This window comes from Acidobacteriota bacterium, from assembly GCA_039030395.1.
GTDB lineage: Bacteria > Acidobacteriota > Thermoanaerobaculia > Multivoradales > JBCCEF01 > JBCCEF01.
The window spans coordinates 57,672-173,014 of record JBCCEF010000008.1; the positions used below are offsets into that span (position 1 = coordinate 57,672).

Genomic DNA, 115,343 nt, shown 5'->3' on the forward strand with positions numbered 1-115,343 from the left:
AAACTGTCAAGGAAGGCTCCGGCGAAGCGGAGCAAGGGCCTTCGGGGGATTTTGCTGTTTGGAACTAGCCGCCTGGCGCCGCTACCAGCTCATCCGGTAGAGCATCCAATACACCATCACCCCGGTGACCGAAACGTACAGCCAGATGGGCAGCGTCCAGCGGGCGATCTTGCGGTGCTGGTCGAAGCGCTCGCGGAGCGCCCGCACCAAGGTGATGATCGCCAGGAAGGGCACCGAGGCGGCGAGGATGGTGTGGCTCAGGAGGATGGTGAAGTAGACCGTCCGCGCCGTGCCGGTGCCGGTGAAGCGCACGGACCCCACCTGGAAGTGGTAGACCAGGTAGGAGATCAGGAACAGCACCGACAGGCCGACGGCGGCGAGCATGCAGGCCCGGTGGGCGGCGATGCGGCGCTGGCGGATGAGCACGAAGCCCACCACCAGCAGCACGCTGACCACCGAGTTGATGGCGGCGTTCAGGGTTGGCAAGAGGGTGAGATCGAACTCCACCTTCAGACCTCCCGGGGCACCCACCGAGAGCGCCGCGCCCGCAGCGCCTCGAACAGCTCGCGCACCGGCTCGAAACCGCCGTCGGGAAAGTTGTCTGGATTGTCCCAGAACTCCGCCAGCGCGCCGGTGCCCCAGCTCTCATAGGTGGTGACCTTGAGCATCAGTTGCAGCTTGTCGCAAGCCTTGACCAGCCGCGCTTCGGGCGTTTGACCGGCGGCGTACTCTTCGTACAGCTCGCGCGAGCGCGCCGGCAGCGGCGCCAGCAGATCCTCGATCACCGCCCTCTCGGCATCCTTCTTGGCACCCGGCGGGAGGTACTTCGAAGCGGTGCGCGGCAGGTCGCCGATGCGCACCTCCGCCAGGTCGTGCACCAAGGCGATCTCGATGGCCCGAGGCACATCGATTCCCGCAAGGCGCGGCCCGAGGGCCCACACCAAGAACAGCACATGCCAGGAGTGTTCGGTCACGCTCTCGGCCTCCGCCACGCCGCGCAGCGTCCAGCCGGAGCGGGCGACGCGGTCGAGGCCTTGGAGTTCGAGGACGAGGTCGAGGAGGGAGTCGTTGCGGTGCATCGCGAGGAGACTATCTCAGCCCACGGGGGCCGTCGAATCACCTCGGGCGCCTTGGCCCGCAACCCCCTCGAGGAGCACCTTCGCCGCTCCGATCTCGTCGTCGTTGACGCCGTGGCCGAAGCCCGGATAGATGCGCCGGTCGACCGCCGCACCCTGGCTCTGGAAGACCTTCGCGGACTCCTCCACCCGCCACAGCGGAACGTGGGGATCGACATCGCTGCAGCCGAGAAAGACCGGCGCGCCGTCGAAGGCTCCGCGCGCTGGCCACTCGGTGGCCGGCGGGCCGATCAAGCCGCCGCTCCAGGCGATCACGGCGCCGTAGCGGCGGGGCCGGCGCACCGCTGACTCCAGCGCCAGACAAGCACCCTGAGAGAAGCCGAGCAGCACCGTGCGCTCGGGCTCGACGCCTTCAGCTTCCAGGTCGTCGAGCACACCGCCGACCACCGCCAGCGCCGAGGACAGGGCCGGCTCGTTGTGTTCGAATGGGGCGACGAAGCGGTCCGGATACCAGGTGCCGCCCCGTGCCTGGGGGGCCCGGTAGGTCAAGTCATGCCGGCCGAGCACCGAGGTCAGCCCGAGAATGCTCCCGGCGGTGGCGCCGCGGCCGTGGAGGAGCACCACGGCGCCGGCCGCCTCGGCGAGGGAAGTCCCGGCCTCGGCGATCCCTTGATCGGCGTGCCAGCCGCTCACCCTGTGCCCCCCTCAACGCCGGACGTCGCCAGTTCCGGCAGCAGTCCCTCAATTTGTCCCCGGCGGCCTTCTAGCCAGGGCGGCAATCGCAGTTTGCCACCCAGCTCCTCGGGCGACTCATCCCGCAAGAAGCCGGGACCGTCCGTGGCGATCTCGAACAGTACGCCGCCGGGCTCGCGGAAGTAAATGGACTCGAAGTAGCGACGGTCCTGCACCGGCGTCACCCCGAGGCCGCCCTCGACCAGCGCTCCGCGCAGGTCGCGCTGATGGGCCTCGTCGTCGGCTCGCCAGGCGACGTGGTGGATGGTGCCGGCGCCCATCCGACCGGGCTCCGTGAGTGGCGCGGCCACCAGATCCACGAAGATTCCGGCGGGGCCGGCCGTGAAGCGACGACGGTCCGAGCCGTCCTCGGTCCACTTCATCCCGAGAGTGCCGGTCAGCAGCTCCGAGGTGGGATCGAGATTCCGCAGGGTGAAGGCCACCCCCGCGACGCCGACGATTCCCTCAGCATCCGACGGCGCCGTTTCCACCAGCTCCAGCAGCATGCCGTCCGGATCCCGGAGGCGCATCGCCGGGCGGCCGTAGCGATTCCGCGGCGCCTCACGCTCCACCTCATGACGGTCCAGCCGCTCGATCCAGCGCCCGAGGGAACCGTCCGCCACGGCCAGGGAGACCACCGTCGTCTCCCCGCTACCGCGCGTCCCCCGCCGCGCCATCGACCAGGGGAAAAAGGTCAACAGCGTGCCCGGCCGGCCGATCTCGTCGCCGTAGTACAGGTGATAGGTGCCGGGATCGTCGAAATTCACCGTCTTCTTGACCAGCCGCAGCCCGAGGGCTCCGGCATAGAAGTCCACATTGCCCTGCGGCCGGCTGGCGATGGCGGTGACGTGGTGCAGGCCGCCCACGCCGGTGGTGGTGTTCCGCTGGCTCGTGTTCTCTTGGCTCATCGTCGGTTCGCTCATGGTCTCACCATCCTTCCTTACATTTCATTAAATATGATCACGACATCCGTTATAACGAATAAATGATCAAAAAATTCCCGCCGCAGTCATTCCTCCCGGCGCACGGCTTCGAGAAGGCGGATCAGAGTGCGAATCTCCGCCTTCGGAAGATGGCCGAGAAACTCCTCCATCCATTGAAGGACCGGCCCGTCCAGCGCGGCCAGCAGGTCGAGTCCCTCGTCGGTCACCGCCACCCGCACCACCCGCCGATCGTCCTTTGCCCGCTCCCGCCGCGCCCAACCGGCTCGCTCCAGGCGATCGACCAGCCGGGTGACGTCGGGCAGCGGCGTGACCATCCGCTCCCCCACCTCGCCGCAGGTCAACGTCTCCGGATGGGCGCCGCGCAGAATGCGCAGGGCGTTGTACTGGGTGGGGGTCAAACCGTGCGCTTTGAGACGCCGCGCGAGTTCCTGATCCAACATACCGGCGGTGCGCGCCAGGGCTAAGAAGGCCTCTTCGGCGGGGGTGCCGAAGGGCTTGGACTGGCGGAGTTCGTGGCGGAGGGTGCTCATCAGCCAAGGGGCAACCGCGTCAGATTCCGCGCTCCGCGAACCACAGTCAAGATGATGGCAATCCCTTGCTCGAGCCTGTAGATGATCCGAAAGGGCGACACCAAGATCTCCCGATAACGCCCACCCAACTCAGGGACCACTCTCCTCTTCTCGGAAAGCGCTCGATGAGGTCGACTTTCTTGACCAAGTCGCTCATGAGAACGGCAGATCTACCAGGGGAATCCTACCCGATGTACTCGCTGAGTTCTTGAAGATTGGAAATCGCCAATGAAGACCATCGAATTCTCATTCGATGACGATTCGACGACGGACCTCTTCGTGGGGGATAGTTCCATACTCACGAATGGAAGCTTCGCCCAGTTCCACCTGCCTTCGCACATAGAGCTGATACTCAACCTGTTTCCAGGTGGCGTCGTCTGGGAGACTGTCCGCCCTTTCCAGGACCTGTTCCTTGACGGTGCTCATCGTTCAAATCCATCACTACGCCTTTCGCTGACGACTCACATTACCCCTTCCAACTCAACTGCACATATCCCCAACTCCCGTCGGACTCCGCTCGCAAGAACTGCTCCGCTCCGTCGCCGCCGAAGAAGACCCCACCGCCAACGCCAAGCCGCAAGTCGTGGGGCAGTTTGTAGCCGAAGTCGATGTCGATCTCCTGGCCGATGGCGTCGTCGGTGAAGCCGCCGGCCGGGCGGCGGCCGGCGAAGCCGAGGCGCTCCTTGTCGAAGGCGCCGGAGCCGCCGTACCAGGCGTCGCGGGTGTCTTCGAGTTCGAAGAGGTGGGCGGCGATGCGGAGGTTCCAGGGACCGCCGGCGGTGATCAGGGCCTCGGCGTAGAGGTCCCGCAGGTTCTGGAAGGCGCTGTAGTCGAGTGAGCCGTAGAACTTGTGGTTGGTGGGCAGCATGTTGAAGAAGGTTCCGTGGGCGGCGTCGCGCGGGTCGCCGCCGGAGGCCTGGGCCAGGCCGGCGCGGAAGGTCCAGGTCAAAGCACCCAGGGCGATCTTGCGGCCGCCTTCGATGAAGAAGGCCAGGGCGTCGTGGTCCTGCGGCCCCCAATCGCCGGTTTGCCAGGCGACCCAGGCGAGGAGGTCATGGTCTTCCCCGCCCCACAGCAGTGAGGATCCGACGGTGGTCATCGAGAGTTCACCGCCGGCGGCGGCGCGGGCGCCGGGCCGGTCGTCGTCGTACTGGTGGGCGAAGAGGCGGAGTTCGCCCGCCGGCAGCCATTGGCCGTAGCGGCCGGTGACGGCGATACCGCACACGCTGAGGTCGTCGAGCTGCTCGAAGGCGTCCTCGTAGTTGACGCCGCCGGCCAGCGGGATGAAACCCCAGCCGTCGAGGCGCACGGTGTCGTTCTGCCAGGAAGCGCCGAGGCCATCGTAGCGGCGGCCGACGTTCACCCAGTCCCAGTTGCCGACCAGCCGCTCTGCCAGGCGACGCTTCTTGATGCCGTCGAGGTGGGCGACGCCGGTGCCGATCTCGTTGCCGGAGGGCGATTTCATACGGCCGCCGTAGAGGCGGAAGCCCTCATTCCTATAGGTGACGAAGAGTTCCGCCAGGCCGAGGTGGGCGGGATTTTCGTCGCCGTCGTTGGCGGCGAAGTACACCGGTCCGATGCCGAAGGCGCCGTTGGCCGGCAGGCCAAAGGAGCCGGCCGCCTGGGCGACGCCGCGCAGGTCGAAACGCTCCCACTTCACATCCGCCGTGAAGCGGAAGCGGGCGTTGCCGAAATCGTAGTCGCGGTCCGCCGCCGGGTTGGCGGCGGGGGTATCGAAGAACTCGTGGCGCAGGCGCAGCTCGTAGCCGAGATCCACTTCCGGCGGGTCCGCCTGGACCGGCAGGGAGAACGCCGCCACGAGGACAACCAAAGCGACGCGAATCGTCGTAACCATCGGCAAATGTAGGCACTTACCCATACACACCTCCCAACCGTCGTGAAGTCGGCTTAGGGTGCCATCGATTGGGAATCAGCGCAAGACACTCCGAGGTGGGGGAAGCAAACTACCCCGTGGGGCAGCCGACAGCCTCTGCCGGAGCGAGGGTTGCCCCGAGAGGGTGGCGGGACGGCGAGGCGAGAAATCGACGACGTCGAATAGGGACGCCTCGCGAGGCGCCCATGCTGGACTAGCCCAAAAAGCCTCGGCCGATGTAGTCCATCATGATCATGGCGATCATGATGAAGAAGAACATGAAGCCGCCGACCACCGTCAGGGCGGTGAGTTTGCCGCTGTATTTGACGTGCATGAAGTACAGAATCACCAGCACCGCTTTGAGGGTGGCGATGGCGAGCATCACCACGTCGTTCAGGCGACCGAGATCTACAAAGGCGACGGCCACGGTGATGACGGTGAGCACCATCAGGGCGGCGAAGATGCCGAAGTAGAGCTTGCGGGAAACGACGTGGTGCGACATGGCTAAATGACTCCCAGCTCTCGAGGCCCAAAGGATTCTGCGCACCCAACCGTGACCGAACGCCCCGAGCCCGACAAGGCTCGCCGGCGGCTTTGCCGCCGTGGATGGGGGTGAGCCTTGAAGAAGCTTGCTTCTTCGAGGTGAGGGGGGCGCCCAGCCCCCTTGGCGAGTGAGCTAGCGGGAGCTGATGAAGTATCGAATCGCATCGTCAGCTCCCGCTAGTGACGGCCGATCAGGTAGAGCAGCGGGAAGAGGAAAATCCACACGATGTCCACGAAATGCCAATAGAGACCGAAGCACTCCACCGGGTTGTACCAGTCGGCGTTGAACTTGCCCTGCCAGGCGGGGATCAACAGGTAGGCCAGGAATCCCATGCCGATGATCATGTGGGCGGCGTGCAGGCCGGTCATGGCGAAATAAAGGGAGAAGAACATCTCCGTCCCCGCTTCGTTCGCCGGATCGCCGTAGGGCGGCGCCCACTCGAAGCTGTCGCCGGGTACGTGGTGATGGGCAAACTTGCCGCTGTACTCGATCACCTTGACGCCCAGAAAAACGGCGCCCAGAACAATCGTTAGGATCATGAATACGATCAGGGCCTTGCGCTTACTGACCTGCGCTGCCCAAACCGCCAGGGCCATGGTCAAACTGCTGCCAATCAGCACCGCCGTATTGAAGCCACCCAGGTAGAGGTCGAGGGAGCGGCTGGCCTCGGCGAAGGCGTCGAAGGAGGCGCCCCGGTAGATCAGGTAGGCGCAAAACAGGCCGCCGAAGAACATGATCTCGGTAACCAGGAACAGCCACATGCCGAGGGTCGACGCCTCGCGTTGCTGATCGAGATCCTCAAAGTGGTGCTGCAGCTTCGGGTGGTGGGCCTCGTGGACCCCACCGGAGTGCGCCAGGTCAGCCACGTTTCCGCTCCAGTTCCGCGTAGTCGTAGGGACCGCCGGTGACCACCGGGTCGTGCAGGAAGTTCTCCGTCGGCGGCGGTGACGAAGTTTCCCATTCGAGGCCGTAGGCGCCCCACGGATTGTCGTCGGCGACGCGACCGCCCTTCAAGGACCACAGCAGGTAGAAGAGCGGCATGGCGTAGCCCACGCCGAGGATGGTGGCACCGGCGGTGGACAGCACGTTCAGCACCTGCATCTCGTCCGGGTAGCTCCAGTAGCGCCGCGGCATGCCGAGGTAGCCGAGGATGAACTGCGGGAAGAAGGTCAGGTTGAAGCCGACGAACACCAGGCCGGCGGAGAGCTTCGACCAGAAGTTCGGGTACAGCCGCCCGGTCATCTTCGGCCACCAGAAATGGATGCCGCCCAGGTACCCCATGATCGCGCCGCCCACCATGATGTAGTGGAAGTGGGCCACCACGAAGTAGGTGTCGTGGACGTGGACGTCCAAGCCGATGGTGGCGAGCATCACGCCGGTCAGGCCGCCGATGGTGAAAAGGCCGATGAAGCCCAGGGCGTAGAGCATCGGCGTTTGCCGCGAGATGGAGCCCTGGTAGAGAGTCGCCATCCAGTTGAACACCTTCACCGCCGAGGGCACGCCCACCAGCATCGACAGCACCGAGAACACTAGGCCGGCGTAAATCGACTGACCGCTGACGAACAGGTGGTGGCCCCACACCAGGAAGCCCAGAATCGCAATGGCGATGGAGGCGAAGGCCACGAAGTGGTAGCCGAAGATCTTCTTGCGAGTGAAGGCGGAGATGATCTCGCTGATCACTCCCATCGACGGCAGGATCATGATGTACACCGCCGGATGGGAATAGAACCAGAACAGGTGCTGGAAGAGGATCGGATCGCCACCCAGGGCCGGATCGAAAATCCCCAGATGGAGGGCCCGCTCGGCGGCCAACAGCGCCAGCGTAATGGCGATCACCGGCGTGCCGAGCATGATCACCAGGCTGGTCGCATAGTGGCCCCAGATGAAGAGCGGCAGACGGAACCAGGTGAGCCCTGGCGCCCGCATGCGGTGGATCGACACAATGAAGTTCAGGCCGGTGAAGATCGACGAAAAACCGTTGATGAACAGCCCCACCACCGTCAGCACCACATAGCCGTTGGCGTAGGTGGTGGAGAACGGCGTGTAGAAGGTCCAGCCGGTGTCGACACCGCCCATGGCGATGGCCGCCAGGGTGATCACCCCGGCGATGTTGTAGAGGTACCAAGAGGCCAGGTTGATCTTTGGGAAGGCCAGGTCCTTGGCCCCGATCATGATCGGCACCAGGAAATTGCCCAACACCGCCGGGATCGACGGGATCAGGAAAAAGAAAATCATCACCACGCCGTGCATGGTGAACATCCGGTTGTAGGTATCCGCTTCCATCAGATCGCCGGCGGGGGTCAGCAGCTCCAACCGCACGACGAAGGCAAAAAGGCCGCCGAGGACAAAGAAGACGGTAATCGAGATCATGTAGAGGATCGCGATCCTCTTGTGATCCTTGGTCAACAGCCAGGACTTCAGGCTGAAACCGTTGGTCAGGTAGTTGGAGCCGGGCGCGGCTGCTGCATGGGTGGTCATAAGGTTCTCTATCCCGCGTCGGGGCGGTTGCCTTCGAGTTCGTCAACGGAGTCCGTCGCCGCCTGGAGTGCCGGTACGGCGCCTTCCCGTAGGTCCTCTCCCAGGCCCGGAACGCCGGCGGGCTCGCCGTCCAGCGACTTGATGAAGTCCACCAGGGCGTTGACCTGTTCCGCCGTCACCTGTCCCTTGAAAGTCGGCATGATCGGCTGCCAGCCAGCCACGATATCCGCCTGCGGATTGAGGATCGACTGGCGAATATAGCTCTCGTCGGCGGTCACGGTGCGACCGCTCGCCAGCGCCACCTCGGTGCCGAAGAGACCCCGGAGGGCCGGTCCCCGCGCCAAGCGGGTGGCGTCCACCGAAGCACCGTCGCCCACCTGGTGGCAGGTGGCGCAGGCGAACTGCTCGAACAGTTCCTCACCGGAAGCCTGCAGCGTTGGCCCGGCCACCCCGGTCGCCAGCCAGCTCTCGTAGTCCTCGGGAGAGAGGGCATAGACGCTGCCGATCATTCGCGAGTGCTCGGTGCCGCAGTACTCGGCGCAGAACAGGTGGTAGCGGCCCGGCTGGGTGGCTTCGAACCAAACCGTCGTGTAGCGACCCGGCAATACGTCTTTCTTCACTCGGAACGCCGGCACGTAGAAGCTGTGAATGACGTCCTCGGAGGTCATGGTGAGCTGAATCGGACGGCCCACTGGAACGTGCAGATCGTTGATCTCCCGCACTCCCTCCGGATGCTGGAACTTCCACATCCACTGTTTGCCGACGGCGTAGTAGGCATCGGCGTCCACCGGCGGCCGCGAGAGGTCGAAGAACACCTTCGCCCCCCAGGCGAACATTGCCAGGGTGATGATCAGCGGAATCACCGACCAGGTGATCTCGAGGGGCAGGGTCTTGACCTCCGCCTGGTTGCCGTACTGGTACCACTCCCGCCGCCGGTACTTCATGAAGAAGAAGATGATGAAAGCGGCGATCAGCACCGAGAAGAACAGGCTGACCGCGATCCACACGAAGTAGAGGGTGTCTACCTCACCGGCGAACGTCGAGGCGGCCTCGGGGAACATCGGGAAATCCGACCACATGCTAAACGGTCCTCAAGTCGGTGGGCGCCAGCCGCTTTTCACGGCGCACCATGACGATGATGAAGGTGACGAGGGCGATAACCGTTAGCAGGCCGCCGAGCCGTACGATGTTCATGGTGACGGCGGTGTAGCGGCCGATGCTGGCGTCGTAGTGAAAGCAGTACAGGAGGATCTGATCGATCGCACTGCCGATCCTGCCCTCGCCGGCCTCGACAAAGCCTAGGCGAAGATCCTTCGGCGGGTAGTCGATACCAAAGAAATAGCGCGCGATGCGGCCCTCCGGGGTGGTCAGCACCAAGCCGGCAGCGTGGGCGAATTCCCCAGTATTGGCGTCGTAGCTGTAGCGAAAGCCGACGGCCTCGACCAGCCGGTCGATCTCCGCCTGCTCGCCGGTAAGGAAGTGCCAGCCGTCCTCGGTGCCGGTGCGGCCGTAGCGGCGAATTGCTTGCGCCTTGGCCTCGGCGGCCAGTTCCGGCCCTTCCGAAGGATCGAAGCCAACCACCACCATCTCGTACTCTTCGCCGAGATCGAAGGGCAGCACCTTGAGGCTGCGGGTGAGGCCGTCCAGGGTCAGCGGGCAGAGCATGGGACAGTCGAAATACACCAGCGACAGGGCCACCGGCCTGTCGCCGTAGAAATCCCCCAGGCGCACTGCGTTGCCTGCACTGTCCACGAACTCGGTGTCCAAAGGAACGATCTCTCCCATCCGCTGGTCAAAGCCGATCTCGCGCAGCGGCTCCGGAACAGCGCTGGGATCCGGGTCGAGGCCCATCGGCCGCGCCTGCGGGCTGACGGTGTCGGCCACCACCGGCAAGGGCGCCAGAAGGGCGAAGCACAGCACCAGCGGAAGGATCCGCTGCGCGCGGTCAGCCATTCGCCACCCCCTGGCCACCGTCGGCTAAGGGCTCGGAGTCGGCCGGTGCGGAGTCGTCGCCGACGGCGTCCTCGCTCCCCTCATCGACTTCTTGGGACATCGGAACGACGGGGGTCTTCGGAGTCTCAGCGGCCCGCTCGAGGGCCATCTCGATGGCGCGGTCGACCGGGATGTGGATGCGGCCGGCCCCCTCGTCGAGGTAGCCGTAGTGGTTGAGCCGCGCGCTCTCTTCCTCGCGCATCCGCCGCATGCTGTAGCCCTCGACCAACTCCAGATTGGGTCCCGGCGGCACCGGCAGATCGAGATTGCGCTCCAGTCCCGGCAGCGGCGGTTCCCACTCGACGGCCTCGTTGGCGCGACGGGTTTCCGCCAAGGCTCGCTCTTCGAGCGGCGTCAAGGCGCGACGGGTACTCTCTTCGGCGCTTTCGAAGCGAGTCCCCAGGAGCCACATGAGCACCATCGACACGGCGGTCACGGCGAGGATGCCGAAGGCGGTGTACAAGATACCGCTGACGGTCAGCTCCACATCCGGATCACTGGAGTGACCGGCAGCACCTTCGTGGTGGTCGTCATGCATGATCGGCGAGCTCCAGGGCGGCACCATGGGAATGGCCGTGGTGCAGGTAGGGATCGTTGTAGGGCATCACCGGGTGGCGTCGGTAGAACCACACAAAGGTGGCAAACCACAGTCCGCCGACAGCGACCGGTGCCGCCAAATCCAGCCAATGAACCGCTGGGCCGTCCTTCAGATAGCTCGGCACCGCCTGCATGAAGACGTCCAGCCAGCACATCAACAGCAGAAACACCGCCACCCACCCCAGTGCCTTGACGTTGCGTTTCAGGTCACGCGACAAGAGCAGCGCAAAGGGCAACGCGAAGTGCGCCAAAAACAGAAACAGAGCCACCGGCCCCCAGCCGTGCCGCAGGCGATGGAAGTACCACTCGGTTTCCTCCAGCTGGTTTCCGGACCAGATAATGAGGAACTGCGAGATGGTGAAGTAGGCCCACAGCATCACAAAGGCGAGCATCAGCTTGCCCCAGTCGTGGAAGTGGCTCTTCTCCACGTAGTTCGTCAGCGGATGGAGACCGATCATGAAGCGCATCAGGAGCACCGTGAAACATAGTGCTCCAAGGCCCATGGCGGCAATGAACCACACCCCGTAAAGGGTCGAGAACCAGGCTGGCTCGATGGACATCAAGAAGTCATAGGACAACACCGTTGTCGCAAAGACATAGAGCACCAATCCCGGCGCCGCCACCACCCGCATGCGGCGCGAAAGACCCACATCGCCGGTGGCATCCTGCCGCAGGGACAGCCGCGACAGCAGAAAGGCCAGCCCGAGCAGCACGGCAAAGACGATGAAGTAGCGCAACCGCATGCCGCCGGCGTTGAGCCACGGCTCCTTGTGGTGGAGCAGGTGTTCTAGCTCCTTCGGCGCGCGCTCCGGGGTGGACCAGATGTAGAGATGCTCGAGACCTCCGAAGACCAGCGGCAGACCGAGGACCGCCAACAGCCCCACGGACTTGCCGGCGGCTTCGTAGGCTCGGCGGGCAAAGAGCCCCCATTTGCCGAGGGTCAGATGCTGGATCATGGCGAAACCCAGGCAGCCCAGCGGGATGGTGAGCACGAAAACCCAGCCAACGAGCCAGGAGCGATAGAACTGCGCCGGATCCAGCAGAAATCCGAAGAGGCAGAAGACGGCGGCGACGAGACCGCCGGCCAAACCGCGGCGCTGCAGCATCGCGAGGTCCGCCGGCGGCTCGTAGAACTCCGGAGGCTGACCGGGACTAGCCGAGGATTGGGCCGAGTGACTCATCAGTGTGCGCTCGCTTCGTGGTCGGTGTCGCCATGGTGGCCAGCGGGGTCGGAGATGGCCGGGTCGGGCTCCTTGAGAGCCGTTTCGAAGGCTTTGCGGTCGTCCTCGGACAGTTCATCGAGGGTCATGCCCTGGCTTTCCTGCAGCACCCGCAGGTAGGCGATGATCGCCCATCGGTCCGTTGCCGGAATCTGGCTTCCGTAGGCCGGCATGCGGCCGAAACCGTTGGTCACCACGTCGAAGAAGTAGCCTTCGGGCATCTCGCGCAGTCGCTCTTCGTGGAACGACGCCGGCTTCGGATAGCCGCGCCGCACGATCATGCCGTCGCCGGCACCGGTCTGACCGTGACAGGGGGTGCAGAACATCCCGTAGCGCTGCTGACCGCGGCGCAGCACGGATTCCGAGAGCTTCACCGGGTTGAACGTCACCGGCTGGCCGTTGGCGTCCATACCGGCGTGGAGAGCCGTATCGTCGTTCAGGTGGCCGCGCGCCACGGTGTGTTCCGGCAGCGGCCGGGCGGAGGCGTCGTTCTCAAAGAACGAACTCTTCTCCAGGGGCTCGTACTTCGCCTGGTCGAACATGCCTTGACGGCAGCCGACGAGAGCGAGGAAAACCCCACCGAGGAGCACGATACGGAAGGCCGTTGCCGACTTACTCTTCAACTTCCGCCACCTCGATGGGATTCAGTTCGCGCAGAAAGTCCGCCGTATCTTGGCGATCGAAGCGCGGATCCTCCGCTTCGACCACCAGGAAAAATCCCTCGCTCGACGCCTTGGCGCGAAAGGATTCGACATTGAACACCGGGTGGTAGGGCTGGGGCAGTTTGTTGAGCAGAATCATCCCCAGCAGGCCGGAGGCGGCCGCCGCCAAGATGGTGCACTCGAAGGTCACCACGATCCACCCGGGCCAGGCCGCGAAGGGCCGCCCACCGATAATCATCGGGTAGTGGATGGTGGCGCTCCAGAACTGGAGCCCGAAGCCTCCGAAGCCGCCCGCCAGGCCACCCATCAGCACGATCAAGGGCACCCAGGAGCGCTTGTGTTCGAGGGCTTCGGACAGCTCCTCCACCGGATAGGGGGTGAAAGCGTCCACCCGCGTGTAGCCCGCGCGGGTAGTCTTCCGGGCGGCTTCGACCAGCGCTTCCGAGGTTGGGAACTCGGCCATCAAACCGTAGATCGTAAAACTCATGTCGCCGCCTCGTGGTGGTGAGATTTCTCGTGCGCCAGGTGTCTCACCTCGAAGATCGAGATCACCGGCAGGAAGCGGATGAACAGGAAGATCAGCGCCATGAACAAACCGATGGTGCCGACGTAGATGGCCCAATCCCAGCGGGTACCGGCATAGACGTCCCAGGACGACGGCAGGAAGTCTCGCGCCAGACTGACCACGACGATGATGTAGCGCTCCAGCCACATGCCGACGTTGATCGCCATGGACACCAGCCACAGTACGATCGGCGAGGTGCGCACCCGCTTGATCCACAGGAGCTGCGGCACGAAGATGTTGCACACCCACAGCATCAAGTACTGGAACTTGAAGGGGCCGGTAAACCGGTTCTTGACCATGCCCCATTCGTAGACGTTGCCGCTATACCAGGCGACGAAAATCTCGACGATGTAGCCATAGGCCACGATCAGGCCGGTGGTCAGCATCACCTTGGCCATCGCCTGCAGATGGCGGTCGGTGATGTAGTCCTTCAATCCGAAGAGCGGCCGGAGCGGCAGCATCAGCGTGAAGACCATCGCGAAGCCGGCGAAGACCGCGCCGGCGACGAAGTACGGCGGGAACACCGTGGTGTGCCAGCCGGGAACGATGGAGATGGCGAAGTCGAAGGACACCACCGTGTGCACCGACAGCACCAGCGGCGTGGACAGGCCGGCCAAAAGCAGGTACAGGGCCTCATAGTTTTGCCAGTGCTTGGCGGACCCTCTCCAGCCGAGGGAGAAGATGCCCGCCAGGCGCTGTACCCAGATGTTCTTGGCGCGGTCGCGCAGCGAAGCGAGGTCCGGGATCAGGCCGGTGAACCAGAACAGGAGCGACACCGTGGCGTAGGTCGAAACGGCGAACACGTCCCAGATCAGCGGGCTCTGGAACTGCGGCCAAAGGCTCATCTGGTTGGGGTACGGCATCAGCCAGTAGAACAGCCACGGGCGGCCCAGGTGGAGGATGGGGAACATCCCCGCACAGGCCACCGCAAACAGCGTCATGGCTTCGGCGAAGCGGTTGATCGAGGTGCGCCACTCCTGCCGGAAGAGCAGCAGAATGGCGGAGATCAAGGTGCCGGCGTGACCGATGCCGATCCACCAGACGAAGTTGATGATGGCGAATCCCCAGGCCACCGGCATATTCAAACCCCAGACTCCAGTGCCGACCGTCACCAGCTTGGCGGCCCCCATCAAAAACAGCATCAGCAGGGCGAAACTGATCCCAAAGCCCACCAGCCACCAGGGCTTGATCTCGCTGAAGATCGGACGGGTGATGTCGTCCGTCACCGACCCAGGGGTGTGGTGACCGGTGAGAACCGGCGGCACTCCCGGTTCGGGCTCGCCGGTGAAGACTGGAGGATCTATGGTCGCCATGCTAGGTCGTCTCCAGCTTCCGGCTCGGGTTGCTCACCCTCGCTAGGTAGGTGGTTCGGGGCCGGGTATTGAGTTCTTCCAAAAGGCCGTAGTTGAGCGGCAGATCCTTCCACTCGGACACACCGGTCGTCGGGTCGCTAATATCGCCGAAGCGGATGCAGTCCGACGGACAGGCTCCCTGGCACGCGGTCTTGATTTCGTTGTCGCGCACTTTTCGGCCTTCGACCGTGGCGGCGATGCGCGTCCGGTTGATGCGCTGCACGCAGTAGGTACACTTCTCCATCACGCCGCGGTCGCGCACCGTCACGTACGGATTGCGCACCATCTTCAGGGTTTCCGTGGAGTTGTCCACGTACTGCAAGAAGTTGAAGCGGCGCACCTTGTAGGGGCAGTTGTTCGAGCAGTAGCGAGTGCCCACGCAGCGGTTGTAGACCATCTCGTTGAGGCCCTCGGGGCTGTGTACCGTTGCGGCCACCGGGCACACCACCTCGCAGGGAGCCTGCTCGCAGTGCTGGCAGCTCACCGGCTGGTGCAGGATCCGCGGATTGTCCAAGTCGCCCTCGTAGTAGCGGTCCACCCGCAGCCAGTGCATCTCGCGCGCCTTGAGCACCTGGTCCTTGCCGACCACCGGAATGTTGTTTTCCGCCTGACAGGCCACCACGCAGGCGTTACACCCCATGCAGGCGTTCAAATCCACCACCATTCCCCAGGCATAGCCGTCGTGCTCGTGGGGCGGATACATGGACTGCTCTCTGGTCGGCACATGCACCATGTGTTGGGCGAAGTCCGGATGGTGAGAGTACTCCTCCAGACTCGCCGAGCGCACCAGGTGACGACCCTCCATCGAGCCGTGATCTTGGGTATTGGCGAGAGGGTACTGGCCGTCGGCCTTGGTCAACGTGGCGGTGGCGTTCCACAAACCCGCGGCGGTGCGAAGCGGGTAGACGTCGAAGCCGGTGCCTTTCCCCACCCGGCCCAACCCGCTGCCGCCGTAGCCGAAATGGAGCGTCGCGCTCTTCGCCGGCAGGCCCGGCTGAATCCACACGGGAATGCCCTCGACGGTGCGCTCGCCGACCGCCACATGGACCCGGTCGCCGTTGGCCAAGCCGTAGGCTGCGGCGGTCGCCGGGGCGAGCAGCAGGGCGTTGTCCCAGGTCAGCTTGGTCAGAGGCTTGGGACACTCTTGGAGCCAGCCGTTGTTGACGAAACGACCGTCCCAGATCGTTGGGTCGGGGCGGAAGACCAACTCGATCTCGCCGTCCGCGGCCGGCTCTAGGGGTGGAGCCAAGGGGCTTCCGCCGGCCGCCGAGGGCACCACCGCCGGTCGTTCCGTGTCCGGCACGACCCCGTTGTGGATGGCCGAGCGCAGCGCCCGGTCGTCGAGTCCCTGCCCCGCCCAGTAATCGCGCACCAGCTCGTACTCGTCGGCCTCGCTGCGACCGGCCAGCAGCGCCACGACTTGGTGGGCCGAGCGGCATGAACGATAGAGGGGGTCGATCAACGGCTGAACAATGCTGGCGGTGCCGTCAAAAGCCCGGGCGTCGCTCCAGCCTTCGAGAAAGTGCTTGGCCGGCACCTGCCAGCGGCAGGAGCGCGAGGTCTCGTTCTCGTACAGGCCCAGGTAGAGAGCCTCCTTCGCCTCGAGAATCGCCTCCGGCAGGCGGCTATCCGCCGGCGCGTTGAATACCGGGTTGCCACCCACAATCACCAACAGCTCCACGGAACCGCTTTCGAGAGCGGACACCAGCTCCCCGAGGTTCGCCCCTTGATCCACCGGATTGGCATCGATCGACTCGCTGTAGGTGACCGCTTCGCTGCCGAGAGCGGCATTGATCTCCTGGGCCGCGGCCTGTACCTCCGGCGAAGCGTAGGGCCCAGCCACCACCAGGGCGCCGCTGCCGGCGGCGGAAAGGTCGCTGACCGCCGCCGTCAGCCATTCCTCGACGGCCGGCGCAAAGCCGGTCATCACCTGCGACGAGGCGTCCGCACCCAGGCGTGAGGCCAGGGCCTTGGCGGCCTTCGCCAGAGTACTCGGGGGCAGCGGCAACCGGTGATCGGCCAGCGTGCCGGTGGCCGTAACGGTCGATTCCAGAGCGTAGTAGCGGGCCATCGACCGATCCGCCTCGGCGGCCTCCCAAACGCGCCGCCGCGCGGAGAAATCGGCGGCATAGCGGGCACTTCCGGGGCCTTGGGTGAGGAAATCCGAGTCGAGGGTGATCAGGACATCGACCTTCGTCAGGTCGTAGCGCACCTCCAGGGGACGCCCGAAGGTGGACCGAGCGGTCTCCGCCGCCGGGTGCCCGGCAGCCGGCTCCCAGGTGTGCCAGCGCATCTCCGGAAGCTCCGAGCGTAGATCTTCGAGCTGCGACGCCAGAGTGGGCGACGAAACCGCCTCGGTGAGGATGCGAATTCCCGCTCCACCCACCGCCCGCAGCGCGTCGATGTGCGGCTGCAGAGCCTCCACCAGGGCACCCCAGGTGCGCGGCCGGCCGGTGTCGGTGACTTCCTGGGCGCGATCCGGATCGTAAAGGTCGAGGATCATCCCCTGAACCAGGGTGTCCGTTCCGCCGAGGCTCGCCGGATGATCCGGATTACCCTCGATCTTGGTCGGACGTCCGGTGTGGCTCTCGACCAGAATGCCGGTCGCGTAGCCGCCCACGGTTGCGGCGCTGGCGAAGTAGAGCGGTGTACCGGGCTTGACCTCCACCGGCTGGCGAACGTAAGGCAAGATTTTCTCGGCGGGCTGCTTGACGCAGCCGGAAAGCCCGCCCAAAGCCAAGGAGGCGCTCATCAACTGCAGGAAGCGACGCCGGCTGGTGCCGCCGCCGAGCCACTCGCTGGCCTGCCGCGGGAACTCGCGGTGGAGCAGTTCGCGGAAGCCTTCCGAACCGGCGAGCTGATCGACGCTGCGCCAAAACTGCCGACCCTCGGCGCCGGCCAGGCGCTCGCGGATTTCTTCCAGGCTGAGGCCGGAAGATCCGCCTTCGGCCGGCACATCGGCCGCGCGCTGCGGAGCGTCGTCCTTGACTATCTTTAGAATGCTCATGCCGTCAGGATCCTCGGTCGTGCCAGCATCAGTAATGGCAAGCGGAACAATTCGTGATGCTCTGGACGTCGTACTCCGCCACCAGTTGTGGGCCCAGCTCCGACTGCGGGATCGGCGGTTTCCAGTCGAAGGTGTAGATCTCCTCCTTCGGGCGTACATGCTCGGCCGGATCTCGATGACAGTCGAGACACCAGGCCATGGTCAGCGACTCGACCTGGCGAACCAGCGGCATTTCATCCACCCGCCCGTGGCAGGACTCGCAGCCGATGCCCTTGGCAACGTGGATCGAGTGGTTGAAGAACACGTAGTCCGGTAGATCGTGCACCCGCTCCCACTCGATCGGCACGCCGGAGCGGTACGACTCGCGAATCGGCTCCAGCAGCTCCGCGTTGGTCCAGATCTCCTTGTGGCAATTCATACACGTCTCGACCGGCGGAATGCCCGCGAAGGCCGAAGTCTCGACGGTGGTATGGCAGTAACCGCAGTGGATGCCGAGACCCGTAAAGTGATGATCGTGGGAGAAGGGCACCGGTTGTGTGAGCACCACGCCCTCGCCGGTCACGTAGCCGGAGGTGCTGAGCAAAGAGCCCACCCAAACCAAGCCGCCCAGGGACACGAGACCCAAGACGATGCTCAGGCGCGAGATTTGATTTGCGCTCTTTTGGAAGATCTGTGGCATGCATCGACGCCTCTCGGAATCGCCCTCGGTCACATCGAATCTGTGCGGTTCAAACCGCTCCGCACCTACAAATCAAAGTTGCGGTTCCGACTCGTACCCAGCTTGTGAAAAAATTCACAAGCTCCCGACGAATATTAGCGGCACGCTTCTGCAGACGCAAGGGAGAGCGTGCTTCGGACGGCCGGTCGACAGCCTCGTCCTGTTGTCCAAAATCCCCGGCGGCGTCGAAGCTTCCCTCGAGAGCGTTCCCACAACCGCTCGGAGCGGGCGACATCTTAACAGGCAGCGGAAAATACCTGCCGGTCCCGTCGCGATCCTCCCGCAGCACCCCGCCGGAAAGCCCGAACACGGTATAATTTTGGCTCGGTCATGCCTCGCCGAGGTCGCTCTTCCACCATGCTTCTGAAGCGCTGTCTCCCAAAATTCTCCGCGCTGACTCTGGTCCTTCTGGTCGCCTGTGCCGAGGAGCCGCCGCCGCCGGCCGCCGCGACACCAGAGGAACCGCCGCCACCGCCACATATCGCTGGCCGAGCGGTGTTCTCCGGCGCCGAACCCGCGGTGGAGGCGCTGCCGATGCGCTCGGTGGACCCCAACTGCGCGGAGCTGAGGGACGGCCAGACGAACTTCTCCGCCGTCCGCCTCGGAGAGGCGAATCCAGCGGACGAACGGCGCGGGTTGGCGGATGTCTTCGTGTTCCTGAAAGACGCACCGCCGGCAACCGACGAGGCGCCGGAGGAGTCGCTGGTGGTGACCGCTCGCAGCTGCTTCTACGACCCGCCGGTGGCCGGCCTTCAGGTGGGGCAAACGCTGGTGATCGAAAACGCCGACCCCACCCTGCACCAGCCTCGGCACTCACCGCGCGGCGGCGGCGAACCCCTCGCCTTCCGCTTCCAGCAACCCTTCGAAGGCATGCGCTCCGAGATCCGCTTCGACCGGGCCGCGCGGCGCCTCGAGATCGGCTGCGCCTCCCACCCCTGGATGCGCGGCTACTTGGCGGTGATGGAGCACCGCTGGTTCACGGTGACGGACGAAAACGGCCGGTTCGAGCTACGCGATCCCCCGGCCGGCGACGGAGATGAATGGATCGTCGCCGCCTGGCACCCGACCCTCGGCGAACGGGAACTCACCGCCCGCCTCGGCGAACAGGATCTGGTGCTCGAATTCTCTGCCCCGGGAACACCCCCACCGGCTGGTAGAATACCGCCATAGTCCAGGCTCGAGTTGCTCACCGGCAGCCTGCTGCGCCCATCATGGATTCCTCCAGCGCCCATCCCGCCACCTCGTCGCCGACGGTGCACGCCGAGCCTCGCAGGGGCCCCGGCGACAGGCGTCGGGTGAAAAAAGACACCCTGTTCGCCGACCTCTCCGAATTGGTCAAGGCACGCATCGCCGTGATGGTGGTGGTGACCACCGCCGTCGGTTATTTGATGGCCAGCCCCCTGAATGTGGGGCTGAGGGCTTTCGACCCGATAGGACTGTTGACGGTGCTCCTCGGCACCGCCCTGGTGGCCGGTGGCGCCGGGGTGCTCAACCAGGTGGTCGAGCGCGAGCCGGACAGCCGCATGGACCGCACCGCCGGGCGCCCGATTCCCGCCGGCCGAATCAGTTCCGACACGGCGCTGGTGCTCGGCGTGCTCCTGTCCATCACCGGCCTCGCCCAACTCGCCTACTCGGTCAATCTGCTGACCGCCCTGCTGGGTGCCGCCACCCTCGCCGGCTACGTTTTCATCTACACGCCGCTGAAGCGGGTCAGCTCGCTGGCGACGATCGTCGGAGCGGTCCCCGGGGCCGTGCCGCCGATGATGGGATGGACCGCCGCCCGGGACGCCATTGAACCCGGAGCCTGGGCACTCTTCGGCATTCTCTTCCTGTGGCAGATGCCGCACTTCCTGGCGATCGCCTGGATGTACCGTGATGACTACCAGAAGGGCGGTTTTCCGATGCTGCCGGTGTTCGATCCGGACGGCAGCCGAACCGGCCGCCAGGCGGTGCTCTACGCAGCGGCGCTGGTGCCGGTGTCGCTACTGCCCACCGTCCTCGGCCACACCGGGGTCCTGTACTTCGTCGGCGCCGCGTTGCTGAGCGGGGCCTACTTTCTTTGCTCCTTCGGCTTCAACCGCCGGCGCCACCGCGGCACCGCCCACCGGCTGCTGCTGGCGTCGGTTATCTACCTACCGGCGCTACTGGCGGTGATGCTGGTGGACCGCATCCGCTTCTGAGCCGGAACTTGGCGGACGCTACCGAGGTCGATCCCGTGACGGAAGACGGTACCTTGCCGTCCGGCTCACCCGACGACCCTCTGCCGGACGATCCACAGTCCGTCGGCCGCTCGATCGGGCGGGGTTTGCTGTGGGGCCTGCTCCTCGGCGCCATACTGATCATCCTGCTCGCCACCTGGACGCGGCAGCGGCAAGGAGCGCCGGAGGCGGCGCTCCCGATCCTCGGGCAGGTGCCGGCCTTCAGCCTCACCGACCGCGACGGAGGCGATTTCTCCCTCGCCGACCTCGCCGGCCACCCCTGGGTAGCGGACACGATTTTCACCCGCTGCACCCTGGTGTGCCCCACCATGACCGCCCGCATGGCGCGCCTCGACCAGCGGCTCCCGGCGGCGACCAAGCTGGTGTCGGTGAGCCTCGATCCCGGCCACGACACGCCGGAGGTCCTGGAGGATTGGGCCCGCTCCTACGAGGCCAGCGACCGCTGGCACTTCCTCACCGGACCCAGCGACGGGATCCACGCCTTGGTGCGCGATGGCTTCAAGCTGGGCGTTGCGGCGGCTCCGGAGGCCGAAACCCTGCCCCCCGGCGAGGCCATCGTCCACAGCAACCGCTTCGTGCTGGTCGACGGCCGAGGCCGCATTCGCGGCTATTACGACTCCTCGGACCTCGAAGCGCTGGAAACCCTGGTCAACGACCTAGGTCGATTGGGCGACTGACGCCACCGGTCCCGGCGGCCCACAACGGCGCCGGCGGCCCTCCAAACCTCTATCCCTCCTAGGCCGCGCGGGCAACGGCTCTGGAGACACGGCTCTCCGATGGCCGGGACCTTCCAGTCCTATCTACTACTCATTTGTCTATATATGTTCTATTGCAAATCAATGGATATGAGCGTAACATCAGACTCGCTTTCAACATTTTGAACGTCGGCGCGAAACCGACACGAGGATCGACTCACCCTCACGACAGGAGATGTTTCTATGAATCGTCCGACCCTACTTCTCGCCGCGTTGGCCCTTTGCGCCATCGTTACCTCCCCTCTGGCCGCCGAACGCTATGTCGTGGTGTTCGAACAGGAAAACCTCAAGGCCCGGGAAGCCCAGCAGATCATCGACAACCATGGCGCCACGATGGTGCGCAATCACGCGGATATTGGGGTGGCGGTGGTCGAGGCGGACGACTCCGCATTCGCATCCAAGGTCCAGTCCGATGGCAAAATCGTGGGCGCCTACCGCGATGTGCAGCACGCCACCGCCGCCGGCTCCGAACCGATTCCCGCCACCCTCCCGGCGGACCTCGCCTCCGCCCGAGGCGCGCAGGCGTCCTTGAGCGACCTGATCACCTCGCCTCCGCCGCTGACTCCCTCCACGGTCACCGTGGACCAGCTTCTCAACACCTTCTTCTTCGCCATCCAGTGGGACCTCCAGTTGATCGAGGTGGAAGGGGTGTGGACGGAGTTCGGCAACCTCGGCGACGAAGACGTGGAGATCGCCGTGCTGGCCTCGGGACTCGACTACACCCATCCCGACCTCCAGGGCCGGGTGGATCTCGACCGCAGCCGCAACTTCGTGCCGGAAGACGCCGCCCAGGTGCAGGCTCTCTTCCCCGGCGCCCACCCCATCGCCGATCTCGGATTCCAGGGCACCTGGACCGCCAGCCTGATGGTGTGCAACGCTCTGGTCTTTAGTTGCCCAGTGCCGCACTCCACGCTGATTGGCGTCAAGTGGCTCGACAGCCAGGAGCGCGGCCGTGTCGGCGATCTGGTGACCTCGATCCGCTATGCCGCTTCCATCGGTTCGGACGTCATCGTCATCCCCGAAAACCTCGCCGAGCCGCTGCGCTGGAGCGATCGCGACGACCGCCCGGCCATCATCGCCCTCAAGCGGGCCATCTTCTACGCCTGGCTGCGTGGATCGGCGGTGCTCACCGGCGCCGGCGGAACCCTCCTCGAATGCGGTATCGACGCCGACGCCGACGGCGACAACATCATCGCGCCGGCCCAGTTGGGCGCCACCGCCGTCGCCGCCACCGGCATCAACGACCAGTACGGCAACTTCACCGACTTCGGACGTTCCCTGGTCGACATCGCCGCCCCCGGCGGCGGGGTCCTCGCCGATACCTGCCTGCCGGATCCGGATCCCAACCTCTACAACGTGGCCCTCGGCGCCTGCACCAGCTTCAGCCAGTGGGTGTCGCCCCTGGGAGTGGACTTCTCAACTCTGTGCAACTTCGAGACGGGTCCCACCTGGATCTTCGCCCTGGGCGCCGATCAGGCGCTGGCCCACGCCGGTAGCGTGGCCGCCCTGATCGATAGCAAGTGGAACGGCTGGCTGCCGGGTTGGCTGGTCAACTGGCAGATGACCCGCACTGCCGATGACGTGATCGATCCGGGATTCGATGTGTTCAGCGGTCGCGGGCGGGTAAACGCCTACCGGGCGGTGACCGAGTAGCGTCCTTCTCCGCGGGCGGAGACCTTCCCGGCTCCGCCCGCCGTCATCCCCGAACCTGGACCGCGGCCGCGGCGGTGGTGTAACAGCCCGTGGTGAAAGTCCTGCGGGTCGCGCGCAAGGGTCTTATGGCCCACAGATCTTTTCACCACGAGCTGTTAATCTTGTCGTAATGAACGAGAGTCCGAGCTTGGCCCTAGAGCGTCAGGAACGGAAGAACCGCCTGATCGATGCGGCGGAGCGGGTGTTCCTCGACGCTGGCGCGCCGGCCGCCTCCCTGGCGGCGGTGGCCTCCGAGGCCGGGGTGAAGGCTCCCGACCTCGACGAGTTCTTCGAGGATCCGGCGGAACTGGTGCTGGCCATCACCCACCGCGCCCTGCGGGTGCTCAACCGCCGCTTCGAGGGCGCCGCCTCGCAAGAGCTCCTCGGCATGGACAAGCTCGAATCGCTGGGCATCTCCTACATCCAGTTCGCCCTGGAGTCACCGGCTCAGTTCAACGCCATGGCGCAGTACGAGTCGCGCTCCGTGCCGCTCGCCGAGTCCAACCCGTACGAAGCGGCCTGCGCTCAGGAGCAAGACGATCTGCTGGAAGCGGTCGCCGAAGTGATCGCCGTGGGGATCCGCGACGGCTCGATCCGCGACGACATCGAGCCCCTGACCAGCGCCGTCTACGTCTGGGGCCAGGTCCACGGCCTGATCCAGATCGCCACCCTCAAAGGCGACCAGCTCCGCCGCCGCAAAGGCATCGAACTGGACGAGCTGATGGTGATGTTTTCGACGTTGATGCGGGACGCGTTGGCTCCTCGGCCTTGAACGAGTCTGGTTCAGCCCTCGCGCGCGCCTCTCAATAGCCCATTCTTCCCGAGTGGGGTCCCACTCTCTGAGTTTGCCCCATCACCAGGGGATCCCGACCCAATTATATAAAAGAATATTACATATATTGAATATTATAATGATGTCGATTATTCTCCATGGATCCATCTCACGAGCGAGCGCGAAGGCCCAAGTTCCTCCTTTGGCCTGGCGCGCCTCAGATCCATAGGAGACAAGCCCCATGATGCGCCCTACCCAACTCGTCGCGGCCGCGACCCTACTCGTCACCGCCGCTTCCCCCGCCATGGCCGAGCGCTATCTCGTCGTCTTCGAGGCCGAGAACATCAAGGCGCAAGAGGCCCGCAAGATCGTTGAAGGTCACGGCGCCAAGATGCTACGCAATCACGCGGACATCGGCGTCGCCCTGGTCGAGGCGGACGACCTGTCCTTTGCTTCCAAGGCGGCGGGGGATCGCAAGATCCTCGGCGCTCATCCGGACTTGCGCCGACCTACGGCGTTCACCGCCGAGACCTATCCGGTCGAAGCATCCTTCCTCAAGCAAGACGAGGTTTCCTTTGCACATCTGATCACCGAGCCGGTACCCCTGACTCCCTCGACGGTCACCGCTGACGACCTCGTCAACTCCATTCTCTGGGACCTACAGTGGGACCTTCGAAAGATGGAAGTGGACCGGGTATGGAGCGAGCTGGGCAACCTGGGAGACGAGGACGTGACGATCGCCGTGGTCGCCTCGGGCCTCGACTACACCCACGTCGAACTCCAGGGCCGGGTGGACCTCGAGCGCAGCCGCAACTTTGTGCCCGAGGACGTTGCCATGGTGCAGGACCTCTTCCCCGGCGCCCACCCGATCGCCGATCTCGGCATTCACGGCACGTACACCGCCAGCATGATGGTGTGCAACGCCGTGGCCCATGCCTGTCCGGTACCCCATGCCACCCTGGTCGGCGTCAAGTGGCTCGACAGCCAGGAGCGCGGCCGTATCGGCGATTTGGTGACGGCCGTGCGCTACGCCGCCGACATCGGCTCGGACGTCATCGTCATCCCGGATCAGTTCGACCGCCGTCTGCGCTGGAGCGTGCGGGAGGATCGGAACCTGATCCTGGCTCTGCGCCGGGCCATGCTCTACGCCAAAATCCGAGGATCGCTCATCCTGACGGGCGCCTGGACGGAGCGCGATATGTGCGGATTCAACGCCGACGCGGACGGTGACGAGCTGCTGATTCCGGCCCAGACCGGCACCACCGTGGTCGGCGCCACGGGTCTCGATGACCAGTGGTCCGCTGAAAGCAGCTACGGCTACTCACTGGTGGACATCGCCGCTCCGGGTGGTCAGCGCGACCCGGTGACCTGCGAGACGGATCCCAACCTGTTCATCTTCTCGGTGGGTGCATGCAGCGGCTTCACCCAGTTCGTGTCGGCGCGCCCCTTCGACTTCTCGACCATCTGCAACTTCGAGACGACGCCGGTGTGGATCTTCTCCTTCGGCGTGCGGCCGGCGGCGGCCCACGTCGGCAGCGTCGCCGCGATGGTCGAGAGTCCGCTGAACGGCTGGCTACCCGGCTGGCTGGTGAGGCATCGACTTTTCCGCACGGCGGACGACGTGATCACTCCCGGATTCGATGCCTTCAGCGGCCGCGGCCGGGTCAACGCCTACCGGGCCCTCACAGAGTAGCGGGGCAGTACCGGCGAAGCGACGAGCGGATGCCGCCTGGCCGGGTGCTGACAAGTCGCCAGCACCCGGCTAGTTGACGGTTCCGTCGCCCTCGACCTGGCGCGGTTTCTGGTCCTCTAGATAGACGCCGCGCTTCGCCAGCACCCGGCCGAGGCGGCCGTAGAGGTTGGCGCCGAGAAGGTTCTGGGCGGTGCTGGTGATGTCGAGCATCACTTTGCGCAAGTCTTCGGAGCCGCTCCAGTGCTTGCGGGCGTAGGGCTCCAACTCGCCGCCGAAGGATTGGGCGAGCACCGCCATGGCGACCACCAGGTCGTCGAGGAAGCCGGCGCCGCCGATCAGGCCTTCGGGCATCAGATCGAAGGGCAGGATGAAATAGGCCAGGGCGCCGCCGACCAGCGCCCGGGAAGACTTCGGCACCTCCGGATCGAGGGCCAACCGCACCAGCAGCATGAACACGTCGGGCACCAGCAGAAGGGCCTTGACGGCACCTTGGCCGAGACGGCCGCCCTTGCGCTCGACGGCTTTCAGGATCCGGCCGCGCAGACGATCGTAGAAGGAGAGCAGCCCCCGGCTGGGAGGAAGGTCCGCAGCGTCGAAAGCTTCTTCCACCCGCGCGAGGGTGATGTCGTCGGCTTGCGTTTCAGTCTGAGCGTCAGGCATGGCGGCTTCTCCAGATGATGGTCAGTCAGGGAAAGAGGTGATTCTAACCGCGTTCGACGGTCTATACGAGATATGCAAGGGCGAAGCCGATCTGCGCCGCCATCATCATCAAGTACATGTGCCGCCAGGAAGGGTGGTTCTCGGTGCGGGTCAACGAGTCCGGATCCCGCAGCAGCAGGTACGAGGTGTAGCCCCCCCACAGCGTCAACCCGACACCCAGGCCGGTCAATAGCGCCGTGTTGCCGGTGAGGATCGGCAGCGACGGATCCTGCGGATCCGGCCAGCGAGCGCCGAAGGGGATCAAGATCCAAGGCAGCACGAAGAACGGGGCGATGATCCACGCCGCCTTGCGCACGCCGTGGACGATCGGCAGGGTCTTGCAGCCGCCGGCCCGGTCGCCCTCGATGTCGGCGAAGTCCTTGGTGCCGGCGGCGCCGATCAGGAACAATCCGAAGATCGCCCCGATGAACCAGGGCTCGGTGTAAACGACACTCGCCACCATCGCCCAGCCGGCCACCTTCAACAGCACGCCGCGGGGAATGGCGATGGTAAGGTTTGCCATCAAACCGAGGGTCTTGGTGCGCCCCCAGGCGGGCGCCGAGTAGATGAAGGTGAAGAGCATTCCCGCCAGGTAGATGAAGAACGTCTCGTGGCGCGCCAGCGGCGCCGTCAGCTTTTCGCCCCAGGTCTCGAAGGGAAAGGGCACCACCAGCCAGGTGGGAATGAGCGCCAGCACATAGAACAGCCCAATAAACCACCACGCCTCGCGCAGCGACAGGGCGCCGGTCACCAGCGGGCGGTTTGGCTTGTTGAGGCGGTCGATTTCCAGATCGTAGATCTGGTTGATGGCGTTCGAGGCGGCATTCAGGAAGCTGGCGCAGAGAGAACCCAGCACCACCGTCAGCACCACCGAGGCGGTGAGGCGGTAGTCCGGATCCGGATTGTGGGCGGAGCCGAAGGCGCAGATCGCGCCGGAGACGATGCCCAACAGCGGCGGCAGCAGGGTGAAGGGCCGCGACAGCTTGGCGTAGTGGCGGAGTTTGCTCACGGCGAGGGCCTATACGAGAAAGGCGAGGGCGCCGGCACTTGCCGCACCCACCAGGGTGTTCAGGAAGTTGACCGCCTCGTTGTCCAGCAGGCCGCGCTTTTCGAGGGTCGCTCCCACCAGGCTTTCGAGCGTGGTGCCGACGAAGGCGGCGATCACCACCACCGCCACCCCCAGCCAGGGGAACAGGCCGACGGCGGCGGCCAACACCCCGATCACCGCCGAGGCCAGCACGCCGGCCGCAGTACCCTCCATCGACACGGCGCCTTCGGTGCCCGGCGGCACCCGCTTCAGGTTGGTGATCAGGAAGGTGCGCTTGCCCATCAATTGGCCGATCTCGCTGCCGGCGGTGTCCGCCGCGGCGGTGGCGAAGGCTCCGGCGAAGGCCAGAGCAAAGACGAGCGGATGCGGGGTGGTGGCGGCAAACACGGCGCAGGCCAAGGCCACGCCGGTGTTGGCGAGGGCGTGCCGCGCGCCGCGCCGGCCGCCGCCTTCCTGGGCCAGATTCTTTTCCGCTTTGCGCTGATAGCCGAGCTTGGTGCAGGCGGTACCGAGAACGAAGAAGGCCAGCAGCACCAGAAAGCCCTGCCAGCCGAGGAAGCCCCAGATCGTCGTGCCGATCAGCCAGCCGGCGATGGCGCCGGAGAGGTTGACGCTCTTGGCCCCGTAGGCGGCGAGGGCGAGCACCGCATTGATCGCCCCGCCGATCGTCAGCGCCATCCACAACCCGGCCGCCGGCAAGGCCGCCCAGCCACCGGCGGAGAGCACCAGGCCGTAGAGCAAGAGGCCCGAGACGAGGGGCACACCGATATTGTCGTCCAGCCCCTGGGGCAGCGACTCGAGGGCCGCCGCCACCAGCGCCGTGACCGCCGAAACGATCAGCGCGAAGGTCCAGTCATAGCGCCCGGGGGCGGTCCACAGCAGCAGGGTGACGGCGCCGGCGGTGCCGAACAGCCAGTAGGCGAGAGTGCCGGCCCAGCTCTTGTCCGGGTTCCAGGGGAGCTTGGCGCGACCGATGCTCATCCCCACCAGGGAGGCCATGCCGTCGCCGAAGGCGAGGATTGCCCAGGTCGCCGCCGCCACCTCCAGGCGGCGGTGGAAGAGCAGGATCAAGAGCAGCACGCACACCGGGTAGAGCAGCACCCCGATGGAGCGGCCGGAGGTTTTCTCTCCCTCCCGCAACAGGTGACGCCCTCCGAGACGCGGCAGCACCTTCCAGTTGAACAGGAAGGCGACAATCGCCAGCACGGCGCCCCACAGGGGACCGAGAAAGCGCAGCAGGAAGGCGAAGCCGCCGACGCTCATGTGAACGACCTTGCGGGCGACCTCGCCGCCGGTGAGGCTCATGCGGTCACCTCCTCGGCGCCGTCCCGGGCGGCGGTCCAGGTCTCTCGCACGGCGCTCTCAAAATCGTGCTTCGGCTGCCAGCCGAGGGCTCGGATCTTGTCGCTGCCGGCGCGCATCAGGGGGATGTCGACGGGCCGTACCCGGGCCGGGTCGACCTCGATGCGCACCTCCAAGCCGGCGACGGAGCACAGCTTCTGAACCACTTCTTCGATCGAATGATCGGTGCCGGAGCCGACGTTGTAGGCCTCGCCGCTCACCCCGCGCTCGGCCAGCAATAGATAGGCATCCACCCCGTCCGCCACGTGGAAGAAATCCCGCCGGGCCGCCAGGTTGCCGACGGACAGCGCCGGCTCGTGCTCGCCGCGGGCGATAGCCGCCAATTGCAGGGCGAAAGAGGGCAAAGCGAACTCCGGCGCCTGGCCGGCCCCGATCATATTGAAGGTGCGGGCCACCACGGCGCCGCGAGCGAGGGCCAACCGCTCGGCGGCGGCCTTGGTCAGGGCGTAGGGACTGCGCGGCGCCAAGGCGCGGTTCTCGGCGATGGGCTGCTCCGCCGGCGGCACGTAGCCGTAGACCTCGGCGCTCGAAGCGAACACCACCCGCCGGTCGCCGGCGGCGTCGAGCAGGTTCTCGGTGCCGATGAAGTTGACGGCGAAATAGTCCGCCATGCGATTCCAGGACCGGCCGACGTGGGACAGGGCCGCCAGATGGATCACCACGTCCGGATTCTCCGCGGCGACCACCGCCGCCAGGGCGGCGCCATCGAGCACGTTCACCTCGTGGACCGACACGCCCTCCGGCGCCCGGCGCTCGCCCAGGCACACTCCAGTTACCCGGTGTCCCCGGTCGAGGGCCACCGCCGCGAGACGACAGCCCACGAATCCGGACACGCCGGTGACCAGGAGGTGCATCAATCTCCCACGGTGGCGGAGACGGGCTTCACGCCCAACCGCCGGCGCCAGTACTCCAGGGTGTCCGCCATGGTCTTCTCGAAGGGCACCCGCGGTTCCCAGCCGGTGTCGGCCTTGAACTTGGAGGCGTCGCCGATCAGGATCTCGACGTCCGACGGGCGCAGGCGCTCGGGGTCCTCTTCGATCCGCACGTCGGCGGTGGACATGGCGATCAGCCGGTCGAGCATGTCCTTGATCGAGATGCCGTTGCCGGTGGCGATGTTGTAGACCTCGCCGGGCCGCGCCTTGGTCACCGCCAGCCAGTAGGCCCGCACCATGTCCCGCACGTCGGTGAAGTCGCGAATGGCATCCAGGTTGCCTACCCGGATCACCGGTTCCTGGAGTCCCGCTTCGATGGAGGCGATCTGCTTGGCGAAGTTCGACAGCACGAACACTTCGCCGCGCCGTGGGCCGGTGTGATTGAAGCCGCGGGTGCGGATGGCCTTGATGCCGTAGCTCTGGAAGTACTGGTAGCCGAGGAAGTCCTGCGTCACCTTCGACACCGCGTAGGGCGACAGGGGACGCAGCGGATTGGTCTCCTCAATCGGCGTTTCTTCCTTGTAGACCAGGCCGTACTCCTCGCTCGAGCAGGCGATCTGGATCACCGGATCGAGGCCGAGCTCACGCACCGCTTCGAAGATGTTGGTCTGGCCGGCGGTGTTGGAACTCAGGGTCTCCGCCGGCGCCCGCCAACTGGTCGGCACGAAGCTCTGGGCCGCCAGGTGAAAAATGTAGTCCGGCCGCACCTCGGCGAGGGTCCTGTGGACCGCCGTGAAGTCGTTCAAGTCCGCTTCCACCAAGGTGACGCGGTCCCCCAAGTGCTCGATGTTCTCCATCCGGCTCCGCCAGCGGTAGGTGCCGAACACCTCGACCTGCGGCTGTTCGGCCAGCAGGTAGTCCGCCAGGTGGGAACCGGCAAAGCCGGTGATGCCGGTAATCAACGCTCTCATGTTCTTCTCCTGCGGCTCGGTCGCTGGTCGTTTCAGCGCAACCGTGCCAGGTACTGGACCAGGCCATCGTTCCACGAGGGAACCCGTTCGCCCACCGCCGCCTCGAACCTCGACACGTCGAGGACCGAGTAGGCCGGGCGTTCGGCCGGTCGGGGAAACTCGTCCGTGGTCACCGGCGTCACCATGACTTGCGGATTCCAGAGACGAGCGATTTCCGTGGTGAAGCCGTGCCAGGTGACCGGCTCCCGATTGCGATAGTGCATCACTCCCGTGGTGCCCAGCTCAGCCAGCCGCCACAGAGCATCGGCCAGGAAGGGAGTATATGTGGGGCAGCCGCGCTGGTCGTCGACCACCCGCAGGTCCTGGTGCCCTGAGTCCATCAGGCGCATCATGGTGGCGGCAAAGTTCGGTCCACCGGGGCCAAACAGCCAGCTCGCCCGCACCACCAGCGAGCGGTCATAAGCCAGGGCCTCGCGCTCCCCCGCCAGCTTCGACTCGCCGTAGACGGAGCGCGGAGCGGTCGCGTCGTCCTCCCGGTAGGGGGTGTCGGCGGTGCCGGCGAAAACGTAGTCCGTCGACACGTGGACCAGCGAGGCGTCCACCCGCCAGGCCGCCGCCGCGACGTGGGCTACCGCCCGGCCGTTGATTTCGAAGGCGTGGTCGCGCTCGGTCTCGCAGTCGTCGACCTGGGTGTAGGCGGCGCAGTTGAAAACCACCTGCGGCCGGAAGCGGTCCACCCAATAGGCCAGGCGCTCCGGGTCGGCGATGTCCGCCCGGGCACGGTCGAGGGCGAGCACCGCCACTCCCCGCTCGCGTCCCCACTCGGCCATCGCCCGGCCGAGCATGCCGCCGCCACCGAGCACTAGGCCTCGCACGGCACATCCCCAGAAGATCCGGCCCGTAGCGGACTTGAAAGGCGCGGCATCAGATCACTCCCACCTCGGAGTTGTCTCCCACCATGAAGCGGTAGGCCTTGGGCTTCATGTCGGTCTTAGCGATGCGCACGTTGCGGCCGATCAAGGAGCCGTCGATGCGCAGCGGCACCTCGACGATCTGGCTGCCGGCGAGGACGATGGAGTTCTCGATCTCGCAGGAAGAGAGCACGCAGCCATCGCCGATCGAGGTGTAGGGACCGACGAAAGCCCCTTCGAGGCGCGCCCCTTCGCCGATCACCACCGGGCCGCGCACCACCGAATCGATGATCTCGACACCGTCGCCGACCGCCACCCGGCCCTCGATGGAGCTGCCCTCGCACACCTGGCTGCCGCGGCGCGTTTCGAGAGTCTCGAGCACAATGCGGTTGGCCTCCAGCATGTCTTCGAGCTTGCCGGTGTCCTTCCACCAGCCGCGCACCTCGTGCGGATGGACGTCGAGGCCGCGGTCGATCAGGTTTTGAATGGCGTCGGTGATCTCCAGCTCGCCGCGGCCGGACGGTTTGATGGACTTGACCGACTGCATGATCTCCGGCCCGAACATGTACACCCCGACCAACGCCAGGTTGCTCTTCGGCTCCGCCGGCTTCTCCACCAGGCGGCGGATGCGGCCGTCGTCCTGTAGCTCCGCCACCCCGAACTGCTGCGGGTTGGACACCTCCGCCAGCAGGATCTGGGCGGCGCAGTCGAGTTCCCGGAACTCGTCCACCAGGCTGGTGATACCGCCGGCGATCAGGTTGTCGCCCAGGTACATTACGAAGGAATCGTCGCCCAGGAAGTCCTCGGCGATCAACACCGCGTGGGCCAGGCCGAGGGGCGCTTCTTGCTGTATGTAGGTGACCCGCGCCCCAAAGGCCGAACCGTCGCCCACCGCCTCGCGGATCTCGTCGCCGGTGTCGCCCACCACGATGCCGATCTCCTCGATGCCGGCGGCGACGATCGACTCGATGCCGAAGAACAGCACCGGCTTGTTAGCGACCGGCACCAGTTGCTTGGCCGAGGTGTAGGTCAGCGGCCGCAGGCGGGTTCCCTTGCCGCCGGAGAGGATCAGGCCTTTCATGACTTCTCGCTTTCGTTTTCGTTGCGGCCGCAGCGTCTCACAGGCAGTCTCGTCGCCGGCTTCTTCGCCGGACTCGAGGACCCGCCCGCCGGGGACGGCGCCTACTCGTAGCGACCGGTCAGGTCGAGGAAGGTTCCCACGTTCTTGAGGGTGAAGGCAAAGCGGTAGTCCGTCTCTTCGACGTTGTTCACCGTGTAGTCGCGCAGCTCCAGGCGAAGGCTGTAGCACTGGGAGAGGTAGTCCAGGAATAGCCGCTTCTCCTGGAATTCGCTGCGTTCGATGTCGTAGTCGACGGAAATACGGGCCTTGAGGCGCTTAGGGAGAATGTCAAAGTTGGTCTCGATCCGCGCCTGATCGCGGCTGATGTCGCCGGTCTCGGCTCGGTAGGCCCGATTCCAGCGCACCAGGTAGCCGGCGCGCTTGCCGGACCACCGGCTGGTCACGGAGGTGCCGAGCACCTGCTGGAAAAGGGGACTGTAGAAAGCTTGGACCCGCAGGCTGGTGCGCTCGCTGGGGTTGAACCGCAGCAACGCATCCAACGGACCGGCCTGGGACGTTTCGCCGGCCCCCACCTCTCCCGGCAGATCGTCATCGAAGCTGTAGCTGCGGCCGATCTCCAAACTCAGGATGTCGCGGGCGCCGCCACCCTTCTCCTCGTCCCGCGCCTTGGCCTTGAGGCGATTGACCAGCGCCACGCGCACCGAGTTGTTGGTGGCGAAGCCGTCCACCCCATCGAACTGCGGCACTTCCAACTGGTCGTCGAAATCGCCCACATAGGTGTAGGTCACCCGTGGCTCGATGACGTGCCGAAGTTTGCCGAAACGTCCCTTCTGCGGACTGAAAATGCGCGAGAAGGAGGGGCCGACCAAACTCGCTCCGGCCACCGGGAAGGCGCGGCTCAGGCTGTCGCCGGAAAAACCGGTGCGCGTCTCGTCGAGGCTGTCCTCGTACCAGGTGAAGCGGTAGCCGCCGTCGATCGACACGGACAGCCAGGAAGCCGGCCGGAAGGGTACGGAGACCCGCGGCTGGATGTCGAAGCGACCGTAGTCCGCCACGTAGGTCTCCGAGCGATCGACGGAGAGGTACGAAGCGGAGGTGTTCATCGACACAACGAAGGGGCTCTTGCCGAGCTGGGTGGCGCGTAGCTGGTACTCGACATCCGGCAAGCGGCGGTCGGTGGTGGTACTGCCGCCGATGAAGGACTCGCGGTCCGTCACCTCGATGTTCAACAGGTGGGAGCCCCAGTTGCCGGAAATGAAGGCGCGGCTCTCCTCGAAGCTGCGGGAGGCGCGGTCGAAATCGCGCTCGAAGTCCCGGAAGAACTCGAAATCCGAAGTGCGCCGCACCGTCGCCACGCCGCGCATTCCGCCGGGCAGGTCGTTCTGCTCGTGGTCGAACTCCAGCTTCCAGCGCCAGTCGTTGTTGAGATCGGCATCCTGGATCACGTAGCCCCGGAAGTTGCCGAGGGTGCCCTCCGTCGGCCGGTAGCGGAACTCGTTGCCGAGGCCGACGAAGCCTTCGCTGTAGAGATCCAAAAACATGGTGGTGTCGTAGCTGCGGCCGAGCACCTGGTAGTAGGCCAGGCCGAGGTACGCGCCGCGGCGGTCCGAGTAGCCGATGTTCGGCACCAGCAGGCCGGAGGTGCGCTCGCGCTTGGTGGGCCATACGATGTAGGGCGTATAGAGCACCGGCAGCTTCTTCAACCGCATCGAGGCGTGCTTGACCCGCGCGTAGCCTTCCACCTCCACCCGCGCCTCGCCGAGGCGGAAGCTCCAGTCCGGCACGTCGTCCTCGCAGGAAGTGAACACACCGTCGGTCACCGTATACACGTCGGCGGCGATCTTCGACACCTCGGCGCCGGAGAAGTAATAGTCCGGATCGACGTAGGCGGTGGCCTCCCGGAAGGTGCCGGTCTTCTCTTCGAGGTGGAATTCTGCCCACTCGGCGGCCACCCGGCGCGGTCCCTGATCGACGATGACGTTACCCTCGGCGGTGGCGAGGCGGGTGGAGAGGTCCACCTCCACCCGGTCCGCCTTGAGCACGACATCCTGGTACTCGATCTCGACGAAGCCGCTTATCACTACGTAGTCGTCGCGCTCGAACTCGAGATCCACGGCAACGCCGGAAACCACCCCGCCGCCCTGCTCTCCGGACAGCGGCAGCTTGAACTCCGTCAGCTCGCGCTCCGGCTCGGCCGGTTCGTCGGCCGCGGACTCCACGGGTTCGTCACCGCCGTCGGGCTCTCGAATCTCGCCTTCGGCGCCCACCGGAATTTCGGCGGAGGCGGGCTCTTCCACCGGTACCTGGGCCGCGATCGCCGGCGGCATCGCCCACAGGGCGAGGCCGACCAGAACGCCGCCGAAGAGCGACGGCATGGGGCGGGAAGGGACAGGATGCGCCATCAAGAGTTCACCAAGAGATCAAGCCGTGGGTGGTTTGCCGCCTCAGCGCTCGACCACGATCGCCGTCGCCTCGCCGCCGCCGATGCAGATGGCGGCGCAACCGCGGTGCGCATCGCGCGCCTCCATGGCATTGAGCAAGGTGACCAGAATGCGGGCGCCGGAGGCGCCGATGGGATGCCCCAGAGCCACCGCGCCGCCGTAGACATTGACCCGCTCCGGGTCGATCTCCAGTTCCTGCTGGAAGGCCATGGCGACCACCGCGAAGGCCTCGTTGATCTCCCACAGGTCGATGTCCGCGGCGGTCAGGCCGTGGCGGCCGAGGACGTTTTTCACGGCACCCACCGGTGAGGTGGTGAACCATTCCGGATCCTGCGCGAAGGTGGAGTGACCGACGATGCGCGCCAGCGGCCTTCGCCCCAGTTCCCGGGCGTGGGAAGCGGTGGTCAGCAGCACCGCCGCGGCGCCGTCGTTGATGGTGCTGGCGTTGGCGGCGGTAACCGTACCGCCGTCGCGCTGGAAGGCCGGCCGGAGCGAGGCCATGCGTTCGAGGTCCACCCGGAAGGGCTCCTCGTCGCGCTCCACCCTGAGCGGATCCTTCTTGCGCCGAGGCACCTCCACCGGCACGATCTCGCGGCCGAAGGAGCCGTCTTCGGTAGCCTGCCGGGCGCGGCGGTAGCTCTCCCCGGCGAAGGCGTCCTGCGCCTCGCGGGAAAACTCGTACTTCGCCGCGCAGGTCTCCGCGCAGTTACCCATGTGCTTGTCGTTGTAAGGGTCCCACAGGCCGTCGTGGATCATCGAGTCGATCAGCTTGCCGTGGCCTAGGCGCAGGCCGTCGCGGGCGCCGGTTGCCAGGTACGGCGCCTGGCTCATGCTCTCCATGCCGCCGGCGGCCACCACCCGATAGTCGCCGCAGCGCAGGTCGTTGGCACCGATCATGATCGCGCGCATGGCGGAACCGCACACCTTGTTCAGAGTGATCGCGCCGGTCGCCTCGGGACAGCCGGCGCCGAGGGCCGCCTGGCGGGCCGGAGCCTGGCCCTGGCCGGCGGTCAGCACGCAGCCCATGTTGACCTGCTCGATGTCCCGCGGAGCCACTCCCGCCCGCTCGCAAGCCCCTTCCAGGGCGCGGGCTCCCAGCGCGTGGCCGGAAAGGCTGGAGAGCGCCCCTTGAAAGGAACCGATGGGCGTGCGGGCGGCACTCAGTATGACGACGTCTTCCATGAAAATTCCTAGGTCGAAGATTGATTCGAAGACCGGATTCGAAGGATGTCCAGCTCGCGAAATGCCTTGGGTAGAAGGAGCCGAGGGGTCCGAGCGGAACGGCTGGATCCTAGCACAGGGATGACGAGTAGAATGGCGCTCCCGGACCGCTCAGGCCCGGAGAGGAGATGCCCGACGAACCCACCATGCGAACCCTAGGAATCGACTACGGTGACCGGCGCATTGGGCTGGCGATCTCCGATCCGGAGGGCCGGCTGGCGGTTCCCCTGACCACCCTCGAACGCCGGGACAACCGCCACGCCGTGCGCCGGATCGCGGCCTTGGCCGCCAGCGAGCGAGTCGAAGCGCTGGTGATCGGCGAACCCCGTGGACTCGACGGCAGCCGCGGGCCTGCCGCCGAGCGCGCCGTCGCCTTTGGCCGGCGCCTGGCGGCGGCGACGGGCCTGCCGCTCCACACGGTCGACGAGGCCTTGACCAGCGTCGAGGCGGAAGAGCGCCTGGCCGCCGCCGGCGTCGATCCTCGGCAACACCCGGAACGGGTGGATTCCGTGGCGGCGCAGATCCTCCTGCAGGACGCCCTGGATCTCGGCATTCAGCCGCCACCGTCCCCGGAGGCCCTCGAGTGAAGCGTCTCTTCGGCCTCCTGCTGCTGTTTCTCTTGCTCGCGCTGATGGTCGCCGGGGGCGCCGGCTGGTGGCTCTGGCAGCGCACCGACCAGCCCTACAAGGCCTATGCTGGGGACGGCAAGACGGTGGTGGTGGAGCCCGGCATGGCGGTGACCACCATCCTGGCGGAACTCTCCGCCGAAGGGGTGCTGGAGGATCCCACCGCCGCCCGCCTCTACCTGGTCTACGGCCTCGACAATCCACCGCTGCAGGCCGGCGAGTACCGCTTCGAGGGCGCGCTCTCCACCCGCCAGGTGCTCGCCAAGTTGATCGCCGGCGACATCGTCACCCACCCGGTCACCCTGGTCGAAGGCAAGACCCTCGCCGAGACGGCGAAGATCCTGGCGGACGCGGGTTTCGGCGACCGCCGGGCCTTCGAAGCGGCGATGAACGATCCCGCCCCGATCGCCGATCTCGATCCGGCGGCGAACGATCTCGAAGGCTATCTGTTTCCGGATACCTACCGATTTGCCCGCGGCACCGGCGAGGTGGAGATCGTCCAGCGGTTGGTCGAGACCTTCCGCCAACGCTTCGGCGAGGCCTACTCGCCGAGCGACTCGGAGGGCGGCGGCCGCTCGCTGCGGGAGGCGGTGATCCTCGCCAGCGTGGTGGAGAAGGAGGCACGCCTGGCGGACGAGCGGCCGGTGATCGCCGGCGTCTATGCCAATCGCCTGGAACGAGGCATCGCCCTGTACGCCGACCCGACGGTGATCTACGCCCTGATGCGCCTCGACCGCTGGAACGGCAACCTGACCCGCGACAACCTGCAGGTGGATTCGCCTTACAACACCTACCGCTATCCGGGCCTACCGCCGGGGCCGATCTGCTCTCCGGGCCTCGGCAGCTTGCGGGCGGCGGCGGATCCGGCGGAGGTACCGTACCTCTACTTCGTCAGCCGCAACGACGGTTCCCACGTCTTCGCCCGCACCCTCGGCGAACACAACCGCAACGTCAACGAATGGCAGAAGCGCTATTGGCGGCGACGCTGGGCGGAAGAACGGGCCGCGGAATCGCGCGGCGATTCGCCGTCTCCCTGATAGCATTCCCTCTTGAGGCGACGCTCGGGGGCGTCGCCGTCTCCTATTGATTCAATTGTCGGGTATCCGAAGAAGTCGCCTAGTGGAGGATGCGATGAGCCGTCTCGAAGAGTTTGGCCCCTATCTTCTTCTGAAAAAACTGAGTGAGGACTCCCTCGGAGAAACCTTCCGAGCCGGCCGGGTGGGCCAGCAGGAAGTGCAAGAAGTGCTGCTGCTGCGGGTGTTCAACGGCCGCAATATCAATGGCGCCCACCTGTGGAACGCGGTGCGCGACCGCCGCGGCGTCCAGGAAGGTCTCAAGAGCCCGAACATCGGCCTGGGCACCGACCTCGGCGAAGTGCGCGGCATTCCGTACATCGCCTACGACTACATTTCCGGCAAGAACCTGAGCGACCTGCTGGTCGCCGCCAGCTCCCAGCAACAGCCGATGCCGGTGGACCACGCGCTGCTGGCCGCCGAACGTATCGCTCTGGCCCTCGCCATGGCCTACGAAACACGCTTCGAAGGCCAGCGGGTATCCCACGGCTTCGTGGTGCCTCACCTGATCATGGTGTCGAGCGAAGGCGAAACCCGACTGCTCGGTTTCGAGGTGGCGCCGGGCCTTACCGGCCTCGCCTCCGGTGGCGCCTTCAGCACCAGCGTCACCCGTTACCTGGCGCCGGAAGCCCTCGCCGAGGGCCAGGCCCAGGCGGTGGACGACACCTTCTCCTTGGGCGTCATCCTCTACGAGTTGTTGACTTGCCAGCCGCTGCCGCCGCCGGAGGCAGAGGGTTACGGCCCGGTGATCCGCCAGGGGCGCCTCGGCGCCGAAGGCGAGGCGATACCGGCGGATCTCGCCCAGTTCCTGGAGAGCAGCCTGGCCCCCCGCGGCCAGCGCATCGCCGACGCCGCGACCTGGCACAAGGAACTGTCGAAGATCATCCTCGACGGGCAGCACACGGCGACCACCTTCAACCTCGCCTTCTTCATGCACAACCTCTTCCGCCACGAGATCGAGCGAGAGTCCGAAGAGATCGAGGCGGAAAAGACCATCGAGATCCCCACCGCGGTGATCCAGCAGGCGATCCAGCAGGAGCCACCGACCCCCGTCGCCGCGGTCGCCGCTCCAGCGGCCGCCGCCGCACCGGCGGCGACAGCGACCACCGGATCGGTCTTGCCGGACGCGAAGCTGGAGGAAACGGGCCCCGTGCCGGTGGAGCGGCAAGGCGGCAAGCGAGGACTGTGGATCGGCCTGGCGGCCGCCGCCGCCCTGATCGCGGCTGCCGCCCTTGGGCTGCTGTACTGGAATCAGCAGCGCACGGAGGTGGCCGAGGCGCCGGTCGAACCGCCGCCGGTGGTCACACCGGCGACGGAGGTCGATGCCGCCGAACTCGAACCGGAGGAGCCGGCCGGCCCCACGCCGGAAGAGATCCAGGCACAACTCGCCGACATGATCGATTCCCGCAGCGAGGAGATGGAGGCCAAGTTGCGGTCGCAGTACGACGAACGCATCGCCCGCCTGCAGAACCAGCTCACGGAAACCCAGGATGCCGCCGCCGAGCGCGAGGCGGAACTCGAAGCCGCCCGCCAGGCGGAAGCGGATCGCATCGCCGAAGAAGAGCGCATCGAGGCCGAGCGCGTCGCCGCCGAGGAGAAGGCGGCGGAAGAAGCCGCCGCCAAAGTCGCCGCTGAGAAGCTCGCCCAGGAGCAAGCGGCGGCCGAAGCCGCCGCCGCGGAAGCCGCGGCCAAGCCGGAGCCGCCCAAGGTGCGCCTCGGCGAACTGGTGCGGCCCGGCGCTGGCGTCACGCCGCCGAAGATCGAGCGGCTACCGGACCCGAACTATCCCGCCATCGCCCGGCGTCTGAACAAGCAGGCGGTGGTCGAGGTGCGGCTGCTGGTCGACGAGACCGGGAGGGTGACCGAAGCGGAGACGGTCGGCGAGGAGGTCGGCTACGGCTTCGAGCAGGCCGCCCTGGAAGCCGCCCGGCGGGCGCGCTACACCCCGGCCAAGAAGAACGGCGTGCGGGTGAAGATGTATACCAACCTCACCATGCGGTTTACGCCATAGTCCGGCGCGGCGCCGGGCGCCAGGGGCCGTTTGTCCACAACGCAACAAGCCCGGGAAACACTCCCGGGCTTTTCGCTTCTCGGCCACACCTTGCGGCGGGCTGATCTTTCGACCTACAGGTCCGCCGACTTGATGCTGGCGGTCAGCTCTTGGATGACCGGCTTCATCACCTTGTCGAACATCCGCTTGTCGTCGGCGCCGCCACCGAAGCCGCCGACGGAGACCTTGACACTGGACTCTTCGGCGCGGGCCTCGTCGGCCCACAGGATCTCACCGGTGTTGACGCTGAAGATGCGGGCGTTCATCGCCGCCACGAAGTTCCGCTTGCCGGCACGGAAGCCCGGCACGCGGCCGACCCGGCGGCCGTGGGCGCCGGTGTCCGTGACGCCGTACTCGGTGACCGACCCGGTGAGCATGTACTGCACGCCGAGAAGCTTGCCGATCTTCATCGCGGTGGAGGCATCGACATCGCCGGAAAGGTTCAAGCCCTTCTCGCGCATGATGGCGTTGATCTGCTCACGCTCGATGACGCGGAATTTCTGGCTCTTCACCAGCTCCGTCACGAACACGTCCTGAGCGGCTTCGGCGCCGCCGTGGTACCACCACTGGTTGTCGGCCTTGTTTTGGAACTCGAGCACCGCGATCCGCGGCTTGTCGGCCGCGAAGGCCGGGGATACGCAGAGGGCCAGAAGCCCAAAAAGGATGGAAAAACTGATCAGTCGCTTCATGGGGTCAATCTCCTTCACGCTGTAGCGATGGTTACAAATGGCGCTCAACCTCCGGGGTCTTCATCCTGAAACGAACGGCTTTGGCGCCAACGGAGAAGTTGGATGGGCCACCGACATTATACCAACGGCCGGCGGCCCGCTTGAGGAGTCAACGGAGCGAGAAAGTGCTTCACGGCTCCTCCACTGTGGACGGCGTTTCCTTCTGGGCTGCCTCCTGCGCGTCCACCACGCAGAGGGCCGCCATGTTGACGATGTCGGGCACTTCCAGCCCGCGCTGGAGAACATGCACCGGCTTGCCCAGGCCGAGAAGAATCGGGCCGATGGCCTCGGCGTTGGCCAGGCGCCACACCAGTTTGTAGGCGGCATTGGCGGACTGGAGTTCCGGAAATACCAGCACATTGGCCGGTTCCCGCAGGCGACTCCAGGGGTATTCCTGATCGAGGATCGACTTCATCACCGCCGTGTCTGCCTGCATCTCGCCGTCGACCTCGAGGCTCGGGTCCTGCCGACGCACCAGCTCCACTGCCCGGTGCACCTTGCGCGCCGCCGGATGGCGGTTCGAGCCGAAATCCGAGAAGGAGATCATCGCCACCCGCGGCACCACGCTGAAGCGCCGCGCCGAGGCCGCCGTCAGCAGCGCAATCTCCGCCAGCTCCTCGGCCGACGGGTCGATGTTGACGGTGGTGTCGGCGAAGAACAGCAGCCGATCTTCGAGCGACAGGATGTAGGCGCCGGACACCCGCTTCACCCCCGACCGGGTACCGATCACCTGGAGCGCCGGCCGGATGGTCTCTGGATAGTGGTGGGTCAGCCCGGAGATCAGGCCGTCGGCATCGCCGGACTCCACCATCAGGGTGCCGAAGTAGTTGCGGTCACGGGCCAGCTTGTGAGCATCCCGCGGGGTGACTCCGAAACGGCGCCGCAGGTGGTGGAGACGCGCCGCGTAGCCCTCCAGCCGGTCCGACGAGTCCGGGTGCACAATGGTGACCCGCCCTTCGTCGAGTCCCAGCTTCGCCAAGCGGTCGCTGATCTTGTCCCGCCGGGCGAGCAGCACCGGGTGGGCAATACCCTCTTCCACCAGGGTCTTCGAGGCGCGCAGGATCTTGTCGTGCTCGCCCTCCGGGAAGACAATGCGCCGGGGATCCCGCCGGGCGCGGTCGATCACCGCAAACATCACCTCCCGGCGGCGCGACATCAGCGTCTCCAACCGGCGGCGGTAGGCCTCGAAATCATCGATCGGACACTGCGCCACACCGGATTCCATCGCCGCCCGGGCGATCGCCGGCGGCACCCGCAGGAGAATCCGTGGATCGAAGGGCTTGGGAATCAAATACTCCGGTCCAAAGGTCAGTTCGTCGACGCCGTAGGCCCGCAGCACCGAGTCCGGCACGTCCTCCCGCGCCAGCTCCGCCAGCGCCCTCACCGCCGCCAGCTTCATGCCGGTGTCGATGTCCGTCGCCCGCACGTCGAGGGCGCCGCGGAAGATGAAGGGGAAGCCCAACACATTGTTCACCTGGTTGGGATAGTCGCTGCGGCCGGTCGCCATGATGACGTCGTCGCGGGCGGCGCAGGCGTCCTCCCAAGAGATCTCCGGATTGGGATTGGCCAGGGCGAAGACGATCGGCCGGTCGGCCATCGAGCGCACCATCTCCGGCGACACGATGCCCGCCACGGACAGGCCCACGAACACGTCGGCACCGGCCAGGGCATCGGCCAGGGTGCGGGCTTCGGTGGCCGCCGCAAACTCCCGCTTTTGATCCGTCATCCCCTCCTCGCGGCCCTCGTGCACCACACCCTTCGAGTCCACCAGCAGAATGTTCTCGCGCCGGATGCCCAGCTCCAGATAAAGCCACAGACATCCGAAGGCCGCCGCGCCGGCGCCGGAAAACACCAGGCGGATATCTGCGATCTTCTTGTGCACCAGTTCCAGGGCGTTCAGCAGCGCCGCCGCCGAGATGATCGCCGTGCCGTGTTGGTCGTCGTGGAACACCGGGATGCTCAAGGCCTCCCGCAGGCGCTGCTCGATCTCAAAGCACTCCGGCGCCTTGATGTCCTCCAGGTTGATGCCTCCGAAGGTCGGCTCCAGGAGCTCGACGGTGCGGATCAGCTCGTCCGGGTCCTGGGTGTCCAGTTCGAGATCGAACACGTCAATGTCCGCGAAGCGCTTGAACAGAACCCCCTTGCCCTCCATCACCGGTTTGCCGGCCAGCGCCCCGATGTTGCCCAGGCCCAAGACGGCCGAACCGTTGCTGATCACCGCCACCAGATTGCCCTTGGCGGTGTACTCGTAGGCCAGCAGGGGATCCTTTTCGATCTCCAGGCAGGGCTCTGCCACCCCCGGCGAGTAGGCCAAGGAAAGATCCCGCTGGGTGCCCGTGGGCTTGGTCGGCACGACCTTGATCTTGCCCCTGGGCTCGCGGGCGTGGTACTCCAGTGCGTCTTCCGGTAGCGGTTTCTTCATCGTTCCTCGCGATCACCAGCCGGCTGCTGGAAAGGGCTGCGCCCATCAGTTCAGCAGCGCTGCTGGCTATATTCTCGAGGGGTCTCGGCGCCCCCTCGCCCGAAAAAGCACGGCTTTTCCGGCCTCACCCGGCCCCGGCGGCTCTGCCGCCGCCTCGCCCTCCGGGCTCGGTCGCAGAGAGGAGGACCTTCGGGGATCTCATCACCATCCTAGGCCTGGTCAAGGGGGTGAGTTACGCTTCGAATGTTACCGCCTCCCGACGGGTATTTTGGTCCTTCGGCTGCCGAGACCCCCCGTTCCCCTGGTACTGTAGAGATCTCGATTTCGGCGGCACCCGAGGCCGCAACCGCCGCCGTGAATCGCCGTCTCATGATCATCGCCATCGAGCATCGCGACTTCCTCGTCTTCACGCAAACCGATCACGCCCGGTTCGCCGGTGAGTTGCTCTCCCTGTGGCGGGACGGCGATCTGGCGGACCACCCACGGCGCTCGGACCTGCTGTTCGCTGCCCGTGAACACGACAACGGCTGGCGCGAAGCGGACGCCGCTCCGAGCTGCGAGGCGGAGAGCGGCAAGCCCTACGACTTTATTTCCCTGCCGGACGGCGAACGGCGCGACACCTGGCGCCGGGGCACCGCGCGTTTCGCCGACAAGCGGCCCTACGCCGCCCTTCTCATCACCCTACACGGCCTCAACGTCACCGCCCATCGGGCGGCGGCCGCCGAAGAAGATCGAGACGAATGGACGGAACTGGTCACCGAGCTCACCGAGCGGCGGAATGAACTCCTCGAATCGGCCGGCTGCGATCTCGCGACGGCCGAGGCGGACTATCGCCTGATCGACCTGACGGATCTGATCTCGCTGACGGTCTGCAACCACTGGGCCGATCCCTTCGAGCGGCACGGCCTCAAGGGCCGGTTCGATCCGGAGATCCACGCCCTATACCTGGCCCCCTTTCCCCTCGCCGGCAGCACCACCTTCGACATTCCGGTGCGGCGCATTCCGCGGCGGCAGTACGAGGGCGATGCGGATCTCGGCGGCGAGATCGCGGCGGCCCGCTGGGAGGAGCTCAGAGTGCGGGTGGCTCCCTGGGCCGGCGTCGAGATGCTCGAAGGAGCGGCGACTGAGCCGTGATCCTCACGGGGTTGTTCCAACCCCCTCAAAGCAAAAAAGCGCGATTTCTTGCTTCACACCCCCGAGTCGGGCCTGAAGACCCGGCTCGCCCTATTGGGCTCGCGCGGTCTCCAACCAGTCGACTTCGGGTAGAGACTCGGCAGACGCTGGAACCGACTCCCGGAGCAGGGAAACCCATGGTAGTGTCCGGCCCATGCAGGCTGGCTCCATGGTCCCTCCAGAGGGTGCTCCCGAGTTAGTCCGCTTTCTAATGCCGTCGCCGATCGGGAAGATCGGCATGGACTTGCGTCAGGGAGTGGTGACCCGGGTACTGATTGCTCCTTCCAGAAAGGAAGCGAAGGACTTTGTGTCCTTCTCCGACCTTCCGGACACCGAATATTTCGAAGAGCTGTTCGGCGTGCTGTCCGAATATTTCGCCGGCGCGCGCTTTCGCCTGGGCCTCAGGTGGGACTTCGGGCCGTCGGAACTCACCGGTTTCGCCCGCCGCGTCCTGCGCGAGACCTCCAAGATTCCCTTCGGCCGCACCCGCACCTATCGCGACATCGCCAAGGGCGCCGGCAAACCGGATGCCTACCGGCTGGTCCTCGCCACTCTGATCGAGAATCCCATCCCGATCGTCGTGCCCTGCCACCGGGTGGTGACCAACAAATCGGGCATCGGCAGCTACATCGGCGGCAAGGACCGCAAGAAGTGGCTCCTCGAGATGGAAAAAGAAGCCCTCAAGCAGCGCGAGAAGGCCAACGCCTGAGCGTCGCTCCGCCTACTCCTCCTTGAGCAGCACCACATCGACTTCGGTCTCGTCGCCGGCGCCGACCTCCACCTCGACCACGCGATCCGCATAGCCCGGCCGCACGATGGTCAACCGATGGCGACCGGCATCGACGATCAGGCTGTCGCCGATGTCCTTGCCGGAGCCCACGAACTCACCGTTCAGGTAGACCGCCGCGTCCGCTGGTTCGATCTCCATGCGGATGGTCGCCGGTTCCGCTCGGGCATCGACGCTGCCCTCGGGCCGTAGCCGCTCGCCGCGCCCTTCCGGTGCTTCGTAGGCCGGCCGCTCGCCGGCCGGACGGTCGCCGCGGGCGCGCCGCTCGGCCCGCACCCGGCGCCGCCAGTCCGCCTCGGCAGCCTGTTTCTCACCGGCCTCGCGCAAGCGGGCATCGCGTACCGCGGTCGATTTCGAAGGCAGGTCCTCCGGCCGCACGGACTCGCCGCGCTCCAGGCGATCCTCCACGTCGATCACCACACCCGGGTAGATGGTGTACTGGCGCGCCAGCGTTTTGTAACCATCGAGGTAGAACACCACGTCGTAGGTGCCCTTCTCTAACCACAGGTAGCGCGGGAAGCCATCGAAGTCGTCCACCGTGCCGATCTGCTGTCCGTTGACGAAGACCTGTGTACGACCAGGGGCGACATCCGTATCGAGGGCGCCCATCTGGTCGCCGACGGGCCCCGGATAGACCGAAACCGCCGCCGGCAGGTGCGAGTAGCGCCATGGATACCAGCTCGAATAGCCGAACCACCAACCGTGGCGGTAGGGGCTCCAGTAGTAGCGCGGGTAGTAATAGCCGCCGTAGTAGTAGTGATCGTGACCACGGTAGTAATGGGGTCGGCGATTGCTCGGCCGGCGCCGGTCGATGTTCGGGCCGCGGCTGCCGCCGGAGGGGCGGGTACTGCGCGCTCGGGGAACCGAAATCGGCCCGGACGAGGCCGACGATCCACCGGAGCTGCCCCCGGAACTGCCGGAGACCGAGCCACCGCCGGACGACCCGCCGGGTCGCGTGCGACCGGCCTGGGCGTCGGCGGGCAGCGCCGAGGCGAGGGTGAGTAGGAGGCCGAAGCCACCGGCCAGCAGGCCGAAGGCCCATCCAGGAAGCCTTTTCTGGGGGTGTTGCATCTGGCCGCTCATGTGAGTTCCTCCTCGTTCGCGGTCTGAAGGTCCTGCCAGGCTCGGTGCAGTCCCCGGATGTAGTGGAACCGCAGGGTCGATTCCCAGAGCCCGGGTAGTTTCACCGGTAGATTCTGCAAGGCGCGGGCCAGAAGCTCCCGGCGGCGCTGCGGTCCCGGTGCCGGCAGCGGCGGTGGACCCTCCGGCCCGACCCCCAGAAATGCGCCCAATTCCGGATGCAGCCGATGGAACACCACCGCCGAATAACCGGACTTCTCCTGGCGCGCCGCGAACCGCTCCAGATCCGTCGGATGATCGTGCGCCACCACCGCTTCGGGCGCATACACCAACCGCATGCCGTGGCGTTCGGAAAGCCGGTAGCTGGTCTCGATATCTTCCCATGCCGCATAGGGAAAAGAGAGATCGAAGGGTTCCGCCAACAGCAGCTCGCGGGCGAGCGACAGATTGGAGGTGTAAAAGAAATTGAACGGCACCTGCTCCGGGTCGTCGATCAGTCGATAGCCGAACTGCAGGCCCCAATCGTTGATGTAGCGCAGAAATGGATTGAGCTTCATCCGCGGATGCCAGCCGGTATAGCCGATCACCGCCAACTCCGGCCCATCGCCGCGCCGGCGGTGGGCCGCCCGGTGGGCGGCCAGCCATCCCGCCTGCGGGACGGTATCGTCCCCCAAAAAGGCCACTCGCCGTCCCGCCGCTGCCGACACGCCCGCATTGCGCGCCGCCGCCGGCCCGGCATTGTCCTGGTGAATCAACCGCGCCGATACGGAGAATTCCCGGTCGCGCAAAAAGGCCGGCGTATCGTCCGTCGAGCCGTCGTCCACCACCACCAGCTCGAAGGGCGCGTCAAACTTCTGTGCCTCAACCGCCGTAAGCACTTCAGGCAGCGTATCCATGCGATTGAAGGTGGGAATCACCACCGAGAAATCGAAGCTCATCGAGGGAGAGTAGCAGGGTCCAGATGAGCGCCTCGAGACTCTCATCAGGACCCTGCTAGAGCCTCTTCAGGAGGGCTGGGCGCCCCCTCGCCGCGCCGTGCGGCTCACCCCCGTCCTCGGCGAGCCAGAGGGCTCGCCGCCTCGCCCTCTCGGGCTCGGTCGCAGGCTGCTGACCTTGTCAGCAACCCGCTCTCTTCTCCCCCTCAGCATGGTTTCGGGGTGAATCAGGGAATAGACTGCCGGCAAAAGCGTATCGTTGGGAGTGAACATCGAAATGAGTCTTCAGCATCCAGCGGGATCCTCCGCGTTGCCCCCGGCCATGGCCGGTGCGGCGGACGAATCGCCACGCGAGCGTGTAGCGCGCGCCCGAGCCGGCGACGAAGCCGCGCGCGAGGAACTCGCCCACTGGTGCCGACGGACGGCTTATCTCCTCGCCCTGCAGTTGCTGCGGAACCCCGACGACGCCCTCGACGTGGCCCAGGACGCGGTTTTGCGCTTCTTCACCCACCTCCACCGGTTCGACACCGACCGGGCGGTCAAGCCGTGGCTCTTTGCCATCGTGCGCAACCGGGTGCGGGACATGAAGCGCTGGAGCCGAGTGCGCCACCACGAGCCCATGGAAGGACTGAGTGGAGAAGACCGCCCGGACATCATCGACCGCCGGCCGGGGCCCGAAACCTCGGCCCAACGGCGCGAGCTACAGGCCAAACTGTGGCACGCCATCGAGGGACTACCCCCGGCGCAGCGCGAGATCCTGGTCCTCCGGGACTACCAGGACTTGACCTACGCCGAGATCGCCAAGGCGCTCGCCATCCCTCAGGGCACCGTCATGTCGCGGTTGCACCGGGCTCGGCAGGCGCTGCGCCGCATCCTCGAAGCATCCGGAGCGTTCGGAGACCTGTAATGCCGAACCGTACCCCGTACAACCGCGCCCCCTGTGGCCGGTCTTTCGCCGAAGAGCAACTCTCCGGCTTCATCGACAAAGCCCTCTCCCAGGCCGACGCCCAGCGGGTGCGCCTACACCTCGAAGATTGCGCAGACTGCCGTCAAGACGTCGAAACCCTCCGCGCCCTGCGCAACGCCGCGGCCAGCACCGAATTCGTCCTGCCGCGGGACGAGCAATGGAACGAGCTGCCCAAGACCCGTCCGAGCCGCTGGTTGCGCACCGGCGGCTGGACCAGCCTGATTCTCTGGTTCTTGGCGTTGACCTCGTTTCTCACCTGGCAGCTCGCCACCGGGCCGGAGACCCTGCTCGAAAAGCTCCTCGTCTTCGGCGCCGTGCTGGGCGTGATTCTTCTCTTCCTGTCGGTCTTGCTCGACCGCCTCCGCCACCTGCCGGGGGATCGCTATCGGAGGGTTCACAAATGATCGTCGTCACCTCGGACGATATCGCCCATCACGACATCGAACGCACCCTCGGCCTGGTGCGCGGCAACGCCATCCGCGCCCGCCACATCGGTACCGACATCATGGCCGGCCTGCGCGGCCTGATCGGCGGCGAGGTCCCCGAATACACCAAACTCTTCGCCGAAGCCCGCGAACAGGCCCTCGACCGGATGGTCGAAGAAGCCGAAACCCTGGGCGCCAACGCCATCATCAGCGTCCGCTTCTCCACCTCCATGGTGATGTCCGGCGCGGCGGAGTTGATGTGCTACGGAACGGCGGTGGTGGTGGGGTAGGGAGTCGAAAGAAGAATCAGGGCGCTTCGAATAGCGGCGACTTCCGAAGGTCCATGTCAAACGAGAGGGTCGTGTCGCAGCCGGCTCGGCGATTCCGCTCGCCGATCAAGTAGTCCGCGAAGTCTCCACCTCCCGACCGAAAGTGACCGAGTGCGGCACGCACGGAGTCGCGATCGTCGACTTCGAATTGACGGGCATCGATGACCTGTTCCAGAGCGGCCGCGATCTCCTGCCGCGAGTACTCGTAGACGCTGTCCAGCACCCAGACCGTCTCGCACAGAACGAAGCTGTCGATCCGCAGGAAGTCGCCTGCCTCTGAAGCCACTCGGATCCTGCGATCGACCCGCTCGACTTGAGCGGCATCATCCAACGTCAGGTATCGGACGAGAACGTTGGTATCGATGCCGATCACGTTTTGGACTTCGAGCCGCGCAGGTACTTCTCAACCACGTGCCGCTCGATTCCCCGGTTCAGCTCCTCCACGGAGACCGGCGGCGGGCCCTCCCGAGCCAACAAGCCCCGCACATCTCGGATGTCGCCACCGGCCAGCTCCACAGTCACCCTGCCGGAGGCATCCAGCGCAAAATCTAGCCGGTCTCCGGTCTTCCAGCTCATCCGCTCCCTTAAGTCCTTCGGAAGGGTGACCTGGCCTTTGCTGGTGATCGTCGCTCTCGTCATGATTCTCCGATTCCTTACCAATTGAAAGACGAGCACTCCGACGCGTCAATTTCGCGCGCCTAGGCCATCACGACCATCGAACCACCGAAAGCGCCGGTTGACAGAGACTTCGTTCCTGAGGGAGAAACACATCATGACTCTCGAACTGTCCTCTTCCATCAACCTTCTACGCCGCACTCCCCCGGTGCTCGATGCGCTACTCCGCGACACCGACCCCGCAGTGCACCGGACCGATGAAGGCCCAGACACCTGGAGTCCCATCGTCGTCGTCGGTCATCTGATCCACGGCGAGGAGACCGACTGGATTCCCCGCGCTCGCCTCATCCTCGAAGCCGCCGAGAAGGCCGCTCCACCCCCGCGCTTCGAGCCCTATGACCGTTTCGCCCAGTTCGAGCGCTTCGGCGACTGGTCCCTCGACCGGCTGCTCGACCGCTTCGCCGAGCTGCGGCGCGACAACCTGGCGACCCTCGCAGGATGGAGTCTTACGGAATCCCACTTCGCCCTGCCCGGTGAGCACCCGGAGCTGGGCCCCGTCACCCTCGGCAATCTGCTGGCCGCCTGGGTGGTGCACGATCTCGGGCACATCGTCCAGATCTCGCGGGTGATGGCGAAGACCTACACGGGCGAGGTGGGTCCGTGGCCGGAATATCTGACCGTGTTGGGGGTAATAGGGAGAGAGTTCTGATCCGATCTCGGCGTTGGTGACGCGTACCGGTGCGTCAGTGAGACCAACTCAGCCGACCGGTTCGTCCGGCGGGCACCTCCGTTCCAGGACGGTGGACCGGTGCGATGAGCCGAAGCGGCGACATCAGCCCGAAAAGGAGAAGAACATGCGCCGAAACACCTTCTACGCCCTGGCCTGCGCCGCGGTGACCGTGCTCATCCTGACCGCTGGACCAGCGGAAGCGGGGACTTGCTACTCGAATTGCGAAATCGCCTACTTCGACCGTCTGTTCTGTGACAGTCTTGACCTGACACTCGGTCGCTGAGACGCAGTCGACGGCCAGGCCCTTCCTGCTAGGTTCACAGATATCGAGGTCATCACAGTCTCAAAAGACCATCTCACTTCGAAAAGGACGGTCATCGTCCACCTTCATGCTGTCCTCAGCCCGCCATCAGTCGCAATGTGCCCTTCTCGCTCGTAAAGAAAAACTTGACCTGACGATGAACCCGAAGACTCAACCGCAACCTCAATAGAATATATTTGACCTCCGAATTCAAAGTCCTCAACCTCGCCCAAGCGCAGAACAATGTCAGCCACAACTCTTTCTCTCTCTCGGGGACCAGACTCACTGATCTCAAAAACTCCAACACGAACCTGATTACCCTCTACGCGAATGAGTCTAATATCCAAGAAGACAGCCGACTCTTCGTCCACAAGATTCAAGCCCTCCCCTTGCCGCACCATACTCTCAAGCTTCCAGTCCTCGCCTGACGCAAAGACCGTGACGGAAAACTTTTCAGAATCCTCATGCACTTCCCCACCTCTATCAGAATCACAGGCCGATAACCAAAAAAGTACTATCGACAAAAAGATCACTCGAAGAATCATCATAGCCACTCGGTAATCGACAAATCCCCGGACCAATACGGAAGCATCCCACCAGCCTCACAATCTCTTGCCACCGCCTCAAGCCTTAGAACATCGATTTTTCTTCTAGAATTCACCAGAGTATGGGTCCGAACTTCAGGATCGTAAGGGCCCAGGTTCACTATCACTGAAGGTTGAAGGTCTACGTGAACAATCACAGTGTCTGCGGTGCAGTGACCATCGCCCGTTGGCTCTTCGACTCGCTCAGGCCTTGTCAAATCGACTTTTATCTTCTTGCTCGGAGAAAATCTGGCAATAAAATCTTTTCCACAATTACCGCTCGCACCGTCACAGTGTTGCGAAAAGGAAATCGTCTCGGTCCTCAGAAATCCAATGTTGAGAGCGTCAGAAATCTGGTCCTGAAAAAGAAGATGTCCAAATGATGCAATTGAAGCGACGGAACCAACGTGTCCCAAGGCTATCGCCAACAAGGAAATCACTGCATACTTAAGACCGCGTCGCCGGCTTTCCCTAGGCCATCGAGACATGATCTAGGAACCACAACATGGGGTCACACAGCAGCTTGAACACCCACTGCTTACACTGCACCCACAAACCGACGCAGAACCGTCACAAGTCATAACGCAGCACGCAGTTGGCCTTAGGTTTTGTCCTTGAAAGACAGAGCCTAGATCTCGCACCATGTCTCCTTGAGCGACCTCAGCAAGTGCGACCGTTGAGATGACTTCAGAAACAGACTCTCCAGAACACACACTTTTGGCCCTGGTTACTTGGACTTGGTCGGAGGCATCGAGAGTTGCCGTCGAATCGGTCTCGAAACCAACCAAGAAGGCAACGAGTATCGTGACACAAAACAACAACATCTTAACAACGATCATAAAATCCTCAATATGAGTTTTGTTGAATGATTATAAGTCCCACTCGACGAGGAGGTCAAGCGCGGTCTCAGCATTACCTTCGAGGCAGATAGCATGCCAGTGGTCGCCTCCTGAGGCTCGAACCGGCCGATAGAGGAAGACAGGACCCTCGAATCCTCTACTCGGTAACGCATCGCCACTGCAAAACGCCTAGACTTCTGAAACTCTGACAAGGAGTTTGCCATATGGCCGACATCCGCTACATCGACAAGGACTTCGTTCGCTTCACCTACCTCGGATTCGACGGCAGCGAGCGCAAGGCGACGCTGGTCTTTGGCGACAAGGTGGACGTGCTGGAGGAGGGCGCGGGAGCCCAACCTAGCCGGATCCGGGCGCTGGAGCTGTTCGACGGCAACCTGGAAGGGACGGTGCGCGGCCGGCCGTTCCGGGATCGCACGAAAGGCGTGCTCAAATTCTCGATGGTGGACGTGCAGCAGGGCGACGGGATGATCCTCGAAGGCCCGCCAGACGAGAACCAGCGCCGGCCGATCGCGTTCATCGATGCCGGCGACAACAAGCTCTTTGCCCGCCACGCGGCGGCGCGCTTCCAGCACCACCGGCCGACTGCGGCCAGCCCCCTGGAGGTGGACCTGATCCTCGTCACCCACGGCGATGCGGACCACTTCGACGGCCTAAACGACCTTCGGCGCTCGGAGACGGAGAGCGGCCTGGCCGACCGCAAACGGCTGTTTATTCGGCCGCGGCGGGTTTTTCACAACGGCCTGGTCAAGGCGTCGTCCACCGGACGCTCGGAAACGGAGCGCCTGGGCCGCACCGTGGAGGTGGACGGCACGCCGATGATCGTCGACCTCTACGACGATCCGCGGGACGCGCCGGAAGAGCTGCGCAATCGCCCCTACTCCTGGTGGGCAAAGAGCCTCGATCACTGGGAGCAGCGCGGCCAGATCGCCTTTGAGCGCATCGCCCACGGCATGGACCCGAACGCTCTGTTCGATTTCCTCGGCCCGCTCAAGGTCGAGATCCAGGGTCCTTTCACCACCGACGTCACGGACCCCGAAGACGGCGAGACCAAGCCCGCCCTGCCCTTTTTCCACAAGCGAAAAAAGTCCGCCGTCCTCCACCTGGAAGACGAAACGGAGCCGGAACCAACACAGTATTCCACCTCGCATACCATCAACGGCCACTCGATCGCCCTGCGCCTGACCTACGGCAATGTACGCTTCAATCTGACCGGCGACCTCAATCAGGAGTCGATGGCGCTGATGCGCCGCAACCTGCCGCTCGCAGACCTCGAAGCCGAGATCATCAAGGCGCCGCACCACGGTTCGGCGGACTTCGACTACGAGGCCTTGAAGGCGATGCGGCCGGTGGTGTCGCTGATCTCGTCCGGCGACGAGAGCGGCAGCAAGGAGCACATCCATCCCCGCGCCACTCTGGTGGCGGCCCTCGGCAAGGTCAGCCGCGGCAAGACAGGGATCGTGCTGTGCACAGAGTTGGCGGCCTTCTTCGCCAAGCGCGACTACTCCCACGAGCGCAAAAAAATCGCTGAGTTCTACGACGGCGACGAGGACCTCACCCTTACCCGCGCTGCCCTCAAGGCGTACTACCGAAAGCGCCGACGCAGTTTCCAGGAGCGAGAAGATCTGCCCGACTTTTTTGCCTTCGAGCGCACCAACTTCGGCATCCTCCACGTGCGGACGGACGGCGAGCGAGTGCTGGTGTTCACCCACAGCGGCAAGAAGGGCATGCGCGAGGCCTACCGGTTCTCGGTGAACGAGGACCACGTGGCCCGTTTCTCCAAAGACGTCAAAACGGGATAGGCCGAAGCGGGACCTAGAGACTCACGACGGCGAAATCGCGCTCTCTCGCAGTCCCCGCACCAGCAAGTAAAACCCGTTCTGACCGCCCTCGGGGCAGGTTTCGACGACGATCCGTCGCGATCCGGCCGCGAACGGCACGGTCACCCGGAGCCCTTGCCCCAAGACCGCCCGCAGGCTTCCCTGGGCCGAAACCAAGCGCTCGCCGTCCACCCACAGCGATGCGGGACCGTAGGGCGCGAACTCAAAGTCGATCGTCACCGGCACATCGAAAACCGTGGTCTGCTCGAAGGTGGCGCATTCGCCGTCGCCCACCACCCGCGCGGCGTTGACGAAGCCTTCGACGGCCGCCGCCTGGGGTGAGTCGGCGCGGGGATAGGGCACTGCGACCGCCGCCTCCCTCTCCGGCTCGAACAGACCGGCCGACACCGCATCCCAATCGAGCACGAATCCGCCGTTGGCCTGGGGTTCGATCCGGTAGACCCCATTGAACAGGCGGTGGAGGGAGGTGAGCCGTGGGTCACCGGTCATCCGCTGGTCGAAGGCCTCAAAATCGCTCTCCACCACGGAGTAGACGATGTAGTCACTCGCCAGCACCGTCGCGGCGCGCAGCGGAACGTCCGGCTCCGAACCGTCCAGGATCTCTCGGTAGGCCTGGAAGGCCGCCGGGTCGAAGCGGTAAATGGGCACTGGATCCAGGGGGTTGAGAAACAGAGCCTCCGGCGCCCACAGCATGTAGATTCCCGTCGAGGCGTGAGGCGCCAGCACCCGGGCACCGGCCGGCAGGGCGGCGCCGACCGCTTCCCGGTCCCGAAGGCGCACCTCATCGGGTCCCGCCGAGGTGCGCAGGTCGAAGCGCCGCAGCTCCCGGCCCACTCCGGGCAGGCACACCAGGAGGGCGAGGCCCACCGCCACCAGCGTCGGCAGGCGCCCGCGCCCGGGCAGAGCGATCCAGTGCCCAAACACCCGTCCGCGACGGCGCAGATCGAACAGCACCCAGAGCCCGGCGAAGACGAAGAAGTAAATGGAAAACCGCGACATCAACACGTAAAGCCCGCCGAAGGCGATGGCGGCAATGGCGAAAGTGTAGGCGAGGCGCGTCGTCTCCTCGCCGTCTCTGCCGGCAACACCGCCAGCGGCGGTACCCGGCCGGCTCGCCCACCACAGAATCAGCGCGCCGAGAAACCATCCGAGGTTGGCGAAGAGCGCGGCATCGACTCCGGCGGGCTGGAGTTCGCTGCCCACCCGAATGAAGCTCGTGTCCTGAAAGTACAGGACGTTCTGCAGCACCCAGATGTCGAGATTGTGCGGAAACTGCGGGTGGACGACGAGGCCGACGGCTACCCCGAGACCGGCGTAGAGCAAGAGCGGCCACTCCCACCGCCGGCGACTCCAGCCGGTCCACAAAAAGAGCAGCCCGAAGATCCCGAGAAATACCTGGAAAGCCGTATAGCTCAAGGCGTAGACCGCGCCGAGGACTCCCAGCCACCGGTAGCGCCGACCCGCCGCTGCCGCGATGGCGAGCAGCAGGATCAGCAGGGAGAGCAGCTCCGGCCGCAGGCGCACCATCCGCCAGGAAAACTCCAACGAACCGACCACCAGCCACCAGGGCACCACCAGCCCCCATGGACCCAGGGCGCGATACCCGAAGGCGAACAGCGCGGTGAAGATCAGCGCATTGAAGAGGGCCAGGGCCCACCGGCCGCCGGCCATGAGGTCGCCGCCCTGGACGAAGGGCACCAGGGCGGCGTGGAAGAGAAACTCCTTGTCGCCGAAGCCGTCCCGAAACTCGCTGAACCGGGCCTGTGGCAGTTCGTCGACGAAGGGGCCATGCTCCGCGTACATGCGGGCAATGGCCAGGTGGTAGTAGGAGTCGGCGTCGTAGAGAACCGGGTGCTGGGAGTAGAAAACCCCCAGAGCTCCCCAGGCGACCAGGAAGACCGCCGCCAGCAACAACCAGGGCGGCCGGGATCGCGACGGCTCGTGCGTCGAACCGCTCACCTAGGGAGAACCGGATCTTCTCTGGACAGTTCCCGATGGCACGAAGAACCGGTCACGGAGAAGCGTCGACGGTCAGGGACCGCACAATGCCTCGGCCGCCTCCAGATTGAAGCCGACGAGCAGCGTCTTTCCTTCGAGCAGCATCGGGGCGCGGTACTTGCCCGTAGGCCCTTTGAGAGCATCGAGGTCGACCTCGGACGCCTTGAAACGCTCGACCTTCCGTCCCTTGGCCACGGTCACCGCATCGACCCTGGCCAGCAGGTCTTTCACCTCCGCATCGGACAGCGGGTCTTTGCGGGCCGACCGCTCCTCGGCGATGGTCACATCATGACGCGTCAGCACCTCACGGGTGCGTTCGCAGCTCTTTCAAGAAGGGCGATGGTAGTAGAGTTCGACGGCCATAACGAGGAGGCTCCTTTGAAGAGTTTGAAGCTGATCTGCGCGCTGCGCATGGTAGCAAATGGAATCGTCGGCGGTGCGCTGCTCGCGGCATTTTTCCTCGCCGGCTGCGGGCAGCCCAGCGAGCCCGGCCCGACCGCAGCGACGGCCGAGGACAGCGGGACCTTTCGCGCCGCCCTGGTGGTGGCGAAGAGCGACTCCACGACGCCCACCACCGTCTGCGTCGAGCGCACCGGGTCCGATGGCTCTGCACCGGTCTCGGGAATCGACATTCTCACCCTGTCCGGCCTCGACCTCGCCTATGAGACGGCCGCCGGCGGCGGAGTGTTGGTCTGTCGTATCGACTCCGCCGGCTGCGATTTCCCGGCCGAAGGGTGCCTCTGCCAGTGTGAGTCCGGGGACTCCTGCCGCTTCTGGTCGTACTGGCAACGGCCGCCCGGAGCGAGCGCCTGGCAGAGAGCCGAGCGCGGCGGCGCCGGGTCCATGGCGCGGGACGGCGGCGTCGAAGGTTGGGTTTTCGGCGCCGGAGACGCTCCGCCGCCGGAGGTCTCATTCAACGACGTCTGTTCCTAGCGGTTCGGGGCGCCGCCGAGCGGCCGGGCACCGCGAGAGCGACGGTGCCGACGATGAGCAGGGCGGGAACCAGGTGGAAGAGCAGCCGCGGGAAGCTCGACCGAACATAGAAATCGACATCGACCGGCGCCGTGAAGTACACCGCCAGATAGAAGGCAAGCTGCCCCGCGATGACCAGGGCGGCAATCCGCGTCCGCCGGAGCACCAACAGCCACGGCAGCACGACCAACAGCCACGGCACGGCGTGCCACTCGATGGTCTGGAGCGCCTCGACCAGGCCGGCCGCGATGGTGGCGGCCCGGCCGAGGTCCGGAGCGCCGCTGTTGGTGGCCTGAAAGAGACCGTGGCGAGCCGACATCGCGAGCCAGGGAAGGCCGACGACGGCGGGCATCAGCACCAGACCAAAGAGCCTCCGCCAGCTCCAACCGGAGCGACGCCAGCGCAGCGCGATCCACACGCCGAGAAGCACCCCCGCCAGGACCGGCCCCTCGATCTTCGCCGCCGTCGCCAGGGCCGCCGCCGCGGACACTCGCAGGTCGTCGGCTCGGCCTAGCCCGACCTTCTCACCAACTTCGTCGCGAGAGGGCGCAGGCGCCTGTAGCTGCAAGGAGTGAGGTCCTCGAAGCGACACAGGCGTACTCGAAGTACGTCGAGGAGCGGAGAGGTCAAAGGACGCCGCAGATGCAGGTGCATCCGTCCTCGCAGCAGAAGGCTGGGGAGAAGATCGGGCGAGAGGCGATAGGAGTGCCGGCAGGGCCAAGACGATGGCGAGGGCGATCGGCCAGTCGGCGGCGCCGGCCATGCGGTAGCCGATGCCGAACATCGCGGTCACCAGCGCGAGAACCGCGATCCCCGCCTGGGCCGAGAACGCATCGGCGCCGGCGCGCCGAAGGGTCTCTCGGCCGGCGAGCAGCATCGCCGCGAAAAACACCGCCGACCAGAGCATCGCCCCGCCCTCGGCGAAGCGCCCTTCGATCAGCGAGCTCAGGGCGGTCAAGGTCGGAACGAGATGCGGGTAGTCGGGATGGGCGGCGAGGTGGAGGGAATCGCTCAGGAAGTGCCAGTCGATTCCGCCCGCCAGAAACGATCGGTGCGCCTTGATCCCCCAGTGGTAGACGAAATCCGGCAGGCCGATCTGTCGTCCGGCGGCGATGAAGCCATAGAGGATCACCGTACCGAGGGCCGCCAGATCTCCCCAGCCGAAGGAACTGCGAAGCCCTGCTGGCCTGCCGGAGGCCGTCCGTGACCTCCACCCGTCGAACCAGAGCCCCCCGGCAATCAAAGCCACCACCACCCCCACGCTGCCGCGGGTCCAGCGAACGGACAGCAAGTCCATCAGCAACAGGGCGCCGAAGATCCACACCAATCCCAGAGCCAGCCGCCGGCCCCAGCGGTCGAGCGAGCGGTCGTCTTCGTTCGAGAAAGCCTTCTCCACCAGCCAGCCGACTCCACCGGAAACCAGGGTCAGCAGAAAGACCGAAAGGAGGCTGGTCATCGGACCGTCTTCCCCACTGGCGTTCGAATGCGGTAGGTGACGCCGCTCCAGGAGCGATAGATCTCCCGCAGGCGGGGGTGGTCGATCTCGGTGTTGTAGGCGAGGAGGTACTCGCCGGCCCGCTGCGCCTCTGGGTGGTCGAGAGGGATCACCCGATGCTCCGGCAGGAAGTAGGCCGCCCAGAAGGTGAGGAAATAATCCTGAGTTTCGGAACCGGTGCCCGTCGCGAAGACCACCACGGACATCTCCGGCACCTCGACGGTGGCCGCTTCCAGGAAGAATCTGAGGGCCTCCGGGCGCACCTGGCCCAAGCGCCAGAAGGCGACCTCGCCGGAACCGGTAGGGTCGGCCACCGCTTGCCGGTAGGTCTCCACCTCGCGGGCGAGGCCGAAGACGCACCAGACCAGGGCCAGTAGCAGCACCAGCTTGCGGAGGAAAAGGAACACGGGATCGGTACCGGGACGGAGGGTTCGGTCCCAGTATAATCCCGCCAATGGACGGCTGGAGCCTGCTGGACGCTTTGCCGGGAGCTTGGTTTCTCGCCCTCGCGCTTCTCCTCGTCGTCATCGTCCGCAGGACCTACGATCCGCTTCCCCGGCGGATCGCTCTGCTCGCCGTTCTCCTCCCCCTCGGTCTGTTCGCTCCGAGCCTGCTAGCCGGCCGCGTGCAGGTGCCGGTGGATTTCCTTCTGGCGTTCGATCCCTGGCGACAGGTGGAGTCTCCCGGCGCCGCGGCGCATCCCCTCCAGGGCGACCTTCCGCTCCTCCTCCAGCCCGCCGTCCAGAAGGTTCGCTCGGAGACGGCGGCGGGCCGCTGGCCGCTGTGGAACGAGGCCGTGGGCGCCGGGATGCCCCTGCTGGCGGATCCGCAGGCGCAGGCCTTTCAACCGCTTCTGCTGGTCGGCTATCCGCTGGCCATTCGGGCCGGGCCGGCGGTCGCCGCGGCCCTCAAAGTGCTTCTCGCCTTCCTCTTCTCGTTCCTCCTCCTGCGGCGGCAAGGGCTCACCTCAGCGGCCGCCGTCATAGGGGCGATCGCCTTCGCCCTCAGTGGATTCGTCGTACTGTGGTCGGGATGGCCGCTGGGAACCACCGCCGTCTGGCTGCCGGTGGTGCTCTACGGCTTGCTGCGAACGGAGAGCGAACCTCGGACGGCTGACCGCTGCCTGCTCGTCGCCGCCTGGCTGGGGCTGCTGCTCTCCGGACATCCGCAGGGCATCGCCTTTTCCTGCTGCGGGGTCGCCCTGTTCGCCGCTTCCCGGCTGTGGAACTCTTCCACGGCCAGGACACCCACGGCCCTTCGCTGGCTTGGCCTAGGCGCCATCGCCGGTGCCCTGGCCGCGCCGGTCCTCCTGCCGGCCTGGCAGGCAATCGCGCAGAGCGAGCGCCAGGCCGTTCTGGAGCGGCTAAACCCTTCGCTACCGCATCTCGGTGAGGCCGGCGAAGGGTCCTCCGAGCGGCTGGCGGCACGGCTGGCACCGGACTCCCTCGGCGACCATCGCTGGGGCTCCTACTGGGGACCGGTCAACAGCCTCGAAGACGGCGGCGCCTTCGTTTCGACGACCGTTCTGGTCCTCGCTCTAACGGCGTTCGGCCGGCGCCAGCGGCGGCCGCAGGAAGTCGCCGCCGGCTGGGGCACCGTCGCCGCCCTCGCCCTCACGCTGCTACCGCCTGCGCTCGTCGCACCGCTGCCCGTCGTCGGATTTCTGTTTCGGCTGGGGCCTCAACGGCTGCTGGGGGTCGCCGCCTTCGGGCTCTGTTACGTCGCGGCCTGTGCCCTGGACCGCTGGCTACGGGGGGAAGAGATCCGCAAGACCGGCGTCGTCCTCGCCGGCCTGCTGGCTGCGGGGATCCTGTGGGCGTTCCTCGCGCACCCACCGCCGGCCGGCCGCGACCCGCTGACCGCCTTACGGAACCTGAGTCTCGCCCTTCAACTCGGCCTGCTAGGAGCGGCCGCCGCCCTGCTGCTAGCGCGACGCGGACGGCCGCGCATCGCCTGGGTCCTTTGTGCCCTCGTGGGAACGGAGCTCTTGGTTGCGCACGGCCCGGCCAACCCATCGGTCCCGGAGGAATTGGCGACGCTTCTAGGTGCGGGTGCTCCCGCGAAAAGGGTGGCACCTGGGGAAAGTGCTCCCGCGAAAAGGGTGGCACCTGGGGAAAGGGAAGGTTCTAAGAAAAGGGTGGCACCTGGGGAAACGACTGAAATACCGCCTGAATTATCGGAGCCGCTGCGCTGGCTCCGGGAGCATGCCGGCGGCGATCGCGTGGTCGGGCTCGGACTGGCGCTGCCGCCGAATACGGCGTCGTTCTGGGGGCTATCCGATCCGCGGGTGAACAATCCCCTGGAACCCGCCGCATACCGGCGGGCGCTCCGCTCACTCCACGCCGGAGCTCAGGCGTGGGAACTCGGCCGGGCCGAGTCGCCGCTGTGGGACTTGCTCAATGTGCGCTACTTCCTGGCGCCCCGCGGCCAGCCGCAGCCGGCTCCTTTGGCACTGCGGTTGCGCCACCCTTCCGGCTGGGTGTGGGAACGGCCGACGGCGCTCCGGAGGTTCTTCCTTCCCCGGGCGGTCGAGACCTACCGGGGCGGCTCCTGGCCGGACTGGCTCGCCGCCAACCCGGACTTCGCGGCGATCGCCCTCGTCCAATCCGACGGGAGTGCTCGGCAAGAGGAGCGATGGCGCGCCGATGCCACCGGAGCCAACCTGTTCTTCAAAGAACACGACGCGGCCCACTGGACGGTCGAGTTCTCGGCGCCGGAGGAGCGCTTTTGGGCTTCGAGCCTCTACCAGGACGGCGGGTGGAATCTTCTCCTCAACGAACACCCCCATCCCTGGCTGCTGGCGAATGGTCCGTTCCTGGGAGCTTGGATCCCGGCGGGAACCCACCGGTTGACCCTCCTCTACCGGCCGCGGCTCCACGCCTTCGGTTGCCTGCTGGCGGCCCTCGGCCTCACCCTGTTCGCGAACGCCGCCAGGCCGCGATCCAAAATCCCGACCACAGCAGAGTGGCCAGGGCGCTCGCGGTGAATCCCAGGCGCCAACCCGGCGGCAGGTAGCGCAGCTCGACCTGGCGGACTCCGGAAGGCACCCGGACACCGAGGAAGGCACCGTTGATGCGCAGGGTGGTCAAGCTCTCACCGTCGCCCTCCGCCCGCCAGCCCTCCGGACCGAGATTGGAAGTCGCCAGCAGCCGCTCCGTCGCCGCCGGCTCCAGGCTCAGCACCTGTAGGCCTCGCTCCAGCCGCAGCGGACGGGGCGGAGCCCCTCGGAAAGCCTCCTGCACCGCCAACCCTGCGGCAGCCTCCACCGCCACCCGGTCTCCACGATCCAAGCGCCGGATCCACTCTTCGACGGCACCGGGTTCGACTTCCTCGACGGACGACGGGAAGAACCAGCGGGGCAGGGCCTCGGGGTTGCGAAACACGAAGTAGGGATAGAAACGCCCGTCGTCCGCCTGAACGAGGGTCTCCGGTTTCGCCACTCCGAGGCTCAAGACCGCCGCCCGCACGCCGAGGAAATCGAGCAGTGGGTGATCGAGATTCCGCACCGGCGAAACGTAGGCGTTCATCGACGGATTGAAGCCGAAGGCCCCGCGCAGGGCCGCGATGTAGCGCATGTCCGCCAGCGGGTTGTGGGGCCGCACCTCGGCCAGATTCCACACCGTCATCAACGAGGGATAAGCCAGCAGGTCACCGCCGATCACCCGCGAGGGCGCCATCGCCTGCGAGGTGCCGGGAACTTCAGCAGGTGAGCTCGCGGCGCGGTGGATTTCTTCGACAAACGGCCCGCGGGGATAGAACAGTCCCGGCGAACCCGCCGGCAGGTGCGACCGGGACCAGGGGAACTGATCGAGGAGCTGGACACCGCCCATGAGGAGAAAGGCGACGGGCACCGCCCACCGGCGGAAGCGCCGCTGACGGCCGACGCCCAGGCTCGCGAGCCAGACCGCTCCGGCCAGCACCACCCAAAGCCCAAGGCCCCAGCCGTCCCACTGCACCGCCAGGCTGATGCCGCCGGCGAGGACTAGGGCCAGGCCCACCACCCAAGGCACCCGCCGCCGCCGGAGCGCCTCGAAGGCAAGCGCCGCCGCCACGTTGAGGGCCAAACACCCGACCAGCAGGAAGCGCGTCCAGGCCGGAGCGCGCAGCGCCGGCAGGAAGTCCATCAGCCACATCAGCGGAACGAACCTCGCCGCCAGCAGCAGAGACAGCACCGCGAAGGCCAGGAAGGGAAAGACCCGCCGCCACGAGAATCGCCTTTGGATCATCGCCCGCCCGAGACCACCGAATCCCAGCCAGCCCACCAGCGCAATCCAAGCCCCGGCCCAGGCGACCAGGCCACCGTATCCGCTGCTCGCATCCACCCAGTTGATCGGCCCCTGGAACTCGTCGCGATAGGGCACACCGTAGGCCCGCGGATGAGCCGGCGCCTGCAAGAAATCGGCGAACTCCGGCACGAAGACCTTGGGAAGGGCGGCGGGAAGGGCAGCGCCTTCGAGCAGCGGCCGGGCAACGGTTTCGGCGGCCCGCTGGGAGTCGCCGAGGACGTGAGCGAAGGGAATCAGGTGGATCGCCGCCAGGGCAGCTCCCAGCACCGCCGCCGCTCCCACCCAACGAGCAAAGGCCAGGCCGTCGCGCACCGCCGAGGCGCCCCTGCGCCGCAGGCACCAGCCGCACAATCCGGCGAACACCGCACCGGCGACGGCGGTCTCCGGATGCCCCGACAGCAGCGTCAGAGCGGCGATCAAAGCGGTGACGGCGAAGCGCCGCGGATGCGGGCGGCGGGCCAGCGCTACGGTGGCCGCCGCCAGCCAGGGCACCCACGCCAGAGTCGCCGTGTGGGGAAAGAGCGCCCAGGCCATCATGCCGCCGGAGAGTCCGAAGCCGGTGCCGGCCAGCAGCGAGGGACCGTTGCCGGCCCCGGCGAGGCGCGCCAACAGCCAGCTTCCCTGGATCGCCACTAGCAACTTCAAAACCAGCATCGCGAGCAAGAAGTGCTGAATCGGAATCGGCCGGGCCAGGTTGTGAAGGGGCGACAGCACGCCCGCCTGGGGATTCGCCCAGGGCGAACTGCCGCCGTCCAGCCGATCCGACCACAGCGGCAGCCGGCCCTCGGAGAGGGCATGGCGGACCTCCAGTTCCCAGGGCAGGAACTGGTAGATGGCGTCGTTGAGCAGGTCGTGACGCCCCGGAGCCTCGACCCGCGGCGCATCGGGCAGCCAGCGCAGCACGTCCGTCGGCACCAGCAGGCGCTCACCGCCGGCCGGCGCCATCAGCCAGGGCGCGAGAAGGACGAGGGGCAGCGACCAGGCCAGTAGGCGCGCAGATCGACTGAGCCTCCGGCCCAAAGCCCGCGACAGCAACTCGCAACCGACCTGGGCGACCAGCATCAGCATCAGCAGCCGAAGGCACAAAGCCGCATCGATCGACGCGAGGGACATTGACGGCAAGGAGGCGGACATGGGGCGCAGCCTATACCGAGGGAATCACCCCGATCACGGCGCCGCCGCGGCTACAATCGGCTCGCCATGGCCAATCCTTCTCATCCGGCCTCGGAGTCCGCCGGCTCTCCGCCCGGTCCCCTCGTCGCCGCCTTCTGGCAGGCTTTGGGGACGTCATCGCCGACGGAGCGGCTGGCGGTTCACCCGTCCGACGAAATGCTCGCGTTCCTGGTCGATCAGCACCGGGGAGATCGCGACCAGGCCCTAGCGCACTATCTTCGCTCCGGCCACGCCATCGCCGACGCCTACCTCCAGATCATCCGCTGGCATTTTGGGACGGGTTATTCGGAGGATGTGGGGGCGTCCGTCGACTCGCTTCTCGACTTCGCCAGCGGTTTCGGCCGGGTGACACGTTTCCTCGTGGAGTCGATTCCGGCAGAGCGGGTGTGGGTGTCGGACCTCTACGACGAGGGGGTGGCTTTCCAGCGAAAGACCCTCGGCGTGCAAGGCTTTCCTTCGACTGTCGACCCGAAGGAATTCCACTGCGAGGAGCGCTTCGACGTGATCCTCGCCACCTCGCTCTTCAGCCACCTGCGGGCGGACCGCTTCCAGGGCTGGCTGGATCGCCTGGCGAGCTTGCTGACGGAGCGCGGCCTGCTGATCTTCAGCGTCCACGACGCCTCGCTCCTGCCGCCGGACCAAAAGCTACCGCCGGAGGGCATCGCCTTTCGCCCGATCAGCGAGAGCTCGTCCCACGACGGTGACGACTACGGCTCCGCCTGGGTGAGCGAAGCCTTCGTGCGACAGGCGGTGGGGCAAACCACCCCGCTCGGCGAAGGCCACCGCCTTGTCCGCCTGCCGCGGGGGTTGTGCAATTTTCAGGATCTCTACGTGGCCGCCCGCGGACCGCGCGGTCCCCTCAGCTCACCGGGGGACTCGACCTTCGAGGGAGATCCGCACTTCTTCCTCGAATCCTGCGACGTGTTGCCCGGCGGACGCCTGCGGCTGACCGGCTGGGCGGCAGCGGCCACCTCGGCACTCACGGCCGGGGACTCTCGTTCTCCTCCGAAGAATTCCTCCGCCAGCGGTGGCGCCTCGCTGGAGGTGTGGCTGGGAGGCGAGGTGTGGGGGAGCTGCGCGGTGGACCTGGACCGCCCCGAGGCGGCGGCCTTCACCGGCACGTGGCGCTGCGGCTGGGCCCTCGAAGGCTCCCTACCGGAGGGTTTTCGGCCGACGGACCCGCTGGTGATCCGGCTGCTGACCGCTGACCACCGCCGGTCGCACATCGTCCACATCGCCACGGTCCTCGCCAGTTCCCTCGGCTGCTGCGAAGAGCGCCTGCGCTGGTTGCAGGAAGAACTCCATCGGCGGGAGTCGCGCTGGGCCGCCGAGCGCGATGCCGCCGACCGGCGTCACGGCGCCGAGGTGGCGGCGGCGAGCGAGGAAACGCGCCAGCTCTCCGCCCGCCTGGCGGCGATGGAGGCGAGCCGTTTCTGGAAGCTGCGCAACGCCTGGTTCACCTTCAAGCGGCGGTTCGGACTCGCCGGGGGCGGACGATGATCGAGCCCCGCCCGCCGGCCTCACCGCCGACCAAAGCCTGGGTGCGATGGGGCCTCGCCGGCCTGTGGGGATGCCTGGTCCTCTACGTGGGTGCGCGGATGTGGGGCTTTGCCGTCGACGATTTCTTCATCACCTACCGCTACGCCCAGAATCTCTGCGCCGGCCATGGCTTCGTCTACAACCCCGGCGAGCGGGTCTTCGGTACCACCGCGCCGGGGGTCGGCCTGCTCCTCTCATTGCTCCACACCCTCACCCGCGTCTCCATCCCGGGCCTCGGCACGCTGACCACCGCCGCCGGCCTGTGGGTGGTGGTGTGGGTGCTTCACCGGGACACTCCGCGGCGGCGGCCGGAGACAGCCATTGCCGGCACCTTTCTGCTCCTTTCCACCTTTCTCTGGATCCACGCCGGCGGCGAGGCACCGGTGGTGCTGGCGCTCCTCACCGGCGCCGCCGCCATGGCAGATCGCTCCCGGGTGGGCGCCGGCCTCCTCGCCGGCTTCGCCGTATGGTGCCGGCCCGATGCCGCCCTCGGCGTCGGCATCCTCGGTCTGGTGCTGTGGGTCGAGAAGCGGCGCCTGCCCTGGCGCTACGGGGTCAGCGGAGGATCGCTGCTAGCCGTCGGACTGATCGCCGCTCACAGTTGGTTCGGCGCCTTCCTGCCGGCCACCCTCGCCGCCAAGCGGCTGCAGTCGGCCTGGTTGCCGGAGGTGTGGGCCAGCGGCATCCACTTCTGGAGCCGCGCCCTGCGCCTACAGGAGATGTTCAACGGCCCGGCGGTGCCTTGGCTCGCCGCCCTCGGCCTCGCCGGCCACGTGCTGCTGCTGCGCCACGGCGGCCGGGCGACGCGCGTGTTGACCCTCTACTCCCTGGCTTTGATGGTGGCCTACCCGGTTTTGGGCGTGCCCTTCTACGCTTGGTACGCCATCCCCGCCTACGTCACCACCCTTTTCGGCGCGGCCTTCGCCGCCGGCGCCGGCGCCCGCTCGGCGCACCGCTTTCTCGATCGTGGATGGGTGGCCAAGGCGACGGCGGCGGCGCTGGTCGGCGTGCTCGTCGCCCCCATCGCCTTGCCGCTGGCGCGGCACGGCAAGAACTTGCTGACCGGCCCGCGCTCGCGCCCCCGCTTCGACCTCTACAAAGAGGTAGGTGAGTGGATGTTCGAGCACGTCCCGCCGGGCGAGGCGACGGCCTTTGTGGAGGTGGGCACCATCGCCTATTTCAGCCAGCGGCCAATCTACGATCTGCTCGGTCTGGTGAGCCCCGCCGCGCTGCCGCACGTGGCGAAGGGGGACATGAAGGGCGCCTTCCTCGCCTCGCCCACGCCCTGGGTGCTCTACGGCACCAAGCTCCACGCCTTCATGGAACCGGTGCGCCAGACCGAAGGCTTTGACCGCGCCTACGAGGAACGCGCCGCCTTCGGCCCGCCGGGCGACGAGCGGCAGCTCATCCTCTACCGGCGGCGCGAGGAAACCCCCAGCCCCTAACGGAAAGAGCCGGAGCCGCGCACGATCGCGCAACTCCGGCCCGTTACTTCGCCACAGGTAGGAACTACGGCGCGATTCGCCCGCCGCCGGTGAGCACAGACTCCGGCAAACCCACCGTATCGGCGTTGCCGCAGAAATTGCCGGCTTCATTCGAGTAGGTGGTCTCCAGGCCGGTCACCGTGTCGCGCACGGTGATGTCGTACACCACGTCCGACAGGGCACCGTAGAAGATCCAGAAATTGTTGCCGGACGGACGGTTGTCGAGCACCTTGAGGACCAGCTCGATGTTCTCCGGACCGAAGAACCAGAAGTAGCCGGACTCGCGGGTACCCGGCACCGCCTTGCCGGTGCCTTCGTCCAGGTTGCGGTGGTTCAGCCAGTCGACGGTCACCGCGAAGCGGTCGTCGAACAGGCAGAGGGTCTCGGCGTTCGCCACGCAGGTGCCGGTGGCGGCGCCTACGCTCTCGACAGCCGGCGCCGGCAGCGGGATCGGCGCCGCCCTCAGGTTACCGCCATTGCCACCGACGACTTGATCGCCGGGGAAGGCCGGCGTGTCCGCGAAGCCGCACAGCTCGCCGGGCGGGTTGTAGTAGGTGTTCGAGAGTTGCGTCTCGGTGTCCACCACGGTGATCCAGTACTCGACCGTCGACAGAGCCCCATAGAAGAACCAGTAACCCTGATCGATGGATGTCGCGTCGAGCGCCTTGACGATCAGCTCGACATTGATGTCGTTGAAGAAAGTGAAGACACCGGTGCTGTCGCCGGTGAAGGGCGTCTGGGCACGGCCGCTACCGTCCTGGCCGCCGGCAAACTGATTACGCCAGTCCACCTGCACCCGGAAGCGATCGTCGAGCAAGCACAGGCTGTCCGCCGAATTGGTACAGCCGGTAACGCCCGCCAGCGGGGTGGCGGAGGCCTCGTTGCTGTAGTCCGAACTGCCGCTCGTGTTGCTCGCCCGCACCCGGAAAGTGTACGGCCGGCCGGTCACCAGATTGCCGACCAGGAAGGTCTCGGTGTTCGGACCAATGGTGCCGACGGGGATATAGCCGCTCTTCGGCGAGCGCAACTCGATTTCGAACTGCGTCTCGTTGACCGAGCTGTCGTTCCAGGTCAGGCGCACCGCCGTCGGCGACTGAGCGACCGCCTCGAGACCGAAGGGCGCGCTGGGCGTGTCCGGCGGGGTGGTCAACGAAGCCTCGTTCGAGTAGGGAGAAAAACCGCCGCCATTTCGGGCGCGCACCCGGAAGGAGTAGGTGGTCAGCGGAGCCAGGTTGTTCACCACCACTTCATCGGTGTTCGGCGGCAGGCTGCCGCCCACCTCGACGAAACTTCCGGCGCCGGTCTTGATCTCCAGACGGTAGGAGGTTTCGTTGTCGGCATTGTCCGTCCAGGTCACGGAGGCTGAAGTGGCCGAGGTCAGGATAGCGGCCAGGCCGGTGGGGGCAGCCGGCCGGGTCGGTCCCGTTGTCTGGCCGTCACTGTAGAGGGTGCCCAACGCCGCCCGGTCGTCGTTGTTGAGGCGCGCCCCGCGACCGTCATTGTGCACGAAGGCGCGCATCAGAGCATCGTTCAGAACAGCACTGGATCCGCAGGAGGGACTCTCGTCGTCACCGCAGGCATGGCCGAAACCCAGGGTGTGACCCAGCTCGTGGCCGAACAGCTCCTGCGCCGCCAGCACCGGGTTGCCGCTACGGGTGAAGTAGCAGTCGAGGCCGGCGTTGGTGATGATGTCGCCGCCGATGATGCGCTGGTATTGCACTCCGCGGAAGGTGTCGAGCTGATTGCTGAACCACGGCCCACCGATCGCCAGAACGCCGCCGCTACCGCAACTGAAGGGCGCATCGAAGGAATCATTGCCGTTGGGATCGCTGAAGGTAATGGCATTGGTGCTGTCGAAGGTGGTCAGGCCGCCGTTGAGGGTGGTGGTCTGGGACGATCCGAAGGCGAGCCGGACAAAGCTCTGCGAATCTCCCGTCCAGGCCTGCATCGCCCCGCGGAAGGCGTCGATGGTCTGCTGCAGGGTCAACCCCGGCTGGCCGGAGCTGTTCACCCGCCAGCGCACCGTCCCGCCGCCGTCGAAAGCGATCCAGCGCAAATTGCGACCTTCATTTTCAAACAGCGTGAAGTGCTCTTCGAAGGCCGTGACGTCCGTCGGCAGGAGTTCGACGAAGTAGTCCACCGGCCGCTCGACGCCGCGCCCCCGATCCGTCAACCACTCGATGAAGGCTTCGCGATCCCGCGGGCCGCGGTTCTCCGCACGGGCCGTGTCCTGATCGTCCAGGGGCAGCTCGTGGGCGCCGCTCAGGTGGCGCGCCAGCACCCGACGGCCGCGCCAATCGATATCGCGAAAGGCGCCGAGCAGGAGGTGCTTGATCCGGAAGGTGCCATCCGTCGCCGGGCTCAAGAAGAACAACATGCGATCGCCCTCGGCCATCTTGGGCACACCCCATAGCTCGAGTCCGATACCGTCCGGACCGACGCCGCCGGGGGTCCGCACGATCAAGTTGCTGCCCGGCACGTCTCCCTTGATCACCCGGGCGATCTCGATCTGGTAGTCCGTCGAAGGAATGCCCGGAACCGGTGCAGCATCCTTCGACAACACCCGGGCCTCGACGATGACCGCCGACTGATCGGCGAGATCCTGATCGGAGACCATCACAAAGGTCGTTGCGCTGAGGGTCAGCGGCAGGGCAAAGCACAGGCAGCCGGCCAGCAGGGCCAGCGACATCGTTCTAGTCTTCATGAATCATCTCCTGGCAGGCGGCAAGTCTTTGGTAGTCCAATCATTGGAGTCAGGCCGATCACAGGCAGAGGGCCAGAGCAGCTCAGTTCACCGCAACGCGGAGCCACCTCGATCTGTTCCCCCGCAGGCTACTGAACCACAAGACAGCATGTCATTGTAGCATGAGACAGCTCCACGCCGACCTCGTCAGAAAGCACTGGAATCATCTCGTTCGACGGCGCAAAGCTACGCTCCCGATGACCTGTTCTACGACTCATTCGAAGATGTGGCCTTCTCAGTGGCACCGGACGACTTCGAGCTACCGCTCTTCGCCTCGCTCTGGGAGGAGGGCTTCTTCTCATCGCCGTTGCCGGAATCGGAGCTTTCGCCCTCGCCGCCCTTCTCGCCGCCACCGCCGCTCGACCTGGCGTAATCGGTGACATACCAGCCGGAACCCTTGAACTGAATGGCCGGAGAAGAAATGAGCTTCTTGAGCGCCCCGCCACACTGCGAACACTCGGTCAGCGGGGGATCCGAGAACCTCTGGATCTCTTCGCTGCGGCGACCGCACTCCTGGCATTCGTATTCGTAAATCGGCATACCTACTCCACATGGATCTTCAAAGTGGATCGATCGGGACTTCCCGCAAACTTCCTGGGAGGACGCCCGTTCCGAATCCCGGCCAGGAAAGGCTAGGTCGAAAACCGGCCGCCGGGGGTTTTCAGCCGGATCTTGACGGAGGATCGCGTCGTTTCTTCGGCCTGCTCCCCGACCGCATTTTCCTCCAAGGAGACCTCACGAATCAATTGCAGAACCTGGAAGGCGTACATCAGCTTGCCGTTGTCCGCCGCCGAGAAGGGACCTTCGGTACAGATCTCATACAGCGTTCGGCGGCCGTCCACCAACTGGAGAAGCTGGTATTGCTCCGCATCGAGGCCGGCGTCGATCAGGTTCTCGGTCTCGTGGCAGGGCTCGAACAGGGTGTCGCGCTGACCGAGCCGAGCGACCATCGCCTTGGCGTTGGGAGCGCGCTTGATGCCGGTGAGGATCACCTGGCGCATCGGCAACCGGATGTTGGCGCCCTCCGACTCACCGATCCGGAAGGTCACCCGGCCATCCTGCCAATAGAACAGGCTCCAGACGATCGCTTCGACTTGCTTGACGATCGCCGCCGCCACTTCCTGCGGCGAAAGGTGGCCGCCCTCCACCAAGATCTCGCCGTAGCGGCGGTCCGATTGCCCGCGCTCCTCCATGGTGCTGCCGGCGATGGCCGGGGTGAGCACCCCGCTGCGCAGCAGGTACATGCCGAGACTGTCGTTGAGATCCGTCGACGACGCATGCACCACGCATCCATCCGCCACCACCACCTTCTTGATCACGCCTTCGCGCTCGGCTCGGACCACCCCACCGACCTGAAAACGATCGATGGTGAACAGCATCTCCGGAAGGGCCGTTTCTGCCAGATCACCCCGGTACTGGAAACTCTTTTCGGCGGACGACAGGGAGTCACCTCGGATCACAGGTCAACAAATGCCGGAACCCTCATCAGCCCGGCGAGAGAAGAACATATCGATTTTCTGAGAATACCAGCTTCCTAGCAACTCCAGAGAAGCAGGGTGTTCCACCGGGGATCCCTCGGGACATCGACCGAAGCGGACCCGGGCTCGCTCTCCTCAGCCATTGCCTTAGACTGTTTCTCTGACCCGGAAGCCGCACGATGAGTTCCCACCCCATTTCACCGCCCGAAGCGTGGCGACGGCTGTGCGCCGCCACCGCGCCGCTACCGGCGGAAAGACTGCCGCGGCGCAACGCCCGGGGCCGGGTGCTGGCCGAGGATTTGAGGGCGACCGTCGACGTACCGCCGGCCGACGTATCGGCCATGGACGGCTACGGCATTGCGGGCACCGTCGCCGCCGGGGCGGCGGTGCCGGTGGCGGGAACGGTCGCCGCCGGCGACCCGCCAGGCTTCGCCCTGCCCCCGGGACAGGCCGTACAGATCATGACCGGCGCGCCGGTGCCACCGGAGGTCGAGCGGGTGGTACCGGTGGAGCGGACCGAGCGGCGGGGTGACACCGTGTGCTTCGTCCAGGCCTCGGAGAAACGACGCCACATTCGCCGCCGGGGCGAAGTGCTCGAGGTGGGCGACCCGGTCATGCCGGCGGGCACGGTCCTGCGCGCCGCCGCCCTCGCCCTCGCCGCCACCCACGGCTACGGCGAACTATCGGTCATTCGCACTCCGACGGTGAGCATCCTCGCCACCGGTGACGAAGTCGTGGCGCCGGAGCGGGAACCCCGGCCGGGGCAACTGCGCGACTCCCACACCGACTTCCTGCTGGCGGCCCTCGCCGACCGCGGCTACCGGACGGAGACCCTCGGCATCGCGCCGGACGACCCGGACATCCTCGAACGGCACATCCGCCGCGGCCTGGAGGCGGACGTCCTGCTGGTCTGCGGCGGCGTCTCGGCAGGCGAATACGACTACGCCGAGGGCGTCCTCGAAAAACTCGGCTGCGAAAGCCTCTTCGACGCCGTCGCCATCCAACCCGGCAAGCCCCTCGTCGCCGCCACCCACCCGGGCGGCCTCGTCTTCGGCCTACCCGGCAACCCGGCCTCGGTCATGGTCAGTTTCACCCTCTTCGTCCTCCCCCTCCTCCGTCGCCTCGCCGGCCACGAGGCGGATCTGCTGGACGAGGCCCAAATCGGCACCCTCACCTTCCATCTCCCGGCCCAGGGCGCCCGCACCAAATTCCTCCCGGTACGGGTCGCGCCAGGCGACCACCCCAATCCCCCTCAACTCCATCTCCTGGAGTCCAAGGGCTCCCACGACCTCGCCGCCTACGGCAAAGCCAACGCCCTCCTCCACCGCCCCGCCGACGCCCCGGAAGCAGTTCCCGGCGACCAAGCCCAGTTTCTCTCCATGCCCTGACCGCTCTTCGGAACCCAAACACAGGCCGCTCGCGGGCGGCCCCTACAGATCTGTCGTCTTGCCTCCAATAAGGAGCTCTCGAATCCTGGTCGCGTGCATCGGGGAAGAGGCAAGAAACGGCTTCCTCGGGGAGGGCCTCAGCGGGAGCTGGCTCCGGGCGCTCGCGTCGTTCTTTGGAGTCATGAACGGTGTGCGCCCGGAGCGCGCAGGGCGAGGCCGAAGCCCCATCTGTCGAAAAGCCTCGCCCGGTCCCGCTGAGGCCCTCCCCGAGGAAGCCGCCCCCGATCCACCCCCAAGCCCTCCCCGAGGAAGCCGCCCCGATCCACGCACCTCTGCCATTGAGGTATAGACTTTGAGAAAGGAAGCGCTCGGGGGCTGGTGCCTCCCGCGGTCTTCAAAACCGTAGTCCCGTGTCGGTTCCGGCTCGGGGGGTGGGTTCGATTCCCATGCGCTTCCGCCAATCGACCGGCCACCGCCACGACGCACTCGAAAGAAAGGATTGACCCTCATGCTCCGCACGGCCCTCGCCGTCCTAGTATTTGCTCTCCTCGCCTGCGGCGGCGGAACCGGAGAGCGGGAGACCGGCGCCGCAACCACCGCCCCTCCGGCGACGAACACCGCCCAAAGCCCGCCGCTGATCGACCCCCTCGCCACCCCCGCCCGCAACCCCTCGGCCGGCGGCAACGCCACCGCGGGCACCTTGGCCTTCGACCTGCCCAAGACCTGGACCCGCGAAACCCCGCGCTCGGCCATGCGCCAGCTGCAGGCCTCCATTCCCGGCCCCGGCGGCCCGGCGGAGATCGCACTGTTTCACTTCCCCGGCCAGGGCGGCAGCACCGAGGCCAATCTAGAGCGCTGGATCGGCCAGATGGAACTGGCGCCGGGCACCTCGCCGCAGCGCGAGACCTTCGAATCGAGTGGTCTCCGGATCACCACCCTCGAAGTGGCGGGCACCCTGCTGCCGAGCGGCATGGGCACCGGCCCGACCAGCCCGCAGCCGAACTCGCGCATGCTGGCAGCGGTGGTCGAGGGACCGGGCGGCCCCTGGTTCTTCAAGGCCACCGGCCCGGACGCCACCCTGGCGGCGGAGCGTGAAGCCTTCGGCCAGCTCCTCGGCAGCCTGCGCCTGGACTAACGCTTCCGTGGGCTCCAAGCGGGGGCGATGGCTCCAGCGCTTTCGCCTCCGGCTGATCCGGATCTACCCGCCCTTCCTCGGGGCGGGTATCCGGGTGCGCGAGATGAACCTCGAAGGCGGCCTCATCCGGGTGCGGATGAAGCTCCACTTCTGGAACGGCAACTACTTCGGCACCCATTTTGGCGGGTCGCTCTACTCGATGTGCGACCCGTTCTACGTCCTCCTTCTCGCCCATCGGCTGGGACCGGACTACATCGTGTGGGACAAGGCCGCCACCATCCGCTTTGTGCGCCCGGGGCGCGGCACCGTCGAGGCGACCTTCCGCATCTCGGACGAGGAGATCGACCAGATTCGGCACCAGGCCGAGACCCAGAGTAAAGTCGAGCCGTTGCTCCACGTCGATGTGCTCAACCCGGAAGGCGAGGTCGTGGCGCGGGTCGAGAAAGTGCTCTACGTGCGCAAGAAGAAAGCCCCACCGGCGACCGCCGCAGGAGACTGATCGGTGCCCGGCGAAGCACGCCCCCTCGGCGGACTGCTGATCGGCGGTGCAAGCCGCCGCCTCGGCCAGCCGAAACAGCTCGTCACCCACGGCGGCTCCACCCTCGCCGAGCGAGCCCATCGAGCCCTCGCGCCGTGGGTGGACGAAGTGGTTCTCCTCGGAGCGGGTGAGGTGGCCGGGGCTCTCGCCGACCTTCCCCGCTGGCCGGATCGCACGGTGGCCGGCGACCAGGCCCCACGCGGCCCCCTCGCCGGCATGCTCACGGCCTTCGGAAAGCGGCCGGAAGGCTGCTGGATCTTCGTGCCCTGCGATCTGCCGCACATCCAACCGCCAGCCGTGGAATGGTTGATCTCCGAGCGGCGGCCGGAACGCTGGGCGATCTTCCCGGGCCTTCCCGGCGAAAACGACGCCCATCCGCAGCCCTTGCTCGCGCTCTACGAGCCGCCAGCGCGACGACTGCTCGAAACCCTGCTGGCAGCCGGACACCACGGCCCGAGCCGGCTGGCTTCGCGCAGGGAAGTCGCGGTCGTGCCGGTACCGGAGGAACTCATCCCGTGCTGGCGCGACATCGACACACGAGAAGATCTCGCGGCCCTGAGCGGGAGTCACCCCGGCATCGATCCTGCTTAAAGATTTGGACAGTGGCGTCGAAGCATCAAGAGTGGTCAAACCTTCGACCCACCCTCCTCGACCCTCAACCTCCGAAAGGAAGAAACACCTTGAAAAACAACATCCTTCGCGCCTTGCTCTTCGCGGCTCTGGCGACCGCTCTACTGGTCCTGCCGGCCGCCGCCGATACCCTCCTCACCCTCGAGAATCGCCAAGAGGGGAACCTCCCCGGTGCCCAAACCGGCAGCAGCACGGTGGAAGTGTGGCTCGGCGACAAGCGCGTCAGCCGCCGCGACGACAAGACGACCATGATCTTCACCCAGAATCCCGACCGGCTGGTGGTGATCGACCACCAGGCCAAGACCTTCAGTCCCATAGATCTACCGGTCAATCTCGCCAATCTAGTGCCCGAAGACATGCAGGCGATGCTGCCGATGTTCAAGATGGAAGTGGAAGTCACCGAGACGGACGAAACCCGCACCATCGGCGACTGGCAGACCAAGCGCTGGAACCTGACGCTATCGAACGCCACCGGCATGGTGGTGAACGCCGTGCTGTGGATGACGACCGACCTCGACTTCGATTACGAGACCTTCCGGCAGCTCTCGATGCGCATGGCGGAACTCCAGCCCGGCGGCGAGGGAATGGCTGAGAAGCTTCAGTCCATCCCCGGTTTCCCGGTGCTGACGGAGACGGCGATCGATCTGCGGGGCACCACGTTCAAGACCTTCGAGGAACTCCAGAAGGTCGAAGAGAAGGACGCCCCTTCGGGCACCTACGAGGCCCCGAAGGGCTACACGGAAAAGGCCTTCGACGCGATCGCCAACGCGGCCGGCGGTTAGCTGGCAGGCTTCAACCCATCCTCGGCAGCTTCGCTGCCGCCTCGCCCTTCGGGCTCGGGTTCGCTGCGCCGAAGCGATCTGCGCGCAATGCGGAGCGTTGTCGAATAGCGGTGGCTATAGATCAAGGTTACGTTCGATCGAGGCGAGTTGGCGCCGGGCCATCGCCAGGTTGCTCTTGCTGCGCTCCAGTGCAAGGTACAGGAACAGGCTCGGCGCCGTTTTCAAAGGCCGAATGATGTGGTACTGCCGGCCGAGGGTGATCAGGATGTCCTCGATCGCGTCCTCCAAGCCGAGGTTGGCCATCGTTTCCATCTTGGCCCGCACCACTTCGGTATTGCCGGCGCTGGCCACTTCCAGATTGAGAGCATCGCCGCCGCCGGTCTGACCGAGGCTCCTGCCGCTTTCAAAATCCACCAGGGCCACGCCGATGGCGCCCTCGATCTCCATCGCATCTTCCATCGCTTCTTGCGGCGAGGTCACTGCCTTCTCCTCTCTCATCAAGTCTGACGTTCCCACAGGATCCCTTCCGACCCCTTCGAACATCGCAAAGGGGTCCTCTTGCGCACTACCGCCTACTTGTTCTTCATCGTGCCGGCGCATCGCTTCGAGCAGCAGGAGGTTCAAAGCCGAGGTGACATCGCGCTCGGAGCGGGTGACGCCGGACAGCAGATCCAAACGCGACTCCTGCCGCCAACCGAAGATTTCGAGCGCCGCCGCGTCGCCGGTCAGTTCTCCCGTGCGGGCGGATCGCAGGGAGCCGTTCTCGAAGTAGAGTTCGCCGGTACCCTCGGGATTCGAAGCCCACAGGCGACAACTCTTGCCCTCGAGTTCCAAGAGCTGAGCAAAGCCCGCCAGGGTCACTCCCTCCACCCGCGACCGCGCGCCTTCCACCGCATCCTGCACGGCATGCGCCAGATCCTCCAGGTCGAGGGGCTTCTCCAAGTAGATCAGCGCGCCCAGGTCGCGGACCCGCCGTTCCAGCCGATCGTCGCCAAAGGCCGTGACGACGATCGAGCGACCCCGAAACCCACCTTCTTGGAGGGCGAGCAGGAGTTCCGTACCTCCCATCTTGGGCATCTGGATGTCGGTCACCACCACGCTCAACTCCCCGGAATCGAGCAGGCCGTGGGACTCGACCCGGCGCAGTGCCGCGGCGCCGTCGGCGGCCTCGAAGAAGCGATATTCCGGAAACAAACCGGACAGTTTCTCAACCGCCGTCGCGCGGAAAAGTCCCTCGTCGTCGACGACAAGAATGGCGGGGGGTCGGGCGGGATCGGTCATTTTCGTCTTCCAAGTCCTAGGCCACAACGGGCGCTTTGACTAGCGCCGCTCGGCCGGTGAGTTCCGGTCGAGAGTCAATACCGCTTCGGCACCGATTCTGCCGTTGCGCAAATCGATGGTGCCGCCCATCAGCAGCAGCAATCGGCGAGTGATGGCCAAGCCCAAACCCGTACCCCTGGAGCGGGTGGTGAAAAAGGGCTTGAAGAGATGAGCGCGCTGGTCGCGGCTCAGTCCCGGCCCGTTGTCCGCCATCGTCAAGATGAGCTGCTGGCCCTTGCGCCGAACGGAGAGGGAAATCCGAGGCTCTGGCTCTTCGACCACCGCCTCCAAGGCATTCGAGAAAAGATTCAACAGCACCTGAACGAGGGCCTGCGGATCGGCATAGGCAAAGTCCGCACCGCGCGACGCCTTGGCCTCGAATTCGACGCAGCGCCGCTCCGCATCCTGCTGCGCCAGCCGATGGAAGGAGGCGATGAACTTCTTCATATCGACCCGTTCCACACGCGGCCGCTGGAACATGTTGTAGGTACGCAGAGACCGCAGCAGATACTCGATGCGCTCGACCTCGCCGGTCATGCGCCGGAGAAAGTCGCTCAGCCGATCTCGCGGCATGGTGTCGGAAGAATCGCTGACCAGACGTAAGGCCGCCTTCAATGAATTGATCGGATTTCCCAGCTCGTGGCGGATGCCGGAGAAGACAAAGCCCAGGTTGTCGTACAGGTTGTAGGCCTCGGCAATGGACTCCAGGCGGCGGCGCTCGGTGACGTCCCGGGCGAGGGCGATGAACTCCTGGACCTCTCCCTCGACGTTCAAAACCGGCGACACGGAGGTCGAGAGAAACGCCGTTTTCGGCGACTCCTCGGCCCTCGCCGGCCGGGTGGTCGCGAATTCCTGCTGCCAGCTCTCGCCGGCGGACAAGGACCGCCGGGCATGCCGCAGCTCGGAGCGTCCCTTGGGGCTGCCAAAGAGTGTCCAGACCGGGTGACCTACCACCTCCGGTTCGTCCAGTCCGCTCCACTCGCGATAGGCCCGATTGGCATAAGACACCCGCCCCACACCGTTGAAGATCACCACCGAATCGGAGAGCTGATCCACCATCACCCGCAAGGCTCGCTGCTGCTGCAGCTCGGTGACGTCCCGCTGCAAGGCAAAGAAGTACTCCGCACCGGTCTCCGGATCGGCAATCGGCTCGACGTACCAGGACATCACGAACGGCGTGCCGTCCTTACGGTAGTTGATCGCCTCGCCGGTGAAGGACGTCCTGTCCTCCAGCGAACGACGCAGGCGGTCGAGCACCGAGCGATCCGTCAGCGGCCCCTGGAGAAAGCGCGGCGTCCTGCCGAGCACTTCGTCGCGGCAGTAGCCGGTGAGCTGCTCGAAGGCGCGGTTGACGAAGACGATCTGCGGACCCGGTTCGTCGAGTTCGACCCCGGTGATCATGAACGACTCGCGCAGGTGATCGACCGCGAGTCGCAGCAGGATGGTGGGAACCCGGGCTGTCCTCTTCGACACCTCAGCCGACGGGCATCGTCATCGCGACCCGGATCACCGACTCCGGCACCCCGGCTTCCTTCCAGGCGCCCAGGTCGTCGGCACCCAGCGCCCGGGTGAGGCGGCGAGCGCGCAGGTAGTCGACGACGGTCGCCTCGTCCATGTCGTTGTCCATTAGGCTCTTGACCTCGGAGAGAGCCTTCTCCGGCGTCATCGGCGCTGTCGCCTTGGCGGCGGTGGCGTCGCCGGACGACGAAGTACCGGCCTTGCCGATCCAGGCGTCGCGCAGGGCGGAATCGTTCAGGGCCTCGGCGAAGGCTTCCGCCAGGGCGTCGCTCAGCACCTCGTTGGCGTTGTCGGCGCTGAACTTCTTGCCGTAGCGGCTAGCGTCACCAAACACCGAACTCGACCACAGGCTCTTGCCGGAGCGGTCCCGCAGTTCCACCTCCAGGGTGACCTGCGCTTCGTAGCTCGCGCCCACCGCCTGATTGGTCTCATCGACGCCGAATTGGGTGGTCTTGGCGACCAGCACGATATCCGCGTCCGCGGGTCCGGAAGCGACGGAGTAGCCCCAGTCCCGGGCCTGCTTTTCGAAAGCCGCTTCGATGTGACCAGCGAGATCGTTGGTGGCCTTGAGATCGAAACGCCGATCGTCGTCATCGGTGCGCGAGCCGATGATCGATCCATCGCCGCCGCGATCGTCGCTGACGATCACGCCGACGGAAGCGTCGCGCATGGCCGATGCCGGCACCGAGTTGGCCTCCGCCACCGCCGTGGTCGGGGTGAAGCGCAGGGCCAGGTTCGGATTGTTCTTCTTCGCTAGGGCAACGGCCGGCAGCAGGACGACACAGCAGAAGGCGAGCAACGTGTGCTTCACGGAGGAACGCATGGGTAGACTCCTACAGAGTTGGTGATTCGTTGTCCGACCCAATGCCCCGCGGGGCTCGGGCCCTTGGCGCATTCTACGTCCAAGAGCCGTTGCCCATCGAATCCATCTGCTAGTCGGCCGGTTCCGCCGGCGCCAGGTGCCGCTCCAAGGCATTCAAGCGGCGTTCGATCGCCTTCAGACTGGGGGTGCGGGAGCGAAACCGCCAGATCAAGGAGGCGATCGAGGCGGCGACCAAGGCGAGGGCGCCGGTCGTCATCACCAGGACCATGACCGCCCAGGTCAGATCCACCACCGTCTCCGCCAACCTGGAGAAGGCGATGACGTAAAACGAGGCACAGCCGACCACCAGGCCTCAGCGAAGTTTTCGGGATTCTCGAACCGGTCGATCCACGACGAACCGGGACCGCCGGCGAGTAGGAAGATCGGCGGCGCCGGCCGCGGCGCCGTGGAGCGCAGCCGGTAGAAAGGAATGGAGACGGCGGGACCTTCCGGTCGTCGGCGATTCTCCGGCACCAGCCAAGTGCCGGATTCAACCTCCACCTCCCGTTCCTGCCGGTCGGGACCCTCGACCGTTACTGTTTCGACGGCTAGGCGAAACTCTCCGGGCACGCCCGAAGGGCGGTCCACGGTGAGTTCCTCAGCGGTTGCGGCAACCGAGGTGGCGAAGAGAAGAAGGACGAAGCAGAGCAGGGGGTAGCGGATCGGTTTCATCGCGGTGATCTTTCGTTCAAGTCTCAGTGTTCGGTTCTCGCCTTCGTGGCGAGGTTCGAAACGGAGACGCCCTGGCCGCGAGAAAAGTTCAAAAGTCCGCTAACGGGGTAAGGTTGACTTCCCCTTCCGGTACGCGAGGAACCACAGGCGCCCGGGTGGTCATGCCGAAGACGGCGCCTATGCGGTCGCCGACGGAGCCGTGCCGCTTCTTCCAACGCTGGTGCAGCAGATTCCACGGTCTTCGGCCTCGCAGTAGGTTGACGACGAGAAAAGTAGACTAAACTCGGCGCCATGCCGAAGCATCTCCTCGCCCTCGCCGGATTCCTCGTCGCCGCCTTCGCCGCCGGGGCCTTCGGCGCCCAGTTCACCCCGGGCCCTTGGTACGAGGCCTTGAACAGACCGAGCTGGAATCCACCCAACTGGATCTTCGGGCCCGTCTGGACGGTTCTCTACATCCTGATCGCGACCAGCGCCTGGCTGGTCTGGCGACAGGGGAAAAAGCAGCCGGAGGCTCCCACCGCCACCGCCCTCGCCACCTGGACGGTCCAACTCGTTTTGAACGCCCTGTGGTCGTGGATCTTCTTCGGCCTCCACCAGCTCGCCGGGGCCTTCGCCGAGGTCTGCCTGTTGTGGATCGCCATCGCGCTGACGATCGGCCTTTTCGGACGCGTCCACAAGCTCGCCGCCTGGCTGCTGGTGCCCTACCTGGCCTGGGTATCGTTCGCGGCGTTCCTCAACTTCACCATCTGGCGCCTCAACCCTTAGGGGTTCAAAGGCACGAACGAGACGGCAGCAGAAACCGCGGCCCCGAGGCGCACCTACACCCCAGGACCGCGGAGAACGACCGCCGGCGACCTAGCTTGCCCTGCCTAGCGGTGAGCTGCCGTTCGCAGCATCAACCGGTAATCCCCGACAGAGCCCTCCACCCGCAGGAAGTAGTCACCCCGCGGCAGCCTCGCCGCCAGGAAACGGGTATCGTCGCCGGACTCGGCCAGCGTGCGGCCGAAGGCATCGACGAGCGCCCAGCGGGCCACTCCCATCGCCTGCACCTCGACGGTGCGAGCCGTATCCAACGAGAAACGGTAGACATCCCGATCGACGACTTCAGCGCCTTCGAAAGCGCCCTTCACCGCACGACCGAAACGGAGGCGCCGGGCACAAAAGGAGAAGTCATCGGAGTCACCGCAGTGGATACCCAGCGAGGCGGTGAGCGCCGGGGCCGACACCGCCGGAGAGGCCGTCGGACACTTCACCGGCGGCGCGACCAGGGGCAACACCTCGTCGTCCTCCTCCTCGGTGTCATCGCCGCCATCGCCTCCGCCATCACCGCCGCCGTCGCCGCCCCCACCGTCGCCGGTCGAACCGGCGATCCGGCCGAGGGTCACCGGCAAATCGCCGTACATCGGCGTCCAGAAACCCGCCGCCGCAGGCATCGAATCGGGGCAGTTCTCCGGCGACATCAGGGGAAGCACCTCGTCGTCTTCCTCCTCGGTGTCATCGCCGCCGTCACCATCGCCATCACCACTGCCGTCACCGGTCCGGCCGGAGATCCGGCGGACGACCGCCGGGAACAGCTCGCTGGTCAGTCGCAGGTCCAGCGGCTCGCCGGCGTGCTTCACCGACACCAGACCGGCCCGCAGAAACACCGTGCCAGCACCGCCGACCCGGATCAAACCGCTGCCGAGAGAACTCTCCGCTGCGGCATCGCAGGAACCGCGGTGCGCCTCGATCCACACCGGGTGGGACACACCGTCGAGCCCCACGGCATCCACCGACACCGCCAACCAGCCGGGACCTTCCACCCGCAGAGCGAAGACCTCACCCTCGGCGTCCGGACTGCCGCTCCAGGCCAACTTCTCCCCGGCGGCCAACGCCCAGGCACCTTCGCAAGCGCCGACGGGAGCACACATCCACAGCGCAAGGACCCAACCCACAAACCACGACGAACCACAAGCCTTCCTACCGATTTGCAAGAACATGACACCTCCTCGAGGACCCCGGAGGGTCCTCGGTGAATCCAGGGGTCCCGATCAAAATCGGGCAGTTCACGTGGAGATCTCGGCGCGCCTTGCAGCGACCTCAATGGGGATCTAACGACGCCTTCCGGAAAGTGGCCGGATGTTTGACAACGACGCCTCGAAATGGCGGAAAGGGGGAAGTCCGAACACCTTGAAGGGCTGTATACTCGGCCGCCATGACCCCGGAAAATTCCGAGATCACCGGCCTCTTGCGAGCCTGGAGCGGGGGCGAGAGCGCAGCTCTCGACCGGCTGCTGCCGTTGGTGTTCGACGATCTACACCGCATGGCGCGGTTTTTCTTTCAGCGCGAGTCGGACACCCACACTCTGCAACCCACGGCCCTGGTGAGCGAGGTCTACTTCCGCCTGCGCGGTCAGAAAGAAGTCGAGTTGGAGAATCGCAAGGACTTTTTCAACTTCTCCGCCGACGTCATGCGGCACTTTCTGGTGGATTACGCCCGCAAGCGCAATGCGAGCAAACGCGGCGGAGGCACCGGCGACCTGCCTCTGGACACAGGCATCGCGAGCCTGCTCTCGTCCACGCCTTCCAGCGCCCAGATCCTCGACCTGAACGCCGCCCTGGAAGAGCTGGAAGAGGTCGACCCGCGCCAGGCACGGGTGGTCATGCTGCGGTACTTTCTCGGCTTGCAGGTGGCGGAGATCGCGGAACTGCTGGAAATCTCCGAGTCCACCGTCAAACGCGACTGGCGCACGGCAAGGTACTGGCTCAAGAAGCGCCTTGTTGAAAGCAAAAAGAAAGTTGAACCCACTGATCCGTGAGCACTCATGAATACGCTAGAGAAAGAGGAGCCACCGCCAGAAGCCCCGCCCTAAAATCACGCTATCCAAGACTCTCCAAGCTCATCCATGACCGACAACCGCTGGCCCGAGATCAAGCCGCTGCTCGATCGAGCGCTGGATCTCGACCCGGACTTTCGCGCCAGTTTCCTGGACAGCGCCTGCGGTGACGACCTCGATCTCAAAGCGGAGATCGAGGGCTACCTGGCCCTCGAGAGCGAGACCACCGACCTCGAATCCCCACTGCTCGACCTCATCGCCGGGCGGTCACCGGAGTACCGCGCCGGCCAGCGCATGGGTCCCTACCGGCTGGATGCGGAGATCGCCCGCGGCGGCATGGGCGTCGTCTACCAGGCCAGCCGTATCGAAGGGGGGTTCGAACAGAAAGTCGCCATCAAGATCCTGCGCCGGGGATTCGACACCGGCGACTTCGTGCGCCGCTTCCGCAGCGAACGCCAGATCCTCGCCGGCCTCGACCACCCGCACATCGCCCGCCTGTTCGACGGCGGCACCACCGAAGACGGCCTGCCCTACCTGGTCATGGAGCCGGTCAACGGCCGGCGCCTCGACCACTACTGCCAGGAAGAAAACCTCGACCTGCCGGCCCGCATCGAACTGCTGCGCAAGATCTGCGACGCCGTCCACGCCGCCCACCAGCGGTTGATCGTCCACTGCGACCTCAAACCCTCGAACATCCTCGTCACCGCCGACGGCACACCGAAGCTCTTGGACTTCGGCATCGCCAAAGTCCTGCGCCAGAGCCCGGACGACGAAACCCGCTCCCTGACCGTCCGCCTCGGCACCCCCGGCTACTCCAGCCCCGAGCTCGTCGCCGGCAGCAACGTCACCACCGGCAGCGACATCTACGCCCTCGGCTGCCTGCTCCACTTGCTGCTGACCGGCAAGGCCCCGGAGCCCCGAGCCCACGCCGACGACCCCTTGCCACTGCCCAGCCGAGTCCTCCAGGCAGAGGCTGCCCAGGCCGAAACCCCCGAGGCCAAAGCCGCGGCCCAAGACCGGCGTCAGCAAGTCCGAGGCGACCTCGACGCCATCACCCTCAAGGCCCTCGCCTGGGACGCCCAAGACCGCTACACCTCCGCCGACGCCCTGAGCACCGACCTCGACCGGCACCTGCGAAAGCTGCCGGTCTCGGCGCAGCCCTATTCGTGGAAGTACGTGGCGGGGCGGTTGATTCGGAGGCGGAGGAAGGAGCTTGCGGTGGGGTTGGGGGTGGTGGTGCTGGTGCTGGTGGGGCTGGGGTTGTTCCTGGGAGAGCGGGTGCGATCCGGCCTCGAAGAGAATCGAGCGGAGGGTTGGAAAGAGGCCTACGGCAGCCTGCTCGAGCTAATCGATCCGACCCGGGAGCGGTCAACCGAAGCATCCGCCCAAGATGCTCTCAGAGCGCTGATCAACGAGAGCGACTCTTTTAGGCCTTTGGATCTCGCGGACATCTTGCAGGACCTGGGAAAGATCCTACTGGGCATCGAAGAGTTCGAAGCCGCAAGAGAAGCTCTCAAGCAAGCAGAAGGCCTTTATATTTCATCGGGCTCGCAGAATGAACTGGAGCTGGGCGGTCTCTTCAACAACATGGGACGAGCATATGCCGAGAACGGCCACCCTCGGGAAGCCATTCGCCTCTACCGAAAAGCTCTCCAGACATTGAGTCCCGCAAGGCCAGAGACGGCCGAGCAGATAACCGATATCCGCCACAATCTAGCTGGGGCATGGAAGGACCTGGGCGAACTTTCAAAGGCAGAGATACAGTATCGGCGTTCTCTTCCGGTCAGGAGAACATTGATCGGACCTCGATCAATGGAAACCGCAAGGACATTGAACCAACTCGGAATCTTCCTGTGGGAGACGGGACGGATTGCTGAGGCAGAGGCAATGCTCAGGGAATCGCTGTCGATCCGAATCGAGGTCGATCCTGCGAGTCTCTTGATCGAGCGTTCGCAGTCGAACCTCGCCGCCTTGCTAAACGACTCCGGTCGGTTTGACGGTGCGATTTCTCTTTACCGAGAATTATTGACCACTCGTCTCAAATTGCACGGAGCCGGCGACTGGCGAACGGCCCGCGTACAAGCCGGATTGGCCTCAGCACTCCTTGGAAGAAGAGACTCGCGCGATCTGGACCAAGCTCGAGCCTCGATTGTTGATGCGCGCGCGACCATTCAGGCTGAGAAGCCCGGGTCAAGAGACGCCGCCGCCATCGACCGCCACTACGCAGCCATGCTCCTTGCTTCTGGCAAGTCCGCCGAGGCTGAAGTCGTACTCCGCCCCCTTTTCGAAAGCGACGACACACCCTTCCCCTCCTCTTCCTGGCGATACCATGACCTGCGAAGCCTACTCGGCGCCGCGCTGGCCGCGCAGGGCCGAACGGCAGAAGCCCGCCCCCTCCTTGAAGAGAGCGCCACTAACCTAATGGAGATGAAAGGCCCAAACTCCCGCTGGACCCGCGAGGCCCTGGAGCGGTTCGAGGCGCTGGATCAGGCCGGCGCCGGATGATCTCCTGCCGGGCCGCTCTCGGCGCCGGGCTCAAGTTCACTTGTACTCTAGGGCAACTACTGCTACGACGCCTCTCAGAATCAGCGAGACGTGGCGATCGGGAAGATCAGAGGCTCGTCTCTACCAGAAGAAGTTTCAGATTCTTCGGTTGCTCCCGCCTCAGCACTCATTCCTGGCTCAGGATCCGAAGGACTAGGACAGTCGTCGGGTTGAGACAGGGTTTCCGCGATCTCATCAACATCACCGCCGCCTACCAGAGCAAGGAGTTCATCGGAATCTTGGTGCGAGAGGACTCCATCGCTCTCGACCTTGCCAAGTAGACGCAGCGCTCTAGAAGTCAAAGTGGAGAAGCCCTTGGCCCTCCCTTTCGCCTGCGTGCTGCCCTGCGTCGAAGCTAGAGGACCCAAAAGAAGACTCTCGCGCTCATGCGCTTTTGCAATCCTCAAGCGCAATTCACGCTTGAGATTTCCTGCCGCATTTCGCTCATTCAGGGTGAGCGACCCCTCGGCTAGCAACTTTGCCGTACCGACCCGGACGCGTGCCAGATCGAGGTCGACCGAACGATTCTTCCCATCGGAATCCCTAGAAGACCGTGGACCGTGTGAATCAAGAGCGGATGAAAGGGCCGAGAGCAACCTGCCCTCGCCTATTGGATCAGGGGTCGAAAGTTGACTCCTTCTCTCTTCAAGATCCAATCTAACTGTACGCCACCGATGCTGAACCGCAGCGTACTTACCGTTTTCCGGCTTTGATCGAGACGACATTTGATTCTTTCGAGTAGTCTCTAGGGTCAATATCGTAGTTCCGCCGCAGCACCTCCATACCATCACCATCAATCCACCGATCCATCATCCACGCCGCAACTTCCGCAATAGAGCCGCCGCGCGCCTGATGTAGACGCTCGAACACCCAAGCATTCCGACCTCGGAGCGTAGGCTGCGGACTCACCGATGGTTCGTCGTTTTTCTTAGGTGGCATCTCTAGCAAGCCCCAAAATTAGCCGGCAAGAAGAAGCCACTCCTCAGCCCTGCCCAGAATCTGGCATTACTCATGCGACCCCGCTGCATCCTGCTATTTCCTCCTTTTTCCGGCAATTTCCTGGATCAGCAGGATAGGTGCAGCCAGACGCCAATGTCAAATCAATCAATGGGTCAGCAATCCATGGCGGTCAGAGGAATGGATCAAAAACACTTTGCCTACTTACCACTTACGCCCCATTTTCGTCTTCAAAATTGATGACGCTTTGTTGACTCCTAAATCGATAATGTCTAGCATCAGCGGGTCTAATGCTCACTGAATCACTCTCGGGAATCAATTGGGGGGTCCAATGCCTGCATCGGGTGCGGCCAATTACTCAGACGAAGAAGAGAGTTCTCTGCTCGAGTTAGCATCTTCACTTGGTGGCGACTTCTCTCTGGCTCAGGCGGTTCGCGTTGCTGCTCCAGTCGCCTTGCTGGCTGCTTTCGGCACGACCCTCTACCCTATTCTCGCCAACTTTGCTGTCGTGAAATCCACCCCATACATCATAGGCATAATAGTTTCCTATGGCCTACTTACGATTCTGGCTACGGTTTATCGAGTTGGAAAGAAGCTAGAGAATCAGGCTGCCATCGCTCGGAGACTTGTCCGCCTAACGAGCGACTACTCCGACCTGTCCGAACTACTCGAGCAGACATTTCAACAACTCGATCAACTCATGCAGGAATTGGACGAGTTGACGTCCGATGAATTGACAGAGTCACGGGCAGACGTCCCCCGGAAGGTGCGAACAGCGGCTATGGACCTCATGGTCCAGACCCTGCGAGAGCCAATGGAGAAGGCCATACTAGATCCGGGAATCACCGAGCACTACTCTCCGATGGAGCTGCGCAGATACCTCTACGGCCTTTTACAGTTTTGCGCAATGCTCCTTGACAGGGAGGCTCGTCCTGGGCAGATACGTTGTGAACTTCTCTTAAAGCTGCCCCCAGAAAATGATTTCTTCCTGCCGGTCATAACCTACATCCCTCGTCGCCAGGGTTATGTTGCGGCCAAGCCGGTACCCCCGGGAGAACGGCCGGACTGGCTAATAGAGAGGTTTCGCGCCGCAAGAGACGACCTTGCAATGCACGACAACTGTTTTGATTGCATCGAGGACACGGACAAGTGGCTTTCCGAGCAGGGAGCGATCCCCGACGCGCGTTATCGCCCAGACCGTGAGCAAAGAGTGTATGTAAAGTCAATCCTCAGCGTCGTGATCTACGTCCGCGAGATCCAGAGCCCTTCAAACTTCCGGCCTATTGGCATTCTGTCCTTCAAGTCGCCTACGGCAAATGCACTAACTCCTGATCGCTATCTGGCAGCCCTGCCGATGCTTCGGCTGGCCTACCGAATACTTGGCATAAGACTGACATCAGTGGTAAATAATGAGGATCTCATTCGCAAACTCTACGGAGGCGACCCTTCACCTACCAGCAATCCTCCTCTCGACAAGAGATAACCTTGACACAAGGAATCTCAATAAGAACAATGGGCTGGAAGCAATCGGAACTGACTCTCGAAAGCGACTGACGAAAGCGAGATGATCATCTCAAAATCTAAGAACTCTCAGAACGACGAGGCCCAACCTGCCCTGATTGGAGCGAGCCTCGACCCTGACATCGCCGCCGAATTCCTCGAGATGGAAAAAGCGATTCAAAGAGCAAGGGAGGAAGCTGTCCACCGGGCGGAGTCCAGATCGACCCAAGACGGAAGTCCTCACGCAATCGCCGACGCCTCCAGACTCAGGTCTTTCTTGTCCGCCGTACTGGGCCCATGCAGCGAGAACAGGCAAGCCACCGACGCATTGGGCATAGACCCCGGAGAGATTCGACGCTTGCTACAGGTCGGCTCCAAGCTTCGCAGGGCACGAGACAAAGTTCTAGCAACCTGATCGACGAGAATTGCCGGCTGGATTTGGGCCCAAACAGAATTCACTGGCGCCGATCGTGCCGCCGGTCATGCAAGCTGATTGGGAATGGGCGAACAGGTGGTGCGACCAACTAGCAGGGCGTTGCCCGTTGAAGAACCGTCTGCCGCCAGAAGCAGCTCGTGGTTGTTGTCGAGTGCGAAGCTGACGATCTCGTGCAGTTGCTCGTGTGGCATGTGGTACCCGCGGACGACCGCAAGAAACAGGCCCAAATCCGGCAGATCTTATGCAGGTAATGTTCCGCGTAAAGGACCGGCTGCTTCTGACCAGTGCTCCAGCATCGGTACACAACGCTCAGGCCGGACTCGAAGACTGGCAGGACCGACAAGCTTTGAAGGCGGTGCTGGCGACGGTCTTCGCTGGGATCGGGATATGGGTGTGGATTGACGTCGCCGGAATTCGTGATCCTGAAGTAGTCTTCTCTCAGAGAACGGCAGTGATTGCCACCATTGTCATGGTGGTTCTCTTCGCGCTCTGGACTCTTCGCGAACTCATCACATCAAAAACGCAGCAAGAGAATCTCTGGCGCCTCTACTCACATCCCGGCATCCGTGCGTCCCGCTCTCTCGACATAGCGATTCTTGTCCTGAGTGTCGCGACATTCACCTACCTCGCACTTCCGATTCTATTCTCCGAATTCGGCTCGGTGGCAGACCGGGCGCCGAAGCGATCCACATCGTACCTCCATGAGAGGCAGATTGAGGCGGTCAAGAAGAAGGTACTGAGCCAGATCAACGAACAGGAAGCTGACAGGGCACTGCGACGAATTAGGATGAGAGGTATAGAGCGTTTCCTCTCAACTGAGATCGAGAAGCCGCTCGATGCCGCGCTCGATGAGATCACGGACGCCACTTCAGCAGAACGCTTGCGGGCAACGCAGCGCGCCATCGGGAGGTGGCTAGCAATGGTAACTGCTGCGGCATCGATTTTCCTTGGCGCGGTACCGTGGATGCTTCAAGGGTACACCGACCGTGGATGGCGAGGCGTCCTCGTGAAATCAGTTGACACGCTTAGATTGGCAAGAGTACCGCTACTCGCGCTTGTTGCCGCATTTGGCCTGGATAGACTCGGTGCGACTGCGACTCAGCCGGCTTTGTGGCTATTTGTCTTCGGCGGCCTTGCGCTGGCGGATGGATCCATTGCTGCCGTCGTGAGTCGTAGCCCAGAGAAGGTCTTCGTAACCAGCAGGGGCAGCGTTTTTCATTCTCGGCTCTCTTGCACAAGACTTGCACGCTCCGACCCAGCAAGCATCCTTGCGATTCCGAAAGCGAGTGCCAGGCAGATACATCGGAAGCCCTGCCAGGCGTGCAGGAATGAGGGGACTTGAGGGTGTACGCATCCGCATCTGCACATCACTATCTTTGATACCCATGGAGACTCACTCATTGTTCAGTCTCGTCTCCTCTCACGCACAACGACTGCGACCCGGTCGAGGAGCAGGCCAGCTGCGCCCAACTGCTGGTCGCTCCACTCTAGTGCCTTGCTGTGCGTGACCACCACCAGTACGCGAGCATGATTCCTGACGGTCGCGAAACTGGATACTTCGGCGAGATTCTGCGACGGGAATCCTGTGAGCACCGCTGGCGTGGCTACTCAGCGGCGACTCGCGCACTCGTTTCAACACGTGAGCTTGGTGTAAGTTGTTGAGTTGACTGGTGGAGCCGCTCCACTCGACGATGGCTCACAGCCGGAGCGCCGCCACCGAGCCCGACCGGCTCCATCAAGTTCTGAGCTGAAAGCGAAAGGATTTGGTGGAGCCGAGCAGAAAGGGATCGCTCCGTTGTGATCCGGCTGGTCAGCCGGATCACTGCCACCGAGCCCGATCGGGTTCGCCAAAACCTGAGCTGAAAGCGAAAGGATTTGGTGGAGCCGATCGGGATCGAACCGACGACCTCCTGAATGCCATTCAGGCGCTCTCCCAACTGAGCTACGGCCCCACGCGAAGGTCGGTAGTGTATTCGCCGCTCCAGCGCCTGTCAACGCGGCCCGAAGACTGCGCTCAAAGGTCTTCGGCCAGGGCCGCTTCGGCGGCGTCGATGCGTTGCTGGACGGCTTCCGGCCAGGGGGGATCGACGGGCTGGCCGAGGGCTTCGGCGCGGTGCAGGATGGCGTCGCGCAGGTCGTCGAGACCGTCGCCGGAGAGGGCCGAGATCCAGATGCCGTCGGCCGACGGACCGCCCTCCTGGTGGAGGCGGTCGGCCTTGTTGTAGACCCGCAGGATGCGCTCGGCTTCGACCCCCAAATCGGCAAGGACCTCTTCCGCCACTGCGGCCTGGTCTTCCCAGGCCGGATGGCTGCGGTCAATGACGTGGAGCACCAGGTCCGCCGCCGTCGCCTCTTCCAGGGTGCTGCGGAAGGAGGAGACGAGGTGGTGGGGCAGCTTGCGGATGAAGCCCACCGTGTCGGCGAAGACGGCGATGCGGCCGGGTCCCAGGGCGCCTTTGCGCAGCCGGGCGTCGAGGGTGGCGAAGAGCTGGTTCTTGGCCTTCTCGTCGGCCTTGGTGAGCTGGTTGAAGAGAGTGGTCTTGCCGGCGTTGGTGTAGCCCGCCAGCGCAACGGACAGCACGTCTCGCCGGCTGTGGCGCTGCACGGCGCGGGTTTTCTCAATCTTCTGTAGGTCGCGTTCGAGGCGGCCGATGCGCTGCCGCAGGATCCGCCGGTCGGCCTCGATCTGCTTCTCACCTTCACCGCCGCGTACGCCGATGCCGCCGCCCTGGCGGGAGAGGTGCTTCCACATGCGGGTGAGACGCGGCAGGGTGTAGCGAAGCTGCGCCAGCTCGACTTGGGTGCGCGCCTCACGGGTGCGCGCCCGCTGGTTAAAAATTTCCAGGATCAGCGAGCTGCGGTCCATCACCTGCAGTTCGGCGATCTTCTCAAGGTTCTTCACCTGGCTGGCGGTGAGGTCGTCGTCGAAGATCAACACGTCGGCGCCGAGTTCTTTGGCGGCCGCCGCCGCCGCTTCCGCCTTGCCAGACCCGATGAAGGTGGCCGGGTGCGGCGTGGGACGCCGCTGGATGTCGTGGCCAACCACTTCAACGCCGGCGCTCGTGGTCAGTTCCGCCAGCTCCGCCAGATGCTCCTCCACCTCGATGGCCGAGTCGCCTTTGAGGTGCAGGCCGAGGAGAAAGGCCTTGCGGGGTGGGTCCGATAGGGATTCATCGCGGTTGTACAATGTGTTCTCCGTCCGTCGCTCGTTTCGTCCACAGTGGGCCAACCGACTCGCGGCGACCGGAATTCCTGATGACCCTCGATACTGAACCCTCGCCCCCCGAGACCGAACCGCCGGTGGACACCGCCTTCGACTTGACGCCGGCGGAATCCTCCGAGGGATCCCCTCGCCAAGCCAAGCCGATGGGCCAACAGGCGAAGTGGGCGATGGCGGCCCTGGCGATTCTCGCCGCGGTGGCCTTGTTCTGGCCGAAAGGCGACAGCAGTTTCGACGAGCCCGGCGGCTTCCTGCTCGACGGCGACGGCCGGCCGCAAACCCTGGCGCCACGCCTGGCGCCGGTGACCCTGGTGCATTTCTGGGCCACCTGGTGCCCGCCCTGCATCACCGAACTCCCGGCCCTCGACCGCCTGTTCGCGGACCTCTCCGACCGGCCGGACTTCGACCTGGTGATGATCGCCGTCAACGATACGCTGGAGAAGGTGGAACCTTTCGTCGGCAAGCGGGCGATGATGATGCTCTACGACCCCAACTGGGACGTCGCCCACCGCTACGGCACCCGCAAGCTGCCGGAAACCTACCTGGTGGTGGACGGCCGGGTGATCCACAAGTGGGAAGGGGCGATCGATTGGGATCGGCCCAAGGAACGCCGGGTCATCGAGGAGGCGCTGGACGCGCGGAGCAGTTCTTGACCTACAACACGTAGATCCTTTCGATCGCCTGAGAGCCACAGGTGGCGAACTTGAACGGGCCGCCAACGCCGCGAACCCGCAAGAGCGAGCCGGGACTTCAGGCTCGGCTCGGGGAGTGGCTCGAGAAATCGTATTTTTTCGTGCCGAGGGGAGCTGGAACAGCCCCCCAAAAACCAAAAAATCGAGCGGCGGTTATCGGGCGCGACGGAGGAGCGCAGCGACTCGCTCGCGACCTAAAACCGGTACGAGATTCCGGCGTGGCCTATGGCGAAGAGCTGCGTCTCGTCAAAATCCACGAAGTGCCCTGAAAGCTCTAGCGCAAAGCCGAAGCGCTGGGTGATCGGAAACTCCCCGGTAAAGCCCAGGACGGCGCCGAAGGCGGTTTCGTCCAGGCCGCGGCCGGCGAAGCTGGAACCTTCGAGCTGGTAGCCGCCGATGCCCAGGTAGATCCCCGAGTCGTACACACCTTCGTCGTAGCGGTACTCGCCGGCCAGGGTGAGGTAGGAAAGGTCCGCGTCGAAGAAGGACTCGAGCGGATCGTCGAAGTGGAGCTGGCCCACCCGCACGCCGACGTGGGTGCGCGGCTCGGTGACCATCGAAAAGCCGAGCTGGAAACCGGTGTTCTCGACGCCATCGCCACGGTCCGCATCGAGGGAGCCGCCGAGGGCTCCCAGGGCGGTGACGGTGAACAGGTTGCGGTCCTGGGCGCCGGCGGCGCTCGGTATCGCCAAGAGCCCCACGAGGAGCAAGGTCGTTCCTAGGATTCGAATGTGGCGGCTCAAGGGTTCCCCTTCAACGAGAAGTTCTGATGGCGAAAGTCACGGCGACGGCATCTCCTACCCGGAGGCTGACGTTTCGAGTGCGCCGGGAGTATAGCGCCGTCCTTTGCGTCTCCATGGATCGAGGGGGCCGTGGCAGCGGCCTCCCCGGGTCACGAAAACCTTGGCGAGTGAACCGCGAGGCGGAGAGCGCGACTGGCAGTAGGAGTTCACCGCCTCGCGGTTCCTCGACCAGATCCTACGGAGCCACCGCCATGACCGTCACAGATCCACCCATCGGACCGCGCGCCCTGTGGAACGACTGGGTGCACTTCGTTCTACCGTGCCCGTGCCTGGGTTGCGGCCGGCCGCTGGCCGCGCCGGCCCCGCGGCTGATGCTCTGTCGCCCCTGCCGGGGGCGCCTGAGTCCCCGGCGCGGACCGAGCTGCCGGCGCTGCGCCCGGCCGCTGGCGGATCCGGAACTCGCAACCTGCACCGCCTGCATCGTCCGGACGCCGGAGCTGGATCGCCTGTGGATCCCCTGGCGCTACCTGCCGCCCCTGGACAGCGTGGTGCAGGCTCTCAAGTTCCGCCGCCTGGAGCACCTGGGAGGGGACCTCGCCCTCGGCGCGCTGGAGGAAATCGGGCCGCGGCGCCTGGCGGAAAGGCTGAAGGGAAGAACAGGCCCGCCGATCGAGTGGGTGGTCCCGATTCCGCTCCATTGGCGACGGCGCCTCCAGCGCGGCTACAACCAGGCGGAGGCCATCGCCCGGCCCCTCGCCGAACGCCTGGAACTGCCGCTGATCCGCGCCCTACGCCGTCCCCGGGCCACGCCGCCGCAAACCGGCCTCGGCCGCCGGGAGCGCCTACGCAATCCCCGCCGATCTTTTCGGCTGTCGGCGACGTATCAACAAAAACTGTCCGGCGAGGGCGTGCTTCTGGTGGACGATGTGTTGACCACCGGCGCCACCCTGCGGGCAGCGGCGCAATGCCTTCGGCAGGGCGGCGTTCGGCGGGTCGAAGGGTTTGTCATCGCCCGCAGTCCGGAGGAGCAGGCCACAGCCGGGAGCGAATTGACTGGAGGCCCACCGGGACCTATACTTCAAAGCCTGTAGGCATGTCGAGAACCAGCTTCATGAGACGACCAGCGCACATCCCAGCCCTCGCCGCGGCCCTCCTTGGGGCCCTCGCCGGTTTGCCGGCGGTGTCGGTGCTGGCGGCGCCTCCGGCCGCGGACGGCGCGCCGGCGTCTCGGGTGACCCGCCCCGCGGCCAGCGTGCCGGGGATTGGCGGGCGGGTGCTCGGAACCAAGGCACCGCTGGCGGCCGCCACGGTCTACGCCTACCAGCTCACCGATTCAAGCTTCCACAAGGTCTCGACGGACGCGGACGGGCGGTTCTTGTTCGAGTCCGTGCCGGCGGGCCTCTACAAGATCATCGCCCACAAGCCCGGCTTCTTGCCGGGAGTGCTCAAGGTCAAGCGCATCACCGCCGAGATGGACCAGTTCCTGGAATTGCGTCTGGCGGAGATGAAGTCGGACTTCAGCGAACCGGCCTCGGGCTTCTGGGCCGCTCGGGCGGGGGTGCCGTCGGACATCCTGCGCGAGATCGAGATCGCCACGATCGCCGCCGAGACGCGACGCGCCGCCAGGGAGGGGGCCGCTGCCTTCCAGGTAGCCTCCGCCCTGCCGCCGCGCTTTGAAACGCGCATGGCCGTGCGCTCCGGAGTGGACGAGATCGCCGCCGGCGGCGACAGCCAGGTGATGGGCGGCCAGGTGGACATCGCCGGCCGCGTCGGCGAGATGCGCCTCGGCCTGGCCGGCGACTTCATGCAGCTCGAACCGACGGCGGTGTCGGCGAGCGAGGCGGGGTCGTCGACGGTCGGCGAGATGAGCGCCCTGTCGCTGGTGATGTCGAGCGGCGAAGGCATGCGCGTGGCGGTGACGTCGCGCAACAACCGGATGGAAGGAGACGGCCTGCCGGTCGACCTGGAGCACTACCGGGTGAGCGTGTCGAGCGACATCGGCGACAAGGGCCGGTCGAACGTCACCGCCGGCTACACCAGCGAGAGCAACTTCCATCGCCAGGGCTGGACCGACCCGATCTCCGTGCCGGACGCATCGCGCTCCTGGCACCTCGCCGGCTTCTACGAAACGGACCTGACGGAGCGGTCGACCCTGCACACCGGCGTGCGCTACCGCGAGCTGGAAGCGAACTCCCTCAGCGTGGACGGACGCCTCGGCACCGCGCCGGCCTTCGCCCACGAGCGCTTCGACGTGTTCGGCCTCGGCTCGCAGCGCTTCATGCCGACGCTGCTGGTCAAGTACGGCATCTACGCATCGATGGTCAACGGCGCCATGTCGCTGATTCCGCAGGGCGGCGTGGTGGTGCAGCTCGCGCCGGCCTGGCAGGCTTCGGCCTTGATCAGCCAGAAGGTTGACGACGGCGGCACCCAGCCGGAGGTTCTGGGCTTCGTACCCACTTATTTCGGCGAGACCGGCGGCTGCGACCAGAACCTCCAGTCTTGCTACCAGTTGACCGTCAGCCACTTGAAGAACGACGACGAGACGCTCTCCCTCGGCGCGGTGCACCGCGAGTACGACGAGATCGAGAAGCTCTACTTCGACGAAGACTTCTTCAACCGCTTCGAGAGCCTCTACCTGGTACCCGGCGACGAGCTGCCGGAAGTGCAGTTCGCGATCAGCCGGCGGCTCTCCCCCAACATCCTCACGCGCCTCGAATCGAGCGTTGCGCAGGGTGGCGGCGGGGTGTTCCAGGCGGGCAACGAGACGTCCTGGGAGAACGATGTCGAGTACGTGGTGACCTCTCTCGACACGCAGTTCCAGGCCACCGCCACCGGCGTGTACCTGGCCTTCCACCAGCTCCGTCAGAACCTGGAAGCCATCTCGGCGTCGCAGCTCTCGAATGCCGAGGCTTACGAGGTCGAGCGCCTACAGGTCCGGCTGACCCAGGACCTCAACTTCCTCCGCGCTCTGGCGGCGGATTGGGCGCTCAACCTGAATATGGAGTTGAGCCGCGGGACCTCCCCCTACGTCACCGCGCAGCAGGAAGACGACGTCCGCAAGCGCCTCCTCGGCGGTATCGCGGTCTCGTTCTAGCAGGTTGCTGAAAAGGCCTTCGGCCATGTTCTTTCAGCTGCCCTGCTAGATTTCTTTCCTAGGGGGGCTGTCCGCCCCCCTCGCCCGAAATGCACAGCAATTTCGGGCTCACCCCCATCTCGGCGGCTGACGCCGCCGCCTCGCCCTTCGGGCTCGGAGCCAGTCAAGCCCCCCCCCCAACAACTATGGGGGATTTTCGGCCACCACATTGGATTGAATCCAATCTCTTGGATATGATCCATGAGAATGGATAGATGGCCCAAAAATCCTTGTCTCATGCCGGTTTCGGGCCGTTTTCAAAATTTTGATCGGTGGCACGAAAAGTGCTCTGTAATTTCACGAAGGCTGTAGGCCCTAAAGGTGGAGCTGACCGCCGCGCCGAAAGCCACGAAACGGAGCCATGACCACGACACGCACCCGCCGCACCTTGATCCTCACCATCGCCCTCTCGCTGGCGGCGGTGGTGGCGGTGCTCGGTACGTTGAGCGTGCAGCTCAAGGTCGCCTCCTTCCAGCCGACGGGCGTGGAGGCGGTGGATCGCGGCGGGATTCTCGGCGTCGTCCAGGCGGCGCCCGGCACCGGCCTGGAGCAAGGCGACCTGATCGTCGGGGTGGGCGCGGAGGAAACCACCCCCGGCCAGCTCGACGAGTTGCGCAATCTCCTGCGCTCGGCGGCTTCGACGCCGGTGCAGGTGCAGCGCGGCGAAGAGATCGTCCAGGTTCGCTACCAGCGGCCGGCTCTCCGCATCGACTTCCCGTACATGGTGCTGGCGCTCATCGGCATCGCCTATCTGCTGATCGGCCTCTACACGCTGCTGCGGGATACGCGCCGGCGCACCGGCTTGTTCTTCCTCTGGTGCCTGGTTTCGGCGGCCTTCTTCTGGATTACCCCGGGCGTGTTGTCGGCCACCCCTGGCGGCACCGAGCAGGCGCTGTTCCTGGCGGACCAGATCGCCCGTCTGCTGCTGCCGGCGCTGACTCTGCACCTGTTCCTGGTGTTCCCGACCACTCTGGGCTCGAACCGGAGCGGTGAGGCTTCGGGCGTTGCCCGACTGAGCCGCTGGCTCCCATTCCTGTACCTGCCGGCAGCGGTGCAGATGCTGCTCTACGGCGATCTGTTCTTCGCCGGCGGCCGGCTGTTCTTCGGCGGCGACTTGAGCGGCGCCTTCGCTCGCCTCGACCGCCTGGAGACGCTCTCCTGGGTGCTCTTCTCGCTCGCCGCCGCCGCGGCGCTGCTGTGGCGGCTCCGGCGGGAGACCGGCTGGGAGAAATCCCGCCAGGTGCGCTGGATCGCGCTGGGCATCGTCGGCGGCTACGTGCCCTTCGCGCTGCTCTATGGCGCCCCCCGCTGGCTCGGCTTCGGCGGCGGCGAATCGCAGCTCCTGAACACCGCGGCGGTGGCGCCCCTGGCGCTGGTGCCGATCACCTTCGCCTGGGCGATCCTGCGCTACAAGCTGTGGGATATCGATGTCATCGTGAGGAACGCCATCTCGGCGACCCTCACGCTGATGTTCGGCGCCCTCGGGTTCGCCCTCGCCAATCTGGCGATCAGCCGGGGCCTGCCGGAGGGCATGGCAACGGCGCGCAATCTCGCCTCCTTCGCCACCGGCCTGACCATCGCCGGCCTGATGCTGCCGGCCCGCCGCGGCATCGCCCTCGGCTTGGAGCGCCTGCAGTACCGGCAGAGCTGGGGCAAGCGCAAGGCCCTGACGGAGCACGCCCACGAATTGCTCCACGAGCGCGACCTGGGGCAGCTCTGCGCCAACCTCCTCGCCCGGCTGGAAGACGCCATCGAGCTGGAACGGGTGAACCTGTACCTCGACCGCGGCGAGAGCTTGGCGCTGCTCAGGGCCGAGGCCGGCGCACCGCCGGAGCTGCCCGCCAACGCCCTCGGCGAGGAGCTGTGGAGCCGCGAGGTCGAGTCCCTTTCCGGCGTCGCCCTGCCGGGCGGCGACCAGCCGGTGGCGCAGCGCCTGTACCAGGCGGGCTACCGCTACGTCTTTCCGCTGACCGTCTCCGGCCAGCGGGTGGGCTTGGCGGTGGCCGGCTATCGCACCGATCAGCGACCCTTGAACAGCGACGACCTCGACCTCATTCGCCAGCTCCTCGACCAAACCGCCCTGGCGATCGAGAACGCTCACCTGATCGAGCGGGTGCAGGAGCAACTCGCCGAGGTCAGCGCGCTCCAGAGCTACACCGAGGGCATCGTCGAATCGTCGCCGGCGGGCATCGTGGTGCTCGACGGCGAGCGCATCGTGTCCGCCAACGGCGCCTTCGCGGCGATGGTCGGCCGGGATCGCGACCTGCTGCGGGATGTGCCCATCGCCGAGGTCGTGCCGGTGCGGCCGCTGCCGACGCCGGCGGATGGCCAGATCGAAGTCTCCTACTGCGAAGCGGACGGCACCGAGCGCCACCTGCGCCTGTCGACGGCGGAATTCCGGACCGGCGAGGCGGCCCCGGTGGACGAGGAGGCGCTCACCGGTGAGGCGGAACCGCTCGTGATCCTGATGGTGCACGACGTCAGCGAGCGGGTGGCCCTGGAGGCGGCGCTCCGCGACAAAGACCGCCTGGCCGCCCTGGGCGCCCTCGCCGCCGGTGTGGCCCACGAGGTCAACACCCCGATCACCGGCATTTCGAGCTACGCCCAGATGCTCTTGGCGGACCTCGACGATTCGGATCCCAACTATGCGATCCTCAAAAAAGTCGAGAAGCAAACCTTCCGGGCGTCACAGATCGTCAACAGCCTGCTGGAGTTTGCCCGCAACCGCGAGCAGGAGCTGGTGCCGGTGGATCTCGCCGCCCTGGTGGACGACTCCCTGGATCTGCTGCGGCCGCGGCTGGTGAAGCACAGCGTGCGGACGGGCTGGCAGCGGCCGGAGGGCGAGATTCTGGTTCCCGGCAACGAGGGCGAGTTGCAGCAGGTGTTGACCAATCTGGTGATCAACGCCAGCGACGCCTTCAACGGCCAGGGCGGGAACCTATCCCTGACCCTGGAGCCGCGAGGTGAGCGCGTATTGCTGACCGTCGAGGACGACGGACCGGGCATTCCGCCGGCCCAGCTCGCACGTATTTTCGAGCCCTTCTTCACCACCAAGGTCGGCCGCGGAGGCACCGGCCTGGGGCTTGCGATCAGCTATGAAATCATCCAGCGCCACGGTGGAGATTTGAAAGCCGCCAGCGTTGCCGGCCAGGGCAGCCGCTTTACCATCGAGCTGCCCGTTCTGAGAGACCTACCCGAGACTGCATGAATATTCTGGTTGTCGACGACGAGGAGGTCCTCCAGGACGTTCTCTCGGCGTTGATCCGAAAAGAGGGCCACACCACCTTCACCGCCCGGAGCGGCGAGGAAGGCTTGGCGGTGCTGCGCCGGGAGGAAATCGACCTGGTGATCCTCGACCTCATGCTGCCGGGCATGTCCGGCCACGAGGTGCTGCACCAGATCCGCGAGAGCGATCCGGACCAGGTGGTGGTGGTGATCACCGCTTTCTCATCGATCGAAGGCGCCATCGAAGCGATGAAAAACGGCGCCTTCCACTACATCCCCAAGCCCTTCAAGAACGACGAAGTGCTGCTCACCCTGCGCAAGGGCCTGGAGCAACGCCGCCTGGCCGCCGAGAATCGCGACCTGAAGGATCAGCTCAAGCAGCGCTACGGCTTCGACAAGATCATCGGCAAGTCCAAGCCGATGCAGCAGGTATTCGAGATGATCCGCCTGGCGGCGCCGTCCAAATCGAACATCCTGATTCTGGGCGAGAGCGGCACCGGCAAGGAGCTGGTAGCCAAGGCAATCCATCATCACTCCCGGCGCTCCGGCGGCCCCTTCGTGACGGTGAATTCCGGCTCGATGCCTTCGGACCTGCTGGAGAGCAACCTCTTCGGCCACGTCAAAGGCGCCTTCACCGGCGCCATCTCGAACAAGAAGGGCCTCTTTGAAACCGCCGCCGACGGCTCGATCTTCTTCGACGAGATCGGCAACATCCCCCTCGAAACGCAGGCCAAGCTGCTGAGGGTGATCCAGGAGAAAGAATTCATGCGCCTCGGCGGTGTGGACACCATCACCGCCGACGTGCGGATCATCGCGGCGACCAACGCCGACCTCGAAGAGCAGGTGCAACAGGGCGCCTTCCGGGAGGATCTGTACTACCGCCTGCATGTGATCACGTTGAACCTACCGCCACTGCGCAAGCGCTCCGAGGACATTCCGCTCCTCGCCCGGCACTTCCTCGAGGAGTACGCCCGGGAGAACGAGAAGATACTGGAGGACATCTCGCCGGCAGCGATGGAATTGCTGATGGACCACCACTGGCAAGGCAACGTGCGGGAACTCGAAAACGTCATCGAGCGCGCCGTGGTGCTCTCCACCGGTAAGGTGCTCGACGTCGACTTACTGCCGATGTCGGTACGCCAGCCGAGCGCTCTAGCCACCCCCGCCGCCGCCCTGCCGGCGCAGGGCGTGTCCCTCAAGGAAGCAGTAGGCGAGTACGAACGGCAGCTCATCATCAAGGCCCTGCAGATCACCGGCGGCGTTCAGAAGCGGGCGGCGGAAATGCTGCAGGTCAAGCCCACCACCCTGCACGAGATGATGAAGCGTCTGAGCATCTCCGCCGACAGTGTCGCGGCCGGCTAGAAGTGCCGCTGAACAAAGCACTTCGTTCATGATTCCAGCGGCACTTCTAACTGTTTCTTTCCAGGGGACAGAGCGCCCCCTCGCCCGAACAGATCGTTCGGGCTCACCCCATCCACGGCGGCTCGGCCGCCCGCTCCGCCGGGGGCGCCATAGCCTTCGGGCTCGGTCCCGTGCAGTTTCCTCTGGGGCTCGTCAGACCAGAACTCGCCTGCTCGTCGTCTTGGCGCTCGCCTTCTGGTTACTGCCAGCGGCAGTGGCGCAGCAGCCGGAAGCGGCCTGGCTCTCCGAGCGCACCGACGGAGCCGCCCTCGCCCTGCCGGCGCTCGATCCGGAGATCCCTCATCCGGCGGCCCACCTCGGCTACCGCCTGGGCGAACGTTTCACCCGCGGCGACGAGATTCGCGGCTACTTCGAAGCCCTGGCAACCGCCTCGGACCGGGTTTCCCTGCGCGAATACGGACGCACCTACGAGGACCGCCCGCTGACCCTGGCGGTGATCACCAGCCCCACTCACCAGAAGCGCCTGGAGGCGATCCGCGGCCGCCAGGCGATGCTCGCCGATCCGGAAGACATCCGGGCCGCCGAACGTCAGGCGCTGATCGACGAACAGCCGGCGGTGGTTTGGCTGACCTACGGCATCCACGGCGACGAATCGTCGTCGAGCGAAGCGGCGATGGCGACGGCCTACCTGCTCACCGCCGGCGGCGACGACGTCTCCGAGCTGCTCGAAGACTTGGTGGTGGTGATCGATCCCAACGCCAATCCCGACGGCCGCGCCCGCTACGTGGGTGACTTCGAGCAACGCCGTGGCCGGCGGACGTCGAGCGATCCACTCGCCGCCGAGCACCGCGAAAACTGGCCCGGCGGGCGCTTCAACCACTACCTGATCGATCTCAATCGCGACTGGAGTTGGGCAACCCAGGTGGAAACCCGCCAGCGCCTCACCGCCTATCGCGCCTGGGAGCCACTGGTGCATGTGGACCTGCACGAGATGGACGCCGAATCGAGCTATTTCTTTCCGCCGGTGGCGGCGCCCATGAACCCGGCGATCGACCGGCGGGTGGAGGAATGGCTGGGGGTGTTCGGCGCCGCCAACGCCCGCGCCTTCGACGCTCGGAGTTGGCTTTACTTCAAGGCCGAAGACTTCGATCTGTTTTACCCCGGCTACGGCGACTCCTACCCGAGCCTGCGCGGCGCCGTGGGGATGACCTACGAGATGGCCGGCGGCGAAGAAGCGGGCCTGGCGGTGGTGCGACCGGACGGCACCGAATTGCGCCTGGCGGACCGCATTGCCCGCCACCTGACCACCTCCTGGACGACGTTGCGGACCGCCGCCTCTCAGCGCGCTCGCTTGCTCGAAGATTTCGTCGCCGGCCGCCTCGACACCTTGCGCCAGCCGCCGACCACCTACCTGTGGCCGGCGGATGCCCCGGAAGGCCACGCCATGGCCCGGTTGCTGACCTTTCACGGGGTGCGGATCGACCGTCTCGCCCGCCGGCAGGAACTGGCCGTGCGCCGGGTCGGCGACGGGCGCTCCGGTGAGCGGCGCTTTCGGGCCGGCAGTTACGCGGTGACCACGGCGCAACCGCTGGGCAATCTGGTGCGCACCCTGCTCGATGCCCGCACCCCACTACCGCCGGCCTTCGTCGATCGTCAGCGGCAAAAACTCAATCGGCTGCAGGAGCCGGACTTCTACGACATCACCGCCTGGTCGCTCCCCCTCGCCTATGGCGTGCCGACCTGGACCTTCGCCGGCACGCTGGAGGATCTCTCCGCGGCCGAGTTCTCCTCCCCCGTTGGCGCCTTGGAGGGCAAGGGCCGGGTGGGCTACTTGGTCCCCTGGAGCGGCGTGGCCGGCTACCGAGCCGCCGGTCGTCTACAGGAAGAGGGCATCGCCTATCGACTGGTGCTGGCGGATCTGGAGGTGGAAGGGCATGTCTACACCGCCGGCAGTCTGTTCGTGCCGGCCGAGAATGAAGATGCCCCGGACTCCCTGGCCGAAAGCATGGCGCGAATCGCAGAAGAGTGCGGCGTGGTGATCCGCCGCGTCGGCACGTCGTTCTCGACGGACGGCATCTCCCTAGGCTCGGATCAGGCGCCGCGGGTGCGCCCGGCGCGCATCGGCCTGATCGGCGGTCCGGGTTTCGAAGCGCTGTCCTTCGGCAGCCTGTGGCACCTGCTCGACCGGGTGGTGGAAGCCCCCGTCACCCGCCTGGAAAGCCGTGACCTGCGCGGCCCGATGCTCGACGCCTTCCAAGTGATCATCCTGCCGGACGGACACTTCCGGGCCGATGGCCGGGGCGCCCTGCCCAAGCGGGCGGGCGATGCGCTGGAGCGCTGGACCCGGACGGGCGGATTACTGATCGCCGTCGGCGAGGCGGTGGAGTGGCTACGGGCGCGCAATCTCACGACCATCGACGAGCGCCCGTACCGCAGCGAAGACGGGGCCCCGCGGCCGGAAGTGCCGGGGGCCGCCCTGGCGACGGAGCTGTATCGCGACAGTCCCCTGGCGGCAGGCCTCAAGGGATCACCGGCAGTGCTTTTCCGGGACGCCAAAATCCTCGCGCCGCTCTCCGACCGACGCGAGAACCTGCTGCGCGTCGCGGATTCTCTGCCGGTGACCGCCGGCCTGGTGTGGGACGAAACCCTGAGGGATCTACCCGGCGCCCTGCTGGTCGCCAGCGAAACCGTCGGCCGCGGGCGCACGGTGGTGTTCGCCCAGGATCCGGCGTTTCGGGTGTACTGGCGGGCGACCATGCCGCTGTTCCTGAACGCGGCCCTGCACGGCCCGACCTGGGGTGTCGAGCGATAGAGAATCCAGGACCTGCAGGGGAGAAGTTCTCAACGAACCTTGGAGAGAGAGCCCGAGGGGCCTTCGGCCTCTCTCTCCAAGGCCGGGGCACGATGCCCCACAAAGGTCTTATTCGTGCGTCGCTGAGTATTGGATGACCCAAAGCGGGAATTTCGGGGCCCAAGTCGACGGTTGAAAGACTCGCCCCGGCAGATCTTGCCAAAGGGCCACGGATCGGCTAGCGTTGACGATTCGCGCAGCACGGCCGGACCGGCCCAAACGGAAGAGCCGCGCGGTACTTTCAGTCAATCATCCGGCCCCAGCTATTTTTCGGAGTCATTTTTCGGAAGGACCCGTATCGTGAAAACCGACATCCATCCCACGCTCCACAAGGTCACCGTCACCTGCGCCTGCGGCAACTCCTTCGAGACCCACTCGACCAAGGAAGAGCTGCGCCTCGAGATCTGTAGCGCCTGCCACCCGTTCTTCACCGGCAAGCAGAAGCTGGTGGACTCGGCGGGCCGCGTCGAGCGCTTCCAGCGCCGCTACGGCAACCGCGACAAAGCGGCTTCCTGACCTCGCGGTCGGCAGGGGGTTCGGCTTGCTCCAGGCGAGTGAGCGGACCTCCTCCACGAAGCCTTCCTTTGCTCATTCCCCGGCGGCCTTCCGCCGCCGGACGGCTCCCACCGGTAGACCCAGGCCATGCTCGAAAAACTCGCGCACATCGAAGACTCCCACCAGGAGCTGACCCGCAAGCTGGCGGATCCTGAGGTGCTGGGCAATCCCAAGGAGTACACCGAAGCCTCCAAAGCCCTGGCCGAGATCGGTCCGGTGGTGGAGCTCTATCGGCAGTACAAAGAGGTGCGGCAGCAGCTCGAAGAGACCCGCGAGATGCTCGAATCCCTCGACAAGGGCGACGAGCTCTACACCATGGCGCAGGAGGAGAAGGAGAGCCTCACGACGCGGCAGGGCGAGCTGGAAGGCAAGCTCCAGGTAGAACTGATTCCGAAGGATCCCAACGACCACCGCAACGTGGTGTTGGAGATCCGCGCCGGCACCGGTGGCGACGAGGCGACGCTCTTTGCCTCGGAGCTGTACCGCATGTACGGCCGCTATGCCGAGGAGCACCGTTGGAAGATCGACGTGATCGATCTGTCCGAGTCGTCCGTCGGCGGCATCAAGGAAATCTCGGCCATCGTCGAAGGACGCGGCGCCTACAGCCGCCTCAAGTACGAGGCCGGGGTGCACCGGGTGCAGCGGGTACCGCAGACGGAAACCTCCGGCCGTATCCACACCTCGGCGGTGACCGTGGCGGTGCTGCCGGAAGCCGAGGACGTGGAGATCGACGTCGCCGAAAGCGACCTGCGGGTGGACCGTTTCTGCGCCTCCGGCCCTGGCGGCCAGGGGGTGAACACCACCTACTCGGCGGTGCGCCTCACCCACCTGCCCACCGGCCTGGTGGTGTCCTGCCAGGACGAACGCAGCCAGATCAAGAACAAGGCCAAGGCCCTGCGGGTCTTGAAAGCCCGGCTGCTCGAACTGGAGCAGGAAAAGGCCAATTCGGAACTGGCCGAAGAGCGGCGGCAGATGGTGGGAAGCGGCGACCGCTCCGAGAAGATCCGCACCTACAACTTCAAAGAGAACCGGGTGACGGACCACCGCATCGGCCTCACCCTGCACCAGCTACCGGCGGTGCTCGAAGGGGATATCGACCCGTTGATCGATCCGCTGATCAACCACTACCAGGCGGAGCGCATGGAGCGCGAAGCCCGCTCCTGAGCCGGCCGCAGTACCCAGCCGGCTCAGTCGACTACGGCGAAGCCGGTACCCTTCAACAACAGCAGCTCGAGGCTGGCTCTGGCGGACGCGAACTCAACGAGGAGTTGCCTCGACGACGGTGAGTCGATCCCCCGAACCCCTTCGAAGCGCCAGCAATAGGGCACCGCTGACCAGCAACATCGCAGCGAGAACCGGCCATGCCCGAAGCCAACCGAATGCTCCCAACAGAAGGCCGAATGCGACCGGACCGACGGCCTTCGCGAGGGTCGTGAAGAGCTGCAGAAGGCCGTTGTTCTTGCCAAAACTGCCAGAACCGCCCCATTCGACGACGACGGCGGGTCTTAAAACCGTGCGCGCCCCGTTGGTCGCCCCAAAACCCAGCACCATCAGGACCGTGGCCCAGGTGGCGGGCCAAATCACAGGCAGCAGAAGCGCCACGGCCGTCAGCGGAAATGTCGCCCACAGGAGCACCAGCGCCGGAACTCCGGTGCCCGCCGCGGTGGCGAGCCGACCTCCGATCTTCGCTGCTCCGGCGAGGCCCGCGATACCCGCTGCTGTTTGCAGAGATTCGCCTCGCTCGTGAATGAACACCACCAAGTGAACGTTCACCACGACGCTTACCGCGTCGGCGATCATCAAGGCCAGCGCAAAGGTGCCGAAGCCAGGGATTCGTTCCTGGACCTGCGGCGCCCGGTCCTGTTCAGCGATCACCTCTTGCCGCGGGGAGACCTTCGGCAGACTCGCCGCGAGCGGCGCCACGACCAGGGCCAGGAGCGAGGCCAGCACGAGCAGGGCAGCTCGCCAACCCCAGCTTTCGCCGAGCAGGCTGGCGAGCGGCATGAAGAGGGTTGAGGCCAAGGCACCGATCAGGGTAATGATCAGAATCGCCTTGCGACTCCTGCCGGGGTCCGCACGGACGACCGTCGCGAAGGCGGGAGCGTACAGCGTCCCGGCCATGGCGAGGCCGATCAACGCCCAGCCGATGAAGTAGACGAGCAAGGTGGTCGACATACTCCACACGGCGACCCCGAGGCTGCCGGCGAGGGCTCCAACCGCCATCAGACCGCGCGACCCACGACGATCAATCCAAACCCCGACCAGCGGAGCCGCCATCCCCGCGACGAAAAGAGCTGACGAAAACCCTGCCGCGAGAGCGGCGGAGGACCAACCGAGTTCGCTCGCCATCGGGGGCAAGAAGACCGCGAAGGTGTAGTAGAGAACACCCCAGGCGATGACCTCGATCAGGCACAGCTTCCCGATCAGCGCCCGGTACCCGACATCGCCAGCCTTCAGCAGCATTTCCCTGCAGAATCCTTCTCCTCACCGGCCAGGTCCGTCGAGCAAACTCCCGTTTCGGGAAGAATCAACTCCACCCGGCCCGCCGCCTCGTCGTCTTGCGCCAGGTGCGCCACGATCGAGCGAACCTGTTCGTAGCCGGTGCGCAGCAGGAAGGTGGGGGCCCGACCGTAGCTCTTCATTCCTGCGATGAAAAACCCCTTCTCGGGATGCCCGAGTTCCTTGAAACCGTGCGGCCGGACGCTCCCGCAGCTATGAAAATTCGGATCGATCATCGGACCGAGATCCTTCGCCGCTTCCGTCGCTACATCGAGTTCTAGGCGAAGTTCGCGCAGCATCTCGTGATCCGGCCGAGATCCGGCGGCCACCACGATTTCGTCGACCACGACCTGCCCGGCGCCCTCGACGTCCACCACTTCCAGCCCCTCCTGGTGACGCCGCAGCCCACTGATCGAGAGCCCCGTGAGCAGCGTGACGGCGCCGCTCCGGACGGCTTCGGCTACGCGGGTTCCGAGTTCACCTCGCTGTTGAATCTCGTCGGCTTCGCCGCCGCCCCATAGTTTTCTCGGATCCCTCTTACGAACCGCCCAGGCCACCAAGGTGCCGGGCTCGTGCTGGGCAAGCTCCACCAGATCGAGCACGCTTCCGATCGCCGAGTGGCCCGACCCCACCACCAAAACCCGCTTGCCGGCATAACGCTCGCGTTCCCGATGGAGCACATCCGGCATCCCATAGCGAATTTGACTCCGGAACTCGGCTTCGCCGTCGGCCGGTACTCCACCGGCCCCGAGGGGATTCGGCGTGGTCCAGGTACCGGAGGTGTCGATCACGGTCTTTGCGGTGAATCGGCGAGGGCCGTCGGGGGTATCGGCCACGATCAGGAAAGGAGCCTCATCACGGGCTCCGTTCTTCATCCGATCGTGCCCCACCTTGGCCACCGACACCACTTTGTGATTCAAGCGGATGTTGTCGCCTATGCCGTCGATGGTTGCCAGCGGATCGAAGAACTGCTCGACGAGCTCCTTGCCGTAAGGGACGTAGTCCTCGTCCGGCGGCTGCCAATCGGTATTCGCCTCCAGCAGGCGCCGGCTCGGCGGGTCGACGAGATACGACCAAGGCGTGAACAGCCTCACGTGCCCCCAGTCCCACATGCTCGCGGCAACGCGAGGACCGGCCTCGAGAATCAAGGGCTTCATTCCCCGTTCGACCAGGTTGGCGGCGGTCGCGAGACCAATGGGACCGGCACCGATGACAGCTACGGGAAGGTGGGTGTGATTCGACATGAGCTTCTCTCCAAAGGTCGGTTCGCGTTTTTGCGACTCAACCAGGTAGTCGGAGAACCTCGAAAAAGGACGCAGAATGAACCCGGAGCCCACCTCTTGAAGCGCCTCTGCGGGACCTCCCGAGAGGCACGACGAGGAAGAGTTGCCAACGGGCAACCATTCAGCCCCTCACCACAGCGGTGAGAGCGCTCGAGTTGGGGATAGGAATGGAGAGGTCTTTGACGACGGCCGCTAGCCCGACCTTCTCACCAGCCTTCTGCTGCGAGGGCGGATGCGCCTGCATCTGCGGCGTCCTTTGGCCTCTCCGCTCCTCGACGTACTTCGAGTACGCCTACGTCGCTTCGAGAACCAAACTCCTTGCAGCTACAGACGCCTACGCCCTCTCGCGACGAAGTTGGTGAGAAGGACGGGCTAGCCGATCAGACGAGATCGGCGACAGGGTGAGCCGTCAGTTTTTCGGCAATGCTGCCAGGCCCAGCTCCTCAGGGCGAGGAACCTGTTGTCCGACCAAGCCTTTCGAGAGTCTTCGAACCAAACCAGGGCGATAGGTCCCACTCGAGGTCCTGTTCGCCACTCGCGGCGATCAGCATTTGACGCGCCTCGTCAACGGTCTCGGCGTTGACGACATAGAGGCCCGTGGCCTCACGTCCACCTCCCAGACGACCGGATACGGTAACCATTCCTTCGGCGACCAGCGACGCAACAGCAGCATCTGCCCGTTCCGCGTGGGGTGACCTCGCGACTACGAACATCCGCATCCCATCGAGCCCCTCCTCGTTGTCCTCTTCGAGCTCGAAGAGCGTACGTAGAGGATCGTTGGCTTCGAAGGGATGAGCGTCGAAGACGAAGACTCCGGCCTGCACGGCGGGATCGGTCGCGGTCAAGGCATCGGCCTCTTCCACCTCGTCTACGTCGAAGACGAAGATCCCTCGATCCCTCGGATCCGACCTGGGCTCGCCCAGCGGTCCGGCCATCAGCAGAAAACGTTCGTCGAACAACCGACCCATGTTGGCGAAGTGACCCTCCAGGGCGACGGCGCGCTCCTCCTGGGTCAACTCCGTCGAGCCGCCAGACTTCAGCCAAACAAGAACGTAGCGACTGCCCAAACCGGTAGGCACAAGTACTGATTCAGCCGAGGAGGAATCGGCATCGACGGGGGGAGCCGAAGGCTGCCTACTTCGATCCGTCGAACTGCAAGCAGCGAGGACGATCAGGGGAAGAAGGAGTCGTCTTTGCACGGTGGTTTCCCATCCTAATGCATTTCCCTGCTCTCGGTTCAAGCCCCTTGCAGGGGGTAGACCCTTCCAAGATGAGCCGCCCGCGCTGCGACCGGCTTGAAGGCTTCGCCTATTCCCTGTTCAGGAGCGCCGCCAAACCCAGCAGCGTCAACACCGCCGCCGACAGCAGCGCGGCGGCCACCAGCAGACCGAGATAGGCGTTCGCCGGCACCTGGGAAAGGCCCAGGAGGCCGAAGCCCAGGGCGATAGCCAGACTGTCGGCGATAATCGCCGGGCCGGTGGCGGCGAGGGAGGCCGACACGCCGCCGCCCTCGGCACCCCCTCCTTTTTCGCCGTGCTCGCGCCGGGTGCCCTCCAGGAAGTGAACGCCGTAGTCCACTCCGATACCGAGGGTGACAGCACAGAACATTGAGGTGGCGACCCCCAGGGGTACCCCTAGCCAGCCCATCAGCCCGAACACCCAAAGCACCGCCACCGCCGCCGGCAAGATCGCCAGGGCGGCGCGTTTCGGCGAGCGATAGAAGAGCGACACGGCCAGAAAGGCGCCGGCCAGGGCGAGGAGCAGAGACGACACCTGGGTACGCACGATCGCCGGGATCATCGCCTGGCTAACGGCGACGTCGCCGCCCAGCTCCAAATGCCCGCCGTGGGGCTCGAGCAGCTCTTCGACGGAAGCCTCCAGCCGCGCGATCAACTCCGCCGTGTCCCGGTAGTTGGCGTCCTTCAGGAAAAGGGTCATCACGCCGCCGGTGAGGTCGTCCGTCAGCACCTCTTGGCGCTTGTGCTTGCCGCGCGCCATGTCGAAGCGGTCGAGCAGCCGGCCGAACTGGTAAGGCTCTTCGGGCAGCTTGCGGCCGCCCTCCTGCCGCCCGAGCCACAGGTAGGCGACGGTGACCAGTTGCGAAAAGGGGCCGAGCACACCGCCCACTTCCGGCTCCCGCCGCATGCGCTCTTCCAGCTCGCCGACGGCCTGCAATGTCTCGTAACGGAAGAGCGGCCCGGACCAGCGGGTGAGGCCGGCGTAGTCCCGCTTAGGATCGTCCGGCCGCGGCTCGAACACCAGGTGGGCGAGCAGCAGGTGGGTGCCGAAGAAGCGCTCGTCGACCCGTTCCGTGGCCTGCCGAAAAGGGCTGCCCTTGGCGAATCCGTCGATCCAGCTATCCTGCACCACCAGCGCCGGCAGGCCCGCCGCCAGCAACACGGTGACCGCCGCCAGGGCGATCAGCACCGCCCGGCGGCGGGAGCGGGAGGCGATCCAGGGATCGATCCGGCGCTGAATCCAGGGCGCCGCCGGCGAGTCCGCGGCCGCCTGGGAGTCCGACACGGCCCGGCGCAGGCGGTCGGCACCGAGGAGGGTCAACATCGCCGGCACCGCCGACAGCGACCACAGCATGCAGAAGACGATGCCGATGGCCGCGAACAGGCCGAAGAAGCGGACCGGCGGAATCTCCGACGCCAGGAAGGAGCCAAAGGCCAGGGAGGTGGTGAGCGAGGTCACGACGATGGGGCGGGTGAGCTGCCGCATGGTGCTGCGAACGGGCTCCGGCGCACCCTGACCCAGGTGTCGCTGGTAGCGCCACAGAATGTGGATCTCGTCCGCCAGGCCGAGGGTGGTCAAGATCACCGGCAGCACCGCCGTGGTCAGGTACACCGGCACCCCCAGCCAGCCCATCAGGCCGAAGGTGAAGATCAGCGCGGCGCCCACCTCCGCCAGGGCCAGGACGACCCCCCACAGGCGGCGGCAACCGATCCACACCACCAGCGCGATCACCGCGATGGCCAGCGGCAAGAGGAGGGAAAGATCTTCCAGGATGTGCAGGCCGAGGAGCGCCTCGGCCACCGGCGCGCCGACCACCAGCACGCGATCCGGACCGGCGTCGAAGGTCGCCACCTCGGCCTCGACGGCGGCCATCAGCCGGCGCCGCTCCTCCGCCTCGGGACCCTCGCCGTGGGCCGCCGGCACGCCGACCAGGAGAGTGGTCGCCTCGCCGTCCAGCGCCACCAGGGTGCCGTCGAGAATCTGGGTGGCGGCCAGGTCGCCGCGCAGCAGGTCCATCTCCTCAGGCGTGCTCGGCACCGGCTCCAGGAAGGGCCGAAAGCGTAAGGTGCCGGTATACACCCGGTCGCGCTTCTCCGTCGCCAGGCTCGAAACGTAGACCTCGCCGAGGCCTTCGAGGGCCACCAGCCGATCGCTCAGTTCGCGCACCCGGGCGAGGGTTTCGGTGTTGAACAGCCCGTCCGGGTGGTCCGTCTCCACCACCACCGCCACCGCGTCGCGCAGGTCGAAGCGCTGCCGAATCTCGGCGTCCTTTTGGACCGCCGGGTCGTTCGGCGGCACCAGCGCATGACCGTCGGTGCGCAGCTCCAAGCGCAGCAAGCCCGGCGCGGCCAGCAAAACCACCAGCACGCCGAAGGCCAGCGTCGCCTTCGGGCGGCGAAGCCCCAACTCCGGGAGCCGCCCCATCACCCGTTCGATCAACGTCTCTTTGCTCGCTTTCCGCGACGGACTTCGCCGCCCCCGCGCATTCACTGTTTGCTGAACGTCTATTCTCTCTCTTCGAGGTGTCCGGCGCCAGCGGTTGCGAGACACCGACTCTCCCCTGGAGTTCAGCGCGAAAAGCGTTGGGATCCCCTAACGCGGTCCGATACTCTCGCCCGATGGAACGAACCTTGGGCGCCCTGGTCGCCGACGCCCGGCGGCGGTTTCGTAAACTCTCGGCGAGCTTCGAGATTCCACCGCGGGAGGCCCTGTTGCTCGCCGGCCATGTCCTCGGCTGGAGCGAAAGCCGGGTGCTCGCCTACCCGGAGCACATCCTTTCGCCGGCGGAGGCGGCGCGCTTCGAGGCACTTCTCGGGCGCCGCCTCAGCGGCGAGCCCTTCGCCTACCTGACCGGCGAGCGGGAGTTCTACGGCCGTCCTTTCACCGTCGATCGCCGGGTACTCATTCCCCGACCGGAGACGGAGCATCTGGTCGAAGCGGCCCTCGCCCTCGCTCTGCCGGCGGCGCCGCGCATCCTGGACATCGGCACGGGTTCCGGCTGTATCGCCGTCACCCTCGCCCTGGAACTGCCGGGGTGCCAGGCGGTCGCGGCGGATCGTTCCCTCGACGCCCTGCGGGTGGTCCAGGCCAACGTTCGGCGCCACCGGGTGGACAACCGGGTGGCGCCGGTAAAGGTGGACCTCGCCGCCGCTCTGGATCTGTCTTCCTTCGATCTGGTGGTATCCAATCCGCCCTATGTCGACCCGGCCGACACCGGCGAACTGTCGCCGGAGATTCTCGACTTCGAGCCGGCGAGCGCGCTCTTCGCGGAGCGGCGGGGGCTCGCCCTGATCGAAGATCTGATACAAGAGGCGACGGCGATGGCGCCGGGGACCTGGATGCTGCTGGAGATTGGCCGGGGGCAGGCGCCGGGAGTGGAGCGCCACGCTGCATCGCGAGATTGGGACATCGGCGCCACAATCTCTGACTACGCTGGCATTGCGCGAGTCGTCCAGCTTCGCCGACCGCGTTAGCAGGGTGCTGAAAAGGACTTCCCCGATGAAGTCAGCACGCCTGCTAGCTGACTCTTAGGAGGGGGCTGGGCGCCTCCTCGGTCGAAAAGAACGGACTTTTCGGCCTCACCCCATCCACGGCGGCGTTGCCGCCGCCTCGCCGGGGGCGCCCAGACCTTCGGGCTCGGACGCAGAGGGCGACAGTTCAAAGAGCGAGTAGGAGCAATCGATGGAAAGATTTCGCATCCAAGGTCCCAGCCGCCTGGCCGGAACGGTCCGCGCTTCGGGCGCCAAGAACGCCGCCCTGCCGGTGCTCGCCGCCAGCCTGCTGTCAGACGAGGCGATCGAACTCGCCAACGTGCCCGAGGTGCGCGACATCCGCACCATGGGCCGCCTCCTGGAGCACCTGGGGGTGGCCGTCGAATCCCCCGCCGAGGGAAGGCGCCGGCTGCGCTGGACGGGCCCGTACTCGAGTGCCCACGATGCCCCCTATGAGGTGGTAAAGACGATGCGCGCCAGCGTTCTGGTGCTCGGTCCGCTGCTCGCCCGCCACGGCCGGGCGCGGGTGTCGCTGCCCGGCGGCTGTGCCATCGGCGTGCGGCCCATCGACCAGCACTTGAAAGGCCTCGAAGCCCTGGGCGCCGAGATCGAGCTGGACCACGGCGACGTTTCGGTGCGCGCCGAGCGGCTGACCGGCGGCCGCTTCCGCTTTTCCACCCCCACCGTCGGCGGCACCGAGAACCTGCTGATGGCGGCGGTTCTGGCCCGCGGCACCACGGTGCTCGAAAACTGCGCCCGGGAGCCGGAGATCGTCGACCTGGCGAATCTGCTGACGGCCATGGGCGGCCGCATCGAGGGAGCCGGCGAAAGCACCATCACCATCGAAGGGGTGGAATCCCTGGGCGGCGCGCAGCACACCATCATTCCGGACCGCATCGAGGCCGGCACCTACCTGATCGGCGCCGCGCTGACCAGCGGCGACGTCACCGTCACCGACTCCCGAGCCGCCGATCTGGCGCCCCTGCTCGAAAAACTGGCCGAGGCCGGAGCGACCGTCGACGCCGCTGAGGCCTTGATCCGGGTGCGCGGCAACGGCGGCCTTCGGCCGACCTCCATCGACACCGAGCCGCATCCGGGCTTCCCGACGGACCTCCAGGCCCAGTACATGGCGATGCTCACCCGCACCGAGGGCGTCTCCAAGGTGTGCGAGTTGGTGTTCGAGAACCGCTTCCAGCACGTTCAAGAGCTGGCCCGCATGGGCGCCGACATCCGGGTGGACGGCAACTGCGCCGAGATCCACGGCCCCACGCCGCTCACCGGCGCCCACGTGATGGCGACGGACCTTCGCGCCTCCGCCAGCCTGGTGCTCGCCGGGGTAGCGGCGGAGGGCGAGACCATCGTCCACCGCATCTACCACTTGGACCGAGGCTACGCCCGGATGGAATCGAAGTTGCAGGATTTGGGAGCGCGAGTCGAGCGCTTCAACGTGCCGATGGGCCAGTGAACTGGGGGGACTGGTGATCCAGCGGACCGTGGGGCGCCTCCGCTAACCCACTCTGTAGACCCCGTTCTGCTAACCAAGGCCCCTGGCGACCACCGGTGAACCGACTGAACTCTTCCCGCGCGCTCTTCGCGCTCAGCCTAGCGATCACGGCCGTCGTAGTCCCGGGTTCCGCCCAGGGGCAGGCGGATCCGCGCCCGGTGCTGGTCGAACTCCAGCTCGAAGGCCGCTGGGCGGAAGCCCTGGAAGTCACCGAAACGCTGCTGCGAGAAGACACAGAACGGGCGCACAGCTTCGGCCTCGACTTCCTGCGCGGCCATCTCCTCACCCAGCTCTGCCAAGGACCGGACGCGGCGCGGGCCTTCGTGCAGTCGATGGCGCGCACGCCGGCCCTCGAGATGTACAGCCGCTATCGGCTGGCCCTGGAACAAGAGAAGGCTCAGCATCCGGAAGTCGCCGCCGGTCTGGTGGCAACGGTGGTCGCCTCCGGTCCGGAACCCCTCGCCGGTCCCGCTACGGAGGTGCTCCACCGCACCGTTCTGGCCGGCGGTGACTGCCGCCTGCTGCGTGGGATCTCGCGCCACCGGCTGCCCGAGGATAGCCAGCGTCAACTCGCCGTCACCAACGGCGTCTGTGCCGAGCGCCGGGGCACGCTGGACGAAGCCCGCGAGATCTACGCGGCGATTCTGGCCGCCGACCGACAGGACGATCCGGCCCGCCAAGCGGCGGAGCGCTGGTACCGGATCCTGGTGGGTTCGCCGGAGCCGGCGGCGGCCCGCGCCCTCGGCCGTACATTCCACCACCACCGGCAATTCGACCGGGCCATCGAGCTGCTCGAACCGCAGGTGCGCTCCTACCGGGGCGAGCTGGACGGAGAGGAGTTCGACGTCGCCTACGAGCTGGTGCGGAGCTACTTCTGGCAGGAGCGCTTTGCGGCCGCAGCGGCCGGCTTCGGTACCCTCGCCGACCGGGTCTCCCTGCCCACCCGCAAAGCGCAAGCCCTCTACCAGCAAGGGCGATCCTTGGAGTTGAACGGCGAGTGGGCGCTGGCGGCGCAGACCTTCCGCCGCGCCTACCTGGCCGACCCCACCGGCCGGTGGTCGTCCTCGGGCCTGATCGGGGCAATGCGCCTCGAATGGCGCGGCGGCGACGAAGACGCCGCGTTGGAACTCCTCGACCTACTCAACTCGCGCCGCCAGTGGACCCGGGTCGGCGCCCGGGCGGCCCTGTTCGCGGCGGTCTCGGACCTGGTCCGCGGCCGCGCCGACCGCGCCGGCCGCTGGCTCGACCTGGCGGACAAGGACGCCGCCCGCAACGCGCTGGAGACCAACTATTGGCGCGGCCGCCTGGCGGAACTCCAGGAATCCCCAGACGAGGCGGTCCGGCGCTACTTGGCGGTGCAGCGGATGAACCTGCATCACCCGCTCGGCCAGGACGCCCGCCGCCGACTCCGCCTGACGCACCTGGAGGGACCGGCGCGAGCCGAGGGGCTGCGGCAAGCCGCCGCCGGGGAACTCTACCCCGCCTGGCTGCTGCTAGAGGACGACCACCCGCAGAAGGCTCGCGCCGCCGGCCGTCTGACCGAGCGCTTCGCCCGCGACCGCCTCGCCGGACCGATCGTGGCTGCTGCCGAGCGCCCGGTGCGCAACTGGCCCCTGTGGACCGCCGTCACCCGCACCGCCGAAGACAAGCTTCTGGCGCTGGGAATCTGGTGGGAAGGACTGCCTTCGATCC

98 protein-coding genes, 2 tRNA genes and 1 pseudogene (1 of these 101 only partly in view) are annotated in these 115,343 nt (G+C 65.7%); 43 read left to right on the forward strand and 58 right to left on the reverse strand.

What is annotated here, in order from left to right; translation table 11 throughout:
• Positions 1 to 81: 81 nt before the first annotated feature.
• From AAF481_09980 to AAF481_10070, 19 genes are all read right to left on the reverse strand, one after another.
• Positions 82 to 507 (reverse strand): DUF420 domain-containing protein, encoded by a 426-nt coding sequence (locus AAF481_09980; protein ID MEM7481491.1) that lies wholly within the window; start codon positions 505 to 507, stop codon positions 82 to 84.
• A gap of 2 nt (positions 508 to 509) precedes the next feature.
• Complete coding sequence (locus tag AAF481_09985; protein MEM7481492.1) at positions 510 to 1,079, reverse strand: HD domain-containing protein; 570 nt, start codon at positions 1,077 to 1,079, stop codon at positions 510 to 512.
• Between the two features lie 15 nt (positions 1,080 to 1,094).
• The gene (locus AAF481_09990) at positions 1,095 to 1,769 is read right to left on the reverse strand and encodes a dienelactone hydrolase family protein (protein MEM7481493.1); all 675 of its coding nucleotides are present in this window, start codon (positions 1,767 to 1,769) and stop codon (positions 1,095 to 1,097) included.
• Entirely contained in the window at positions 1,766 to 2,731 is a 966-nt protein-coding gene (locus AAF481_09995; GenBank protein MEM7481494.1) for a ring-cleaving dioxygenase, read from the reverse strand. The genes AAF481_09990 and AAF481_09995 overlap by 4 nt, the downstream gene beginning before the upstream one ends.
• A gap of 86 nt (positions 2,732 to 2,817) precedes the next feature.
• Entirely contained in the window at positions 2,818 to 3,282 is a 465-nt protein-coding gene (locus AAF481_10000) for a MarR family transcriptional regulator (protein ID MEM7481495.1), read from the reverse strand.
• Between the two features lie 285 nt (positions 3,283 to 3,567).
• Positions 3,568 to 3,747 (reverse strand): hypothetical protein, encoded by a 180-nt coding sequence (locus AAF481_10005; GenBank protein ID MEM7481496.1) that lies wholly within the window; start codon positions 3,745 to 3,747, stop codon positions 3,568 to 3,570.
• A 40-nt stretch (positions 3,748 to 3,787) separates the two neighbouring features.
• On the reverse strand, positions 3,788 to 5,200 hold the full coding sequence (locus AAF481_10010) for an alginate export family protein (GenBank protein MEM7481497.1): 1,413 nt from the start codon (positions 5,198 to 5,200) through the stop codon (positions 3,788 to 3,790).
• A gap of 208 nt (positions 5,201 to 5,408) precedes the next feature.
• On the reverse strand, positions 5,409 to 5,696 hold the full coding sequence (locus AAF481_10015; protein ID MEM7481498.1) for a cytochrome C oxidase subunit IV family protein: 288 nt from the start codon (positions 5,694 to 5,696) through the stop codon (positions 5,409 to 5,411).
• A 218-nt stretch (positions 5,697 to 5,914) separates the two neighbouring features.
• On the reverse strand, positions 5,915 to 6,604 hold the full coding sequence (locus tag AAF481_10020; protein ID MEM7481499.1) for a cytochrome c oxidase subunit 3 family protein: 690 nt from the start codon (positions 6,602 to 6,604) through the stop codon (positions 5,915 to 5,917).
• Positions 6,597 to 8,216 carry a cytochrome c oxidase subunit I gene (gene ctaD / locus AAF481_10025; GenBank protein ID MEM7481500.1) on the reverse strand — a complete coding sequence of 540 codons (1,620 nt, stop codon included), beginning with the start codon at positions 8,214 to 8,216 and terminating at the stop codon, positions 6,597 to 6,599. The genes AAF481_10020 and ctaD overlap by 8 nt, the downstream gene beginning before the upstream one ends.
• Positions 8,217 to 8,224: 8 nt before the next feature.
• Complete coding sequence (coxB, locus tag AAF481_10030; GenBank protein MEM7481501.1) at positions 8,225 to 9,277, reverse strand: cytochrome c oxidase subunit II; 1,053 nt, start codon at positions 9,275 to 9,277, stop codon at positions 8,225 to 8,227.
• A 19-nt stretch (positions 9,278 to 9,296) separates the two neighbouring features.
• The gene (locus AAF481_10035; GenBank protein ID MEM7481502.1) at positions 9,297 to 10,169 is read right to left on the reverse strand and encodes an SCO family protein; all 873 of its coding nucleotides are present in this window, start codon (positions 10,167 to 10,169) and stop codon (positions 9,297 to 9,299) included.
• Positions 10,162 to 10,746, reverse strand: coding sequence for a hypothetical protein (locus AAF481_10040; GenBank protein ID MEM7481503.1), 585 nt, complete (start codon positions 10,744 to 10,746; stop codon positions 10,162 to 10,164). The genes AAF481_10035 and AAF481_10040 overlap by 8 nt, the downstream gene beginning before the upstream one ends.
• On the reverse strand, positions 10,739 to 11,986 hold the full coding sequence (locus AAF481_10045) for a hypothetical protein (protein ID MEM7481504.1): 1,248 nt from the start codon (positions 11,984 to 11,986) through the stop codon (positions 10,739 to 10,741). Before AAF481_10045 ends, AAF481_10040 begins: the two co-directional genes overlap by 8 nt.
• Positions 11,986 to 12,648: a cytochrome c gene (locus tag AAF481_10050; protein MEM7481505.1), complete on the reverse strand. Its 663-nt coding sequence runs from the start codon at positions 12,646 to 12,648 to the stop codon at positions 11,986 to 11,988. The genes AAF481_10045 and AAF481_10050 overlap by 1 nt, the downstream gene beginning before the upstream one ends.
• The gene (locus AAF481_10055; GenBank protein ID MEM7481506.1) at positions 12,638 to 13,174 is read right to left on the reverse strand and encodes a DUF3341 domain-containing protein; all 537 of its coding nucleotides are present in this window, start codon (positions 13,172 to 13,174) and stop codon (positions 12,638 to 12,640) included. Before AAF481_10055 ends, AAF481_10050 begins: the two co-directional genes overlap by 11 nt.
• Positions 13,171 to 14,565 carry an NrfD/PsrC family molybdoenzyme membrane anchor subunit gene (gene nrfD / locus AAF481_10060; GenBank protein MEM7481507.1) on the reverse strand — a complete coding sequence of 465 codons (1,395 nt, stop codon included), beginning with the start codon at positions 14,563 to 14,565 and terminating at the stop codon, positions 13,171 to 13,173. The genes AAF481_10055 and nrfD overlap by 4 nt, the downstream gene beginning before the upstream one ends.
• Position 14,566: 1 nt before the next feature.
• Positions 14,567 to 17,611, reverse strand: a complete 3,045-nt coding sequence (locus AAF481_10065) for a TAT-variant-translocated molybdopterin oxidoreductase (protein MEM7481508.1) — start codon at positions 17,609 to 17,611, stop codon at positions 14,567 to 14,569.
• A 28-nt stretch (positions 17,612 to 17,639) separates the two neighbouring features.
• Positions 17,640 to 18,227, reverse strand: coding sequence for a cytochrome c3 family protein (locus AAF481_10070; GenBank protein MEM7481509.1), 588 nt, complete (start codon positions 18,225 to 18,227; stop codon positions 17,640 to 17,642).
• Positions 18,228 to 18,686: 459 nt separating this feature from the next.
• On the opposite strand from AAF481_10070, the gene AAF481_10075 reads away from it, so the two are divergent.
• The 6 genes from AAF481_10075 to AAF481_10100 all read left to right on the forward strand — a co-directional run bounded on the left by AAF481_10075 (position 18,687) and on the right by AAF481_10100 (position 25,460).
• Positions 18,687 to 19,499 (forward strand): hypothetical protein, encoded by an 813-nt coding sequence (locus tag AAF481_10075; GenBank protein ID MEM7481510.1) that lies wholly within the window; start codon positions 18,687 to 18,689, stop codon positions 19,497 to 19,499.
• Between the two features lie 125 nt (positions 19,500 to 19,624).
• Positions 19,625 to 20,509: a heme o synthase gene (gene cyoE / locus AAF481_10080; GenBank protein MEM7481511.1), complete on the forward strand. Its 885-nt coding sequence runs from the start codon at positions 19,625 to 19,627 to the stop codon at positions 20,507 to 20,509.
• Between the two features lie 8 nt (positions 20,510 to 20,517).
• Positions 20,518 to 21,225 carry an SCO family protein gene (locus AAF481_10085; protein ID MEM7481512.1) on the forward strand — a complete coding sequence of 236 codons (708 nt, stop codon included), beginning with the start codon at positions 20,518 to 20,520 and terminating at the stop codon, positions 21,223 to 21,225.
• A gap of 261 nt (positions 21,226 to 21,486) precedes the next feature.
• A complete protein-coding gene (locus AAF481_10090; GenBank protein MEM7481513.1) occupies positions 21,487 to 22,956 on the forward strand; it encodes a S8 family serine peptidase in 1,470 nt (489 codons plus the stop codon).
• A 187-nt stretch (positions 22,957 to 23,143) separates the two neighbouring features.
• On the forward strand, positions 23,144 to 23,767 hold the full coding sequence (locus AAF481_10095; GenBank protein MEM7481514.1) for a WHG domain-containing protein: 624 nt from the start codon (positions 23,144 to 23,146) through the stop codon (positions 23,765 to 23,767).
• Between the two features lie 241 nt (positions 23,768 to 24,008).
• Positions 24,009 to 25,460 (forward strand): S8 family serine peptidase, encoded by a 1,452-nt coding sequence (locus AAF481_10100; protein MEM7481515.1) that lies wholly within the window; start codon positions 24,009 to 24,011, stop codon positions 25,458 to 25,460.
• Between the two features lie 69 nt (positions 25,461 to 25,529).
• On the opposite strand, the gene AAF481_10105 is transcribed toward AAF481_10100, so the two are convergent.
• From AAF481_10105 to AAF481_10145, 9 genes are all read right to left on the reverse strand, one after another.
• Entirely contained in the window at positions 25,530 to 26,120 is a 591-nt protein-coding gene (locus tag AAF481_10105; protein ID MEM7481516.1) for a DUF1232 domain-containing protein, read from the reverse strand.
• 61 nt (positions 26,121 to 26,181) lie between these two features.
• Positions 26,182 to 27,168, reverse strand: a complete 987-nt coding sequence (locus AAF481_10110; protein ID MEM7481517.1) for a UbiA family prenyltransferase — start codon at positions 27,166 to 27,168, stop codon at positions 26,182 to 26,184.
• A 9-nt stretch (positions 27,169 to 27,177) separates the two neighbouring features.
• Positions 27,178 to 28,512, reverse strand: a complete 1,335-nt coding sequence (locus AAF481_10115; protein ID MEM7481518.1) for a TIGR00297 family protein — start codon at positions 28,510 to 28,512, stop codon at positions 27,178 to 27,180.
• A complete protein-coding gene (locus AAF481_10120) occupies positions 28,509 to 29,423 on the reverse strand; it encodes a GDP-mannose 4,6-dehydratase (GenBank protein MEM7481519.1) in 915 nt (304 codons plus the stop codon). The genes AAF481_10115 and AAF481_10120 overlap by 4 nt, the downstream gene beginning before the upstream one ends.
• Complete coding sequence (locus AAF481_10125; protein MEM7481520.1) at positions 29,423 to 30,412, reverse strand: GDP-mannose 4,6-dehydratase; 990 nt, start codon at positions 30,410 to 30,412, stop codon at positions 29,423 to 29,425. Before AAF481_10125 ends, AAF481_10120 begins: the two co-directional genes overlap by 1 nt.
• 32 nt (positions 30,413 to 30,444) lie before the next feature.
• Positions 30,445 to 31,287, reverse strand: a complete 843-nt coding sequence (gene rfbD, locus AAF481_10130) for a dTDP-4-dehydrorhamnose reductase (GenBank protein MEM7481521.1) — start codon at positions 31,285 to 31,287, stop codon at positions 30,445 to 30,447.
• A gap of 49 nt (positions 31,288 to 31,336) precedes the next feature.
• Positions 31,337 to 32,404 carry a glucose-1-phosphate thymidylyltransferase gene (locus tag AAF481_10135; GenBank protein ID MEM7481522.1) on the reverse strand — a complete coding sequence of 356 codons (1,068 nt, stop codon included), beginning with the start codon at positions 32,402 to 32,404 and terminating at the stop codon, positions 31,337 to 31,339.
• A gap of 101 nt (positions 32,405 to 32,505) precedes the next feature.
• Positions 32,506 to 34,806: an LPS assembly protein LptD gene (lptD, locus tag AAF481_10140; protein ID MEM7481523.1), complete on the reverse strand. Its 2,301-nt coding sequence runs from the start codon at positions 34,804 to 34,806 to the stop codon at positions 32,506 to 32,508.
• A 42-nt stretch (positions 34,807 to 34,848) separates the two neighbouring features.
• Positions 34,849 to 36,027 (reverse strand): thiolase family protein, encoded by a 1,179-nt coding sequence (locus AAF481_10145; protein ID MEM7481524.1) that lies wholly within the window; start codon positions 36,025 to 36,027, stop codon positions 34,849 to 34,851.
• 167 nt (positions 36,028 to 36,194) lie between these two features.
• On the opposite strand from AAF481_10145, the gene ruvX reads away from it, so the two are divergent.
• The 3 genes from ruvX (at position 36,195) to AAF481_10160 (ending at position 39,776) form a co-directional block, all read left to right on the forward strand.
• Positions 36,195 to 36,653, forward strand: coding sequence for a Holliday junction resolvase RuvX (gene ruvX, locus AAF481_10150; GenBank protein ID MEM7481525.1), 459 nt, complete (start codon positions 36,195 to 36,197; stop codon positions 36,651 to 36,653).
• Positions 36,650 to 37,729: an endolytic transglycosylase MltG gene (gene mltG, locus AAF481_10155; protein MEM7481526.1), complete on the forward strand. Its 1,080-nt coding sequence runs from the start codon at positions 36,650 to 36,652 to the stop codon at positions 37,727 to 37,729. Before ruvX ends, mltG begins: the two co-directional genes overlap by 4 nt.
• Positions 37,730 to 37,823: 94 nt before the next feature.
• Positions 37,824 to 39,776 (forward strand): TonB family protein, encoded by a 1,953-nt coding sequence (locus AAF481_10160; protein ID MEM7481527.1) that lies wholly within the window; start codon positions 37,824 to 37,826, stop codon positions 39,774 to 39,776.
• A 113-nt stretch (positions 39,777 to 39,889) separates the two neighbouring features.
• Here AAF481_10160 and AAF481_10165 read toward each other — a convergent pair whose 3' ends face one another.
• Together AAF481_10165 and AAF481_10170 are read right to left on the reverse strand one after the other, a co-directional pair.
• Complete coding sequence (locus AAF481_10165) at positions 39,890 to 40,504, reverse strand: CsgG/HfaB family protein (protein ID MEM7481528.1); 615 nt, start codon at positions 40,502 to 40,504, stop codon at positions 39,890 to 39,892.
• A gap of 169 nt (positions 40,505 to 40,673) precedes the next feature.
• Positions 40,674 to 42,965, reverse strand: a complete 2,292-nt coding sequence (locus tag AAF481_10170; GenBank protein ID MEM7481529.1) for an NADP-dependent malic enzyme — start codon at positions 42,963 to 42,965, stop codon at positions 40,674 to 40,676.
• A gap of 354 nt (positions 42,966 to 43,319) precedes the next feature.
• Here AAF481_10170 and AAF481_10175 point away from each other — a divergent pair, with 354 nt between their 5' ends.
• Together AAF481_10175 and AAF481_10180 are read left to right on the forward strand one after the other, a co-directional pair.
• Positions 43,320 to 44,099: a DUF3891 family protein gene (locus AAF481_10175; GenBank protein ID MEM7481530.1), complete on the forward strand. Its 780-nt coding sequence runs from the start codon at positions 43,320 to 43,322 to the stop codon at positions 44,097 to 44,099.
• Positions 44,100 to 44,376: 277 nt separating this feature from the next.
• The gene (locus AAF481_10180) at positions 44,377 to 44,847 is read left to right on the forward strand and encodes a methylated-DNA--[protein]-cysteine S-methyltransferase (protein ID MEM7481531.1); all 471 of its coding nucleotides are present in this window, start codon (positions 44,377 to 44,379) and stop codon (positions 44,845 to 44,847) included.
• A gap of 12 nt (positions 44,848 to 44,859) precedes the next feature.
• Here the strand turns inward: AAF481_10180 and AAF481_10185 are convergent, their stop codons facing one another.
• Positions 44,860 to 46,008 carry a PEGA domain-containing protein gene (locus AAF481_10185; protein MEM7481532.1) on the reverse strand — a complete coding sequence of 383 codons (1,149 nt, stop codon included), beginning with the start codon at positions 46,006 to 46,008 and terminating at the stop codon, positions 44,860 to 44,862.
• Complete coding sequence (locus AAF481_10190; protein MEM7481533.1) at positions 46,005 to 46,943, reverse strand: glycosyltransferase; 939 nt, start codon at positions 46,941 to 46,943, stop codon at positions 46,005 to 46,007. Before AAF481_10190 ends, AAF481_10185 begins: the two co-directional genes overlap by 4 nt.
• A gap of 274 nt (positions 46,944 to 47,217) precedes the next feature.
• Here AAF481_10190 and AAF481_10195 point away from each other — a divergent pair, with 274 nt between their 5' ends.
• Genes AAF481_10195 through AAF481_10205 form a run of 3 tightly spaced genes read left to right on the forward strand, consistent with a single transcriptional unit; the run spans position 47,218 to position 48,622 of the window.
• Positions 47,218 to 47,847, forward strand: a complete 630-nt coding sequence (locus AAF481_10195) for a sigma-70 family RNA polymerase sigma factor (protein MEM7481534.1) — start codon at positions 47,218 to 47,220, stop codon at positions 47,845 to 47,847.
• Positions 47,847 to 48,311: a zf-HC2 domain-containing protein gene (locus AAF481_10200; GenBank protein MEM7481535.1), complete on the forward strand. Its 465-nt coding sequence runs from the start codon at positions 47,847 to 47,849 to the stop codon at positions 48,309 to 48,311. Before AAF481_10195 ends, AAF481_10200 begins: the two co-directional genes overlap by 1 nt.
• Positions 48,308 to 48,622 carry a YbjQ family protein gene (locus AAF481_10205; GenBank protein ID MEM7481536.1) on the forward strand — a complete coding sequence of 105 codons (315 nt, stop codon included), beginning with the start codon at positions 48,308 to 48,310 and terminating at the stop codon, positions 48,620 to 48,622. The genes AAF481_10200 and AAF481_10205 overlap by 4 nt, the downstream gene beginning before the upstream one ends.
• Before the next feature lie 16 nt (positions 48,623 to 48,638).
• Here the strand turns inward: AAF481_10205 and AAF481_10210 are convergent, their stop codons facing one another.
• Both AAF481_10210 and AAF481_10215 read right to left on the reverse strand, forming a co-directional pair.
• On the reverse strand, positions 48,639 to 49,034 hold the full coding sequence (locus AAF481_10210; protein ID MEM7481537.1) for a type II toxin-antitoxin system VapC family toxin: 396 nt from the start codon (positions 49,032 to 49,034) through the stop codon (positions 48,639 to 48,641).
• On the reverse strand, positions 49,031 to 49,300 hold the full coding sequence (locus AAF481_10215) for an AbrB/MazE/SpoVT family DNA-binding domain-containing protein (GenBank protein ID MEM7481538.1): 270 nt from the start codon (positions 49,298 to 49,300) through the stop codon (positions 49,031 to 49,033). The genes AAF481_10210 and AAF481_10215 overlap by 4 nt, the downstream gene beginning before the upstream one ends.
• A 133-nt stretch (positions 49,301 to 49,433) precedes the next feature.
• Between AAF481_10215 and AAF481_10220 the strand changes: the two genes are divergently transcribed.
• Positions 49,434 to 49,985, forward strand: coding sequence for a DinB family protein (locus AAF481_10220; GenBank protein MEM7481539.1), 552 nt, complete (start codon positions 49,434 to 49,436; stop codon positions 49,983 to 49,985).
• A 145-nt stretch (positions 49,986 to 50,130) separates the two neighbouring features.
• Complete coding sequence (locus AAF481_10225; protein ID MEM7481540.1) at positions 50,131 to 50,289, forward strand: hypothetical protein; 159 nt, start codon at positions 50,131 to 50,133, stop codon at positions 50,287 to 50,289.
• Positions 50,290 to 50,393: 104 nt separating this feature from the next.
• Here the strand turns inward: AAF481_10225 and AAF481_10230 are convergent, their stop codons facing one another.
• Both AAF481_10230 and AAF481_10235 read right to left on the reverse strand, forming a co-directional pair.
• Positions 50,394 to 50,855, reverse strand: a complete 462-nt coding sequence (locus AAF481_10230) for a hypothetical protein (GenBank protein MEM7481541.1) — start codon at positions 50,853 to 50,855, stop codon at positions 50,394 to 50,396.
• Positions 50,852 to 51,322 carry a hypothetical protein gene (locus AAF481_10235; protein MEM7481542.1) on the reverse strand — a complete coding sequence of 157 codons (471 nt, stop codon included), beginning with the start codon at positions 51,320 to 51,322 and terminating at the stop codon, positions 50,852 to 50,854. Before AAF481_10235 ends, AAF481_10230 begins: the two co-directional genes overlap by 4 nt.
• 632 nt (positions 51,323 to 51,954) lie before the next feature.
• On the opposite strand from AAF481_10235, the gene AAF481_10240 reads away from it, so the two are divergent.
• Entirely contained in the window at positions 51,955 to 53,550 is a 1,596-nt protein-coding gene (locus AAF481_10240; protein ID MEM7481543.1) for a hypothetical protein, read from the forward strand.
• Positions 53,551 to 53,571: 21 nt separating this feature from the next.
• On the opposite strand, the gene AAF481_10245 is transcribed toward AAF481_10240, so the two are convergent.
• On the reverse strand, positions 53,572 to 55,548 hold the full coding sequence (locus AAF481_10245) for a hypothetical protein (protein ID MEM7481544.1): 1,977 nt from the start codon (positions 55,546 to 55,548) through the stop codon (positions 53,572 to 53,574).
• A 72-nt stretch (positions 55,549 to 55,620) separates the two neighbouring features.
• The gene (locus tag AAF481_10250) at positions 55,621 to 55,872 is read right to left on the reverse strand and encodes a hypothetical protein (protein ID MEM7481545.1); all 252 of its coding nucleotides are present in this window, start codon (positions 55,870 to 55,872) and stop codon (positions 55,621 to 55,623) included.
• A 93-nt stretch (positions 55,873 to 55,965) separates the two neighbouring features.
• Here AAF481_10250 and AAF481_10255 point away from each other — a divergent pair, with 93 nt between their 5' ends.
• Positions 55,966 to 56,520: a hypothetical protein gene (locus tag AAF481_10255; protein MEM7481546.1), complete on the forward strand. Its 555-nt coding sequence runs from the start codon at positions 55,966 to 55,968 to the stop codon at positions 56,518 to 56,520.
• On the opposite strand, the gene AAF481_10260 is transcribed toward AAF481_10255, so the two are convergent.
• Positions 56,501 to 58,015, reverse strand: a complete 1,515-nt coding sequence (locus AAF481_10260) for a hypothetical protein (GenBank protein MEM7481547.1) — start codon at positions 58,013 to 58,015, stop codon at positions 56,501 to 56,503. The genes AAF481_10255 and AAF481_10260 overlap by 20 nt on opposite strands.
• On the reverse strand, positions 58,012 to 58,461 hold the full coding sequence (locus AAF481_10265; GenBank protein MEM7481548.1) for a hypothetical protein: 450 nt from the start codon (positions 58,459 to 58,461) through the stop codon (positions 58,012 to 58,014). The genes AAF481_10260 and AAF481_10265 overlap by 4 nt, the downstream gene beginning before the upstream one ends.
• Before the next feature lie 47 nt (positions 58,462 to 58,508).
• On the opposite strand from AAF481_10265, the gene AAF481_10270 reads away from it, so the two are divergent.
• The gene (locus tag AAF481_10270) at positions 58,509 to 61,040 is read left to right on the forward strand and encodes a YfhO family protein (GenBank protein ID MEM7481549.1); all 2,532 of its coding nucleotides are present in this window, start codon (positions 58,509 to 58,511) and stop codon (positions 61,038 to 61,040) included.
• Here AAF481_10270 and AAF481_10275 read toward each other — a convergent pair.
• A complete protein-coding gene (locus tag AAF481_10275; GenBank protein MEM7481550.1) occupies positions 60,964 to 63,474 on the reverse strand; it encodes a YfhO family protein in 2,511 nt (836 codons plus the stop codon). The two genes, AAF481_10270 and AAF481_10275, sit on opposite strands and share 77 nt — an antisense overlap.
• Positions 63,475 to 63,540: 66 nt before the next feature.
• Here AAF481_10275 and AAF481_10280 point away from each other — a divergent pair, with 66 nt between their 5' ends.
• Together AAF481_10280 and AAF481_10285 are read left to right on the forward strand one after the other, a co-directional pair.
• Positions 63,541 to 65,013 carry a class I SAM-dependent methyltransferase gene (locus tag AAF481_10280; GenBank protein ID MEM7481551.1) on the forward strand — a complete coding sequence of 491 codons (1,473 nt, stop codon included), beginning with the start codon at positions 63,541 to 63,543 and terminating at the stop codon, positions 65,011 to 65,013.
• Complete coding sequence (locus tag AAF481_10285) at positions 65,010 to 66,497, forward strand: hypothetical protein (protein ID MEM7481552.1); 1,488 nt, start codon at positions 65,010 to 65,012, stop codon at positions 66,495 to 66,497. Before AAF481_10280 ends, AAF481_10285 begins: the two co-directional genes overlap by 4 nt.
• Positions 66,498 to 66,561: 64 nt before the next feature.
• On the opposite strand, the gene AAF481_10290 is transcribed toward AAF481_10285, so the two are convergent.
• The 3 genes from AAF481_10290 to AAF481_10300 form a co-directional block, all read right to left on the reverse strand.
• Positions 66,562 to 69,240, reverse strand: coding sequence for a fibronectin type III domain-containing protein (locus AAF481_10290; GenBank protein ID MEM7481553.1), 2,679 nt, complete (start codon positions 69,238 to 69,240; stop codon positions 66,562 to 66,564).
• Positions 69,241 to 69,486: 246 nt separating this feature from the next.
• Positions 69,487 to 69,819 (reverse strand): FmdB family zinc ribbon protein, encoded by a 333-nt coding sequence (locus AAF481_10295; protein MEM7481554.1) that lies wholly within the window; start codon positions 69,817 to 69,819, stop codon positions 69,487 to 69,489.
• A gap of 92 nt (positions 69,820 to 69,911) precedes the next feature.
• The gene (locus AAF481_10300; GenBank protein MEM7481555.1) at positions 69,912 to 70,739 is read right to left on the reverse strand and encodes a DUF4388 domain-containing protein; all 828 of its coding nucleotides are present in this window, start codon (positions 70,737 to 70,739) and stop codon (positions 69,912 to 69,914) included.
• Between the two features lie 197 nt (positions 70,740 to 70,936).
• Between AAF481_10300 and glp the strand changes: the two genes are divergently transcribed.
• The 6 genes from glp (at position 70,937) to AAF481_10330 (ending at position 75,230) form a co-directional block, all read left to right on the forward strand.
• The gene (gene glp, locus AAF481_10305) at positions 70,937 to 72,145 is read left to right on the forward strand and encodes a gephyrin-like molybdotransferase Glp (protein MEM7481556.1); all 1,209 of its coding nucleotides are present in this window, start codon (positions 70,937 to 70,939) and stop codon (positions 72,143 to 72,145) included.
• Between the two features lie 360 nt (positions 72,146 to 72,505).
• A tRNA-Sec gene (locus AAF481_10310) sits at positions 72,506 to 72,605 on the forward strand.
• 48 nt (positions 72,606 to 72,653) lie between these two features.
• Positions 72,654 to 73,280: a hypothetical protein gene (locus AAF481_10315; protein MEM7481557.1), complete on the forward strand. Its 627-nt coding sequence runs from the start codon at positions 72,654 to 72,656 to the stop codon at positions 73,278 to 73,280.
• A gap of 7 nt (positions 73,281 to 73,287) precedes the next feature.
• Positions 73,288 to 73,779 (forward strand): DUF4442 domain-containing protein, encoded by a 492-nt coding sequence (locus AAF481_10320; protein ID MEM7481558.1) that lies wholly within the window; start codon positions 73,288 to 73,290, stop codon positions 73,777 to 73,779.
• A gap of 3 nt (positions 73,780 to 73,782) precedes the next feature.
• A complete protein-coding gene (locus AAF481_10325) occupies positions 73,783 to 74,409 on the forward strand; it encodes a molybdenum cofactor guanylyltransferase (protein MEM7481559.1) in 627 nt (208 codons plus the stop codon).
• Between the two features lie 89 nt (positions 74,410 to 74,498).
• Positions 74,499 to 75,230: a DUF4412 domain-containing protein gene (locus tag AAF481_10330; protein MEM7481560.1), complete on the forward strand. Its 732-nt coding sequence runs from the start codon at positions 74,499 to 74,501 to the stop codon at positions 75,228 to 75,230.
• Between the two features lie 114 nt (positions 75,231 to 75,344).
• On the opposite strand, the gene AAF481_10335 is transcribed toward AAF481_10330, so the two are convergent.
• The 6 genes and pseudogenes from AAF481_10335 to AAF481_10360 form a co-directional block, all read right to left on the reverse strand.
• A complete protein-coding gene (locus tag AAF481_10335) occupies positions 75,345 to 75,728 on the reverse strand; it encodes a hypothetical protein (protein MEM7481561.1) in 384 nt (127 codons plus the stop codon).
• A gap of 93 nt (positions 75,729 to 75,821) precedes the next feature.
• Positions 75,822 to 76,511, reverse strand: a pseudogene (locus AAF481_10340) (response regulator).
• A 39-nt stretch (positions 76,512 to 76,550) separates the two neighbouring features.
• Positions 76,551 to 78,023: a PAS domain S-box protein gene (locus AAF481_10345; GenBank protein ID MEM7481562.1), complete on the reverse strand. Its 1,473-nt coding sequence runs from the start codon at positions 78,021 to 78,023 to the stop codon at positions 76,551 to 76,553.
• A 1-nt stretch (position 78,024) separates the two neighbouring features.
• Entirely contained in the window at positions 78,025 to 78,891 is an 867-nt protein-coding gene (locus tag AAF481_10350) for a YajG family lipoprotein (GenBank protein ID MEM7481563.1), read from the reverse strand.
• Between the two features lie 109 nt (positions 78,892 to 79,000).
• The gene (locus AAF481_10355; GenBank protein MEM7481564.1) at positions 79,001 to 79,180 is read right to left on the reverse strand and encodes a hypothetical protein; all 180 of its coding nucleotides are present in this window, start codon (positions 79,178 to 79,180) and stop codon (positions 79,001 to 79,003) included.
• Positions 79,171 to 79,602: a hypothetical protein gene (locus AAF481_10360; protein ID MEM7481565.1), complete on the reverse strand. Its 432-nt coding sequence runs from the start codon at positions 79,600 to 79,602 to the stop codon at positions 79,171 to 79,173. The genes AAF481_10355 and AAF481_10360 overlap by 10 nt, the downstream gene beginning before the upstream one ends.
• Positions 79,603 to 79,893: 291 nt before the next feature.
• Here AAF481_10360 and AAF481_10365 point away from each other — a divergent pair, with 291 nt between their 5' ends.
• A complete protein-coding gene (locus AAF481_10365; protein MEM7481566.1) occupies positions 79,894 to 80,367 on the forward strand; it encodes a TspO/MBR family protein in 474 nt (157 codons plus the stop codon).
• 104 nt (positions 80,368 to 80,471) lie between these two features.
• On the opposite strand, the gene AAF481_10370 is transcribed toward AAF481_10365, so the two are convergent.
• Complete coding sequence (locus AAF481_10370; GenBank protein MEM7481567.1) at positions 80,472 to 81,581, reverse strand: hypothetical protein; 1,110 nt, start codon at positions 81,579 to 81,581, stop codon at positions 80,472 to 80,474.
• Positions 81,582 to 81,796: 215 nt separating this feature from the next.
• Here AAF481_10370 and AAF481_10375 point away from each other — a divergent pair, with 215 nt between their 5' ends.
• The 4 genes from AAF481_10375 (at position 81,797) to AAF481_10390 (ending at position 89,196) form a co-directional block, all read left to right on the forward strand.
• The gene (locus tag AAF481_10375; protein MEM7481568.1) at positions 81,797 to 82,399 is read left to right on the forward strand and encodes an ECF-type sigma factor; all 603 of its coding nucleotides are present in this window, start codon (positions 81,797 to 81,799) and stop codon (positions 82,397 to 82,399) included.
• A gap of 87 nt (positions 82,400 to 82,486) precedes the next feature.
• Positions 82,487 to 84,922, forward strand: coding sequence for a serine/threonine-protein kinase (locus tag AAF481_10380; protein MEM7481569.1), 2,436 nt, complete (start codon positions 82,487 to 82,489; stop codon positions 84,920 to 84,922).
• A 1,327-nt stretch (positions 84,923 to 86,249) separates the two neighbouring features.
• Positions 86,250 to 87,401 (forward strand): hypothetical protein, encoded by a 1,152-nt coding sequence (locus AAF481_10385; GenBank protein ID MEM7481570.1) that lies wholly within the window; start codon positions 86,250 to 86,252, stop codon positions 87,399 to 87,401.
• Positions 87,402 to 88,095: 694 nt separating this feature from the next.
• On the forward strand, positions 88,096 to 89,196 hold the full coding sequence (locus AAF481_10390; protein MEM7481571.1) for a hypothetical protein: 1,101 nt from the start codon (positions 88,096 to 88,098) through the stop codon (positions 89,194 to 89,196).
• Between the two features lie 534 nt (positions 89,197 to 89,730).
• On the opposite strand, the gene AAF481_10395 is transcribed toward AAF481_10390, so the two are convergent.
• A tRNA-Ala gene (locus AAF481_10395) sits at positions 89,731 to 89,806 on the reverse strand.
• 62 nt (positions 89,807 to 89,868) lie between these two features.
• The gene (gene hflX / locus AAF481_10400) at positions 89,869 to 91,041 is read right to left on the reverse strand and encodes a GTPase HflX (protein MEM7481572.1); all 1,173 of its coding nucleotides are present in this window, start codon (positions 91,039 to 91,041) and stop codon (positions 89,869 to 89,871) included.
• Between the two features lie 68 nt (positions 91,042 to 91,109).
• Between hflX and AAF481_10405 the strand changes: the two genes are divergently transcribed.
• On the forward strand, positions 91,110 to 91,727 hold the full coding sequence (locus AAF481_10405) for a TlpA disulfide reductase family protein (protein MEM7481573.1): 618 nt from the start codon (positions 91,110 to 91,112) through the stop codon (positions 91,725 to 91,727).
• A gap of 233 nt (positions 91,728 to 91,960) precedes the next feature.
• Here AAF481_10405 and AAF481_10410 read toward each other — a convergent pair whose 3' ends face one another.
• Positions 91,961 to 92,476 (reverse strand): hypothetical protein, encoded by a 516-nt coding sequence (locus AAF481_10410; GenBank protein MEM7481574.1) that lies wholly within the window; start codon positions 92,474 to 92,476, stop codon positions 91,961 to 91,963.
• A 284-nt stretch (positions 92,477 to 92,760) separates the two neighbouring features.
• Here AAF481_10410 and AAF481_10415 point away from each other — a divergent pair, with 284 nt between their 5' ends.
• The 7 genes from AAF481_10415 (at position 92,761) to prfA (ending at position 104,799) form a co-directional block, all read left to right on the forward strand.
• On the forward strand, positions 92,761 to 93,600 hold the full coding sequence (locus AAF481_10415; GenBank protein ID MEM7481575.1) for a ComF family protein: 840 nt from the start codon (positions 92,761 to 92,763) through the stop codon (positions 93,598 to 93,600).
• Positions 93,601 to 93,620: 20 nt separating this feature from the next.
• The gene (locus AAF481_10420; protein MEM7481576.1) at positions 93,621 to 95,603 is read left to right on the forward strand and encodes a carboxypeptidase-like regulatory domain-containing protein; all 1,983 of its coding nucleotides are present in this window, start codon (positions 93,621 to 93,623) and stop codon (positions 95,601 to 95,603) included.
• A gap of 400 nt (positions 95,604 to 96,003) precedes the next feature.
• The gene (locus AAF481_10425; GenBank protein ID MEM7481577.1) at positions 96,004 to 98,850 is read left to right on the forward strand and encodes an ATP-binding protein; all 2,847 of its coding nucleotides are present in this window, start codon (positions 96,004 to 96,006) and stop codon (positions 98,848 to 98,850) included.
• The gene (locus AAF481_10430) at positions 98,847 to 100,229 is read left to right on the forward strand and encodes a sigma-54 dependent transcriptional regulator (GenBank protein MEM7481578.1); all 1,383 of its coding nucleotides are present in this window, start codon (positions 98,847 to 98,849) and stop codon (positions 100,227 to 100,229) included. Before AAF481_10425 ends, AAF481_10430 begins: the two co-directional genes overlap by 4 nt.
• 220 nt (positions 100,230 to 100,449) lie before the next feature.
• Complete coding sequence (locus AAF481_10435; protein ID MEM7481579.1) at positions 100,450 to 103,041, forward strand: M14 family zinc carboxypeptidase; 2,592 nt, start codon at positions 100,450 to 100,452, stop codon at positions 103,039 to 103,041.
• A gap of 339 nt (positions 103,042 to 103,380) precedes the next feature.
• Positions 103,381 to 103,596: a 50S ribosomal protein L31 gene (rpmE, locus tag AAF481_10440; protein ID MEM7481580.1), complete on the forward strand. Its 216-nt coding sequence runs from the start codon at positions 103,381 to 103,383 to the stop codon at positions 103,594 to 103,596.
• Positions 103,597 to 103,722: 126 nt separating this feature from the next.
• Positions 103,723 to 104,799 carry a peptide chain release factor 1 gene (prfA, locus tag AAF481_10445; protein MEM7481581.1) on the forward strand — a complete coding sequence of 359 codons (1,077 nt, stop codon included), beginning with the start codon at positions 103,723 to 103,725 and terminating at the stop codon, positions 104,797 to 104,799.
• A 93-nt stretch (positions 104,800 to 104,892) separates the two neighbouring features.
• Here the strand turns inward: prfA and AAF481_10450 are convergent, their stop codons facing one another.
• From AAF481_10450 to AAF481_10465, 4 genes are all read right to left on the reverse strand, one after another.
• A complete protein-coding gene (locus AAF481_10450) occupies positions 104,893 to 106,098 on the reverse strand; it encodes an MFS transporter (GenBank protein MEM7481582.1) in 1,206 nt (401 codons plus the stop codon).
• On the reverse strand, positions 106,089 to 107,378 hold the full coding sequence (locus AAF481_10455) for an FAD-dependent oxidoreductase (GenBank protein ID MEM7481583.1): 1,290 nt from the start codon (positions 107,376 to 107,378) through the stop codon (positions 106,089 to 106,091). Before AAF481_10455 ends, AAF481_10450 begins: the two co-directional genes overlap by 10 nt.
• Positions 107,379 to 107,860: 482 nt before the next feature.
• Positions 107,861 to 108,496 carry a YciI family protein gene (locus AAF481_10460; GenBank protein ID MEM7481584.1) on the reverse strand — a complete coding sequence of 212 codons (636 nt, stop codon included), beginning with the start codon at positions 108,494 to 108,496 and terminating at the stop codon, positions 107,861 to 107,863.
• Between the two features lie 229 nt (positions 108,497 to 108,725).
• The gene (locus tag AAF481_10465; protein MEM7481585.1) at positions 108,726 to 111,080 is read right to left on the reverse strand and encodes an MMPL family transporter; all 2,355 of its coding nucleotides are present in this window, start codon (positions 111,078 to 111,080) and stop codon (positions 108,726 to 108,728) included.
• Positions 111,081 to 111,274: 194 nt separating this feature from the next.
• Between AAF481_10465 and prmC the strand changes: the two genes are divergently transcribed.
• The 3 genes from prmC to AAF481_10480 all read left to right on the forward strand — a co-directional run.
• On the forward strand, positions 111,275 to 112,129 hold the full coding sequence (prmC, locus tag AAF481_10470; GenBank protein MEM7481586.1) for a peptide chain release factor N(5)-glutamine methyltransferase: 855 nt from the start codon (positions 111,275 to 111,277) through the stop codon (positions 112,127 to 112,129).
• Between the two features lie 208 nt (positions 112,130 to 112,337).
• Positions 112,338 to 113,612 carry a UDP-N-acetylglucosamine 1-carboxyvinyltransferase gene (gene murA, locus AAF481_10475; protein MEM7481587.1) on the forward strand — a complete coding sequence of 425 codons (1,275 nt, stop codon included), beginning with the start codon at positions 112,338 to 112,340 and terminating at the stop codon, positions 113,610 to 113,612.
• 95 nt (positions 113,613 to 113,707) lie between these two features.
• On the forward strand, positions 113,708 to 115,343 hold the 5' portion of the coding sequence (locus AAF481_10480) for a lytic transglycosylase domain-containing protein (GenBank protein ID MEM7481588.1). 656 nt of this gene lie beyond the right edge of the window; 1,636 of the gene's 2,292 nt are visible here — the first part of the coding sequence; its start codon is at positions 113,708 to 113,710; its stop codon lies beyond the right edge, outside the window.

What these genes read in the sequence shown, in the direction of transcription:
- AAF481_10275 (MEM7481550.1), bottom strand. Translation starts at nt 63,474, where the DNA reads ATGTCCGCCTCCTTGCCGTCAATGTCCCTCGCGTCGATCGATGCGGCT.
- AAF481_10075 (MEM7481510.1), top strand. Translation starts at nt 18,687, where the DNA reads ATGCTTCTGAAGCGCTGTCTCCCAAAATTCTCCGCGCTGACTCTGGTC.
- AAF481_10170 (MEM7481529.1), bottom strand. Translation starts at nt 42,965, where the DNA reads ATGAAGAAACCGCTACCGGAAGACGCACTGGAGTACCACGCCCGCGAG.
- AAF481_10295 (MEM7481554.1), bottom strand. Translation starts at nt 69,819, where the DNA reads ATGCCGATTTACGAATACGAATGCCAGGAGTGCGGTCGCCGCAGCGAA.
- AAF481_10455 (MEM7481583.1), bottom strand. Translation starts at nt 107,378, where the DNA reads ATGTCGAATCACACCCACCTTCCCGTAGCTGTCATCGGTGCCGGTCCC.
- AAF481_10180 (MEM7481531.1), top strand. Translation starts at nt 44,377, where the DNA reads ATGGACTTGCGTCAGGGAGTGGTGACCCGGGTACTGATTGCTCCTTCC.
- AAF481_09995 (MEM7481494.1), bottom strand. Translation starts at nt 2,731, where the DNA reads ATGAGCGAACCGACGATGAGCCAAGAGAACACGAGCCAGCGGAACACC.
- AAF481_10225 (MEM7481540.1), top strand. Translation starts at nt 50,131, where the DNA reads ATGCGCCGAAACACCTTCTACGCCCTGGCCTGCGCCGCGGTGACCGTG.
- AAF481_10100 (MEM7481515.1), top strand. Translation starts at nt 24,009, where the DNA reads ATGATGCGCCCTACCCAACTCGTCGCGGCCGCGACCCTACTCGTCACC.
- AAF481_10370 (MEM7481567.1), bottom strand. Translation starts at nt 81,581, where the DNA reads ATGTTCTTGCAAATCGGTAGGAAGGCTTGTGGTTCGTCGTGGTTTGTG.
- AAF481_10360 (MEM7481565.1), bottom strand. Translation starts at nt 79,602, where the DNA reads ATGAAACCGATCCGCTACCCCCTGCTCTGCTTCGTCCTTCTTCTCTTC.
- AAF481_10425 (MEM7481577.1), top strand. Translation starts at nt 96,004, where the DNA reads ATGACCACGACACGCACCCGCCGCACCTTGATCCTCACCATCGCCCTC.
- AAF481_10365 (MEM7481566.1), top strand. Translation starts at nt 79,894, where the DNA reads ATGCCGAAGCATCTCCTCGCCCTCGCCGGATTCCTCGTCGCCGCCTTC.
- nrfD (MEM7481507.1), bottom strand. Translation starts at nt 14,565, where the DNA reads ATGGCGACCATAGATCCTCCAGTCTTCACCGGCGAGCCCGAACCGGGA.
- AAF481_09985 (MEM7481492.1), bottom strand. Translation starts at nt 1,079, where the DNA reads ATGCACCGCAACGACTCCCTCCTCGACCTCGTCCTCGAACTCCAAGGC.
- AAF481_10205 (MEM7481536.1), top strand. Translation starts at nt 48,308, where the DNA reads ATGATCGTCGTCACCTCGGACGATATCGCCCATCACGACATCGAACGC.
- AAF481_10465 (MEM7481585.1), bottom strand. Translation starts at nt 111,080, where the DNA reads ATGGGGCGGCTCCCGGAGTTGGGGCTTCGCCGCCCGAAGGCGACGCTG.
- AAF481_10015 (MEM7481498.1), bottom strand. Translation starts at nt 5,696, where the DNA reads ATGTCGCACCACGTCGTTTCCCGCAAGCTCTACTTCGGCATCTTCGCC.
- lptD (MEM7481523.1), bottom strand. Translation starts at nt 34,806, where the DNA reads ATGGCGCATCCTGTCCCTTCCCGCCCCATGCCGTCGCTCTTCGGCGGC.
- AAF481_10380 (MEM7481569.1), top strand. Translation starts at nt 82,487, where the DNA reads ATGACCGACAACCGCTGGCCCGAGATCAAGCCGCTGCTCGATCGAGCG.
- AAF481_10200 (MEM7481535.1), top strand. Translation starts at nt 47,847, where the DNA reads ATGCCGAACCGTACCCCGTACAACCGCGCCCCCTGTGGCCGGTCTTTC.
- AAF481_10270 (MEM7481549.1), top strand. Translation starts at nt 58,509, where the DNA reads ATGGACGGCTGGAGCCTGCTGGACGCTTTGCCGGGAGCTTGGTTTCTC.
- AAF481_10090 (MEM7481513.1), top strand. Translation starts at nt 21,487, where the DNA reads ATGAATCGTCCGACCCTACTTCTCGCCGCGTTGGCCCTTTGCGCCATC.
- AAF481_10040 (MEM7481503.1), bottom strand. Translation starts at nt 10,746, where the DNA reads ATGCATGACGACCACCACGAAGGTGCTGCCGGTCACTCCAGTGATCCG.
- AAF481_10450 (MEM7481582.1), bottom strand. Translation starts at nt 106,098, where the DNA reads ATGCTGCTGAAGGCTGGCGATGTCGGGTACCGGGCGCTGATCGGGAAG.
- glp (MEM7481556.1), top strand. Translation starts at nt 70,937, where the DNA reads ATGAGTTCCCACCCCATTTCACCGCCCGAAGCGTGGCGACGGCTGTGC.
- AAF481_10220 (MEM7481539.1), top strand. Translation starts at nt 49,434, where the DNA reads ATGACTCTCGAACTGTCCTCTTCCATCAACCTTCTACGCCGCACTCCC.
- AAF481_10405 (MEM7481573.1), top strand. Translation starts at nt 91,110, where the DNA reads ATGACCCTCGATACTGAACCCTCGCCCCCCGAGACCGAACCGCCGGTG.
- AAF481_10145 (MEM7481524.1), bottom strand. Translation starts at nt 36,027, where the DNA reads ATGGAAGACGTCGTCATACTGAGTGCCGCCCGCACGCCCATCGGTTCC.
- AAF481_10185 (MEM7481532.1), bottom strand. Translation starts at nt 46,008, where the DNA reads ATGAGCGGCCAGATGCAACACCCCCAGAAAAGGCTTCCTGGATGGGCC.
- AAF481_10390 (MEM7481571.1), top strand. Translation starts at nt 88,096, where the DNA reads ATGCAGGTAATGTTCCGCGTAAAGGACCGGCTGCTTCTGACCAGTGCT.
- AAF481_10315 (MEM7481557.1), top strand. Translation starts at nt 72,654, where the DNA reads ATGCTCCGCACGGCCCTCGCCGTCCTAGTATTTGCTCTCCTCGCCTGC.
- AAF481_10035 (MEM7481502.1), bottom strand. Translation starts at nt 10,169, where the DNA reads ATGGCTGACCGCGCGCAGCGGATCCTTCCGCTGGTGCTGTGCTTCGCC.
- AAF481_10260 (MEM7481547.1), bottom strand. Translation starts at nt 58,015, where the DNA reads ATGACCAGCCTCCTTTCGGTCTTTCTGCTGACCCTGGTTTCCGGTGGA.
- AAF481_10280 (MEM7481551.1), top strand. Translation starts at nt 63,541, where the DNA reads ATGGCCAATCCTTCTCATCCGGCCTCGGAGTCCGCCGGCTCTCCGCCC.
- prfA (MEM7481581.1), top strand. Translation starts at nt 103,723, where the DNA reads ATGCTCGAAAAACTCGCGCACATCGAAGACTCCCACCAGGAGCTGACC.
- coxB (MEM7481501.1), bottom strand. Translation starts at nt 9,277, where the DNA reads ATGTTCCCCGAGGCCGCCTCGACGTTCGCCGGTGAGGTAGACACCCTC.
- AAF481_10105 (MEM7481516.1), bottom strand. Translation starts at nt 26,120, where the DNA reads ATGCCTGACGCTCAGACTGAAACGCAAGCCGACGACATCACCCTCGCG.
- AAF481_10335 (MEM7481561.1), bottom strand. Translation starts at nt 75,728, where the DNA reads ATGAGAGAGGAGAAGGCAGTGACCTCGCCGCAAGAAGCGATGGAAGAT.
- AAF481_10420 (MEM7481576.1), top strand. Translation starts at nt 93,621, where the DNA reads ATGAGACGACCAGCGCACATCCCAGCCCTCGCCGCGGCCCTCCTTGGG.
- AAF481_10290 (MEM7481553.1), bottom strand. Translation starts at nt 69,240, where the DNA reads ATGAAGACTAGAACGATGTCGCTGGCCCTGCTGGCCGGCTGCCTGTGC.
- AAF481_10230 (MEM7481541.1), bottom strand. Translation starts at nt 50,855, where the DNA reads ATGATGATTCTTCGAGTGATCTTTTTGTCGATAGTACTTTTTTGGTTA.
- AAF481_10125 (MEM7481520.1), bottom strand. Translation starts at nt 30,412, where the DNA reads ATGAGAGCGTTGATTACCGGCATCACCGGCTTTGCCGGTTCCCACCTG.
- AAF481_10195 (MEM7481534.1), top strand. Translation starts at nt 47,218, where the DNA reads ATGAGTCTTCAGCATCCAGCGGGATCCTCCGCGTTGCCCCCGGCCATG.
- murA (MEM7481587.1), top strand. Translation starts at nt 112,338, where the DNA reads ATGGAAAGATTTCGCATCCAAGGTCCCAGCCGCCTGGCCGGAACGGTC.
- AAF481_10010 (MEM7481497.1), bottom strand. Translation starts at nt 5,200, where the DNA reads ATGGGTAAGTGCCTACATTTGCCGATGGTTACGACGATTCGCGTCGCT.
- AAF481_10215 (MEM7481538.1), bottom strand. Translation starts at nt 49,300, where the DNA reads ATGACGAGAGCGACGATCACCAGCAAAGGCCAGGTCACCCTTCCGAAG.
- AAF481_10415 (MEM7481575.1), top strand. Translation starts at nt 92,761, where the DNA reads ATGACCGTCACAGATCCACCCATCGGACCGCGCGCCCTGTGGAACGAC.
- AAF481_10005 (MEM7481496.1), bottom strand. Translation starts at nt 3,747, where the DNA reads ATGAGCACCGTCAAGGAACAGGTCCTGGAAAGGGCGGACAGTCTCCCA.
- ruvX (MEM7481525.1), top strand. Translation starts at nt 36,195, where the DNA reads ATGCCCGACGAACCCACCATGCGAACCCTAGGAATCGACTACGGTGAC.
- AAF481_10055 (MEM7481506.1), bottom strand. Translation starts at nt 13,174, where the DNA reads ATGAGTTTTACGATCTACGGTTTGATGGCCGAGTTCCCAACCTCGGAA.
- AAF481_10190 (MEM7481533.1), bottom strand. Translation starts at nt 46,943, where the DNA reads ATGAGCTTCGATTTCTCGGTGGTGATTCCCACCTTCAATCGCATGGAT.
- AAF481_10165 (MEM7481528.1), bottom strand. Translation starts at nt 40,504, where the DNA reads ATGAAGCGACTGATCAGTTTTTCCATCCTTTTTGGGCTTCTGGCCCTC.
- AAF481_10115 (MEM7481518.1), bottom strand. Translation starts at nt 28,512, where the DNA reads ATGAGCCTCACCGGCGGCGAGGTCGCCCGCAAGGTCGTTCACATGAGC.
- prmC (MEM7481586.1), top strand. Translation starts at nt 111,275, where the DNA reads ATGGAACGAACCTTGGGCGCCCTGGTCGCCGACGCCCGGCGGCGGTTT.
- AAF481_10045 (MEM7481504.1), bottom strand. Translation starts at nt 11,986, where the DNA reads ATGAGTCACTCGGCCCAATCCTCGGCTAGTCCCGGTCAGCCTCCGGAG.
- AAF481_10375 (MEM7481568.1), top strand. Translation starts at nt 81,797, where the DNA reads ATGACCCCGGAAAATTCCGAGATCACCGGCCTCTTGCGAGCCTGGAGC.
- AAF481_10240 (MEM7481543.1), top strand. Translation starts at nt 51,955, where the DNA reads ATGGCCGACATCCGCTACATCGACAAGGACTTCGTTCGCTTCACCTAC.
- AAF481_10385 (MEM7481570.1), top strand. Translation starts at nt 86,250, where the DNA reads ATGCCTGCATCGGGTGCGGCCAATTACTCAGACGAAGAAGAGAGTTCT.
- AAF481_10285 (MEM7481552.1), top strand. Translation starts at nt 65,010, where the DNA reads ATGATCGAGCCCCGCCCGCCGGCCTCACCGCCGACCAAAGCCTGGGTG.
- AAF481_10000 (MEM7481495.1), bottom strand. Translation starts at nt 3,282, where the DNA reads ATGAGCACCCTCCGCCACGAACTCCGCCAGTCCAAGCCCTTCGGCACC.
- AAF481_10160 (MEM7481527.1), top strand. Translation starts at nt 37,824, where the DNA reads ATGAGCCGTCTCGAAGAGTTTGGCCCCTATCTTCTTCTGAAAAAACTG.
- AAF481_10135 (MEM7481522.1), bottom strand. Translation starts at nt 32,404, where the DNA reads ATGAAAGGCCTGATCCTCTCCGGCGGCAAGGGAACCCGCCTGCGGCCG.
- AAF481_10065 (MEM7481508.1), bottom strand. Translation starts at nt 17,611, where the DNA reads ATGAGCATTCTAAAGATAGTCAAGGACGACGCTCCGCAGCGCGCGGCC.
- AAF481_10430 (MEM7481578.1), top strand. Translation starts at nt 98,847, where the DNA reads ATGAATATTCTGGTTGTCGACGACGAGGAGGTCCTCCAGGACGTTCTC.
- AAF481_10350 (MEM7481563.1), bottom strand. Translation starts at nt 78,891, where the DNA reads ATGCGTTCCTCCGTGAAGCACACGTTGCTCGCCTTCTGCTGTGTCGTC.
- AAF481_10120 (MEM7481519.1), bottom strand. Translation starts at nt 29,423, where the DNA reads ATGCACCTCCTGGTCACCGGCGTGTCCGGATTCGTGGGCTGTCGTCTC.
- ctaD (MEM7481500.1), bottom strand. Translation starts at nt 8,216, where the DNA reads ATGACCACCCATGCAGCAGCCGCGCCCGGCTCCAACTACCTGACCAAC.